We start from the raw sequence: 88,797 nt of genomic DNA, 5'->3' as shown, positions 1-88,797 counted from the left end.
AATTCACGCCTGATGTGAATTGAATATGGAGACGCAATATTCTTGGCGCCTGGTAAAAAACGTTTTTTTAGAAATCGACCACCGATACACACCGATAAACACAGATAACACAGATGGATCTTTCATGGGTGGTTGGGTGGTCATTGGTTTGTTGAGTATTTCCCATGATCTATTAGCGCCTTTGTTAATTCACATTAGACGTAATTCATAATTTATTATTCATAATTTATCATTCGTAACTTTTGAACATCTTCACAAGTTCCTCATATTCTTTTCCTACTCTGAAAGTAGAGACGATTATTACAAGTCTGGAAACAAAAAGAATTATTAGTTGTAATAGGGGGAGAGGATATGTCTTTAATTCGTTGGCAACCTTTAAGAGAAATTGATACTATACGTCAACAGATCAATCATCTGTTTGATGAATGGATGCATGGTCAAGGACATGAAAGTTTATTTACAAAATTAAATGCAACTTGGACTCCAGCAGTTGAACTGACAGAAACTGACACAGACATTATCCTCAAAGCTGAAGTTCCAGGTATGGAAGCTAAAGATTTAGATGTGGAAGTCAGCACAGATGTAGTTGCAATTGCTGGAGAATATCAACAAGAAAAACAAGAACAAGACAAAAGTTTTATCTGGTCTGAGTTTCGTTATGGACAGTTTCAACGGATAATACCTCTACCAGTTTCTATCAAAAACGAGCAAGTCAAAGCTGAATTTAAAAATGGTGTTTTGACGCTCACCCTTCCCAAAGTCGAAGCAGCTAAACGCAAAGTAGTAAAACTTGATCTCGGCGTACAAGAGGCGGCGCGAGAAGCAATGACAAAAGAGCGTCAGCACCAAGAACACTTACAAGATACTATGCATACTCGTGCTGCTGCTGAAGTTGGCGCTAATTAAAAAAATCTTGAGAGATTCATTAAAAGTTTTTTAAACAACTCCGGAGAAGATTTTATGACTAACACAACAAACAAAAGTGGAATTTGGCAACGAATTATAGAAACTCCTCAAAAAGTTGTTCGTTACATCTACGGTGGAGTTGTAAGAATTTTTACTCCTAGAGATGACAATTATCCAGAAACAGGTGTACAACCATTTGAGGGAGAAATTGATAAGGAAAGACATTAAGGACTTGTTGTTGGTTGTTAGTTGCTGGTTGTTTGGAATAATTAATACAGCCCTTTGCAAAGGGGAGGGAACTGAATTTCCGTTTTCTCCTCAAATATTGGTTAGTTACAGTTTCTTTCCCTTAATGTCTTTTACCTGCTCCTAAATACAGTTCCCCAACTTTAGGATCATTCAATAATTCTCGACCAGGGCCTGTGATAGCATCGCGTCCAGATTCGAGTACACAACCCCGGTGTGCCATTTCTAAGGCTTTGCGAGCGTTTTGTTCTACTAAAACTATAGCTGTACCTCCCCGGTTAATTTCTTGAATTTGTTCAAATACCTGAGTGACTAAAATCGGAGATAGGGCGGCGGAAGGCTCATCTAAAAGCAGTAGACTGGGTTCTAACATCAAGGCTTTGCCCATTGCTAACATCTGACGTTCGCCACCGGAGAGTGTACCAGCGCGTTGACGACGGCGATCGCGTAGCCTGGGAAACATAGCAAATATTTTGTCTTTGAGTGGTTGAAGAGAAACATCACGGACAAAAGCGCCCATTTCTAAATTTTCTTCTACTGTTAAGGAAGGAAAAACATTAGCGATTTGCGGTACGTAACACATCCCTCGCTGTACGATTTGGTTCGATTTTAATCCGGTGATGTTTTCTCCTTTAAAAGTGATTGTGCCTGTATGGGGTGTCAATAACCCAAAAATGGTTTTTGCTAAAGTTGATTTACCTGCACCGTTAGGGCCAATCACCGTCACTAATTCCCCAGGAGAAACGCAGAAATTTACACCTTGCAGAATATCAACATCTTTAATATATCCAGCGTGGACATTATTAACTTCTAATAAGTAGTTAGTAGTCATTAGTTAGTAGTTAGTGATTAATAATATTTAGTCAATAGTCAAGTCAAAAATAACTATTGGCTCTTGACTCTTGACTATTGACCATGGACTATAATGGGGTTTTTTGCAATTCGGGTCTTTCTTCTGGAATGATCGCACCTTCAACTGGGCAAACTTGGATACATATGCCGCAGTCAATACAGGTAGCGAAATCAATCCAGTACCAATCAGTGCCTTTGACATTTTTGCCTGGGCCATCATGGATACAAGCCACTGGACAGGCGTCTACGCAATCCGCAACACCTTCACAGACATCAGTAACAATTGTATGTGGCATAGTTCCCCTCTTTCGGATCAAAATTGCTGTACTAAGTACAGATGTTTCTAGACTAACAAGCCTAGACTAACAACAACCAAGCTTCAAACTTCAACACTCTCAATACATCTTAGGTGTGACTCCTGTCATTTGACGAAATTGTTGTGTAAAGTGGCTCTGACTGTTGAAGCCGCACTGGAATGCAATCTCTGAAATTAAATTTTTACGCTGTTTTAACAACTTTTTTGCCAGTTCAACTCCCTGCTACACTACATACCGCCAGAGAGTTATCACTATTTACTGCTTAAAGAGACTATAGTATATTTTCAAACTTAGGCAACAGCATATCCCGTGTGTTGCCTGACATTAGGCGGGTAAAATCCTAAGACAATTTTATCTTTGGGAATGCCTGCTGCTACTAGTTCATAGGTCACGCCATCTTCTGTGTCATCCCGTTGCACCCAAATTTTGCCATCAATAATGTCAATATGAACTAAGCAACCGTGAATTCGCTTGACACCATCCCAGCCAAGAGTTACTAGCAAATAGCTGTCATTTTCGGTATCAAAGACTGCTTTACATTTAATATCTGCGTAGGAATAAGGTATTTGTGTGTAGGGTACTAATACCTCCTTGATAATGTGTCGATAATTATCTAAGGTATCCATTGAATAATCCTCTCAGTCTCTGGATTAAAAACGAGTAAATTGAGATTCTCAGTTTCTATTAAAAGTGTACCAATTGGTTCTTCAAACAAAGCTGTAAATACACTGTCACGTACTGCCAAATATAATTTTCTTTCTGGTTCCAGGCGTTGGATAACAGCACGATACATAATGAATCCCCCAATAGCATCTTTGAGGTCTGCCATTTCTGAGGGACTGACAAAACTTTTAATTTCTACAGCTATTTTTTTAGTTCCTTGTTCTGCGGCTAAAAGTTGTTTGGCTCCTAAATCTACATACATATCTTTTTGACCCCACTTTAAATGTAGGGGATCATCTGTAATTATCCAACCTTCTTGAATTAAGGCATTCTTAACAGCATCATGATAAATATCTCTTACAGGCATATCAAGGTCAAAGGTCAAAAGTCAAAAAAATTCTTAGTTTTGAATTTTGAATTATTTTCTCCTCAAACTCCTCACACTCTTCTACTCTCTTCCTAATTTTGAATTATTTTCTCCCCACCTCCCCACCTCCCTCTAGGCTCGCAAACCAAAGTAAGTAAGAACTAATTCCGTCGTACCATTATTGACTATTTCGTGTGTTTCTGTTGCTTCTACAGCGACGCAGGTTCCTGGTAGTAGGGGATATTCTTGATTATTGATACGGATGATCCCTGAACCAGCCTCAACAAAAAATACTTCACACATATCATCGTGTGCGTGTGCTGAGGCTGTTTGTCCGGGGGAAAAACGTGCTTGGGAAAAGTTGGTTAAACCAGGTAATTCACCAAGCCGTAACATCACTTGTTTTTTGATTTCAGGATTATGAGAAACAGGCTCTTGTGGTATTTCCTTCAGGGATACAATTTTCATTCTGGTCTGAGGTCGTTAGATATTTCCACAATACCCCTAGTACCATCAATGCGTACTTTTTGACCATCCTGTAAAATCCAGGTAGCGTTGCGTACATCCATAATTGCTGGGATACCATACTCGCGCGCCAGGATAGCTCCGTGGGAAAGCCTACCACCAGCCTCGGAAATCAATCCTCCTGCTCTGACTAGTAGAGGAGCCCAACCAGAATCTGTATAAGGAACTACTAAAATTATTTCCTTGTCAATCTCTGGAATTGATTGTAAATTTCGCAACACCCTCACCCGTCCTACCGCTTGTCCGGGACTGGCGGCGATACCTTGTAATGTGTGATCCGGAGACAGAGGAGCAATTCGCAGAGGTAAAGCCGGGGGAGTATTGCCGTAAACTAACATTGGCACTGGATTAATTTGAGCATGTTCCACAAGTTGCGATCGCCTCAATTTGATGATCTCAGCTAACTGCTCCACCAAATCTGTGTCAATCCCCTCAATCAAACGCCGAATTTCGGCAAATTCCAGAAAAAAGATATCTCCAGTTTCACTCAACAAACTTGAATTTAACCAAATCTGTTCCAACGCCACAAACGACCACCGCAAATAAGCTAATAACTGAGAATAAACTTCTGTGACTCGCCCTTTCAAATCCACACGCCCTTGGACAAAACCTTTATTTCTTTTTCCTTGGCGTTCTTGGCGTCTTGGCGGTTCATCTCCCTGCATGAACTGCACCAATAACTGCTTTACTACTTGAGGTTCTTCCTTCCAGGTGGGAACAGCAATATCAGTCCCTACTTCACTCAAATAACCATAACGTTGTAGCAATTGGTCAAACTCAGCCAGAATTGCTTGTCCTGACTCAGACTGGGACATCTCCTCAAACACAGTATTTGGTTTGAAGCGTGGGAATTGCTGCTTGGCTTTGGCGGCTAATTCTTGCAGCGATCGCAATGCTGCTACTTCTGGTGTGAGACTGTTATCTAATTTGCTATCTTTGACTTTAAATATCGCTTGACGCATGGCTGCACTCAAGGGAGCCATAATACTGTAGAAGGTGGCATGGTGCAGTAAATCTAAAATATAGTCAATTCTCGCTAACAGTTGCGATGGATCTAGTTCCTCTGGTGATTCTGAAGACAAGCGCGATAAACCAGGGGCAAAATGCTTACGATAATCCCGCTTAAATTCCCTCTCTAACCACAACTCCCGCATTAACAACCGCAGCAATCCAGGCAAATTTTCCCATGTAGAGTTTAAAGGTGGTTTGCTTAACTTTTCTCCCCGCGTTAAAAACTCCAGACTTTCCGGGGGTAATCCCATACGCCGGAATATCTGTCCTAAAAGAGTGGCATTAAAATAAGCATGAGAATAATGCAATGTCGCTGTTTCATTAAAATTTAATCCCACAGCTTTTTCACCCAAGACAAGAGCAAAAATTGCACCCCACACACCACAAGTTAAAGGACGATTAATCGACCAAGTTAAGGGGCGAATTAACCCAGGAATAACTTCGGCGGCGATTTTACGTGTCCAGATTGGCAATAAAGTACTAATTGGGCGAGTTTGCAGTACCCACAGAGTTTGCCCGTCGTAACTCCATTCAATATCTTGGGGGACACCGTGATAACGGTCTTCTAGACGTCGAGCTAAGTATGCTACTTGTTTAATTAATGCTGCTGGTACTCGTCCTTGTCCTTCTAGCTGAATCAGTGCCAAATTTTCTGTATCAACAACAAAAGCGCGGTATTGTTCTGGTGTCACACGTCCAGAGACAACTTGCGCAGCGCTTCCTGGTAAAGCTTCAATCACGACTGCATCCTGTTCTTGTGTCATGGGATCGCGGCTAAACGCTACGCCAGAATACACTGATTGGACTTGTTGCTGAACCAGTACTGCGATCGCTGTATCTGTAACGTTGCGATCGCGTCGGTATTGAACTGCTAGGGGTTCGTTGTAGGAAGCTTGGACTTTAGCGATCGCATTTTCCAAACCTTCTTTGGTGGTAACATTTAAAACTGTTTCGTACTGTCCTGCGCCAGAAGCTTGTTCTGAGTCTTCACCAATCGCCGAAGAGCGCACCACCAAGGGACATAATTCTGATGGTTGCAAGAAGTTAATCAACTTTTGGGGATCTTCATAAGGCATTAGTACCCATCCCTTAGGCACAGGATAACCCCAGCGTTTCATCTGAGATAATTTTGCTGCCTTATTCCCCACAATCGCAGCATCTAATTCATCGTCTAGAGAAAGAATACTTTGATCGCCGCGTAAAAACTGCAACACTGCTTGGGAATCGGGTTTTGCATCTTGATCTGGAAGATTCAAGTCATCAGGTATTTGTTTGTAAATCCAGCCTAGTAAAGCAGCCAACCCAGCAGCAGCCATGATCATAAATAGATCTTCCATATGCAAAATTCCCACAATGATCGGAACCATAATCAGAACTAGGTATTTTGCTAATCGGCGATCGCGCAAAATCGTAAAGCTGACACCTGTCACTAAAAATATAAATCCTGCTGCGAGTGGATCGTGTACTGTAAATCCCCAGACAACATTTGTAGTACCTGCACCTCTACCCATCGAGTATCTGCCCATCACCAGAGCAATTAAAGCTACCAATTCCCAAGCCGAACCATCTGGGAAAAAAGCACGAGCAATCAAGACAGCAGCAATTCCCTTAGCAGCCTCTGATAAGACTGCCAAAATTCCTACAAATGTGCCACCATGGTAAAAAGCAGCCGATACTCCTATGTTGCCAGTACCGACTTCCGCCAATTGCCGCCCTGTCAGAGCTTGTGTAATCCAGGCAATTAAAGGTAATGCACCCAGTAGTGGGCAGACAACGACAATAACTAAGACACCCCAGAGTTCAAGCATTTTGGATTTTGGATTTTAGATTCCTCTTCAAATCTAAAATCTCAAATGTCAAAATTTTAGTATATGTCAGGACTTTTTCTTAATACTTCATGAAGGCAAGGGGCAGTCACGATGAAACTAGTTTCACAAGCTTTGCCATGAAAAACCTCACCCCGTCCTATCGGATACCCCTCTCCTTACCAAGGAGAGGGGTAGGGGGCGAGTGTTACCCAAGCAAGGGATATAACCGATAACTATTCAAGTTGTGAGTCGTACAAGTGTTAGTGTCTTGGTGGTTTGTGACTATTTTTTGAACCACCAAGTCTCCAAGACACCAAGGAAAAATAAGTTGATTTAGCTGAATAAATATATTTTAATTGGCCTAATTTTTGTGCCGCTACTGAAATTAGTTTACTGCATAGGCTGCTTGTAGTGCCCAAATAATCAGACCGGCGATCGCTCCTAAAAGTACTATGGTGGAAATAGTGACTACTTTTGGGGAGTCTGCCCCGTCAAATTTCATGATTCCTCGATTTAAATCGGACATGGCTTTGCAATTCTCCTCGTATTACAGGACTGGTTTTTCCGTCTCGATTGTAATCTTTCCGTTCGCAATTGATATGAGATTCTTAACTAATATTTTGTTTAAGCTTTGTAAATTTAACATCACCAATATTACTTATTTCAAAAGAAATACTAGCGACTTTTATACAAAAATACTTAATATATAGTATAAGTTATAACAATAAATGTAATTGTTGTTTGTTGCTAAAAGATGGTTGTTTCTACCAAGGAATAAACATCAGTACAGTACTATTTCGTTTCTCAGGCATTTACAGGTGAAAGAAACACTAGTAATTATTTTAACTTTGCTATTGGGTTTGTTTGTGGCTATGGAAATAGGGATGCGATCGCTTTTTGGTTTTGGTAATCCCTTAACTTATATTGCGGACGAGCAAATTGGCTATTTACTAGCTCCTAATCAGCGCACCCGTCGTTATGGTCATCGCATTGAAATTAATCAATACTCCATGCGAAGTGAAGCAATCGAACAGACGCCTCCCTCTTCTACGCTGCGGGTGTTGTTGTTAGGAGATTCAATCGCTAACGGTGGTTGGTGGACAGATCAGGATAATACTATTTCTAGTCTGATTCAAGGTTCTTTAAGAGCAACAAATATTAGTAATTACCAAAAAATTGAAGTATTAAATGCTTCAGCTAATTCCTGGGGACCGAGAAATGAATTAGCATATTTAGAGAAATTTGGTAGTTTTAACGCTCAGGTGGTAGTGTTAATAATTAATACCGATGATTTATTTGCTACTGCTCCCACATCTTTACCAGTGGGACGCGATCGCAACTATCCAGATCGCAAACCCCCTTTAGCATTGGTGGAGGTGTTGCGAAATTATATTTTTAAGCCCCAGCCGATACCAGAACTAGAAGCAATACACAAAGAAGGTGGCGATCGCGTTGGTAGAAATTTGGAAGCTATTGGGAAAATTCAAGCGTTAACGCGTCAAAACAATAGCCAGTTTTTACTCGTCATGACTCCCTTATTACGCGAAATCGGTTCACCCGGTTCCCGCGATTATGAGGTTAAAGCACGTCAACGTCTTAGTGAATTTACCAAAACCCAGCAAATAGCATATATAGATTTTCTACCGAAATTCAATACTACCAAAAACCCAAAAACTCTATATCACGACCACATCCATCTCAATCTACAAGGAAATCAAATCGTGAGTGAGGTAATTAAGCAAAAGCTAATTGATATTTTGAAATTTTAAGAATCATGAATTATAAATTATGAATTATGAAGTAGGAGGGGAAAGTTATCAGTTATTAAATCTAATGGCTAATTGTTCACTGTTAACTGTCAACTGTTAACTGATTTGTAAAGGGGTATGCATATTTCCATTAAGCAAGTGTGTCATGAGCGAAAAACTCTAGCAAAATAATAGAACAAGATATAGCAATCATAATTTCAGTTGCTATCAAATCAATACTTGTGTGGTTTGGATGGAGTGAAACTCAAAACTCAACTTGCTCACTTGTAAATATTGCGAGGCGGATAATATGGACTTTAATATACTCCTAAGCCGATATGAAACAGGAGAACGGGATTTTGTCGGTGTGAATCTCCATAAAGTAAACCTTCGTGAAGTAGATTTGAGTGGGGCAAATTTTTGTGGAGCAGATTTGAGTGGAGCAGATCTCAGCCAAGCTAATTTAAGCGGGTGTAATTTTAGTCGAGCAAATCTGACGGATGCAGATTTAACCAGAGCAGATTTGAACGGTGCAAATTTGAGCGAGATTAACTTGATTGGAGCAGACTTAATTAATGCTAACCTTGAGGGAACTAATTTAAGTCGTGCAGATTTGCGAGGTGCAAATTTAATTAGAGCTAACTTAACGAAGGCAAATTTGAGTGAAGCAGAATTGAGTGGTGCGGATTTAAGTGGAGCCAATCTTAATCAAGCAAATCTGATTGAAACAAATTTGAATGAAGCAGAACTCAATGGTGTCAATATAACTGGAGCAACCGTAACTGAAAAAGAAATGAGTGGGGTAATTATGCACACTGGTTTATCCCATAAATGGATAACTTGGGCTGGTGGTTGCTGAGCAATTTAACAAGGTAAAGCAGGGCTTAATTTTTTCTAAGTCCTGCTAAGAAGAATTATGCGATCGCTCCAATGAAAAATGCTTCCAGATACTAATTCGGCAAGCAACTACACAATATACTACTAACTTTCATAGCGATCGCTCTCCAATTTTGGTTCAAAGCTGTGTCATCTTTAGTGTTTATCTCACAGTTTAAACTAAATATCAAGAATAACCATCGCCTTCCAACCATCATTTATTTTTTCTACTTGAAACTGATGTAAAGTTACAGCTTTCACATCTACCAACTGTTGATGGCGTTGAGGGTCAAGTTTTTCTCCTTGGAGTACAGCAGTGAGGTGATATTTACCATCTTTCTCCTCAAAATTAATTTGCTGTGTTCGTAACAGAAGTTGTTCACTGTCTTTGTAATAAATCAGCTCTTGCAGAAAATTAAATAGCAAGAGATCTAATTCATCATTATCCAAGCTGATATTTCGTGTTTCTTTTGGTTGTATCGAATCCAAATTGTCAATCATAGTATTGATTGTGGCATTACCTGCTGCTTTGAAAAGCTTTTGCAAATCTTCTCCCCAAGCACAAAAGGCAGTATCAGCAGTAGCAACATCTTCCAAAAATTCGTAACACATAAAATTCTCAATCTCAATTTTCTCTGTGTTTTGGTGTGGTTGATTCAATATTATTTGTATACACAAAATTTTGTTCACATAATTTTAATCTGTTAATAATTTCTGATTTCATCATCCTTATATTTTTACCAATAAAAACTAATTCTGTTGCTTCTTGGGAAAATAAATCTAATTCCCAACGTCCAGCTACAAAATTAAACAAATAAACGCCTTCTAAAAACCTAACAAATCCTTTGGCGCGGTAAACTTCTGGTTCCAAACTATCAGCAAATTCTTCAAAACACTGGCGATTAAAAATAGCGGATGAACTGTAACTAAATGATTCAAATTCTGGCTGATGAACGTGCTGTGGTGGTGGTTGTACTTTTTCTCGACTAATACCAAATAGCAACTCTGGATCTACTTCACCCCGTACAGTATGTACAATCGCAGCAGTTTCGTTAATTGAATTTAACTTTTCCGCAATGGTTTGCAATTCCATTTCAGAAACTAAATCAACCTTGTTTAAAACAATAGTGTCCGCTGCTTCAATTTGGATTCGAGTTGTGTGACCAACAGAGGGATATTTAATCATGGCATCGGCATCAATAACCGTAATCACTCCATCTAGCCTTACTCTGTGCAAACTTTCTTGAATGTCAAAAACTAAAGCATCCGGTTCTGCGACTCCGGTTGTTTCCACCACAATATAATCGGGGTCAACGTTATCTATGATTTCATTCACAGCGGCTTCAAATTCACCTAGTAGCGAACAGCAAACACAACCACCACCTAAATCCGCCATCTGGACGTTTTTACCTTGAATGATTTTAGTATCGATCGCTATTTCACCAAATTCGTTCATCAAAATGGCAATTTTTTTTGGGAAAGTGTCAAGGATGTGACGCAGGAGTGTGGTTTTACCGCTTCCCAAAGGCCCGGTAATTACTGTTAATGGTGTACGTACTGCCATAAGAATCTAAAATCTAAAATCTAAACTTGCGTTTAAGTTGTACTAACTCATAGAATTCTTGCAAAAAAACTGTTTTATGGTAGAAACGACCACAGATGAACACAGATGTACACCGATAATTTATCTGTGTTCATCTGTGTTTATCTGTGTTCGATTTCCAAAAGATAATATTTGTCATAGTTTAAATTCACATTAGGTTTAATTAGCATTACCCCTTGATATTCCCAATCGGCGTCAACCTGACTACCCGCTTGCTGATTCCAGCTAACTCAGCCGCTTCAATGACATCATCAATATCTTTGTAGGCTCCACCCGCTTCTTCTGCTAATCCTGAATAAGAGGTACTACGGACATAAATACCTCGACTTTCCATCTCTTTTTTGAGTTTTTCGCCACGGTAGATTTTTCGTGCTTTCGCTCGACTCATTGTCCGTCCGCTACCGTGAGCTGTGCTGAAGAAAGTTTGCTCACCACTGGGTACACCCACTAATAAATAAGAGCCAGTTTCCATACTGCCACCAATAATCACTGGTTGACCAATATTTTTGTACCGCTCAGGTACATCTTTCATTCCAGGGGCAAAAGCACGAGTTGCACCTTTACGGTGGACAAGGAGCGATCGCTCTTGGCCATCAATCATATGACGCTCTAGTTTAGCGGTATTGTGGGCGACATCATAAATCATATGCATACCTAAATTTTCGGGCGATCGCCCCAAAATTTCCGAGAAAACTTCCCGAATTCGGTGCAAAATCACTTGACGATTAGCAAACGACATATTAATGCCGCATTTCATCGCTGCAAAATAAGCTTGACCTTCAGGAGAGTTAAAAGGCGCACAAGCTAATTCTCGATCCAAAATTTTGATCCCGTACTTACTTTCCATCACCTTCAGGAAAGTTTGCAGATAATCAGTTGCTACCTGATGACCAAATCCCCGACTTCCACAGTGAAACATCACCACCACTTGATTAGGAATAGTAATTCCCAAACTCCGGGCTAATTCCTGGTCATAAATATTCTCTGGTCGAGCAACTTGAATTTCCAAATAGTGGTTCCCAGACCCCAAAGTACCGATTTGGTTAAAACCCCTATCAATCGCTTTTTCACTGATTTTGCTAGCATCAGCACCCTGAATACACCCATTTTCTTCTACCAATTCCAAGTCTTCTTCCCAACCGTAACCATTACGGATGCACCATTGCGCGCCTTCTTCCACTACTTTCCGAAACTCATTGCGGGAAAGTTTGACAAACCCAGTGCTTCCGACCCCAGCAGGAACCCTTTCGTACAGCCTATCTACTAACTTTTGAATATACGGTTTAACTTGGTCATAAGTTAAATTTGTTACCATCAAGCGCATCCCACAATTGATATCAAAACCAATACCACCAGGAGAAATCACACCCCCTGCTTCTACATCCATCGCCGCCACACCACCAATCGGGAAACCATAACCAAAATGTCCGTCAGGCATACACAAAGCGTACTTAGTTATGCCTGGAAGTGTAGCCACATTAGTAACTTGGTCATAAACAGCGTCATCCAATTCCTGAATTAACTTTTCCGTTCCATAAATCCGCGCCGGAACACGCATTCCCTGTTTGTAAGAAACTGGAATTTCCCAGATAGTGTCAGAAATTCTTTTTAAATTATCTATCATCGCCATATCCAGCACCCCCGCGCTTTGTTCGGTGTTTGCTGTCAGTAAAAAGACTTGCCACAAAATCCCATCAGTTCGTGGCGGGAGTCTCAAAATATGCTAATCATCTTTTATATGTATAGATTTGAGGATAAAGTTTCTGCTTAGTTGAAACCTCTGTCTAGAGAAATGTGTGACATACTGCCATTAGCCAGAATACAAGCGGATGTCTAATCAACAAATTTCAGCCACTTATGTAGCAAGTGCTAATCTAGTTCTAGTTGACAGCAAATCTCCTATTTTTCAAGTATCAAAACTAACTATCAAACTTTTGTAGAACTACAGCCTTATCAGTGTGCATCATCGGTGTGCATCTGTGTTTATCTGTGTTCGTTTTTCCCTAAGATTTTTATGCACTACAACCAATACGAACAACAATACAAACAAGAAGTAATAAATTTCTTTAACAGCAGAACTAGTTACGACAACGATTACACCATTCGTCCCACTCTGCCTTTACTAGAGTTAGTTCACCTACAAAAGGGACAAAAATTATTAGATATAGCAACTGGCACAGGTATCATTGCCATTGCTGCTGCCCAAATTGTTGGCGCAGAGTATCGTCAACAAATAGAAGCAATGGCAACAGAACAAGAGATTTGGTATGAAAATATGACGATTTTCGCAACTGGTCGTAAATGATTAATTGGGTTGACACGATAAATATTGCGCTAAAAAAAATACATATTTTAACATCACAATTGATTTCAAAAAAACAGATAATAAATTGATTTTTAAAATTAGAATTTCCAAGTTTATAGATAAATATTTCATAGTCAAATATTAGAGATAGAGAACTACTGTTGATCGATGTAGGTTATACCTTTAGACATATGAATCTCTGATAGCAGATACATATATTAGGTATTAAGGTTATCGCTCTCCTGATTTTGTAAGCGAAGCTAAAAGGATTTCTGAGAAGTCAAAATTTAATCACAATCGCTGCTAAGAAATTGTAGCTCAGCACTTTTCAGATATCCTTGCAATCACAGCAATTACCATTAATTAATTCCCAGGAGAAACTCATGATTATTTCTGATCTGAATCACATCGAATCTGCTGACTCTAGTCAAATTATTGGTGGTCACTGGAAAGGCTACTACGGAAGAGGCAAATACTACGGGGGCAAAGAATACTACGGATTCAAAGGACACAAATATTACGGCTATTGCAAGCACTAAATACTGATAAATTGCACTAGTTTGTAGTATTCGGATGCGAAGCCTCTGAACCTTCGTTACCAGGTCTAACCTGGTAACGACAATAGCTTACCTGATTTTGTAAGTGAGGTTAACAATCATGTCAAATCATTTTATTGCATCTGAGCCATTTGTCGATTTACAAAACTCCAATTTACTCACCGATTTGGATCATAGAATTACGGAAGAAATTACAGGAGGACAAGCACCTTTAGCTTTCTACAGATGTGCAAAAGACCGATTTGTAACTGACTATAAAGGCTATAACTGGTATCGAGGGACTAGAGCATGTGATGTAATTGGTCGTAACGAAGCGCCCGAAGAGGTGAAAAAAGCTGCTCAACGTTAATCACCCATTAAGAAAAAATAGATTTCGTTCAGCCAGAATCTGTTAAACTGCGATTAATCGCCGATAACTCTGACAACTTGCACTAGTTTGTAATATCAGGATACGAAGCCTTCAAACCCTCGTTATCAGGTTGAACTTGGTAACGAGAATGATTTAGTATAATTATATAATTAATTTTTATTTTTATAAGCAAAATTATTGGATAATTGAATTAGTGTCAGCCCTATTAAAATCTTGCTAGAGGATTCAAGATGAGTATTTTACGTCAAATGGCGTTGAGTGCTTTTTTTGCTCTTTTCTTAGCAGCTATTCTTGGTGTTGTTAAGAATCAACCTTCTTTAACGGCTTCGGCGGGTATAGCTGCTGGTGTGTGTGGACGTGCTCTTTCTGCAATTAAATAATTTAAAAAACCGGGTTTTTCAAAAAAACCCGGTTCATTTCCAGTCAGTTAACTTTCACACCAAATGTAACTGACTGACGACAAAACTGATTGCATGATGGGTAAGAGGAAGACTATCAACTACCATACCCAGACACAATAGCATCATGTAAGAAATGGAATAGAGAAATAATCCTCTTGCTAAATTTCGATCGCCTGGATCACGCAACAATTGCCAAGCTTTGTAAATGAATACTCCGCCTAAATATAGCGCGATCGCACCATAAACAAATCCTGTTTGCTGCAAAGGGTAAACTAGTATGAATGTGGCTGCGACTGTGAGCAAGGTATACCACCAAATCTGTTGCACAGTTGCTGAATTGCCTGCGACTACTGGTAGCATAGGTACGCCTACTTTTGCGTAATCGTCCCGAATCATCAAGGCTAAAGCCCAGAAGTGGGGCGGTGTCCACAAAAAGACAATTGTAAATAATAACCATGCTGTCCAGCTGAGATTGCCAGTAACAGCAGCCCAACCTACCAGTGTGGGAATTGCTCCTGCTGCTCCACCAATAACGATATTGAGGGTGCTGTGACGCTTTAGCCAATGAGTATAAATTAACACATAAAAAACTATGCCAGCCATTGCTAGCAAGGCAGCTAGCAAGTTGGCAAATACTGACAATAGGCTAAAGGAAATAACAGCAAGAGCGATCGCAAAAATCAGAGCATCACGCGACTGTATTCTACCAGAAGGGATGGGACGATGACGGGTACGCTCCATCTCATAATCTATATCCCGGTCATAAATACAGTTAATTGTCTGGGCGCTAGCAGCAGCTAAAGTGCCACCAGAGAGAGTGACTAACAATAGCATCGGGTCTACTTGTCCCTTTGCCGCGATCCACATACTGCCAGCTGTTGTAATTAAGAGTAACGGGATAATCCTGGGTTTGGTTAGCTGGTAGTAACTTTGCAGAACCTGTAAAAATGATTCATGCTGCTTCGAGACATTAGTCTCAATCATCTTGGCACTATTTCCTTAATCTTGAATAATTTGTATGCTGCCGCCATGAGTATCAGTCATCAGTGATCAGTGATCAAAAAGTGATAACTTTTGACTGAATTTAATTCGGAATTGGATTGGCAGTTTCAGTGTTAGATTCAGCATTAATACTGGGATTTGCTACCCAATCACGTAAACAAAGAACAGTGAACACCACCAAAATACCTAGCAATGTCGCTCCTATAGCTTGGTGAGATACTGTTAGTGGCTCAACTTGCAGATGTAACCTGAAAGTGGCAAATCCTACAATTAATTGTAAAATCAATAACCCACCAGCCATATTGGCTAGTTTGCGTAGGGCTGGGTGGAGTGCTGGTGTACGCCAAGTCATAAAAACAACTGTCAATATTGCCAGCGTCGGTGGAATCAAGCCGAAAATGTGGCTGTACATGACATCACAAAGTTGATAACCCGCAAAGCATTGGTGTAATGCCCAGCGAGAACCTACTAAAGCACCGAGGAGACTCTGCACATAAACCAAAATAGTGGCGGTTAAACCTACCCAAGGCAACTTACCAACAGTTCCGGTTGCTTGGTAGGGAGTGAGTGCAGTACCGATCGCCAGTAAAGTAGAGAAAAATACTAAAGCTGTTCCCAAGTGAGCGGTAACAATATCAAACCGCAACAGTTGCGTAACAGTAAGTCCACCTAACACGCCTTGGAAGATAATTAAAAACAGTGCAAATGTGGATGCCCAGGGTAGCCACTTGGGTAGACAGCGACGATTCCACCAAGATACACCCACAAGTGCGATCGCGCTGACTCCAATTAATGCTGCATCCAATCTATGAAACCATTCCAGAAAAACCTGGAAATTCATTTGCTTGGTTGGTACTAGTTCACCATAGCATAAAGGCCAGTCTGGACAAGCCAATCCTGCATTCATGACGCGGGTAGCGCTGCCTATCGCCATTAACATCAAGGTGGCTACACACATTCTCCACACCCAGCGCCGAATTCTATCCTTGGGATTTTGCTGTTCTACTGCCGCTAAATTTTGTTGTTCTAGGACAAATTCGCTCATGTAAAGATACCTTCTGTCCGCTTGATGTGAGCTATGAAATTTCCAAGATAGATCAGTACTGACCCATATCCACCCTAGCGTAATAAATTCTAGGTTAGATATTCAGATATCATCTATACTTTGAATCACCTTTACTAAAATCAGCCTAAGCTTTAGAGATTTTTCAGGTTTTTGGGTATTTATCGCTGACAATTTTGATAAAATCTAATTTTTTCTTAAATATTTATGTACTCCTTTTGGCAGTCAAGGAACTATAGCTGGTTCTTGCCTTACAGCGATAACAAGGTCTGATATCAATTTTGGATTTTAGATTTTGGATTTCACCAAAAGTTTGTAGACGCGCTCATAGGCTTCTGGCGCTCAAAGCTTTTCAAGACCGATTAAAAGCATTGATTACTAGGCATTCCAAAATTTGGAAACAAGAGTCCTTACGCCAATTTAGTCTTGCTCAAGAAGTAAATTCACACAAATGTTTGCCCACGCATAATTTTCATAAATCTGCTATGTATAGGATTCCTATTTGATTTTTGAAAAAAATCAGTACACCTCTAACTTCCTTGTTGTCTGTTGTAAGAGTGTCTGTTGCCTCCTTACACCAGTATGTTCAGTAATTGATAGAGTTAGCCATTTTTGGCTAAAAATTTTGACCACAGGCGGTCATAAACACAGAACATGCAATATTTTTCTGTGGTCGCTAAAGTAGAAGTCGCAGACTAACTGAAGATTGGATAGTCAATCAAAAAAAATCATAAAATTTTACGCTGTTACTCTCCATGTCTTTTAGGGTGAACTACCGTAGTAAGTGGTGAGCAGTTCTGTCCAAGTAGTAAAGTCATTAACCCTATTAACCGTGAAAATTCCAAGTTCAATCTGGACATTACTTATCGGCATTGTGCTGACACTGGTCAGCCTCTGGTATGGCCAAAATCATGGCTTGTTGCCTACCCAGGCTTCCGATGAAGCTGTTTTAGTGGATGGTCTGTTCAATGCAATGATGACCGTATCCACAGGTATATTTTTAATTGTTGAAGGCGTTTTAATCTACACCGCCTTTAAATATCGCCGACGTGCAGGTGATGATGCAGATGGTCAGCCAGTGCATGGTAATGTGCCACTAGAAATTCTCTGGACAGCGATCCCCGCGATTATTGTCATCGGTATCTCTGTCTACAGTTTCGATGTCTACAATGAAATGGGTGGCTTTGATCCCCATGCCATTCATGATGCACCCAGAACACCCCAAGCTATGAAAATGCCAGGGGCAGCGATCGCAGCAACTTTGACCGATACACCTCCTAGTGATCAACCCAACCTCAATCAGCAAAAATCTGATGAGGCCATGCAAGATCCAGCCACAGCAGCAGTTCACAATGCTGATCAAATTCCTCAAAAGCAGGACGCCCCGGGTGTCGGCAGTGTTGCTCCTACCATTGGTGCTAGTCGGGAAAATCAAGGCACACCACCCGAACTGGTGATTAATGTCACAGGTTTACAGTATGCCTTTATTTTCACCTACCCAGACACAGGTATTACCTCTGGTGAATTGCACGTTCCCATCGGACGGGAAGTGAAACTAAATATGTCCGCAAATGATGTCATCCATGCTTTCTGGGTTCCAGAATTCCGCCTTAAGCAAGATGTCATCCCCGGTCGGCAAACAGAGGTTCGGTTTACACCCAAAACAGAGGGTACTTATGCTGTAGTTTGTGCGGAACTGTGTGGGCCTTACCACGGTGCGATGAGAACACAGGTAGTAGTAGAAAAACCAGAAGCCTTTGAGAAGTGGGTACAAGAACAGCAGGTTGCCAGTGCTGAAACTCTCAATCAGGCGGTTGCTGTGAACCCTGCGGAACTATCCCCAGCACAATATCTTGCCCCATACACGCAAGAAATGGGAATTCAGCCAGAAATGTTACATCAATTGCACAAAGTTAAAAGTTAGTGGTTAGTGGTTAGTAGTTAGTGGTGAACAACCAACAACCAACGACCCTTCGGGTTCGCCAGTCCCCCTACCCTGACGGGAAGCCGCTGCGCGTCTACGTGACGGAGACCGCCTTTTTGGGGGGCTGGACTCACCAACAACCAACAAACAACAATTCTTATGACACAAGCACAAATACAAGAAACAGCTAATATCCCTGCTCAGGCTGAGGAACCAGGGATCAGAAAATGGTGGGAATACTTTACCTTTAACACTGACCACAAAGTCATTGGTATTCAATACCTAGTCACCACCTTCATCTTCTATTGTATTGGTGGGGTGATGGCTGATTTGGTACGTACCGAACTCCGAACCCCAGAAGTAGATTTTGTGACTCCCGAAGTCTACAACAGCTTGTTTACGCTGCACGCCACAATTATGATTTTCCTGTGGATTGTGCCTGCGGGTGCGGGTTTTGCTAACTATGTCATGCCCTTGATGATTGGGGCAAAAGATATGGCATTCCCTCGCCTCAATGCCCTAGCTTTTTGGATCATTCCCCCAGCCGGTTTGATGCTAATTGCCAGTTTAGCTGTAGGCGATGCCCCGGATGCAGGTTGGACTTCTTATCCTCCCTTGAGTTTGGTGACAGGCCAGGTCGGTGAGGGAATCTGGATTATGAGTATCCTGCTGTTGGGTACATCCTCTATTTTGGGGGCGATTAATTTCCTCGTTACCCTCCTGAAAATGCGTACCCCTGGCATGGGATTCCATCAAATGCCCCTATTCTGCTGGGCAATGTTAGCGACTTCAGCGTTGGTGTTGTTGTCGACACCTGTGCTAGCAGCAGGGCTAATTCTGCTGGCCTTCGACTTATTTGTAGGCACAACATTTTTTAATCCGACAGGTGGTGGTGATCCAGTTGTTTACCAACACATGTTCTGGTTCTACTCCCACCCTGCGGTTTACATCATGATTTTGCCCTTCTTTGGGGTGATTTCAGAAGTGATCCCCGTTCACTCTCGTAAACCCATTTTTGGTTATAAAGCGATCGCCTATTCTTCTTTGGCAATTAGCTTTCTGGGTTTAATTGTGTGGGCGCACCACATGTTCACCAGTGGTATCCCCGGTTGGTTACGGATGTTTTTCATGATCACGACGATGATCATTGCCGTGCCTACTGGTATCAAAATTTTTAGTTGGTTAGCAACTATGTGGGGTGGCAAAATCCGCCTCAACACCGCCATGCTATTTGCAATAGGCTTTGTGGGTACTTTCGTAATTGGCGGTATCAGTGGCGTCATGTTAGCATCTGTGCCTTTTGATATCCACGTCCACGACACCTATTTCGTAGTTGCCCACCTGCATTACGTCCTGTTCGGTGGTAGTGTTTTGGGTATCTATGCCGCTTTCTACCACTGGTTCCCAAAAATGACGGGACGAATGGTCAACGAATTTTGGGGTAAAATTCATTTTGCCTTGACAATTGTTGGTCTGAATATGACCTTCTTGCCCATGCACAAGCTGGGAATGATGGGGATGAACCGTCGTATTGCCCAGTATGATCCCAAGTTTGCTTTGCTCAACGAAATTTGTACCTACGGTTCTTACATACTGGCAGTTTCCACATTGCCTTTTATTGTCAATGTGATTTGGAGTTGGATGTATGGGCCCAAGGCTGGGAACAATCCTTGGAACGCCCTAACTCTGGAGTGGATGACCACTTCACCACCAGCATTTGAAAATTTTGACAAACCACCTGTACTAGCTACTGGCCCTTACGATTACGGCTTGGAAAGGGCTGAAGAAGGTGTACCTTTATCTAGTTCCGATCCAACTTTATCTGCTGGCCCTAATTCCGTCTTACGTGCCGAGCCTGACGAACCTTATCCATCTATCGCTGCTGAAAAAGGCGAACGTTAAATAATGTGAATTATGAATGATGAATGCTGAATTCATTGTTCATAATTCACAATTCACAATTCATAATTTCAAAAAGATTCATGAGTCAAACTATTGACCCAGCAAAAACAGCCCTAAATTATCACCACACAGCAGAAGCTGCTCACCACGAAGAACATCATGACTATCGTCTGTTTGGACTAATTGTGTTTCTGATTGCCGAAGGGATGATTTTTATGGGTTTGTTCGGAGCCTACCTAGCTTTCCGTTCGACATTGCCGGTTTGGCCGCCGGAAGGTACTCCAGAATTAGAGTTATTACTTCCTGGAGTCAACACCATTAACCTAATTGCCAGTAGTTTTGTGATTCACAATGCCGATACCGCCATCAAAAAGAATGATGTGCGGGGTATGCAAATGTGGTTTGCCATCACTGCTGTGATGGGGATCATTTTCTTGGCGGGACAGATGTATGAATACTTCCACCTGGAATTTGGTCTGACTACTAATTTATTTGCCAGTGCATTTTACGTTTTAACTGGTTTCCACGGACTGCACGTGACGATTGGTGTTTTAGCAATCTTAGCGGTGCTGTGGCGATCGCGCAAAAAGGGCCACTACAGTAGTGAAAAGCACTTTGGCATTGAAGCTGCTGAAATTTATTGGCACTTTGTAGACGTGATTTGGATCATCCTATTCGGATTATTGTATATACTGTGAGTATTACTTTTTACTCCACTCTCTGATGACACAACCCCCAATAGGGGTTTTTTTTATTTGATGAAAATTAAAAATTTCATTAAACAAAAATCAGGAGTTACGCAAAAAATGCTACTCCTGAGTTTTGCCTTCTAACTTTATCGTCAAAATAACAATATTTTCAGTAGCATCTTTACCTAGCTTGTCACGAAATTAGAACGCCAAGAATTTGTTACCACTTCAGTACTCTTTGTACGTCCATCTGGGGATGTGTAATCCTTTCTCGTTGTAGTGGTACCAGAATTTTGATTACTATCATCTCCACCTTCTTCACCGAGAGCTAAAGTAGTGAATACATCTTGAACTCTCAGAGAAACAAGTTCAGGGGGGAGAAAATAGTTATATCCACCTGTAACTTTTTCGCTTTGATCATAGCTCAGTTCTTCAAAGCACAAACCAAGTTTTTCTAACTCAGAGATGTCTAAATCAAAAGGATGACGCATAACATACTCCTAGAAATTTTCAAGACAAAAGTCAAAATTTGACCTTTGACTTTACGTAAGCTGTTGAATTTCCCCTGGTTTCAAGAAAGCTAGGGAATCCAAAAATTAACCAAACCGAATAGGGGTAAAAATTTAGAATTTAATTTCTACCCCTAACTAAAATTTAATGGTAGTGTCTGTGTATTTCCAGATCAATTGCGTAATTTAATTTACCTAAACGTGAAGGGAAAATTTCATTTTTCAGCAAAGCCCCACTTCATATTCTACATCCGCTCCAATACCTGAATTCCTAACAAAGACAGTCCTAACTTCAACGTTCTAGCTGTTAAATAACACAGTGCTAAACGTGATGTTCTGATTGGTTCCTCTGATTTGAGAACAGGACAGTTTTCGTAGAACTTGTTAAATTTATCGCTGAGTTGATACAAGTATTCACATAACCGATTCGGCAATAAATCTTGCTCAACATCACTAATAATTTCATCCAGTTGTAACAAATGCTTTGCTAAAGTTAATTCTGTGTCTTTTTGTAACAGAATTTTGGCATCTGTACCTAACTTTTCAAAATCAACATTCCCTTCTCGGCTTATTCCTTGGGTACGGACATAAGCATAAAGCATGTAGGGTGCGGTATTACCTTTGAGGGAGAGCATTTTGTCATAGCTAAAAACGTAGTTGCTGGTGCGGTTTTGACTCAAATCTGCATACTTCACCGCACTGATCCCAACTACTTTGGCAACGTTAGCTTTGAACTGTTCTGTTTCTTGTCGTCCCTCTTGTATTAATCTATTTTCTAGATCTGCACGGGCTCGAGCGATCGCTTCATCTAGTAAATCCCGTAACCGTACCGTATCTCCAGAACGGGTTTTGAATTTCTTCCCATCTTCACCCAGCACCAAACCGAAGGGAACGTGAACAAGTTCCACATCATCGGGAACCCACCCCGCCTTGTAGGCTACTTGAAACACTTGGGCAAAATGGTTTGCTTGTCCAGCATCTGTAACATAAATTATGCGTTTGGCATGATCTTCTTGAATCCGGTAGCGAATAGCAGCTAAATCTGTGGTTGCGTAGTTGTAACCACCATCAGATTTTTGCACAATCAAAGGCAGTGGTTCACCTTCTTTATTAGTAAATCCTTCCAAGAAAACGCATTTTGCCCCTTGATCTTCTACCAGCAAACCAGTCTGTTCTAAATCTTCTACAACTTTTGGTAGGAAGGGATTGTAAAAAGACTCGCCCCGTTCTTGTACCTTAATATCTAACAAGTCGTAAATGACTTGAAACTCTGTCCTTGACTGTTCACACAATAATTTCCAAGCATGAATTGTATCTGCTGCGCCTGCTTGTAATCTGACGACTTCTTGGCGTGCTTGTTCTTGGAAAGCTTCGTCTTCATCAAACCGCTTTTTAGCTTGCTTATAAAAGGTAACTAAATCACCAATATCTAATGCATTAGCAGTTGTAAGGGCTTCTGGGTAAACTTCCCGCAGATATGTAATTAACATTCCAAACTGCGTTCCCCAATCACCAACATGATTTAACCGCAGCACGTCATGACCCCGAAATTCTAAAATTCGGGCAATACTATCTCCAATAATTGTAGAACGCAGGTGTCCAACGTGCATTTCTTTGGCAATATTGGGACTAGAAAAATCCACAATTTCCCGCTTTGGCGTTTTCGCTTTAGCAACTCCCAATCTGGAATCTGCTTGCATTGCCACCAGTTGTGCTTCTAAGTATTCTGTCGTCAGTTTGAGATTGATAAAACCAGGCCCAGCAACTTCCGGTGGTTTGCAAATATCAGATACATCCAATTGATCAACTATAGCTTGAGCGATCGCCCTTGGCTGTTGTCCTAAACGTTTTGCTAAAGATAAAGCTACATTCGCCTGATAATCACCAAATTTAGGATTGCTGGCTGCAACCAACACCGGATCTACTCCGGCGAACTCCGCACCGAAAGCTGTCACCAAAGCTTGCTGTAATTTTTCTTTTAATAGTTCTTGTGTAGCGTTCATATATATTGTTGGGAAGCAGGCAGTAACTAATTAAGATATCTTTCACGACCTGATTATTCTAGCTTTAAAATGCGATCGCATAATCTAAGTACTACTTTGCGTAAAGTTGTAGCTTTTTTAAACGCAGAGGGACGCAAAGTTAGCGCAGAGGAACGCAGAGTTTTTCTTATATTTTACTCTTTGGTGAGCAAATCGCGGTATCTTCTTGGCGTCATGGCGGTTGATTCTTCATCTCTACTTTTAAACCTTATCCTGAAACAGTAGAAATTTTGGCAAATAATAAATTAAGTTGAATTATTGAGAGTAACCAAATTTCTTTTGGCAAATATGACTCATCCCTTTTTAGAACGTTTGCACAGTCCCCAACGCCCGGTTATTGTCTTCGACGGTGCGATGGGAACTAACTTGCAAAGGCAAAATCTCGTCGCTGAAGATTTCGGTGGTGCTGAATATGAAGGTTGCAACGAATACCTAGTTCATACCAAACCTGAGGCTGTGGCTAAGGTTCACCGCGATTTTCTGGCTGCAGGTGCAGATGTGATCGAAACTGATACTTTTGGCGGTACATCTATAGTATTGGCAGAATACGATCTCGCTGACAAAGCATATTACCTCAACAAAACTGCCGCCGAATTGGCAAAGCGCGTCGCCGCAGAATTCTCTACTTCAGAAAAACCCCGGTTTGTGGCTGGTTCAATGGGGCCGACAACCAAATTGCCAACTCTGGGACACATTGATTTTGACACAATGAAAGATGCTTTCGCCCAACAAGCAGAGGCGTTGTGGGATGGGGGTGTCGATTTATTTATTGTCGAGACTTGTCAGGATGTGTTGCAAATCAAAGCGGCGTTGAATGGTATTGAAGAAGTCTTTGCCAAAAAAGGCGATCGCCGTCCTCTCATGGTTTCTGTGACAATGGAAACAATGGGGACGATGTTAGTTGGTACGGAAATTAATGCTGTACTAACTATTTTGGAGCCTTATCCAATAGACATTCTGGGCCTGAACTGTGCTACTGGCCCAGACCTGATGAAGCCACACATTAAGTATCTTTCGGAACATTCACCTTTCGTAGTTTCTTGTATTCCCAACGCCGGTTTACCAGAAAACGTTGGTGGAAAAGCACACTATCGCTTGACACCAATGGAATTGCGCATGTCATTGATGCATTTTGTTGAAGACTTGGGTGTCCAAGTAATTGGGGGTTGCTGTGGGACACGTCCAGAACACATTCAACAATTAGCAGAAATTGCCAAAGAACTCAAGCCGAAAGTTAGAGAACCAAAGCTAGAACCAGCCGCAGCCTCTATTTACAGTATTCAGCCTTACGAACAAGACAATTCTTTCTTAATTATTGGTGAACGCATCAACGCCAGTGGTTCTAAAAAATGCCGCGAATTGCTGAATGCGGAAGATTGGGATGGACTGGTATCGATGGCGAGGGCGCAAGTCAAAGAAGGCGCACACATTCTGGATATCAACGTCGATTATGTCGGACGTGATGGTGTGCGCGATATGCACGAATTGGTTTCGCGCATTGTCAACAATGTGACACTTCCCTTGATGCTCGACTCCACGGAATGGGAAAAGATGGAAGCAGGTTTAAAAGTAGCAGGTGGTAAGTGTTTGTTGAACTCCACCAACTACGAAGATGGTGAACCGCGTTTCTTGAAAGTGTTGGAGTTAGCGAAAAAGTACGGTGCTGGTGTAGTTATTGGTACTATCGATGAAGAGGGGATGGCACGGACTGCTGACAAGAAATTCCAAATTGCTCAGCGCGCCTATCGTCAAGCCTTAGAATACGGTATCCCTGCCCAGGAGATATTTTTTGATACTTTAGCTTTACCAATTTCTACGGGCATTGAAGAAGACCGAGAAAATGCCAAAGCTACTATCGAAGCCATCCGTCGCATCCGCCAGGAATTGCCTGGTTGTCATGTAGTTTTGGGTGTGTCTAATATTTCCTTTGGTCTGAGTCCAGCAGCTAGGATAGTACTGAACTCGATGTTCTTACACGAAGCTATGGCAGCGGGTATGGATGCGGCGATTGTTAGTGCTAACAAAATTTTACCACTTGCAAAAATTGAGGAGAAGTATCAACAAGTCTGTCGCCAGCTAATTTACGATGAGCGCAAATTTGAGGGTGATGTCTGCGTTTATGATCCTTTGGCGGAATTAACCAAGATGTTTGAAGGGGTGACAACAAAACGCGACAAAGGTGTTGATGAAAGTCTCCCGATTGAAGAACGTCTTAAGCGTCACATCATTGATGGTGAACGCATTGGTTTGGATATAGCACTCGCCGAAGCGTTAAAGAAATATCCGGCTTTGGATATTATTAACATTTTCTTGCTAGATGGGATGAAAGTGGTAGGTGAGTTGTTCGGTTCTGGACAAATGCAGCTACCTTTTGTGTTGCAGTCAGCCGAAACCATGAAGGCGGCGGTGGCGTATCTTGAACCGTTCATGGAAAAATCAGCAGCTGGCGATAATGCTAAGGGTACATTTATTATTGCCACAGTTAAGGGTGATGTTCACGATATTGGTAAAAACCTGGTAGATATTATTCTCTCCAACAACGGTTACAGGGTTATTAACCTGGGAATTAAGCAGTCGGTGGAAAGCATTATCGAAGCATACGAGAAGCACAAGGCTGATTGTATTGCAATGAGTGGGTTGCTGGTGAAGTCCACTGCCTTCATGAAGGAAAATTTGGAGGTATTTAATGAGAAGGGAATTACTGTTCCTGTGATTTTGGGGGGTGCGGCGCTGACTCCTAAGTTTGTTTATGAAGATTGCCAGAATACTTATAAAGGTAAGGTGGTATATGGCAAGGATGCATTTTCAGATTTGCACTTTATGGACAAGTTAATGCCAGCGAAAGCGGCTGGTAAGTGGGATGATTTGCAAGGATTCTTGGATGAGTTTGCCGAAGCACCCCAAAATGGACATAAGGAACCTGTGGTAAGAGAAGAAGTTGAAGTAAAAGCAGCTGTTGAAGCAACAGAAGTGGATACCAGGCGTTCAGAAGCGGTGGCGGTAGATATCCCACGTCCCACGCCGCCTTTCTGGGGAACTCGGTTGTTGCAGCCGAGTGATATAAGTTGGGCAGAGGTTTTCTGGTATTTGGATTTGCAAGCTTTGATTGCGGGACAGTGGCAGTTTCGCAAGCCGAAGGAGCAATCTAAGGAGGAATATCAGGCTTTTTTGGATGAGAAGGTGTATCCGATTTTGGAGAAGTGGAAGCAGCGGATTGTTGCAGAGAATTTGTTGCAGCCGCAGGTGATATATGGGTATTTTCCTTGTCAGGCTCAGGGGAATACGCTGTATGTTTATAACCGCGAAGACGCGAAGGACGCGAAGGAAATAGCAAGGTTTGAGTTTCCTCGACAGAAGTCGTTGAGGAGGCTGTGTATTGCTGATTTCTTTGCGCCGAAGGATTCGGGGGTGATTGATGTGTTCCCGATGCAGGCGGTGACGGTGGGTGAAGTGGCGACTGTGTACGCGCAGAAGTTGTTTGCGGATAATCAGTATACTGATTATTTGTATTTCCACGGTTTAGCGGTGCAGATGGCGGAGGCTTTGGCTGAGTGGACTCATGCACGGATTCGCCGGGAGTTGGGTTTTGCTGCTGAGGAACCGGATAATATTCGGGATGTGTTGGCACAGAGGTATCGAGGATCAAGGTACAGTTTTGGCTATCCAGCGTGTCCGAATATCCAGGATCAGTACAAGCAGTTGGAGTTGTTGGGGGCTAAGCGGATTAATTTGTATATGGATGAGAGTGAGCAGTTGTATCCGGAGCAGTCGACGACGGCGATTATTTGTTACCATCCGGTAGCTAAGTATTTTAGTGCGTAGTACCTCACCCCCAGCCCCTCTCCTTAGTAAGGAGAGGGGTGCCCGATAGGGCGGGGTGAGGTAATTTTACGGATGCTACAGTAAAATTTATGTGACTAGGCTGGTATGTAATATCAGCTTAGTTATTTAAAATGACCAAACTATATAACAAATCCTCTGAAAAGGAAAAACGGCGACAGATACGCCGAAATATAGCAAAAGCTGAAAAAATTCTTTGGGAGAAAGTAAAAGATAGACAAATTGAAGATTGTAAGTTTCGTAGGCAATATAGTGTGGCTGAGTTCGTTATAGATTTTTACAGTCCTGAATTGAAGTTAGCTATAGAAATTGACGGTGATAGTCATTTTAAAAATGGTGCTGCTGAATATGACAAGGAAAGACAAGTGTTTATTGAATCAACAGGAATTAGATTTATCAGATTTACCAATGATGATGTGTATAATAATTTATCTGGTGTTTTAGAATATATTGCTCAAAATATACGTGATTTAAGGAGATAGCTTTTCACATCTTCACCTCACCCCAACCCTCTCCTTACTAAGGAGAGGGCGCCGTAAGGCGGGTGAGGTTTTTGATTATAGGTAATTAAGCAGACTTGATGTTAGATGTAGCTGTAATCCGCCTTACTAAAGTTTGTCGAGCAAAGTTAGCACATACTCGTTGCCAAGGAATTGCAACTTGCTCTTCAATAAAATTGAAAAATATTCACATTTCTTTGCACTTTAGCAAATACAGCAGACTGCAAGCTAGTTTCAACAATTGAAGACTCTGTTCAAAAATTTTTGGAAAGTTTCCGGAATAGACTGCCATGGTTTAGTAGATAGTTATAGAGCGGTAAAGCAATTTCGCTCAGCTATATCTCAAGAGTTATACCTAATCCTCTAACTTGAACCAACTATCTTAAAATTCCCTCAGCCATAGCTTCTTTCCAACATATGGAGAGAAGCTATGTTATTTAATATATTGACAAAAATGATACAACTTGGAGATACTGTTTGTTAGAAACGGTAATATAGTATTTATTATGACTTTTAATACAATAAAATTACCTAAAATAACTTGGGTCAAGTATCTTAATTATTAAAGTTGCCAGTGTGAACATTAAAGAATATTTTGAATTTTTTCATTAAAAGCATATGTATAAGAGATTATTTATTGCCTTGATTTTGAGTGCGATCGCATTTTTATCAGTTCTAGTCATCCCTAGCTTAGCTACACCAACTGAAGCGATCGCGCAAAAGCCAGCAATTGACTGCTCGAAAGCCACTGCGACACCAGAACTGAGATATTGTTCCCAAAAATCGTACGCAGCCGCAGACAAAAAGCTCAATCAAGTTTATCAAAAAGTTCTTGCAATCACTAAAACAGAGCCAAAGCAACGACTTATTAAAGGACAACAAGCATGGATTGTATTTCGTGACAACACCTGTGATTTTGAAGTTTATGAATCTCGGGATGGGACAGGTTATGAAATCTTTCGCAATCAATGTTTGGAACGACTGACTAAACAACGCACAAAAGATTTAGAAAATTATTTGCAACTTAGAACTCAAGAAGGCTTTTGTACAGGTTGAATATCTGACAAAGATTACATGTCGCCTTTATGTAATTCGGCAAAACGGACGCTGGAAAATAAATCGCCGTATGCTTAAACTTATTACTTTCCTGAACCTTACCTCCCCACAGAACTAGAATAAGGAAGGGGAATAAGCAGAACAAGAAAGCTATTTTTCGGGAATGCGGCATGGGAAAATCATCAGTATCTTCATTACCCATTAGCAATCCCGACGCGTAGCATAAGTGTTTAAGCGGACATTACTAATTGAAGTAAAGACTATTGATAACATCAAAATCTGTGGTCAATTATTGCGAAAAATTACTGCAAGTCACATTTGATAAAACAGAGGTTTTTGCTGAGAAAAGTGATGCTACTTTAAAAAGTAGGCACAGATAAGTTAAAAACTTCAACCACAGCTTCTAGATTAGAGCTTGTGCCTCCGCCTCTAGTCTAATCGCAACAATTCAAAAGTCCTCGCATCCTTTGAATGTGTTTTCGCCTTGAGTTCGTTTAGTTGTTTTGGAGGTTTTTGAACGCACAGCCAAGAATGCCTGCCTAGCTGGAATTGATAGAGGATGCCCTAGACTGAAGAATGTTTAGTTGCGAGTTCCGTCCACTTTAGTTGAGTTATTTTATCTGAATTTCGACTCGTATAAATTTATCAAGACGTTTATAAACTACCGCTAGTTAGTGACGTTGCTCGGTCATAGCTAACGGTAGTTTAGTTTTGGCTAATTTTCTAGAGTAATAACTGTTACTTCTGGTGGGCAAAATAAACGTCCTGGAGGGTAAGTTCCTAAGCCACGGTTGACGTATAACTGATTTTTTCCCACTCTATGAAATCCTTGCGCCCATTCCCAATGTCGCATGACTTTCGCTGGATTACCTCGTAAAAATGGTATCCATCGCCTTATTTTTCTGGGTATTTTGCAAATAAGTTTTTTATAGTAAATTACTACTGGCCCAATACCTGGTAATATGATCTGACCACCGTGACTATGACCAGATAGTTGTAAATCTACTCGCCATTTTTGTAGAATTTCGGCAGTGTCTGGATTATGAGACAAAACAATGCAAGGTTTTGTGGAATCTAATTGGTTCATCACGGATGTAGGATCAAATTCCCGTGACCAAAACTCAGCAAGTCCTACTAAAGGTAGTTCTTCCCCCAAAGGATAAGCAATTTCATTCCAAAGGACTTTGATTCCAATACCCGTTAATACTTTTGTTACTTCTGTTTTTGAATCATGGGTATGATAGCGTAGATCATGATTGCCGAGTACAGCGTAAATCCCAAGGCGACTTTGTAAGTTTTTAAGTCGCAATGCTAGCTGGTGAATAGGAGTTGGTTCGTCTGTGATATAGTCACCAGTTAGTACAACTAAATCTGGTTCTGCTTCATTACTAATGGCGATCGCTTTTTCTAACATCTGTTCTGATAGTCGTAGACCATCATAATGTAAATCTGACATTTGCACCAGCTTCGTACCCTTTAATGATGCTGGTAAATCTGCTATATTGACCGTTAATTGTTCTACACTCAAAGGGCCAGATAATAACCAGTGCATCTTGCTGAAACTACTCCTAAGATGAGCGACTTCAGCTTAACAAATATTCATATTTTTGGTCTGACCCAGCTGATTAACTTCTTAAAAAATTTATATAAATCAATTTCTCTATAGTTTTTTGCTAAGGAAATACTAAATAAGGAATTAAGTAGCCCAATATAAATATTTCTCGTTGGTTTAAGCCATTGCGGATTTCTTCGGTATACTATCTTCCTAAATCACTGTGTAAAATTGCCACTTTTTTTATAACCAGAATCATCTATTATTACCTCTTATCCTCTACTAATTCTGGTCTAAATACACTTGTTTATGATCTTCAAAAGACGTTCCTTAATCTTTGAATCAGATCAACTCGCCATCACCTGTGAGGGTGTATAACGCCATAACTGATGCAAACGATTTGCTGGCATAGTCAGGTATAAAATATCACCTGCACTGAGATTGATTTCCAGTAAATCCCAGCCGTGAATTTCCTGGTTATTTGTCTCCACATACAACGGCACAAAATCCGCGTCCATGGCTGCATCTTTCACCCGTTGTCCACAAAAAGGATGGGAAGGTGTAATTAATGTTGCAAAAGCTACCCAAAGGCTATCGGCGGTGATCCCATTGCCAAGGATGCGTCCACCTAAAGCGGCGGCGGCGAAGGCTGGCGCAGCAAGTTCGGCGGGACTTAAAACAGCCTCAAAATCAAACACCTGTTGTGCCATGCGGGCAAAATCTGGATCGGCGTAATGGACAATCACTGGTACTTTAGGTGTGATGGCTTTGGCTTTGAGAGCAATTTCCATGTTTGTGGCATCATCGTTAGTGACAGCAATCAGTGCAGATGCATTCTCTAAATTACTGACTTTGAGAATTTCGGCAAAGCTACCATCACCGTGAATGACGGGAATACCCAATCCCCGGGCTGTGTTGACAAATCGGTTATTGGTATCACGTTCAATGACGATGACTTCATGGCCACTGCTGTGGAGTTGCTGAACAATTTTAATCCCAATTCCTCCTAAGCCACAGACAATATAATGATGGCGATGGGGAATCCGCGCTGCATCTAAAAATTGTTTGAAGCGACTACCTAAAACAAAATCGTTAAGTAGGGCATAGAAAAGACCTATGACCGCAGCTCCTACCAGCATCATCAATACGGTAAATAATCTCACACTCGTGGGAGCTTTTTCAACAACTTGATCATTACCACCTGCCCCCGTAATCATACCCACAGCAAAGTAAAGAGCATCAATAATAGAAACACTTCTTTCAGTGGAAGTGTAGATAAGTGTAGCGATCGCAATAATCACCAGCAACACTATAGACATGACTACCACTGCTTGAGCATGTTGCTGAAATTGGCGTAGACTGGTAAACACTTTCAGCAGTTTGGCAATCATTGATCTGCGAATACAACGCATCCGGGGTTGAGTTCCCACAATTAAGCGATCGCCTACTTTTAATTTATGCCCTGTGACTACAGCAGAGACTAAATCCACCTCACCTTCTGCTGGCATGTAGTAAATCAGCATCCGTGTCTGATCGTTCCACAACTCACTGAGTTTGCGATCGCGCCACGGATGATGTTCATCTATATACTCTTCGTGAATCGGCCAAGTTTGTTGAAACAGCTTGATTTGTCCAATTGCTTGGCTACCCAATGCAGCAAAAGTAAATACAGGCGCTGCCAATCCCGCAACACTCATAGTCAAATGTTCTGGAACCGCGTGATCCAGCCTTTCTCCCAAACTGGTGTTAAAAAAGCGGTTGATAATCCGAATTCGCGGATTAAGTACCCGCGCTTGCATCATAATTCGCAAATTGAGTGCATCGTCACCTCCAGCGATAACTAAGGTGTGCGCCTGCTGAATGCCAGCTGCTTTCAGGGTGCTAGCTGCGTGCAGATCGCCGACAATGACATCTCCTGCTCGTTCGCCTGGAACTGGTTTATGATGAATGCCAACGACTAACGCCCCTTGTTGTCTCAGCAAACGAAAAACTTTATATCCAGTGCGTCCTAAACCACAGACAATGATTCGAGGTTTCATGAATTAGCAGCATGATGTGCAGAAAAGCTGCATTAGTAAAATGAAATATTATTTAAATTTTTGCCTGATTCTCAAGAATGGAACTGTAGCTGACAACACGATCACACAAAAACGCTAATTCCCAAGCACCAACAAATAACCTATCTGTGTTCATCTGTGTACATCGGTGTTCGATAAAAAAACGATATTTCTCACAACTCCAATCCCCATGACACATAATTAATTCTTACCATTACCGAGACACAATAATCTGCCACATACTTACTCCCAACGCGATCGCTGCTAAGTGTTGCCATAACATTACACGCAATGGTTGCCGAGCAATTTTTTGTGTAAGTACTATCGATAACAGTACTGAAAAAATCAGAGTTGTTCCCTGTAAAAAGGCTATTACAGCCGGATGTGCAACCACGAATGGCAACTGTCCACCATCCAAACCAAAAGTTGCAAAAAAGACTGGTAAAATTCGTCCTCCTTCACCCAAGCCTAAGCGCAGATAATGAGCTAAGTTACCTCCTAATACCAACGGTAAATAGCCATAGGCAAGTTCTGTAAATGAGCGCACCTTAATTCGGTTGGGGATTTTAACCGCAGAGGACGCAGAGGAGATATAGTTATTCAACCAGCAATAGATTTTAATCAACCCGTAGCCTAGGAAGGTGACGGCTGTTGGAATCAGCAAAGCTAGTAGGGAAAAGCCTAAGTGCGGGAAAAACTGATTTAAATCTATTTGCAATCCTAGCCAGGATTGCAACTCACTCAGGTGATGCAAATATACTCCACCCAAAAGTAAACACAACAAGGCGACTTCATATTGCCGAGGTACATGAGTTGTCCACAATTCAATCCCAGGGGGACGCAAATTAAACTCAACTGAACGATGGGGACAGGCTTTGAGACAAGTCATGCATAGTACACAATCTCTGTTTTCTTCTAGTTGGGCGGGGTGAGAGTATAAAGGACAACCGTTGGTTTCCATTCCTTCGCCTTTTTGTGGCCCGCCTTTGTAACATTGGTAGGTGGTGCAAGTAGCAGAACAAATACCCTGTTGGGCGCGGAGTTCTGTCATTGAGAGTTTGGCGAATAAACCATTCATCCCGCCGATGGGACAAAGATAGCGACACCAAAACCGCCTCTCAAAAATGGCAGAAAAAATCATCGCGCCAGCAGTAATTAGCAGAAGTAAACAGCCGGAGAGATAAGCAGTATTTTCCAACTGCCAAAGTTCTTCCCACAAGAAAATTAGGGTAAATAAGCCAAACAAAAACCAGCCGCCCCATTTTTCGGCTTCTTCTCGTGGCCAGCGCTTGAGTTGCTTAGGAAACAAGTGTGTTGAAATTTTCTGCGTAATTTCACCGTAAATCATGAACGGACAAACAGCACACCAAATCCGCCCCAGAAAGGGAAATAAGAAGAGAAAAACAGGCCACCACCAAGCCCAGAATAGATTTAAAGCAAAATTGCGATCGCGTGTTTGTGGCCCGATAAACAATACTGCAACGATGAACGCAAAAGCAGCAACGGTAAAGCCATAATTAATCCGATCTGGCCACCACGGACTGCGAAGAAACTTCCGCAAACGGGGATAAGCGTTCAAAAGATTTAGCCGAAATCGCTTTTTCTTAGTTTCTGCTGACCAGAAAATCTCTTCTGTTAGCTCCCTTGCTTCTCCTGCTTGCACAATTGCTCGTTCTACCAAGCTTTGTAACTCTTTTAAATTGCCAGGGAAGTCATAGGACTGCAAGCGACGTAGAGCTTCTGGTGTAACATGTGGTTTGGGAATACCTCTAGCACGAGTGTAGAGACTGATATAGTATTCAAGCTGGGCATTAATATCAGCTTTGCGTATCCGTAGGGGCGGGACTTTGATAATTCGGCCAACGCAACGTTCGATTTGCGGCTGAGCTTTTTCCGCAACTATCATAATGCGAGCGCGACTGGTGCGGGGTTCAGCGTCTGGTTCGCCGGAGCGAGTTACGGGAATATACGTATTATCTTGTAATAATTGTTTAATTTTTGGGAGTAATTCTGGAGGAGTTTCTTGGATATTGTTGAGGATGAGAGTACCTTCTCCCAACCACTCTAAAAGTCCGCTTTTGCCACCAGCACGCCCAAATAACTCTGCGCCACTAGTTTGTAGGATGCCACAGTTAACTTTGATAATTGGTTCGCGGCGATACTTGGAACCAAAATGAATTAAGGCTGCAACATTATCTTTTTCTAGCCCTGGTTCGCCGAAAATCAATACAGATGTGCGATCGCTTGCAGCTTCGCGAATTTGTTCTCGTAGACGCACGGCATAGCGACTCGTCCCTACAATACCACGCCGGGCTTTGGTAACTAAATATGGGCGTAATGCTAAAGAGCGTTCCTGTTCGTAGTTGAAAGCAGAGGTTAACTGTGCTACTTCTTGAGCCAGCATCCGGGAGACAACCTGAGCAATCTCCGGATATTTAGCAATTATTTCTTTAAATACTATCGCAGGTACAACCAAAAAATGACATTCTGTCACAGTATTGATTGTGCGTTGGGCTAACTCATCTAAAAGTATTTCTTGTAAATGAATGATCGATCCAGGCAGAAAACCAACAGTTAAACTCGGGTTATTTTTGTTACTGCTCTCACTTTCGAGCTTACCTTCCAAGAGAATATAAAGCGCCTCTGGAGCAGTCGCTTCAGTAGCTATTTTATGGTTCGCTGGGAAAACTTTTTCTTCGAGGACTTGCGCGATCGCACTCAAGGATTCAGGCCATAGAATTCCCAAAGCTGTGCGTTCTCGTAGCCAGATCACTATTTCTGGTGATGTCATGGTGGCTGTTCCCCTCTCAGCACTGCTGTATTACAAGCATTATCGATCTAAAAGAGGATCGGGGATTGGGGATCGGGGAATAAAATTGCCTCCTTGTCTCCCCTGTCTCCCTTGTCCTCCTTGTCCCTTTGCCTAAGAGGGGGTAAGCTAAGAAATACTAGCGAGTCCTAGATGTAATTGATTCTAAAGAGTTTCTCAGGATAGTATTGAACCAATTTCTGAAATTGCGTTCTCCAACTATTTTTTCGTAGACAGCTTCATAACCATCGACCATTTGAGCGACGCTAAATTTATTTTCTACGTGTTCTCGGCATTTTTGACGATTTAGTTCCAAAGCTTTGGGTATCATCGCCGCCATTTCTTCATAGCTTTGGCAGACATAACCAGTCTCGCCATGCGCTATTACCTCTGGTACAGAACCCATATTCATGGCAATTACTGGTGTACCAGTCGCCATAGACTCAGCCATCACCAAACCAAAAGGTTCACACCAAGTAATTGGGAACAGAGTAATCGCCGCATTTCCTAATAATTCAGCTTTTTGATCGTGATTGACTTCACCCAAAAATTCGATTTGCTTACCATCAATCTGGGGAGCAATTTCTTGTTCAAAGAATTTCTGATCGACAACATCCACCTTACCAGCCATCTTTAAGTGCCAACCTGTTTGTTTGGCGATCGCAATGGCGTGTTGCGGTCCCTTTTCTGGTGATAACCGTCCTAAAAATGCCAGATAGGGGGGATCTTGGGGTTGAGCAAAAAACGGAAACTTTTCAATGCTGATACCATTATAAACTGTGGCAACGTAGTTGATATTTAACAGTCGTTGTGCATCACTAATGCTGATGTATGGTTGCGTATGGTGTTGCCTAAATACTTTATTGTTGTCGCGGGTAAAGATACCATGCAGAGTATGCACCGTTGGTGTTGACACCATACTAGCCAAAGGCAGCGCCCAAGCCCCAACGTGGGAGTGAATAATATCAAACTCCGCAGCATGTTGATAAACTTTGCTAACATGCATGAGTTCGTACATTACGGGTTCTTTAATGCTTTTATCCAGGCGCAATGCACGTGGACTACCCGCTTCTAAACGAGCTAGAGTTTGGGAATCACCGGAAGCGAATAAAGTGACTTCGTGACCTCTGCGTACCAATTCATCGGTCAAACGACTCACGACTAATTCGGTTCCACCGTAGGTAATAGGCGGAACTTGTTCCCATAATGGAGCTATTTGTGCGATTTTCATAATATTTATAGTTCAGTTGTCAGAAGCCTTGTCACTGAGACTTCATCTTGAGATATCCAACGTAGATAAGTTCCCCTGATATCTGCAATTGACTTCACGTCGTTGGCTGCGAATTATGCAACTTTGGCGAACTGAACTGAAAACTCATCTCCAGTGAGTGTGTAGATGGATTTACATTTTTTACGGTAAAAGTAAAATCCCATGGCTGACATCTATCTAAAGATAGGTATTTATATCTATAGATAGGCATATTCATATGTTGAAATTGAGCTATCTGTAGAAATTGCCAATAAATCAACTTTTGACTTGATGTTGAAGTGCCGCAACAAAAAGACTTTCGTCAGAATCAAAAAGTTCCTCGCTTGAAGTGATAAAATTTCGCAAAAATCTTGATACAAATCCTCCTGCTTGTTTGGTAGCCACATGTCTCAGATCTTGGTGTCTTAGTGTCTTTGTGGTGAAAAATTTCACTTTTGAACCACCAAGGCTCTAAGACACAAAGGTAAAAAAACCAAAATTCAGAAAATTTTTTGAGGATTGTTACGCAGCGACAAACTATCTCGCATAGTAAACTCTGGCATTTCTAAAGATTCCAAAGAAAATCGCTATAATTTTTGAAGGGTTTAGAAAGAACAACCTAGCAATATATTTACGGATATGAAAAAAGTCGTAGTAGGACTTTCTGGCGGTGTTGATAGTTCTACCGCAGCCGCCATTTTGCACAATCAGGGCTATGAAGTGATTGGTTTGACCCTTTGGCTGATGAAAGGAAAGGGTCAATGTTGCTCTGAGGGTATGATTGATGCGGCTTCTATCTGTGAACAGCTGGGTGTTCCCCATCACGTTGTTGATATGCGGGACGTTTTTCAGACAAACATTGTCGATTACCTTGTAGCTGGTTACAGTAGTGGTATTACGCCTCTGCCTTGTTCCCAGTGCAATAAAACAGTGAAATTCGGCCCGATGTTGCAGTATGCCCGCGAAACTTTGGGATGCGATCGCATTGCTACAGGTCATTATGCCCGGATTCACTATAACGAAGCAACTGGACGTTACGAACTCCTACGGGCGATTGATCGCAACAAAGATCAGAGTTATTTTCTTTATGATTTGTCTCAGGATTTACTGGCAGGTACGGTATTTCCTCTAGGTGAAATGCAAAAGAGCGATACTCGTCGGATTGCGAGTGAATACAATCTCAAAACAGCTGACAAACCGGAAAGCCAAGACTTATGTTTAGTGGAAGCCAATGGTTCTATGCGGGCATTCTTGGATAAGTATCTTGCTCCCAAGCAAGGTGATATTGTTGACATGCATGGCAAGGTGCTAGGTCAGCACGATGGTGTCCATCATTACACGATTGGGCAGCGCAAAGGTTTGGGAATCGCTGCTGCTGAACCATTGTATGTGATCGCTTTAGATGCAGTTAACAACAAAGTGATTGTAGGCGATCGCACTAAGGCTACTCAACCAGAATGTACTGTAAATCGGGTGAATTGGGTTGCGATCGCCGAACCTGCAAGTCCGATTCGTGCAGAAGTGCAAATCCGCTATCGTTCTCACCCCGTACCAGTTACGGTCATTCCCTTGGAAAACTCCCGTGTACGGCTCGTTTTCGATGAACCTCAGTTCAGCATTACGCCTGGACAAGCGGCGGTTTGGTACGAAGGAGAAAAAGTTTTGGGTGGGGGAATCATTGAGCAGTTTAGTGACTCTTGAGTTGGGTGTCTATTTTTAGTAGATTAAATCTCTTGCAAAAATCAGGATAATTCTTTATTACGAACACAGATGCACACAGATGAACACAGATTTTTTGATCGGTGTTTATCTGTGTTTATCGGTGTTTATCTGTGTTCGTTTTTTTTGCAAGAAGTTTGCTGAATGCAAGACATGAATATACGGGATTTTCAACCTACCCCTTATAAACTGCTACCGACTCTTGCGCCTCGCGGTACAATCCCTTGGCAATACGAAACATTTCTTGACCTGTGTGCAAATAACTTTCGTCGTAGTTCAAGGGAAAATATTCCAATTCATCTAGTCCATCACTAATTTGATTGAGGCAGTAATAAAGATGAGCCGCCACTCTTGCTAAACTAGGGGGGTTGGGTAGGGAACTAAAAGAGGTTTGTGCCTGTTTCAGGTCTTCTCGGCAATTTTTTAAGTATTTCTGAAAATCTTCTAAAAGATCATCATCAAAGGGATCTGCTGCTAGTTTTTCAATTTGTGTTTTCAAAGAATAAAGAATCACATATGCTAAGCGACTAACTGGTTGATAAACTTGACGTAGCCATTCTTCAATCTGTTCATCAATGTCTCGTCCTGTTTGTCTTTTTGTTTGGTATTGCTGCCCAGCAGCAGTGCTGCGCTGCTGTCTGCTGCTGGATTTTTGCTTTAGTTTGTGATAAATTCGTCGGTCATAACTTTTGCGATTCTCAGCATCACCCAAGACTTCATACGCTGCATTAATACGGATAATTTGCTCACTATCCGCCGTTTCTTGATTACTATCAGGATGATATTGTTTGACCAAACGGCGGTAGGCTTGCTTAATCTCTGCTTGGCTAGCGTCTGGATTTACTTTAAGAGTTTCGTAGTAGTTGTTACTTACCATTGTAGAGAACATCCTGAAAGCCCCGTCACTAGACAGCGCGGGGATGAAAGGTAGGTGAAAACTTGAGTTTACCTGCCTTCAAAATTTTAACAGTTTGGACAAGTTCTCATTTAACTGTTGCCTACTCTGGCTTCTATTAAGTCTTGAAACAAAGGTGTACTGAGATACCTTTCCCCGAAACTGGGCTGAACCATCACAATTAAGCGTCCCTGATTTTCCGGACGCTGGGCAACACGAATTGCTGCACACAAAGCAGCCCCACTGGAAATGCCAGAAAGTAATCCTTCCTCTCTTGCCAAACGCCGACCATAGGCGATCGCTTCATCATCGCTAACAGTGATGATTTCGTCAATTAATTGGACTTTCAGTACCTGAGGAATAAACCCTGCCCCAATTCCCTGAATTTTGTGTGGGCCGGGTTTTCCTCCCGATAAAACTGGACTGTTGGCTGGTTCGACTGCGATCGCCTTCATGCTTGGTTTGCGTGCTTTGATTACTTCCGCAACACCCGTAATTGTGCCACCAGTCCCAACCCCTGCTACAAGTATATCTACTTTACCTTCAGTATCTTCCCAGATTTCTTCTGCTGTTGTTTCCCGGTGAATTTGCGGGTTAGCAGGATTACGAAATTGCTGCAACATATAAGCATTGGGTAGTTTGTCAACAATCTCTTGTGCTTGCCGAATCGCGCCACTCATACCTTCAATCCCTGGGGTGAGTTCGAGTTCTGCACCGTAAGCCCGCAACATCGCCCGTCGTTCAGCACTCATTGTCTCTGGCATTGTTAAAATCAACCGATAACCTTTAGCTGCTGCTACCATTGCTAAGGCTATCCCTGTATTGCCAGAAGTGGGTTCTACTAATACTGTTTTGCCAGGAGTAATCAATCCCTCCTCTTCGGCAGCATTAATCATGCTGATCCCTATACGATCTTTGACTGATGCTGCTGGATTCATACTTTCCAACTTCACGACAATCTCGGCTACACAGCCTTCTGCTTGGGGAATACGGTTGAGCTGTACTAAGGGTGTACGCCCAATCAGTTCTGTAATGTTACGAGCTATTCGCATTATTTTGTCCTTGGTCAATTCTACTGTGTTGGTGGTTAGTGGTTGATAGTTGATCGGAACAACCAACAAACAACAATCAACAATCAACAATCAACAATCAACAAATCATTAAATGTAGTACATAATATCTAACTGCCGTCGGGAATCTCGTTTTTCACAAAGGTCGGCAAGTGTGTATTTTTGCAAAACTGAGTTTGCTGCTTGACGTGCTTCTTGCCAAATTTCTTCTACAACAGCACCATCTACAGTTTTAGGCTGATCTTCTTCAGACGTATGCACCCTATCTAAGCCTTCCACACATCCCAAAACTTCAAAAAGCGTGATTTTCCAAGGTTCTCGTGCCAACAAATAACCACCTTTTGATCCTCGTTGGCTCTTGATTAGACCCCCACGCCGCAAGATTGCTAACAGTTGTTCTAGATAGCGGTCAGGTATATTCTGTTGTGCTGCAATTTGACGAATTTGCAGCGGTTCTCCACTTTGGTAGTGGACTGCCAATTCTAACATGGCTAAAATTGCGTATTCTGATTTACACGATAGTTCCACGGTCGAGAATGGGAAAGAAATGATCCTTTTACTTTTTTAGTATACTCCGGTTCTCCACTGGGGTTTGTTATTTTTACGATTAAAAACACAAAAAACCCCGCCCTGAGGCGGGGAAAATATTTTTGTTGTTGTTGGTTGTTTCTTCAGCATTGGAAAAAACTACCAATCAACAACCAACTACCAACAACTCACTAAATTAGAAGGTAAAGGTTGTTCTGAGTGTACCGATGATGGCATCGTCGTTATCGCTACTTTGACCAGGAGCGGTTAACCAGATGATGCCAGGAGTGATGGAAATATTATCGCTGACTTGGTATTTGTAGAAGCCTTCAATGTGGTACGGTACATCACCATCTCTAACGCCTGCAACTCTGTTGAGAGAATAGGGTTCAGCACCAGCGAAAATACCCAGTACGTTGCCTTTCTTACCAAGGTCTGGGAAGGCTACTCCTAAAGCGTAGCTCCAAGCTTCAAAGTCATCACCGGTGCCGCCACCAGTGACATCATGGTAAGAAATGAAGCCACTTACCGAGAATCTATCGCTGGGTCTAAAGGCTGCTGATAAGCCGTAGGAATTACTGGAAGATCCGTCTGTAGTACTCAAGGTATTGGCTTGAGCAGTACCGACTACAGAGTTATTTACAGAACCCGCATCGAATAGAGAACTACCTGCACCATGATAGCCGTGAACGTAAGTTGCGGCTATTGCTAAGCGATCGCTTAAATTAAAGTTCAGTTGTCCAAGAGCAGCATAGTTACCGTTGAATATACCTGAACCTACACCAGGATTATTCGGTTCAGATCCTAAGTAACCGACTGTGACTGAAGTTGGTAGAAGGAAACTGCGTCTTTCGCCAAAACCGAAGTTAACTGCTGCACCAGCACCACCACCAATACGGAAGATGGGGTTTTCGGAAGCAAAGGTAGACAACGCACCATTACCACCGTCGTAATCTTCAAAGTAAGGGTTAACGGTAGCAGCAACGTCGCTCCAAATACCACCAGTAGCAGCAACATAAACTCTGGCATTATCACCCAACGGGAAGTAGTATGACAACCAGTCTATAAAGACGTCGTTGCTGTTATTGGGGTCACCAGTGAGGTTAAAGGTTTGTAGACCTTCAGCACTACCGTCAGCACCAATGTCTAATCTCTGGGCATTCCCAGTTGCAAGACGGGTGTGTAAAACATCTCTACCTGTGAAGCTGGTTTGCAAATCTAGACGAACCCTGTTTTGGAAAACAGTGTTGTTGTCAGCATTATCATCATTACCAAAAGTATCAGTGAGAGCAAAGATCGCTTCACCAACTAGTTTGGTTGTAGTTGAGAACTGGTTAGCTTCCAACTCCGCTGTCCGTGCTTCTAATGCATCTACACGACCACGTAAGGTTGCTAGTTCTGCGGAAAATTCTTCTTGTAACCGCTGCAAGGTCGCCAAATCTTCTTTGGTAACTAACTCAGCTGTCGCTGTGGCAATTAATTCATTGACCCGATCCAAACAAGCATTTAAACCTGCGGCAAATTCATAACGGGTCAAAGGACGATTACCACGATAAGTACCGTTAGGATAACCTGCTATACAGCCATAGCGCTCAACTAAGGACTGAAGTGCCTGGAATGCCCAATCAGTTGGTTGTACGTCGGAGAACTGAGAAACCGATGTCACTTGCGCTTGGGAATTAGTGGTTTTCCCTTCGCTACCATATTGGTTAACTTGATCTAGGACGTTAACTTCTGTTTGCTGCTGTACTTGAGCTAGCTGTTGTGCCTGTGTTTGTTGTTGTACCTGAGCCAGGATATCTGACTGTTGTGGTGCTTCTGTTGGTACAACAGAAGCTGTAAATCCTGTTTGTGTGGAATTACTTTGTTGTTGGTTAGTTGATAAATCTGCTTTGATGACTTCAGGGGTGGCGCTATTAGGAGCTGCGATCGCAGTTGCTGAAACCAACAGTGTGGCTCCTAGAACTGCTGGACTGACCACCAATGATTTCCACAAGATATTAGACATCGTTCCTGTTCTCCTCACACCTCGTTCTATACATTATGGTTTGCTGCAACTATTGCCGAATCGCGACTTCTTGTTGAAACCTGTGGATGAGGCATATTGCCCTATTTAAAGACAATTTTTGTTTTTGCCAAGCTAAGCAGTAAATTAAATTCTACAAAGTTAAGTTTTATGTGATTAACTTACGCAAAAACATATCCTTATAGCTTGTCATTATAAAACATCTGAGTCAGATGGCAACACGTGAGAGTTCGCATATACAACTGTCACATTTCCCTTGGTTAATCTTGAAATTTCAAGCATAGTTTAGTGATCTAAATCATGAGGGTGATGCCTCTTAAGAAACCATATTCACAATTTACTTGTTAAAACTTAGACAAGTATGTTGTAATTTCTGATTTCACCTACTAAGAGATATTACTTAACTTATCTGAGAAATTTTCTTGGCTAACTCAAAGTCTTTCCGTGTTAAGCCACCTGCATCATGGGTTGTCAGTGTAATTCTAACTTTGTTATAAGAAATCTCTATATCTGGATGATGTCCTGCTGACTCGGCGGGTTCAACAAGTTTATTTACAAACTCCATTGCCTGTAAAAAATCTTTAAAATTACGCTGACAGCACAATTTTGAACCCTCTACAGTCCAGCCTGAGAGGTTATTTGCTAAATCCTGAATTTCTGCTTCTGTAAGTAACTGCGCCATATCATCAACTCCTAATTTGATGAGTTAGTAATATTTTGTGTCTGAGGAGGTTGATCATGGAAATCACTACTCTAAATTTTACACTTTTATCTAACCAGAAAGACTCAAAGATGTCCGCTTGAATACTTAAATACTATCCGTCCGTATCGCTAATGGGTAATTAGTAATTGGGCTATTACCTAATAACTATAATCGCAGCGAGAATATAAAGTGATGATCCGGACTCCTATTTTATTTATAATGAACTAGCAAGATGAAAAATAGTAGATTTTACCTAAAGGAATTTTTGACTTTTTTGTGACCTGTGCTCAAAGTACGATATTTTGGCTTTTCCGTTAAAATATAGAGCTTTATTTACCCTATGCTAAGACGCAGTTAATTGCGTAGGGTTCCCATGATTTGATACACAATTATGGTTTTTTAAACTAAGCAAGAGCTATGCCAATTATAGTGATGTTTGACCCTTGAAGAAGGCAGAAGGGCAGATAAACACTAGGCACACATATAACTAGACATAGTGACGCATTTATGACGCATTTATAAAGATACGGAAGGGGAGAGTATTTTATCTTGATTCATTGTATCCCCGTGTGCGACCTGTTCCCCTTCCCTAACGTGTCCCCTTATAAAATATATATATAAAAAACTATCCGCTCTTACTTTAGATCAGGTGATCTAGGTAAGAGCGGTCTAGTTGGGTCTTCAGGTTGCAACCTAACTGCCGGATGGAACTCCAAATCAGCTTAGCTGCTTGAGGTAACTTAGTCTCTCAATAAGACTAAAGCTGACTTTTAGAGAACAGCCCCGGCACACAGCCGGTTTACTGCAACCTGATGACCCATGCATTTACTACTATCTGTCATGGGCATCACCTCCTTGTTGCCTAAGCGGTCGTAGTCTCAAAAAGGCAGAGTTGATTAACTCTGGGTTGTTTACAACAATAAATACAATATAGCACAAGGTTTAATGATTGCTGCAACTAAATCTAGGTTGAATTTCCACTCTGAATTACTTGGTGATGCCAGGGGTGAGCGTAGCGAAACTTGCTCAATTTGGGGAGTATCAACAAATCAGATTACTATATAGCGATCGCATCTAACATTTTGCATCACTACTTATCTTTTTTGTCACCCAAAAGGAAATTACGAGCTAGAAAAAAGCTAGAAATCGATTTAGCATCTATAGGTTCACCTTGTAGAATTGCTTTCTCCAACTCTTGTGGAGTCAGTAGAACTGTTTCTATATCCTCGTCTTCTTCTTGTGCTGGTGGTGTTTCAAGCTTTTCTAAATCTTGAGCCAAAAAAGCATAAATAACTTCATCAGAATATCCAGGGGCAATAAAAAATTCTCCCAATGTTTGCCACTTATGAGCGCGATAACCAGTTTCTTCTTCTATTTCCCGCTTCACTGTATCCAAGGGATCTTCGTTCGCTTCCACAGTTCCTGCTGGAAACTCTAACAATCTTCCCCCAACTGCAAAACGATACTGACGTACGAGAACCAGTTTACCCTCTGGCGTTATAGGTACAGCTAAAGCACCTCCAGGGTGACGAATGCACTCCCATTCTCCTTCTGATTTGTTAGGCAAACGCAAGCGGTTGACTTCAAAATCAAACTTACGTCCTCTGTAGAACAGACGTTGTTTTAGTAATTGGGGTAATTCTCTACCTAATGGCATAGTTAAGTTTTTTAGTTTAATTAAGTTGATAGGCTTAAGGGTGTAAGGGTTTCACGGCAAATAATTTCAACTAAATTACAACATCCATATACGCTGATGCCCCTACACGCCTAATTGTATTGCTGTAAAATCATATATTCGTTAACAAATGCACTTCAGAACAGTCTACATTCTTCGCTAGTTCTTCAATTGAGCGTCCGGTGACTGGCTCTACCCAATTTGGAGCTATTTCTGCTAACGGTACTAAGACAAAAGCACGTTCCCGCATTCTCGGATGGGGAATTTGCAAGTTTGATGTATGCAAAATTAAGTCATCATATAACAACAAATCTAAATCTAATGTTCGAGGGGCCCAACGCTCTTTGCGGATACGTCCAAACTTTTTTTCTATTTCTAGCAAGCTTGCCAATAATAAATCTGGTGTCATATTGACTTGCATGATCACACAACCATTCAAATAATCTGGTTGTGGTGGGCCTATAGCTTTAGTTTTGTACCAATTGGATCTCGCTTCTAAGATAATACCTGGTATTTGAGCCAAATTTTTGATAGCCTTCTCTAAAATTGTATAAGAATCTCCAATGTTACTACCTAAAGCTACTGCAACAGGCTTCCACTCATCTTTACTGGCATCGTTTGTTGTCTGTGGCTGTAGTTTGCTCTTGGCAAAAATTTTCAACTATTTTCCAACTCCAAATATTACTGAACAGCAGGTATAAATCTCGCAAATATCTTTAATCTTAGTCTTAAGAAATCTTATTTGTTATATAGTGAATTAAGTGAATAATTTATTAGGATACTGTACAAACACAAACGTTGTGTACCAATCTGAAAATTTCGTGGTGGTTAGGTTGGAACTACTGAAAGTGAGGAGCTGACGTGGGGAAGTTTACCTCCTGGTTTAAAGAAAAAACTACAAAATCGAGTGATTCTCAAACAGCAAAATCGGGGTCGGCAGTAGGTGATACCCAAGCACAAGAGGAATCCACAAGTGAACAAAACCATGATGACAACCGACCACCAACAAAACTGGACCAAGCCAAGCAGATATTAACTCAGGTAGTTGCCAAGTTCCCTGGTAGTCACAAACCGCTATACCGTCGTTATTGGTTTTGGGCTGGCTTGGGCGTCAGCGGCGGTGTCGCTGCTGTTTGTTATGGAGTTTGGTCAATAGACCAGACATTACCAAATAAAACTGAACTTACTGCTGTTGTCAGAGAGCAAACATTAACCATCAAAGCTGCCGATGGGACGATTTTGCAACAGCAAGGAGAAGCAACCAGAGAACAGTTGAAACTAGAGGAAATACCAGATAAATTCAAAAAAGCCTTTATTGCCTCAGAAGATAGAAGATTTTACAAACACGATGGTGTTGATGCCCAAGGAATTGTGAGAGCAGTTTTAAATAATTTGCGATCGCAAAACGTCGTCGAAGGTGGTAGCACCATCACCCAACAGCTAGCACGAATTCTCTTTCTCAAACAAGAGCGGACAATTTGGCGTAAGCTCAAAGAAGCTCGTCTAGCACAGAAAATCGAAGACCAATTGTCTAAAGAGCAGATTTTAGAACGTTATCTCAATCTTGTGTATTTAGGTTCTGGAGCCTACGGAATTGCAGATGCAGCATGGGTGTATTTCAGTAAACCAGTACATGAACTCACTTTGGGGGAAATGGCAACGATAGCTGCTTTACCTCCAGCCCCAAACCGTTTTTCACCCCAAGTAAATTTAGCATCTGCCCAACAGCGGCGGAATCTGGTTTTGCAACGGATGTATGAAGACGGGTATATCACCAAAATTGAGAAAGATATAGCAGTTAGCGAAAAATTAGTCGTGAGGCCAAGTCAACCCAAACGCTGGCAAGTTGAAGCTCCCTACTTTATTAGTTATATCCAGAAAGAATTGCCTAAATATGTTTCCCCAGAGGTTTTGAATGCAGGCGGTTTAACGGTAGAAACCTCCCTAAACTTATCTTGGCAGAAGATGGCAGAAGAAGCGGTAGATAAAACTTTACGTAATCAAGGTCGCTGGGAAAACTTTAAGGAAGGAGCTTTGGTGGCGATCGACCCCCGTACTGGTGAAATCAAAGCAATGGTTGGGGGAAAAGATTTTAGCAAAAACCAATTTAATCGTGTTACTCAGGCACAACGGCAGCCAGGATCGACTTTTAAAGGATTTGTGTATGCAACAGCGATCGCTACTGGTAAAAATCCCTATGATGGTTATGAAGATGCACCCCTAATTGTAGATGATTACGAGCCGAAAAACTTCAGTGAGAATTTCTACGGCTGGATGAATATGAGAGATGCTCTCACCAAGTCAATAAATATTATTGCGGTGAAAGTATTGATGGATATAGGATTTGAGCCAACAATTAAGCTTGCTCATGATATGGGAATTAAATCGGAACTCAAGCCGATGTATTCTCTAGCTCTTGGCTCAAACGAAGTAAATTTACTAGAACTAACAAGTGCTTATGGTTCATTTGCTACTCAGGGATTACACGTAGAACCCCACGGCATCACCCGTATTCTCAACCGCCAAGGGCAGGTAATTTGGAGAGATAATTTTCAGCCAAAGCGCGCTTTAGATGCAGAAAGTGCCGCAATTATGACCTGGATGTTACGTAATGTGGTCAGTGCAGGTACAGGCGCTGCTGCTCAATTAAATGATAGACCTGTTGCAGGTAAAACTGGTACTACCGATGAAGCTCGAGATTTGTGGTTTATTGGCTTCATACCCCAGTTAGTAACAGGCGTATGGTTAGGTAACGACGACAACAAACCAACTGCGGGTAGTAGCAGTACAGCTGCTTATACCTGGCGGGAATTCATGGAAAAAGCAACAGAAGGAATACCAGTCGAAAAATTTCCTGAACGACCGAAATTAGAAGGTCGCAAAGGTACCATTAAAGCACAACGCGTCAAACCTAAAAAAATTGTTAATCCTCCTGCTCCTTCTAACAAAGAGAATTCTGATGGGCAAACTCAGCAGGTAGATTCCAATAATAACCAAGGGCGATCGTCCCGCAGAAGAAGATACAGAAGAACTAATTATCAACAACAAGAACAGCAGCAAGAACAAACCCCAAGACGACGCAGACGCCGCTATCAACAACAGCAAGCGGTTGACGACTCCAGTTCCCAAAGAAGCTATCAGCGTCGGTATCGTAGTTACGAATCAGCTTCTGATAGTGATTCTTCGCCATCTCAATCACGGCGACGCAGACAATATTCAAATTCCTCTACCCTTGTAATCCCTCGAATTAGGTATACGCCATCTACTAACACTTCTTCTAGTTCCACACCGACATCTTCTTGGCGAGAAAGACTCAAGCCAAGTTCCTCACAGTGAAATGGGGTGATGGGGGTGTGAGGAGTGTGAGGGGTGTGTAGACGCGTAGCGGCTTCCCGTAAGGGTGGAGTGTGAGGGGTGTGAGGAGTGTGAGGAGTGTGAGGAGTGTGTAGACGCGCTCATAGGCTTCCCGTAAGGGTGGAGTGTGAGGAGTGTGAGGAGTGTGTAGACGCGCTCATAGGCTTCCCGCAGGGTGGAGTGTGAGGAGTGTGAGGAGTGTGTAGACGCGCTCATAGGCTTCCCGCAGGGTGGAGTGTGAGGAGTGTGAGGAGTGTGTAGACGCGCTCATAGGCTTCCCGCAGGGTGGGGTGTGAGGAGTAAGTATTAAACAACTACTAACCAGCAACCAAGAATCAACAACCAACAATCAACAACCAACAACTAACTAATAACCACTCACTACTGATTACCAATTTCCTCCCCTCCCCTCTGACTTGTGGGGGATGTGGGTGGTATGCTCTTTTTATAAGTTTTTAAGTAGTGTTACTTATTTTAGGAGATTATACTCATGAATTTATTAATGCAAGCAGCAGCACAAGCAGCTAATGAACCTCATTTCCCTTTGGCTTTTACTGCGGTCTATGTAATTGGCTTTATTGCTGCTGTCACAATTGGTTCAATTGCTTGGTATAATTCCAAGCGCCCCGTAGGCTGGGAAGATAAAGAACGCCCTGACTTTGTTCCCAAAGTTGACAAAGACGAAACACCTGGTTTAGGTAAACCGAAATAGTCATTTGGTCAATGGTCAATAGTCAATGGTCAATAGTGAAAAAATCTTGACTATAGACACTTGACAATAGACTTTTGAAAATGATTAATTTTGAATTTCAACCCAACGACGGTAAAGCTTTTGAATTTGTTTGAGAAGGGCATTTAATCCGGCTTGGGTTGATTGCTCTTGGGTGGGTAATTGTTGTAATTTCATCAGCAGTTTTGCTTCTTCTATTGCCACTTCATCATCACTGTAAATTAAACCACTGATGGCTTGAATCAGATTTTGGCAATCTTCCATACTCGGATGTTCACCTAAATATTCCTTTACCCAGTCGTAGCATTCGATTGGCTTCACGGGAACTAATTCGTACAATAAGGGCTTAATATCTGGATCGCTGGCTACCCCCTTCTCTTGAGCTATTTGATGCAGATATTGCCTTTCTTCAGCTTGGATTCTGCCATCTATCCAAGCTGCTCCAATCAGAATTTTAACTAAGTTTTTGACGTTACTGGAGTTCACTGACATCACAGCCTCCTATAGTTGACTCTGCCCTCCTTGAAATCTTACAACTGCTAACAGTATTCACCCTGAATCATCGGTTTTTCTTAAACGAACTATAAAAAAGCCATCCATGTCATATTGATGAGGTACAATTTTCAGCCAGCCTTGTGATGTGGAATACCTATGAAAAGATACATTTCCAGAAGGAGTCTCTATTTTCCAATCAGGGTTTTCTGTGAGAAATGATTCTATGATGGTTTCATTTTCCGCTGGATGCAATGTACAGGTAGCATAAACTAGTACCCCTCCTTCCTTGACAAAAGTGCTTGTATGTGATATTAATTCTTTTTGCAGGACGGAAAGTTCTTTGACTGAGTCTGGTGTTTGTCGCCAGCGCGCATCAGCATGACGATGTAGAGTCCCCAAACCAGAACAAGGAGCATCAAGTAAAACACGGTCAGCAGAGTTACGAAATTGAGATAAATTGCGGCTGTCACCAATGCAAATTTCTATAGACTTGAGATGAAGCCGTTGCATATTTTCTTGAAGTTTCCGCATCCGGGAAGCAGTGCGATCGCACGCCCAAATTTTCCCCGTATCCTGCATTAACTCGGCAATATGAGTGGTTTTACCACCGGGTGCAGCACAACTATCAATCACTACTTCTTTTATTTGGGGATCAAGGAAATGACCGACCAGTTGGGCGCTACTATCTTGGATACTCCACCAACCTTGATTAAAGCCAGGCAGATTTTGAATTTGACCAGGGTGACTCAACAACCGTAAAGCTTGTGGGAGGTGGGAAAGACGTTGACAAGAAATACCAGCCGCCTGCAATGCTGCTTCTACTGTTTCTAAATCAGCGCGAAGGGGATTCACCCGCAAATCAATTGCTGGGGTTTGGTTCATCCAGATACACAGTTTCTCTGTTTCCATCACCCCAAATTGGTCTATCCAAACTTGAATTATCCAGTCAGGAAAACTGTGTAGAATACCCAACCGTTCGACTGGGTTTTCTGATAGCTGCAAGAAAGATGTAAGGAAGGAAAGACTTGGTGACGCAGAGAATATTTCATCTGTATTCCCAGTCACCCCACCTCCGGTTCTCCCCACCTCCTCTTCCATGACGCGAAGAAACTGCCGCAATAAACCATTCACAAAACCAGCCAGTCCTGCAAAACCATTTTCCTTAGCTAATTGCACAGTGGTATTCACAGCCGCACTAGGAGGAATTCGTTCTTGATACAGCAACTGATATAAGCCTAAATGTAGGATTGTGCGGAGGTCTTTGGGTTGCTGATGGGATTTCTTTTTGGCAAGTTGATCGACAATAGCATCGAGAGTGCGCTGTCTTCTGGTGCAGCCGTAGACTAATTCTGTGACTAAACGGCGATCACTAACCATCTTTGCACCAACTTCACTATCTGCTATGTCTGCTTTTGCTAACACTCGGTCTAGTGCCACATCAGCATAAGCTCCCTTGTGGACTTCTCGCAAGGCAATAAAAGCTAGTTGCCGGGGTGAAATATTTTGATTTCTAGATTTTTGATGTTGCAATGTAATTCTGAGTTCTCTTATACCAATTCTAAGATTTTTAAATGATTAAATAAATTTTAAATTAATTTTCACCGATACTCTAACACCCCTATACCCATATACTCATCACTTTTGACTACAACTGCGGCTGTTAATTTATCACGAATTCAAAACATCAAGTTTTTATTTTAGGTATTTTTATTCTATTATTGTATTTTTATGAATTTGTCATCAAGACAAAGAATTTGTTTTGGGTGCTTAGTCTTATTGCTTTTATCTACCCTCTTAGTTGAATTTACTGATTGAGTAGTAAATAAAAAAACTTAAATTGTCAATGAATCTAAATCTCCCACACAAGTATGAAGATAAAATTTAAGAAATTTTCTGTTCTTCATCGAAAAAAATTTAATATTAACGATAGCAACAAGCTATCCTAAAGCTATATAAATGTTTGGAGTATTTTTACTCGATGAAAACCGAATAGAGCGTAGGACACTCTCGACTAAATGACAACAGGGAGCATCAAGGGTCGATTTGGGAAAAGTGTACTATGTAGCAACTTTTCAATTTTTTACTTCTTTTCTTTTTTGTTAACTAAATCCATTTAGAGTTATCAGGATTAAAAGGTCAGTAAGCATCAATGTCTTATTATTTTTTTGATACAGAAAATCACCGTTACAAATCTTTTGAACTGCCAGGGGCAAGACCACACTATAACCCTGATCGCCCCGGACAGGTTGAACATATTTTTCTGGATCTCGATTTAGATATTCCCAACCAGAGCGTTCAAGGTAAGTGCAATATTACTTTATTGCCCATCCGTAACGGAATTGACCGTTTAATCTTGGATGCTGTTAACTTGAACATTGAATCTGTCTTTGTGGATGAGGTACAGCAGAAGTTTGATTACGACGGTGAAAAGCTGTCGATTAAACTACATTCACCTACCCTTCTTCATCAACGACTGGTGATCGCGATCGCCTACTCTGTGCAAAAGCCCCAACGGGGGATCTACTTCATCCAACCAAATAAACATTATCCCCACAAACCCACCCAAGTTTGGACACAGGGTGAAGATGAAGACTCACGCTTCTGGTTTCCTTGCTTTGACTACCCAGGACAGTTGTCTACTTCCGAGATTCGTGTCCGTGTTCCCAAACCACTGATTGCCATTTCCAATGGTGAACTCATTGCTACAGAAGTAGACGGTGATTACAAAATATATCACTGGTCGCAGCAGCAAATTCATCCTACCTATTTGATGACATTGGCAGTAGGTGACTTTGCGGAAATTCGCGATGAGTGGAACGGAATACCTGTTACATACTACGTAGAAAAGGGACGGGAAGCAGACGCCAAACGCAGTATGGGCAAAACTCCCCGAATGATGGAGTTTCTCAGTGAAAAATATGGCTACGTTTATGCCTATTCCAAGTATGCCCAAGTCTGCGTTGATGATTTTATCTTTGGTGGCATGGAAAACACTTCCACCACACTGTTAACAGATAGATGTTTGCTGGATGCCAGAGCAGCATTAGATAACCGCAACACAGAAAGTTTAGTAGTCCACGAACTAGCACACCAATGGTTTGGTGATTTAGTTGTCATCAAGCACTGGTCACATGCTTGGGTAAAAGAAGGCATGGCCTCTTATTCTGAGGTAATGTGGACAGAGCATGAGTATGGTGCAGATGAAGCAGCTTACTACCGCTTAGGAGAAGCCCGCAGCTATCTAGCAGAAGATAGTGGGCGCTATCGCCGCCCGATGGTGACACACGTCTACCGAGAAGCGATCGAACTTTATGATCGCCACATCTATGAAAAAGGGTCTTGTGTATATCACATGATCCGTACGGAGTTGGGCGACGAAATGTTTTGGCAAGCTATGCAGACATTTGTCCAGGATAATGCCCATAAAACCGTAGAAACAATAGATTTACTCCGGGCGATCGAAAAGGCAACTGGACGTAATTTATTATTTCTATTTGACCAGTATGTTTACCGTGGTGGGCATCCCGATTTCAAAGTGACATACTCTTGGGATGGGGATGCTAACCTGGCTAAAGTGACGGTGACTCAAACCCAAGCATCATCTGATAAGAATGGTAGTAGCAGTGATTTATTTGACCTGCGAATTCCCATTGGTTTTGGTTATGCCAAAAATGGTGCTACTGCGGAATTAAAAATTTTCAAGGTACGGGTTCACGAACGTGAACAAGCTTTCTATTTTCCACTAGAAGAGAAACCGCTGTTTGTCAGCTTTGATGTGGGGAATAATTTCTTGAAAACTGTTGCTTTGGAGTACCCAGTACCAGAGTTAAAAGCACAGTTAGAATTTGATCCCAATCCAATTTCGCGCATTTATGCAGCGGAAGCCTTGGCGAAAAAAGGAGGATTAGAAGTCCTCAAAGCACTAGAAACAGCACTGCAAAAAGATCCTTTTTGGGGTGTACGTGCAGAAGTAGCTGCCCAAATCGCAGAAATCAAATTAGACCAAACCTTTGATGCTTTAGTGCTAGGGTTAAAAGATGATAATCCTAATGTACGTCGAGCTGTAGTAGAGGCACTGGCAAAAATCAAAACCTACGCCAGTTATAAGGCTGTCAAAGAAGTAGTTGAAAATGGAGATGCTAGCTACTATGTAGAAGCAGCAGCAGCCCGCGCAGTTGGTACAATTGCAGCCGCCAGTTTGGAGGAAAAACCCAAAGAAGAAAAAGTTTTGAAACTGCTAAAAACAGTTTTAGAAGCAAAAGCTGGTTGGAATGAAGTCGTACGCAGTGGGGCGATCGCTGGTTTAGCAAAACTCAAAACTTCCGAAGCAGCCTTAAATCTGATTTTGGAATACACTAAAATAGGCGTTCCTCAGCCTTTGCGTTTGACAGCAATTCGGGCATTAGGTACAGTCTGTGTTGGTCAAACTCCTGCCAATGTAGAGCGAATCTTAGACCATTTGGCAGAACTTGCTAAAGAAAGATTCTTCTTAACTCAAGTGGCGGTAGTGACAGCCTTGGGAAATATGGAAACTCCCAAAGCCATCAGTATCTTGCAATCCCTTGGGGATCAAACAGCAGATGGGCGCGTACGCCGCTATGCGGAAGAAGAAATTGCCAAAGTGCAAAAGAATATTGGTACAGACAACGCAGTCAAACAACTGCGCGAGGAACTTGATCAACTCAAACAACAAAATCAAGAACTGAGAAGTCGTTTGGAAAACTTAGAAGCGAAGGCGAAGTAGTTGTTTGTTGGTGGTTGATGGTTGGTAGTTCCAAACAACAACCAACGACCAACCATCAACCCTATTACAACAATTCCATAAATCGGGGATCACTTTGTAAAGTTTTCAAGATTTGCTTGATTTCTTGAGTACGGTCTTTTTTGACAACAAGAGTCACGTTGCGATCGCGCACAATTACTAAATCTTCTAGACCAATAGTGACAACTACCTCATCAGCATTGTTAGTATAAACAATAGCACCCTTAGTATCTAACCCCACATGAGTTCCTAATTCTACATTTGGGGAATCTTCTTTTTTTAATAAACGTTCGATCGCATTCCAATCACCTAAGTCATCCCAGCCAAAATCTACTGGTAAGACATGTGTCAAATTCGTTTTTTCCATGAGCGCATAGTCTATACTCTTCTTAGGTAACTGGGGATAGATATGAGGACCGTGCTGTATCAACGGTTCAATAATTTCTGGGGCGTGGATATGCAGTTCCTTAAGAACAACACCCGCCCGGAAAATAAACATCCCGCTATTCCAGCTAAAACGTCCCGTCGCGAGAAAATTTTCTGCCGTTTGACGGTCAGGCTTTTCAGTAAAACGGTTGACATGATAAGCTGGCAAGTCATTAAAGCAACCAATCTTTTCGCCTTGTTCTATGTAACCGTAGCCAGTTGAGGGAAAGGTGGGCTTGATCCCCAGTGTAACAATTGCTGCTGTGTTTGCTGCCAGTTCAATTGCTGCATTTATTGTGTGTGCAAAAACATTTTGGTCAGCAATCCAGTGGTCAGCAGGGAAAAAGCCGATAATAGCGTCATCCCCGTGACGCTTGTTGATTTCCAAGCTTGTCCAAGCAACTGCGGCGGCTGTGTCCCTTCCTTGAGACTCGACTAGCAAGTTATTTGGTGGTAGTTCGGGCAGTTGTTCCTTAACTCCTTGGGCTATCTGACTAGAAGTAATCACCAACAAGCGATCCCAACCGCCTGCTAGTGGTAGCAGCCGATCAGCCGTTGCTTGTAGAAGACTTCTAGAGCTACCATCTAGGTTTAAAAATTGTTTGGGTCGATTTTGACGACTTAGGGGCCAAAAGCGTTCACCTTTACCACCAGCAAGAATTACAGGGAACAATGCTCTAGTCATGTTGTCATAGAAACTTACTTAAGAACACTACTAAGTGTACTGTGGTCTTCATCACTGGCAAGATTGGTTGCTTAGATTAACATTAGGTTTAGGGAGTGGATGAGTGGGGAGATAGTTTGTGGTTAAGCAAGTAGCACAGATCAAAAATCAGGGTAAATCTCAACAAGCACAAAAATCTACTGATGAGGCAAACCCACAACAACAAGCGAATGTATCATCTCAGTTTGTAGAATCTGTAGGTTCCATACCCAGCCAACTTTATCAAAGGTTGGGTTTGGCAATGCCTCGGTGGCTATTTTGGCTGTTGACAATAGTTGTAGGGATCACGCTTTCAGGGTTATTAGTATCGACTTTAGCGCTTTGGACTCCGCTTTGGAGCGACATAGATCGAACAGATGAAGAATTAGGCATGGGCGGGCCAGACGCAGAAAAAACGCCATTACCAGGGGAGATTTGGAGCAATATTTCTCAATATAAGCTCACACGCCCAATGAATATTCTAATTATGGGTATCGAACCAGTCCGTGGTAAGGTTGATGGTTCTCCAGAAAGTTATGCTGGTAGCAGCGATACCATGTTGTTGGTAAGGCTAAACCCAGAAAACAACACCATACGGGTGCTTTCGATTCCCAGGGATACCATGATTGCGATCCCAGAATCAAAGGGATTAACTAAAGTATCCCAAGCCAACGCCCAAGGGGGGCCAGTTTTGGCGGCGCGGGTTGTGAGTCGGACTCTGAGTAATGCACCTATTGATCGCTACATCCGTATTTCTACTAGTGGGTTACGGCAGTTAGTAGATCAGTTGGGTGGCGTAGAAGTGTTCGTCCCCAAACCAATGGAATACAAAGACTCCGCTGGCAAGTTTTCAATTAATTTAGTTAGTGGTTGGCAAACTCTCAACGGTGAACAAGCTGAACAGTTTGTGCGTTACCGTGAAGCGAACACTGGAGATCTCCAAAGAGTACAGCGACAGCAAGCATTGCTGATGGGGTTACGCGAACGCTTGTTTAGTCCCACGGTTTTACCCAGGTTGCCACAGTTAGTCCACATTATGGGCAAGTACTTTGACACAAACCTGAAAGTCGAAGAGATGATGGCACTGGTCAACTTCTCTTTGAATATGGAGCGGGATAATTTCCAAATGACCATGCTACCAGGTATTTTTAGTCGTTTAAGTGCAGACCCGGATAGTTATTGGTTGAATCTAACTGGAAAAGTTGACCTGCTAAATAACTATACTGGAGTAAGTATAGGTGGTTTGAAACCAGATACGCGATCGCTACCTAGTCTAAAAATTGCTATTCAAAATGCCTCCAATCAACCCCAGCTAACTGGCAAGGTGATCAACTCTCTTAAAAGCAAAGGCTTCAAAAACGTTTACACTACCTCAGATTGGCCTGACGGGCGTAGCGAAACTAAGATTATTGCCCAAAAAGGCAACCGCCAAGCCGCAGAACAACTGCAAAAAATCTTGGGTTTGGGAACTATTGAAGTCTCAGCAACGGGTGACATAGAATCTGATCTCACTATTAGAATTGGAAAAGATTGGAAGTAGTCATTTGTTAGTTGTTAGTAGTTGATGGTTGTTTGGAATCACCACCAACTACCAACAAACAACACTGCTGTTATGTCAAAAATTTTGCTGCGCTTATTAGGCATAATTTTGATTTTGGCTCTTGCATTTTTATGGGTAATGCTAAATGCCAAACCTGCTATTCTGGGGAAGAATAACTGATATTATATCTGTTTGAACACTGAGTACAGGTTTCCATAAAATCGTAGCTTTTTTTAACGCAGAGGGACGCAAAGTCAACGCAAGGGTTCGCAGAGTTTTTCAGGATTTTATTCGCTACGGATTTACGCCTGACGTGAATTAGAACTATGGCAAAATCATGTTTTTAAGGTTGAAAAAAGATGAACACAGATGGATTATCGGTGTTTATCGGTGTGCATCGGTGTTCTTTAAACAAAATTAAACTCTGGACAATTGCCAAAAAACCTTATGTTGCTTCTTCAAATTCACAGTTTTACGTAAGTACTAAAATATTCTCAGATTAAACAGTAGAATAGCCCGCACTTTACTTGTGGCTAATAGTACAAGTCTACTTAAATTAGACTGAGTTAAATCATTCTTTTAATTTACTTGAAGTGGAGCATTAAGTAAATTTGACTCCCTTTGATCAAAAATACCCTGACAAAGTACCGAATTTTCGGTTAAATGTTTTCAAGTATGGGCCATTTTTGGTTATTGGGTACTGTTTGTGACAGAAGAACAAAAAGTTTCTCGTTCCCTTGCTGGAATCGCTGGCATTGTTGCTGTTGCTACAATCATCAGTAAAGTTGTTGGTTTATTGCGACAGGTGGCAATTGGTGCAGCTTTTGGTACTGGTGCTGTTGCTGATGCCTATAGCTTCGCTTACATTATTCCTGGGTTTCTGCTTATTTTGCTTGGTGGAATTAATGGGCCTTTTTACAGTGCGATCGTCAGTGTTTTAGCCAAGCGCAAGAAAGAAGAAGCCGCACCTTTGGTAGAAACGATGACTACCCTTGTTGGTTGTGTGCTGTTGATTGTGACGATTTTTTTGATCATCTTTGCCGGAAATATTATTGAGTTGACAACACCAGGCTTAGATCAACGCGCAGATGGACAGTTGGTAAAAGCGATCGCAACTCTACAACTCCAGATCATGTCACCAATGGCTATTTTAGCTGGGCTGATTGGTATTGGGTTTGGCACACTCAATGTTGCAAACCAGTACTGGCTACCCTCGATTAGTCCTCTGTTGTCAAGCATTACAGTTGTAATTGCGATGGCTTTTCTGGGGTTACAACTAGGTAATAAAATCTATTCCCCAGAATATCTTATGTATGGTGGCGCAGTATTAGCGATTGGAACCCTAGCAGGTGCATTACTGCAATGGCTGGTGCAACTGGTAGCACAAGCACGTATTGGTATGGGTTCATTCCACCTACGATTTGATTTTAATCAGCCGGGAGTCAGAGAAGTCATGAAAATCATGCTCCCAGCTACCTTTTCTTCTGGGATGCTCTACATTAACTGGCAGATAAATTCTATTTTTGCTTCTTTTATTCCTGCTGCTGCCTCTGGCTTGAATTATGCCAATTTACTAGTACAAACTCCCTTGGGAGTCATTTCTAATGTCATTTTGGTTCCACTGCTACCAATATTTTCTCGACTTACCGATCCCAATGATTGGCCTGAGTTAAAATTACGTATTCGCCAAGGACTCATCCTTTCCGCTTTTACAATGTTGCCCTTGGGTGCTTTGATGATAGCTCTATCCGACCCCATTGTACGCTTAGTCTATGAGCGCGGAGCTTTCAATCAAGCTGCCTCGGATATGGTATCTTCCCTGTTGGTTGCTTACGGTATAGGAATGTTTGTTTACTTGGGACGTGATGTCCTAGTACGAGTATTTTATGCCTTGGGCGATGGAGATACACCTTTTCGCATCAGCCTGTTTAACATCTTTGTGAATATTTTCTTAGATTGGATTTTGATCAAATCTTTTGGTGCGCCTGGTTTGGTTTTAGCAACCGTAGGGGTGAATTTGAGTTCCACATTGATGCTTTTATGGTTGCTCGATCGCAGGTTGAAAGGTTTACCTTGGGGAGAATGGAGTGTAGCAATTTTAGGTTTGACTGGTGCTAGCGTGGTCGGAGGTTTTGCTAGTTACGGTAGTCTTGTAATTTGTCAACGTTTTCTTGGTGTCAATGGTTTACTAATTCAACTGTTGCAATTAGCTGTATGTGGCTTAGTTGGTTTGGGTGTTTTTGGTGCGATCGTTGCAGCCATGAAGTTACAAGAGGTAAATCTTTTTGTTTTTCGTCTACGTCAACGGTTTTTGAAGAGATAGTATCATGTGCGCTTGAATACTTATACTATCCGTTGGGGTCGGTAATTGGTAATAAAAATACTGACTCGTCATTTTCCCACGCTCAATGCCCAACTAACTTATTTTGTTCCTTCTGCCCCTTACCTTTGTATAAACAAAAAGCCTCGGTACAAAACACCGAGGCGACCATGAGGAATCCAAATGTCGATGGGAGATATTGATATTTAAAAAAGTTAATTTATGTAAATAAATATAAACTTAATTGTTACAAAAGGTCAATTAGACTTGACAAAGAATATCCAATAGCTTGCATAAGCTTTTCTTATGATTTATCGATTCGTGGGCTAGCATCTTTCCCGCCCAGTTGTATGAGCTTCTACAATCCAAAAACAGTATCAGAGGTAACTATGGCACGTAAACGGTTAATTATCGAAATGGGGATGGGGATAGATCAGCATGGACAAGATCCAACAGTAGCAGCAGCCAGGGCTGTGAGAAATGCGATCGCCAACAATGCTTTACCTGGTGTTTGGGAGGTAGCGGGCTTGAATCACCCCAATGAGATGATTGTAGAAGTGCAAGTTGCAGTACCCTACCCAGAACAAGTCCGCCAACAAGAGGTACTAGCTGTACTACCTTTTGGTCGTAAATCCTTGACAGCTGAACAGGGGGGAATGGTTGTGCAAGGTAGAGCTATCCCCGAACTCAATGATAAAAATGACGAAATGTTGATAGCTGTGGCTGCGGTTACAGTCCTAGTTGAAAATTAGTAACTAAAGCACTCAAAACAAAATTGATGAATACAGACAATACAGCAGCACAACTACAAAATTGGGATAATTTTTGGCATTTCTGTTACTTGCCCTCCCAAAATAGTAAATACACAAACGTTTTTTGCAGTACTTGAGTGGCAAGTTAACCCGAATTTATTGATACGTGCTAGTCGTAATTATGACAGCTATAATTTTACTAATTTTACACTACAAACATTTATTGCCGAGAGATAAAAGGCATTAGTAATATTTAGTAAATTTTTGAAAGAAAAATATACAAAAACATGATAACAAAAGAAGAAATCACAAATTTAATTGCTAAATACTTTAGCAATATTGCTGCCATGAATGCTGAAGATTGGATTGAAAATTTTGCAGAAGACGCTGTCAGTTATGACCCAGTTGGAGAACCACCAACAAAAATTCATGAAAATTTTCGTGCATTTATCAGCCAGTTAAAAACAGTCTTTAATAAATTAGAAGCGACAGCTGAGCATATTTTTATTGCAGGTAATGAAGTAGCTGTTAAGTGGACTATGCAGGGAATTAGTAAAACTGACAAATCAGTGACATTTGAAGGAATAACAGTGTTTGAAATTAACAATTTTGGCAAGATTCAAACAACACGTGCTTATTGGAATCGGGCGCTAATGCTTGCACAGCTGCGTTCTTAGAGGTGAGCGACGCTCACATTTGTTGCTATGCGCTAAACTAGAGGCATCGGTGTAGGAGTCTCGTTAAAGTAAATCCAACAAATAGTTAATATTCACCACTCCAGTCACGATGTCTCCCGAAAACAACGAATCAATTGAAATTCAGGAAATCAACAAATTCAAGCCAGTACACTTTGCGGACTTAATTAGAGCTGCACAATTAATTTTTGATCCTGCTAGAGGTGTGTCTGGAATATATAGAAAAGTTGATTGGCAAGAATTTGGTATCCCTGATGATGTTACAGAAAATCTCCAAGCTCTTGGTCAGGAATATCAATATGCATCTCCTCATATCTCCCCTGAAATTATTTGGAGTAAATTAACTCCAGCAACTCGGATTTGGTTTTTTGAAAATAGAAATGAATTGTGGCAATTTGAGGAATATTTTCCTGCTCTTGATGAAGATTAAAAAGTAAGCAAGTCGTCACAAATAAAGCTCACTCGTTAGATTCCTCATTTGTCCTTAGATTCAACAATTATCTTTTGAGGTGAATGATCACTAATGCTAGAACGTGGATCAGGTAGAATCAATTCGGCTAAGAGTAAAAAATTAGATAATTCCAGCTCCTCATTATGCCTTACAGTCAGAAAAATTTGATTTGGAAACAATTACACCAAACGCCTAGACACCAAGCATAAAATCTGATAGCTTAGCTAATCTCGGCCGGTAAACCATTGAGATTTACCATTACCGGGCATATACATTAGCTGAAAATTGAGGGCGAACGATGGGACTCGAACCCACGAATGGAGGAACCACAATCCTCTGCCTTAACCACTTGGCTACGCTCGCCATTGCGTTTCTTATTATAGCACTTCCTTGGGAAATTGATCCAATTTTCTTCCAAGGAACGGACTCAACTAATCTGGAGTCTAGAAACTACAGCAAATCACTGTTTAGCAAATGAAAGCCTTAACTATTATGGCATATGTGGGAGTTTTTGGTCTAGCTGCTTTGGGAGTAGCTATGGCTAAGACGAATCCCAGTCAGGTTGAATATGAAGAGTACGCAGCACAAAGGTTGACAGAATATCTGAACAGCAATGTCTGCAAAAAAACTCCAAAATTTTTAGAAAACGTTATACAGTTTAATTGCAGGCAAGTAGTAGATTCTGCTCAGCCGCAACTACGGGAGATTATAGCTGATAGTACCGTACGTCAAGATTTTATCGTTTTTAGTATTTACCGTACGGATTTAAATGTAAATTCGTTGATACCTGCACTCAGACTTGATTCTGTTTTACCTTCTACACCTGGTTATCAATTTGAGACACTAGGAGCTTTTAACCAGTTTTACACTTATAAAGCTGAACAGCAATAGATATCTTTCCTTATCTGTTGTGGCTTTTTCACAAAAGTAGGTGTGAGCGATCGCATTTTACTATCTGCTGTAACTGGAGGATAAGACTCTAATTTTAGTTAAATCTTTCTGATAAGCAAATAAAGCTTTGGTTAGAAATAATAAAACAGCAAGTCTTTCTTTAGGTGAAGGTAAAGATTTGCTGTTATGTTTAGCATTTTTAAATAGAGTAGCGTCAATTTACATCTTGCAACATCTGTAACAGCTAGGAAGCTGAGCCTCCAAATCCTTATTACCAGGTTTAACCTGATCAAAATAACTAAAGCCTCTGGCTCTTGTTGACTTTGGTGCAAGTTATCAGATCAAAAAAACATCATTTTTCTGATGAACACTAGTAGTTAGTTGTGAATCTTTAGCAACTAGCTATTATCTAATGTTTAGAGAAAAGTATTGTCAAAAAATGCCATAAATATTAAGTTTTTGCACAATACTTTATCCCTAATAGTTTGTGATCAAAGTAGATATCTTAAGAGAGGAAAATAACTGATGTTCTTCCACAAAAAAGAAACAATTCATGTCGTTGATGTTAAAGAAGCTAATCCACGTTTTGCTCAATTACTTTTAGAGCAGTTTGGTGGTGCAACAGGTGAATTAACAGCGGCTTTGCAATACTGGACTCAGTCATTCCACTGTGAGCATCCTGGAATTAGGGATATGCTGCAAGATATTGCCATTGAAGAGTTTGGTCATTTAGAAATGGTGGGTAAACTCATTGAAGCGCATACCAAAAACGTCGACCAAACTGAAGCTTATAAAAGCACTTTGTTCGCTGTACGGGGTATGGGACCACACTTACTAGATAGCCAAGGTGTTGCTTGGAATGCTAATTACGTCAATGAAGGTGGTGATGTCGTACGCGATTTAAGAGCAGATATTGCTGCTGAAGCTGGCGCACGTCAAACTTACGAAGAATTGATTAAATTAGCACCAGATGAAGGTACTAAAAATACTCTTGTTCATCTTCTGACAAGAGAAATATCTCACACCCAAATGTTTATGAAAGCATTAGATTCTTTGGGGAAATTAACAGATCCATTTTTTGGTAATATTGAACCTGATAGTACTGTTGATATTTACTATAACTTGTCCACAAATGGCAAAGATGAACGTGGACCTTGGAATTCAGAGCCAACTTTCCGTTACATTGCTGATCCTTTAGCAGAAAAGCAATCTTAATTTGTTAGTTACTTGTTGGTTAGAAAAACAATTTTTCTACCAACAATCAACTGTTAGTAATCTGTGTCAATTATTTCTGAGAGGTTGCGAGAGGACAGACCCCCGACTTTTTTAAAAAATCGGGGGTCTCACAGTCGATAAAAATAATTTTTAAAATTTGCTAAGATATTTGACTATATATTTTAAATTTTTCCTTGCTAATGGTGTCTGCATGTTTACTAGTATCCCACGGTAGCCGAGATCCACGTCCAGAAGTTGCCATGCAGGAGTTGGCAAAGCTTGTAATTGCTCAAGCGCGAAATCTTGAAGTTGAAATTAGAGTTGGTACAGCGTGTTTAGAACTTAAGCCAGAACCTCTACATGAGCAAATAATCAAGTTCGTTAACAATTGTGCTGCTTGGGAGAATGTCCATCTCAAAGTTGTCCCACTGTTTTTGCTACCAGGGGTACATGTCATGGATGATATTCCTAATGAAGTAAGGCTGGCAAGAGCGGCTCTCGGTGAAGATATTTTGATAGAGTTACAACCACATTTAGGTAGTCACTGTGGTTTGGAGAATTTTTTAGCCAAGCAATTCGCTGCGACGATGGCGACGGCGAGGATTCTTGTAGCGCATGGTAGTCGCCGTCAGGGTTCACAATTACGAGTGGAAGCTATAGCGAAAAATTTAGATGCAGTGACTGCTTACTGGTCTGTAGCTCCCAGTTTAGAAGTGCAAGTCAAAGAGTTGATTAATATTGGACATAGGCAAATTGCAATTCTGCCATACTTTTTATTTGCAGGTGGAATAACTGATGCGATCGCTCAGGTAATAGAAAAGTTACAATTACAGTTTCCTGGGGTGGATTTGCAGCTGGCAGAACCTTTAGGAGCAAGTGCAGAGTTAGCTGATTTAGTTTGGGATTTGATTAAAGAATGAACCGCGAAGACACTAAGGACGCGAAGGAAGAGGGGAAGAATTGTTTGGGAAAGGTTTATTTGGTGGGTGCTGGGCCAGGAGATCCGGGGTTGATGACACTCAAGGGTAAAGGGTTGTTGGAGTGTGCAGACGTTGTGATTTATGATGCTTTGGTGAGTCCAGCAATTCTAGAAATGATTAATCCCCAAGCGGAAAAAATTAATGCTGGTAAGCGGCGGGGACGTCATTCACTAGTGCAGGAAGAAACAACCCAGTTAATGATTGAAAAAGCACAGGAACACGCGGTTGTCGTTCGGTTGAAGGGGGGTGATCCGTTTGTTTTTGGTCGCGGTGGCGAAGAGATGGAAGAATTATTACAAGCGGGAGTAGATGTGGAAGTTGTGCCGGGTATTACATCGGGGATAGCGGCTCCAGCCTATGCAGGTATTCCTTTGACGCACCGATTATATAGTTCTTCAGTGACATTTGTTACAGGTCATGAGGCGGCTGGTAAGTATCGACCGACTGTGAATTGGAGTGCGATCGCTCACGGTTCGGAGACGATTGTGATATACATGGGGATTCACAATTTGCCTTATATTGTCCAGGAGTTAGTGAAGGCGGGGTTGAGTCTGGAAACTCCTATTGCTTTGGTACGTTGGGGTACAAGACCAGACCAACAAGAGTTGATTGGTGAGTTAGGGACAATTATAGAGCAGGTTGAGCAAACTGGATTTGAAGCACCTGCAATTGTGGTGATTGGGGCGGTGGTGCATATGCACAAAATTTTATCTGGTTGTCGTTTGTGATGAGCAACTTTATAAGTTGCGAGGGGTCAGATCCCCGACTTTTTTAAAGAGTCGAGGATCTAATAAATTCTATATGTAGATCAAGTAGCCTTTGATAATTGATTAGTAGTAATCCAGTTCAGCAAATCGCTAGTACTTAGCACAGGTACTATTTGCTCATTATCCAAAATTGTATAGTTATTAATGCCAGTAGGTAGAGTTGTGTTAGCTTCAACTTGATAAAGAGAAACTTCTATTTCACCCCAAAAATGATCTATTTGTACTGCAACTTGTTGATTGTTATCTCTAATGATTAATACGTTCGCAGTATCGATTTGTGGCAGAGTGTCTGAAGATGATATTGCGGGATGTAAGTTATAAGATTGTAAGTATTGCTCAAGCTTAATTAAGCGAATTGTTGAACCTTGCCAGTGCAAAAATTCACTATCAAGTTGCTCCAACAAACATGTTTCTACAATTATATTTGTTGGTAATGCCACGAGCATACCATTACATTCTACTAGCATGACTCGCTTGCTCGAGAGATGAAATGGTGCTTTGACAAAAGATTCGCTGAGATTTTGGGCTGTTTTTTCTAAAAGGCAATTAACTTGATTGGTATCAGCTATATTGCTTTCAATATCTTTTGTGATCGCTTGAATTTTAGCAATGGTTTCGATGATTGTCTGTGACAGATAATTTAATTCTTGGCTGTTGTCTGTAAGATGATGATCGGCAACAATATGATATGGATTTTCATTTTGTGCATGTATTTTGGTCAATGTACATACATTACTAAATAATTTATCATAAGCAAGATGTAGTTCATAATTTTCTAATTCCAGCTTTTTGACGCGAAGACTAAGATTGTGGATGAGCTGGTGTAATCTATCTATGTGCATTTTTAGGTTTTGTTGCTGGATAGTAAGTTCCTGAAATAAAAAATTGATTGTCTCAATTTTATTGACAGGAGTTCGCGCTGTTATTTTTTGATTTTCTCTCTGGTAGTCTATACATTTTACTTCTTGCTCTGGAAATTTCTGAATAAAATTACCTTTTTTATCCCAATTCACAGCAATTTCCGTTGGCAAATTTGCAAGTTGCTTTGTCAGTATCAATGTTTGCGATCGCTGCCATGTCAATAATGCTAATTTAGCAATTTCTGTCACATCCACATTAGATACAGCTGCTTCTAAATTTTGCATGACTGACTGACAAAGCTGGGTAAAAGCTTTTAAATGAAGTAACTCACCCAAATCACCTAATTGAGTAGCTATCATGATAACTTCTGCTTTTAAAGTAGACTTATCTGTTTTAGCTAATAAATATTTTAGGTGTTGTAAGTATTCTTCTACTTCAGTTTGGAAAATTAATAGGATAATGTCTTCCAGTTCTTGAGTTGGTGAGTACTGTGTTGGGTTATTTGTCCAAATTTGCTGAGACAAACGCTTTTTCAGCCCGTCAAACACTGGAAAACAAAAACTTGCTAACCATTGCTCATCTATAACATATCCAACAGAAAGTAATTTTACTATCTGGCGTAACCATTCAACGCTAGATAGAAGTAAACTGTGTAATTCGGTGTCAATTTCTAAAAAGTTTGTCTGTTTTTTGAAATCTTGTAGCGCATCTGCTAAACGGTGAGCAAAATCACTCAGTAAAGGAAAACCTATAATATCTGCACCAGCTTTGATGGAATGAATAACTTTGAGAGCTATATCAATATTTTGCAAATAGCTGTGATGGTTAGATTTGAGTTCCAAGAATATAGATTCTAGGGTATTCAAATTACCATTAGCTTCTTCCAGAAAGTTTATCTGGTTCTCTAGTTCCCTATCTTTTAACATAGTTGGAATTATTTTTGATACCAAATGAAAGGGAATAAGTAGCCCAACATAAATTTTGTCGTTGGGTTAAGGTAGAAAGCACAAGGCAGAAGTAAGAGATTTTTGAGTGTTAATATAAGTTCAGGTACTTCTGTTTGCTTAATCAGAAATCATTCAATTATAAATTAGTAATCAATAATGAAACTGTCAAATATTGTTCAATTCTAATTATTTCTAAAATTTATTTTTCTTAATGAAGAGTTTATCTAGTTTATTTAAGTAGGAAAATAAAATTAAATACCAAAAAAATATTCAGATTCAGAAGGCAGAGAGTCCTTCCTACCACGGTGATCCTTGTTCGCTCATCGGTAGCGAACCCGCGCCTCCTCTACCTCCGTACTCTGCTTTCTGAATTAAACTTTGAAACTACGAACACTTGCTTGTAACTGCTGGTAAGTCTCTAATGTTCTTTGAAGAGATGCGGATACTTTGCGATAGGAACCGCCAGTCATTTCAGACACTTTCGCAATTTCTTTCATTAAATTAATTACTTCTTTAGAAGTTTGCACTTGAGATACTGAAGCGAGAGAGATTGATTGTACTAATTCGTCAATTTGGCAACAAACATTGAGCATTTGATTTAAGCTGTGTTTGCTATCTTCAACCAGACGAGTTACTTCTATTACTTGGGCGTTTCCTAATTCTATTGTCTTGACTACTTCGCTAACTTCCAGGTTAATATTGGCGGCGATTCCTTCGATTTCACCTGTAACTGTGGCACTTTCGGTAGCCAGTGCAGCTACTTCTTCAGAAAAAGAAATTAAACTGTCACTGTCTCCACCCACACGCGCTGTTTCGATACCAGCGTTGATCGCTAATAAGTTGGTTTGTAGGGAGATTTGTTTAATTAAGGAAGCTAGACGAGTAATATGTTGCGAGTAATCCCCTAGACGCTTAATTTTTATAGCTGTTTCTCCCATCGACTCCCGCAGGCTAAAGATATTTTCGACAGTGAGATCCATCGCAGCGTCACCAATTTCAGCAGTAGGGGAGGCTGTGCGCGCAACTGCTGTAGCTAATCTGGCATTTTTGGCTACGCCTTTGATGGAAAGCCGAATTTGATCAACAACATCCAGGGAACGATCTATTTCCTGTGTTTGCTTGAATGTGTCAATAGCTAGTTGGCTGATGATTCCGGAATTTTCCGCGATCGCTGTATTCAATTGGGTAGCAGCTGCTTTAACTTGTACGACAATCTCCCGCAACCTTTCAACAATGAAGTTGCAAAAATCTGCGATCGCTCCAATTTCACCTTTGTTAACTTCGATGTGTACTGTTAAATCGCCTCTTTTGACTCCCACTACATCATCTAAGAGTCTGTTTAACTGTTGTTGCAGTTGTTCTGCTTGTTGACGTTGCTGTTCGGAAGCTCTTTCACTTTGTTCTAAAAGATTAGCTCTTTCTAAAGCCAGTCCCACCAATCTCGCAAATTGCTCAAATAACTCAATTTCTGCTTGTTGCCAGACACGAGTTCTGGTACATTGATGAGCAATCAACAAGCCTAGTAGATTACCCCCCAACAAAATTGGTGCTTGTAAGTGGGCTTTGACTGCAAATGATTCTAGCTGCTTGACATAAACTTCTGAAAAACCTGCTTGGTAGATATTGTTAGCAGCCAGTACACCACCTTGGCGATACTTTTCTACATAATCTTGCACAACAGCTTCATGAAATCTTGTTTCTACACCAGGTAAACCCTCAACTACCGACTCAGCTAAAATACTACCTTGTGATTTCTGATCAAATTTACAGATGACTACACGCTCCACCTTTAAGGCTTTACGGATATCTTGAACTGCCAAGTTGTAGATTTCTTGGGAATTAAGAGTTCCAGATAAGTGAATCGCAAAATCCTTGAGTACCTGGCTGACTTCCAGTAAATGGACTCGTTCTAAAGCCAATCCAACTTGAACTGCTAACTGGCGCAAGAAATTAATTTCAAAAGGTTGCCAAACATGGGGCGCCCAGCAGTAATGGGCAATCAAAAAACCAAAAATTTGATTATCTTTGAGAATGGGTGTTGCTAATATCGCCTTGACTTGCAGCCTTTCCATCAATCTCAGATGTTCGGGAACCAAGTCTGTCTCAAAAACGTTATTGGCGATGAGAATGCCATTAGTCGTGTAGGTTTCCACTAATTGCCTAGCAATGGAAGTGTCTTCAATTGTGTCACCCAAAGTTACTGGTAATCCAGGCGCGACAGACTCGGCGATGACTTGTCCCCTACCGTGAGCATTAAAGTGATAGACGACAACTCGATGTGCCCCTAATGCTTGTCTGGCTTCTGTAACCGTAGTATTAAATAAATCCTCACAGTTGAGTGACTGACGAATCGCTGTTAAAATGTTTGTAAACATCTTGAGGCGTTCAGCCTCGATTTTTTGTTTGTTGAGCAAGTCTTGCAGTTGGTCAGCCATACGGTTAATACTGGCTCCCAAAGTAGCAAATTCATCTTCTCCCTTGACAGTAATACGTGTGTCAAAATTACCTCTCGCCAGTTTCTTCACTACCATCGTGGCAGTTTGAATGGGTAGGGTGAGACGATTGGCTAAAATAGCAGCGATCGCACCCACTAATAAGGCTGTCACAATCGTTCCAATCGCCAATGTCAACAATAATTGTCTTTGTGTACCCAAGGCGATCGCTTTGTCTGTACTCAAGACTAATTGCCAATTTAAATCCGGTAAACCTGCTGTTTTTTGCCAAGGAACAAAGGTTGTTAAATCTTCAGCTTTACCTTTTCGATCTCGCAGTATACGTGTGACTACTTGCTTTGATGTTTGTAATTCCTGCCATTTGGGAATAACTTTTTGAGCATCTCTACCCAAATGATTCTGATCTTTTGCCAAAAAAATCTTGCCCGCAGAATCTATTAACTGGTACTCATCCTTAATTCCAGAAAGCTTATTGAGCGTTTGCGCCAATGATTGTATAGGTATAACCGCTTGGATAATATAAATTGTTTTATTAGTCACACTATCTTTAACTGGTGCAGCCAAATGAATTTTCGATTGTTTTACACTTGTACCTACCAATGGCTGACCAATATATGGTTCATTTGTTCTCAGAACTGCTTGAAAAGACTCCTGATTTTTTTGGTTAGGAATTGCTTCACCTTGAGTTTGTAAAACTACATTACCATTGAGATCCACAACAGCAATACTTTCATAGACTTGATAAATATCTTGCCAGTTATTGAGCCGTGCTGTTTTATCTTCAGCATCTAAACTCTCTCGCAGTACGGAGTCAGTGAGAAATTTTTGGCTAGCGAATAACTGAATTTCCTTATATCGTTTCAGCATAAATCGCTCAACATTGTCTGCTAAATTGCGAGCGCTGCCTTGTTTAATATTACTAATCTCTTTGGTGAGAGATTGATTTACTAGGTAATATGTCATAGCTCCCACTCCCAACGTTGGTAATGTGGAAATAGCAACAGCAAAAGCGATCGCTTTGGTACGGAAACTAACTTGTTTCGCCCATGCTATAACACTATTAATCGGAGAATAGAGAGAATAATTTCTACGCTGAAGTACAGTTTCGGTTTCGGAAGTAACTCTAAATGTGCGCCGATGATAACCACTGTTTTTCGGTTCTGAATTAATTCTATTAACCATTAAGTTATCTCTATACTCAGAGGGTGAAGCGATTTTGGATTTTAGATTTTGGATGACTTCTACAGATAAACTTGAGGGCTGAAAAATCAATTGTGAAAGTTACTAATCGTAGCGAATTCTATGTACAAAAACTCAGCGCTCCTCCGCGCTGACTTTGCGTTACTCCGCGTTTAAAAACATTACCATTTCACGCAAAGCCGTATCAGTCAAGTATGACAAAAAGCAATAATATAGGCATAATTTATTTTTTATGCCTCCTATCTCCTTGTAATCATTATTGGATGTTACAGAAAATAGAAGATGACACAATAGCATGTGCATCTACAATTCATACTTAAATTTTTTACAGCTACTTAATGTGTTGAAATACTTCTTTAAGTAAGTCTGCCTGTGTAAAAGGTTTACTCAAATAGCCTGATGCCCTCACAAGTTTGGCTCTAGCTTTATCGATAAAACCTGTTCTACCCGTAATCATGATTATAGGTGTATCTTTAAAATGAGAATGTTTCCGTACCAATGAACACAATTCATAACCATCTAAGTTTGGCATTTCAATATCTAGTAAAATCAAATCTGGTTTGAGGCGAATAATTTGCATTAAACCCTTGAGTGGATCGTTGATGCCCACAACAGAAAACATTTGATCATCCAAAAATTTACTGATGGCATTTACGACAGCAGGACTGTCATCAATACAAAAAACTGTGTAGAGTTTTTTATCAACATTTGGTTGAGAAATTTGTGGACGATTACTGTTATTAGTATTAACAGGATGAGGTAAGACATTATTCAACCTTGGTTTAGGCAAAGGTTGCTGGCTTGGGGGGACAACATGGAGATGCTGTTGCTGTCCAGAATTGGGTGTACTTTCCCCCTTGGATGTCCTTTGGGGAGTTTGTTGTGGGCAGTTAGCTGCAAATTCCGAAGCTGATTGATGATTGAGATGGCGTCTTTCCAAGGAAGCTGGCTGCGGTGGCGCTGCATCAGCACTGGATCTTTCTGATTTACCACTGGGGATGGATGCATAGCCAGGCGATCGCCTTTGGCAACGTTCCACTAGCAAACGCACATCTAAATGGCAGAACTTGGGCATTTCATCCAAAAAGCTTTCAGGAGCAAATTCGTAACTCCCCTCTTTTAACAATAAAAACGACTCTAAAACTTCTAGTGCCAATTGTTCCACCAATATTCCGGCTTGAGCTGGGGTGATATATTTCTGATTAACTAACCAGCAAATAGCTAGATAGTCAGGATTGGGTATTGCTTGATTCTCAATCCCAGTTTCAAAAATTGCCCGCAATTGCTCTTTGATGCCATTGTGGAGAGTAGGTATTTTTTGGCTTAAACGCTGCAAGTGCTTGTAAAGCAACTCAAACATTTTTTCTGTACAGCACGCATAAATTAATTTACCCTCCTCCACATAGATTGACCAAGAACCAGAAGCGGTAAAAACTTGTAAACAACCAGCAGTAGATTTACTAGTTATTTTCTTCAGTAGAAATAACGGCTGTAACGATTGATAAAACCTGTATCTATTAATAGGGAGTATCTTCATGGCTACGGCTCTCAAATAAACTCAAAATTGACAAATGCAAATGGCTCTACTTGTTGCCATGAAACAGCGCCTGCATATTGCACTTACTTAACATTAGCTTATGGCGTGGGTGCATATACCCACATAAAAAGATAAAAAATGCCTAAAGTAGATAATTCGTCTCAAAAAACAATAGCAAAAATTGCTAACACAGCCATATTAAGGTGATTTAGTGCTTTGTACAGACTCTGTTGTTGGTTTTTGAAGCAAAATGGAATCCCAGGTAGCATACAAGCAGGCTGTTAAAGATTTAATCCATAAATTTGATAAGTAATGTGACTTAGTAATTGACTAGCCCAAAATCGATCATTTTTGAGTAGAGTGTAGGGCGTTTTGTCAATACTGAGATTTCATCGTCACTAATTTTGCGATCGCATTCACCAAAAATGGCTGAAGGCTATAGATGACACGGATAATGTAAAAAATTATGCCTTTCACCCTGTCCTTTAAACGCCATGTTGTACTTAATGAGGAAACCTTTAAGGGTAAACTTGCTTACCTTTCACCCACATTTTGCATGAATTTTGATGGTGGAGTAAAAGATGAAGTAGTGATTGGCTCCCAAGAAGGCAATTTCTTCATATGTTTGAAAACACCTTCTAAAGTATTGTCTTAATGAAAAGAAAGTTTGCCCTGATGAACTGGATGAGTAGCTACCGTAGTGAATTACAACTATTAAATTTGATGATTGTGGTGTAACTCAAGTAATTTACTCCATATTTAAAAATAAAATTATCTTCCTTACTTTTAGATTACTCTAATTTCAACAAAAAAAATAAAAGAAGCATGAAAAATCCTATGAAGAAGTAAAGATATTGTGAAATAGAAGTTATTGTCATGAGTAACAAAAGATTTATCTATAAAGTTTCTCGTTGCAAGTATCGATACTTAAGTGTACAAAAATGTACAACTTAATTTAATGTTTGAGTTTGTTGTATTTATTGCATTCATAATTTTATTAGTTTTTTACCAATTAATTCTTTCTCATTTTGTTTTTGCTGATACATTTATATATTTTGGAACTTTTTTCTGCTCAGCAATTATAACCAAATAAATACTCTTGATAGTTCATGTTGAGAAACAGAGAAATACTAAGGTAATTGTAATGATGTATGCATTATAAGCCTATTGATAGGATTTTATTTAGCCAAAATGGCATTATCTTGACTGTGTTAATTTTAATTTTTTGCACAGCTATTGGTGGTTACAAAGCTAAAACTGAAGTTAGTGCGTTCACAAGCATCAGTAGTAACTAAAGAAAAAATCACAAACTCAAGCTTCCTATTCAAGTCATCAAATCAACCGAGTAAAGCTGGATAGTTGATTTAGGTATCTTTGATACAAATAGAAGGTTTGTTTTCAATCAATAAAGATAAAACTAAGAACTATTACTTAGATTTAAAAATTAAAGTTTATCCGGATAGCATCATAAAAATAGTGTGTTTTAATAGCATTTTTTGACTGTCATATAGTAATAGTGCAGCGCAGTCAAAATAACGACGTAGCAAATCAAAAGCTAAATCAGCTCAAATATGGGTATGAAATATTCGCCTTTTGAGAAGCAGTTTATTATACAAAATCTAGCCAAGAAATATGTAAGATGTGAAACTCAGCCATTCGACATTATCCGCATCTAAAATAACTGCATATATTTTCTCTTGTCCAACAACAATAAACTTGAAATTAGATTATGACAATGGGTGCAATACCAGCATTGCTGTCACCCCCCACTATGAAAATTGAGCAAAGTGTAAAGCGTAAGGGAGACAAGAAGAATGATAAAGTTACTAAATAAAGGCAGACAAAACTTTCTGCTATTCTCCAGAAAAGCTAAACTACAAAAACTGGAGATGAGACCAATACAACTGTGACCGAAATTAGTTTACAAGTAGAAGAACAGGGAGAACGCCTTGATCGCTACCTGACTGAAAGATTAACAGACCTATCTCGTTCCCGCATTCAACAGTTAATTGAACAGGGTCAGGTTCAACTCAACGGCAAAGTTTGCACATCGAAAAAGACTAGTGTGAAACGGGGCGATCGCATTTCCTTAGAAATTCTCCCAGCAGAACCTCTCGAACTGACACCACAAGACATTCCCCTAGACATCCTCTACGAAGACGACCAACTATTAATTCTCAATAAACCTGCGGGCTTAGTTGTCCATCCTGCACCCGGTCATCCCGATGGCACATTGGTTAACGCCATTTTAGCTCATTGTCCCAATTTACCCGGCATAGGAGGTGTGCAGCGTCCAGGAATTGTGCATCGATTAGATAAAGATACAACAGGGGCGATCGCAATTGCTAAAACTGAATTTGCCCATCAGCATCTCCAAGCACAACTCAAAGCTAAAACCGCACAACGAGAATATCTAGGTGTTGTCTACGGTGTCCCAAAAACTGAAAACGGTACAGTTGACTTACCCATCGGTCGTCATCCAGTAGATCGAAAAAAAATGGCTGTTGTCTCACCAGAAAAAGGTGGAAGACATGCAACTACCCATTGGCGAATACTTGAACGTCTGGGCAACTATACATTAATGCACTTTCAATTGGAAACTGGACGTACCCATCAAATTCGTGTCCACAGCGCCCACATAGGTCATCCTATCGTCGGCGATCCTGTTTATAGTTCTGGCCGTTCGGTGGGTGTGAATTTACCGGGACAAGCACTCCACGCTTGGCGACTCAGGTTACAGCATCCGGTCTCTGAAGAATGGATCGAAGTCACTGCACCTATTCCTCAAACCTTCAAGACTCTCTTAGAAGTTTTGAAAAGACGGGTGACCACTGCCGATAAAAATTACAAATGAGAAATCTTTACGAATCTTCTTTACTCATCTTTACATAACTTTACATATTTATCATTCATCAAAGCTTCAGTAAACTTGCGAGATGTTTACTTTTAACCACTATTTTTGAGAAAATTCCAGATTTAGATTTTAAGTATTTTGGCTGAAATTAAAAATCAATAAAATCTTTACATACAATACAGATTTTTTAATTGCATCTTCTTCAAGAAAGATAGAAAAACTTTATTTTTTTCAGACCAAAATAACATTCAATGTAACTTTTACTACTATTAATCCTATGGAACAAAAACATGAAGTTAGATTAACAAACATTTCATAATGTAAAAAAAGGATTTAAGTCATAAGTATATAAGCCTGCCGATTCATAGGTTTCACTAAATAATCTAGATTTTTACACTTATTAAATAAAGTTCATAAAAAAAGACTGCAAGCCAAATATAAAATACGAACTAGGTCAGAAAGCAATTTAAAAATATCAAGACAATAAAGATTTCTCGTGCTAAATATTTGCGCGTATAAATCATATTAATTTGATTTTTATGTGCAATATTTGCTAGAAATTTTCATGCCTATTTGTCTGGAATATCTGATTGCTTCTACCAAAACAAGCTGATTTAATGGCTTTAATTTGCTGCTGTGAACACTAGGAGAAAAAAATGCTTGATGCTTTTTCCAGAGTAGTTGAACAAGCTGATAAAAAAGGTGCTTATTTAAGCGGTGACGAAATCAACGCTCTGCAAGGAATGGTTGCTGATAGCAACAAGCGCTTAGACGTTGTTAATAGACTCACCAGCAATGCTTCCTCCATTGTTGCTAATGCTTATCGTGCTTTGGTAGCAGAACGCCCCCAAGTCTTCAATCCTGGTGGTGCTTGCTTTCATCATCGTAATCAGGCTGCATGTATCCGCGATTTAGGATTTATTCTGCGCTACGTTACCTACTCTGTACTAGCAGGTGATTCCAGTGTGATGGATGATCGCTGCTTGAATGGTTTACGTGAAACCTATCAAGCTCTTGGTACTCCAGGTGATGCTGTAGCTTCTGGAATTCAAAAAATGAAAGAAGCTGCCCTCAAAATTGCTAACGATCCTAATGGCATTACCAGAGGTGATTGCAGTCAGTTAATGTCTGAAGTTGCCAGCTATTTTGACCGCGCTGCTTCGGCGGTTGCTTAAAAATTTTTTTGGTTGTAGATTGCACTTTTTGTAAGTATCCTTTGTCATAATGCCTGGGTCATTTGTAATTGCAAAGGATATGAATACAAAAGTTGCATGTACAACTTGTTTTCATAGTTTTTTGGCAAGACTTTTTGAGTTCTTTTAGTTAGCAATTTTTGGAGATTAATTAAATCATGAAAACCCCATTAACTGAAGCGATCGCCGCTGCTGATGTTCGCGGTTCTTATCTGAGCAACACTGAACTCCAAGCAGTATTTGGTCGTTTTAACCGCGCTCGTGCTGGCTTAGAAGCAGCTAAAGCATTTGCTAACAACGGCCAAAAATGGGCAGAAGCAGCAGCCAATCACGTTTATCAAAAATTCCCCTACACCACCCAAATGCAAGGGCCTCAGTACGCTTCTACCCCAGAAGGTAAATCTAAGTGCGTACGTGATATTGACCATTACTTACGTACTATCAGCTATTGCTGCGTAGTTGGTGGCACTGGCCCCTTGGATGAATACGTAGTTGCAGGCTTAAAAGAATTCAACAGCGCTCTTGGCTTGTCTCCCAGCTGGTACGTAGCGGCTCTAGAATTTGTCCGTGACAATCATGGTTTGACAGGTGATGTTGCTGGTGAAGCCAACACCTATATCAACTATGCAATTAATGCATTGAGCTAAATCCACACAGCAAGTGTCCTTTGTCCTTCTTTGATGGCTAATGGCTAATCGAGACTGGTTAGTAGTTAGTAGTTAGTAGTTAGTGGTTAGTAGTTAATGGTTAGTGGTTGGTCAGAAAAAATCAACAACTATTTATTAACAGCTAACTACTAAAAATCAACAACTAACAGCTAGCACTAGTGCAATTAGCAATTAGCCATTCGTTGTATTTGAGAAAAGAAACAATAAAAAATTCGCAAATATGGAGCGATTGTCAAGATGACTACTTCAGTCGCAGAACGTCTAGCAATTAGAGATGAGATCGGCAAAAAAATAGAGCTGCGCCAAAATTGGACTGAAGATGAATTGCAGCTAGTATTTCGAGCTGCCTATGAGCAAATTTTTGGTCGTCAAGGTGTGTATGCTAGCCAGAGATTTACCAGCGCTGAAGCAATGCTACGTAACGGCAAAATCAGCGTTAAACAATTTGTGGAAATTTTGGCAAAATCTGAGTTTTACAGAGAATGTTTCTTTTACAAAAACTCCCAAGTGCGGTTCATTGAATTGAACTATAAGCATTTGTTGGGACGTGCACCCTACGATCAATCAGAAATTGCATACCACACAGACCTTTATGCTTCTAGTGGTTACGACGCCGAAATAGAATCGTACATTTACAGCTCTGAATACGACAATGCCTTTGGTAATTATGTTGTTCCTTATTACCGCGGATTTCAGTCAATTCCTGGCATGAAAACGGTAGGATTTAACCGTATATTCGAGCTTTATCGTGGCAGAGGTAACAGCGACAACGCTCAATTTGGTGGTAAAAGTTCGCGCTTACGCTCGAAAATCGCGATGAACATGTCCAACATGATTTCGCCACCATCATCCCCAGGGCTTGGCTTTACATCAATTGCACCTACTTTGATTAGTTCTCCTGTATTGGGAGATAATCGCATGTTCATCATCGAAGCGATCGCTGGTGGATTGAACACGAAAGTTGCTGTGCGTCGTAGCAGACAAGTTTACACCGTACCCTATGACCGGCTGTCAGCTACCTACCAAGAAATTCACAAACGTGGCGGTAAGATAGTCAAGATTACCCCAGCCTCTTAGAAGATGGGGGAATAGGGTGATGGGGAGATGGGGGGATAAATAAATATATTCTTCCTACCTCCCCACTGCCCCTAATCCCCAACGCTAGGTGACGCCACCTGCTACAACTCTTGGAACCCCCAAGGGCGCAGTGGCTCCTTTATGCCGGGGAAAGAGTCCACCGCACTGGCTCCTCCAAGGGAGGAGTGAGGAGCAGTGAGTTTCCCCACCTCCCCACATCTGTCACTTTTAACTTTTGACTTGCTTATGACTGCTGCATATTCTGCCGAACCCATTCTTTCAAAAGAAGCAGCGATCGCAGCACTAAAGAGCGAAGATAACCAAATTCGTTATTACGCTGCTTGGTGGTTAGGAAAACATCAAGTACAAGCAGGTTGTACAGTGTTGTGTGAAGCCCTGTTTGATGAGCGCTATCGCATTCCATCAGGAGGCTATCCCCTACGTCGTCAAGCTGCACGTGCTTTAGGGCAATTAAAGAATCCACAAGCAGTACCAGCGTTAATTGCTGCACTTGCATGTGATGATGATCTGCACCTGCGGGAAGCAGTTATTCAAGCTTTAGCAGCGATTGGCGACCAGCGGGCTGTTGAGCCATTGCTGAAACTGCTACAATCTCATCAACAGCAACCGCTAGAAGCCTTGATCGAAGCGCTAGCGACTTTACAAGTGTGGTCTGCTCGTCCTCAAATAGAACCCTTTCTCAATCACACTTCCGAGCGAGTACAATGCGCTGCGGCACGCTATTTGTTTCTTTTAACCCAAGAACCCCAGTACATTGAGCGTATTATTAATAATTTGAATCATGACAATATGTATTTGCGCTGGGCGGCCATATTTGATTTAGGAGCCGTTGGTCATCGTCAAGCAATAACTGCGATCTTAGCTGCTCGGGTTCCTAACAGTTTAAAATTACTAAATTTGAAACGCATTTTGGAAGCCCTATTAGATAACGAACGAGCTGACAAGCAAACAACTGATTTCATTTTTCGGGCAATTGATGATTTGTTAATTCAACTTTGAGGTAGGGAATCGGTAATAGGTAATAGGTAATTGATGGTTTTTCCCTATTACCTATTACCTATTACACCTTTTTTATGTCTGCAATCTTTAACAATCATGAATACACAGAATGTAAATACCGAGCAACTAATTTCGCAATTAAATAATGCTTCGCTACCAACTGATGCGATATCTGCAATTGCTGCTCTCTCAGCTAGGGAAATTACGGAAAATAAGGGGATTTCAGCTTTAATTCAAGCTTTTAGCCATCATCACCCTTCTGTGGGTAAAGCGGCAGTTGAAGCTTTAGTAAAGCTAGCACCTGCAAGCGTAGAATCACTGATTTTTGCTTTCCCTAATTCTCCTGATCAGGGCGTGCAGGCTCATATTATTCAGGCTTTAGCGCTGATTGGTGACGAGCGAGCAGTTGATTTGTTAGCAGAAGTTGTTGGCACAGAAGTAGCTAACCACTGCCAAGGAAATGTCCGTCGGATTGCCGCACGCGGATTAGGAAAGATAGGGAGGACTGCTAAGCAACCGGAAGTCATCCGCTATGCTGTCGAAAAACTCACTTGGGCTTTACTGACTCCAGAAGATTGGGGACTACGTTATGCTGCTGCGGTTTCTCTACAGGAAATTGGCACACCAGCAGCTCATACTGCCTTACAGATGTCACTAAATCAAGAAACAGACAAAGTAGTGCGATCGCGCATTACAATGGCTGCGACAAAAAATCTGCCAGATTAACTACAGACTGGAAATATATAAATTAGCAGGATGAGAGGAATTAATTTTTTTGCTACCCCAACTCTCCTCCTGCTTGTTCTGCTTTCAAAACTCAATTACTTCCAACTCCTTATCTTCAATCTGTGGCGACAAATTTCTGCAACTAATAGCAATATTTAGAATTTTTTTGTTAAAAATTCTTAACATATAAGGATGTATCTATCAAAGTCATGTAGAACTTGAATAGGTTGTTTCGTATAGATAATGAGCAAAAATTAAGAAAATCTAAGCAAAGAAAAGTTGCGTCTTATCTTGCTGTTTTGTAAAGTAGCGTTAAGAAAAAAAGCACTATTTCTCAGTTAAAGTCCTTGCATGTAAAGGTTTTGAGGCTTTTCTTATTGGTATATCTCATTTATTCATAATTTGTAACAAATAATGCCCCTGTAGCGTTGTATAAACATAAGCTGGAGGGGTTAATTAACAGGCAAAAGTTAAAGGTGGCAATCAATTCGTAAAGTTTGCCAGTTTCTCATAAAATCACCCCAGTTTCTCATTTTTCTGATTCTGTTTGCAGAGCAGAAAAGTGAAGAGTAAAAGAGAAACGCCCTTGTTTAACGTCTGTTACAGACCAATCCAAATTGATAAAACAATTCCAGTTTTAATCAAGACAGCACTCAACTAAGGAATTAGGAGAATCTTCCATGTTAGACGCATTTGCCAAGGTGGTTTCTCAAGCTGACTCCAGAGGCGAATTTCTGAACAACGAACAACTCGATGCTCTGACCAACCTAGTTAAGGACGGCAACAAGCGCCTGGATGTAGTCAACCGCATCACCAGCAATGCTTCCACCATCGTTACCAACGCTGCTCGTGCTTTGTTTGAAGAGCAACCTCAATTGATTTCTCCTGGTGGAAACGCTTACACCAACCGTCGCATGGCTGCTTGCCTCCGCGATATGGAAATTATCTTGCGTTACGTTACCTACGCTATCCTTGCAGGTGACGCTAGCGTTCTTGACGATCGTTGCTTAAATGGCTTGCGCGAAACCTACCAAGCTCTGGGAACTCCCGGTTCTTCTGTAGCAGTTGGTGTTCAGAAAATGAAAGAAGCTGCGATCAACATTGCTAACGACCCCAATGGTATCACCAAGGGTGATTGCAGTCAGTTAATGTCTGAAGTAGCTAGCTACTTTGATCGCGCTGCTGCTGCTGTTGCGTAATAAACATAAAAAAAGCCCAGAACCAAAAAGCTAGGTATCCAGGCAAAAAATTACGAAACGTTAAGGAGATTTAACATCATGAAAACACCCATTACCGAAGCAATCGCAGCTGCTGATACCCAAGGACGTTTTCTCAGCAACACCGAACTTCAGGCTGTTCGTGGTCGTTTAGAGCGTGCTACCGCTAGCATGGAAGCTGCTCGTGCTTTGACCTCCAACGCTCAGCGCTTGATTGATGGTGCAGCTCAAGCTGTATACCAAAAATTCCCCTACACTACCCAAATGAGTGGCCCTCAGTACGCTGCTGATTCTCGTGGTAAATCAAAGTGCGCTCGTGACATAGGCCACTACCTGCGGATGGTAACCTACTGCCTAGTTGCTGGTGGTACTGGTCCAATGGATGAATACCTAATTGCTGGTTTGGATGAAATCAACAGCGCTTTTGAATTGTCTCCCAGCTGGTATGTAGAAGCTCTGAAGTACATCAAAGCTAACCACGGTTTGAGTGGTCAAGCTGCTAACGAAGCCAACACCTACATTGATTACGCGATCAACGCTCTTAGCTAGATAGCGATCCGGCCCGGAGAGGGATGCAGCTGTGTGGAATCACCAAGCAGTTGGATCTAGCTCCGGGCATAGTTTTATCTGGGGATTGATAAAAAAATATTTATTTCAGACACGCAAAAGTTAAGCGTGTGAATAAATAGGGGGAAAATAATGCCGATTACAGCAGCAGCATCCAGGCTAGGAACAGAAGCCTTTAGCAGCACAAGCGCAGCTAAAGTTGAGTTACGCCCCAATGCAAGCAGAGATGATGTAGAAGCAGTAATTCGAGCCGTATATCGGCAAGTATTGGGTAATGACTACATCATGGCATCAGAACGCTTGAAGAGTGCAGAATCACTCCTGCGGGATGGGAACCTGACAGTGCGGGAGTTCGTGCGTAGCGTTGCTAAGTCAGAACTCTACAAGAAGAAATTTTTCTACAACAGCTTCCAAACCCGGTTTATCGAACTCAACTACAAGCATTTATTGGGTCGCGCTCCCTACGATGAGTCTGAGGTGATTTTCCACTTAGACTTGTACCAAAACCAAGGGTACGATACTGAAATCGACTCCTACATAGATTCAATTGAATATCTAAATAACTTCGGCGACAACATTGTCCCCTACTATCGCGGTTTTGAGATTCAAACTGGACAAAAAACAGCTGGCTTTACCCGGATGTTCCGTTTGTATCGGGGTTATGCCAACAGCGATCGCGCCCAAGTAGAAGGCACTAAAACTCGTCTTGCCCGTGAACTAGCAACCAATAGCACTTCCTCAGTTGTTGGGCCATCTGGTAGCAATGCTAACTGGAGTTACCGTGCAAGCGCGGATGTGACTCCCAGAAAAAACATGGGAAATGCTGTAGGAGAGAGCGATCGCGTTTATCGCATCGAAGTTACCGGACAGCGCAATCCTGGTTTCCCCAGCGTGCGTCGTAGTAGCTACGCCGTGGTTGTACCTTACGAGCGTCTTTCGGACAAGATTCAGCAAATTGTCCGCCAAGGCGGCAAAATCGTTAGTGTCACCCCAGCATAAGATTGGTGGTAATTCATCGATTTGATACCAAGTACTTCTCTCTCAACGCCATTTCCCTAAAGGGAGAGGCTGCGCGAACACCCGTATAAAAGTTAGTAGTGAGGAGCTATGGGTTAAGAATTATGAGTCATGAGTTATGAGTTATGGGTTGAAGAAAATATAAACTTCAAAACTCCTAATTCTTAACTCCTAATTCTTAACTCCTAGCTCCTAACTCCTTAACAATTGCCCAGAAGCTAGTTTTACAGGAGAGGTTAACAAAAATGTTCGGTCAAACCACAGTTGGTGCTAATGGCATTTCTAGTGCAAACAGCCGGATGTTTCGTTATGAAGTCGTAGGCTTGCGGCAAAACGAAGAAAACGACAAAAATAACTACAACATCCGCAACAGTGGCAGTGTATTCATGACTGTGCCATACAACCGCATGAATGAAGAAATGCAGCGGATCACTCGTATGGGCGGCAGAATCGTTAAAATCGAGCCTTTAACGACAGCGGAATAAAACTAACGCTTTGGCAATGATTGAACCAAGTGCAGAAGCATATTCTGCCGAAAACGCTCCGCCCTTAACAAAAGAGCAAGCGATCGCTAACCTGCAATCTCCAGATTTAAGTCTCCGCTATTATGCCGCTTGGTGGTTAGGTAAAAACCGCGTCCGGGATAAAGCTGTTGTAGATGCTCTGATTGTGGCATTAGAGGACGAAGCCGACAGAACAGAAATGGGTGGCTATCCTTTACGCCGTAATGCTGCAAGAGCATTAGGAAAATTGGGCGACATGCGAGCCGTACCAAGTTTAATTAAGTCCTTGGAATGCTCTGATTTTTATGTGCGCGAAGCCGCTGCCCAATCCTTAGCAACACTAAAAGACATAGCTGCTGCCCCAGCACTGATGCAATTGCTCAATGGTGGAGTAGCAGCAGCCGTGCCAGTACCAGGACGGCCACACTTGACCCAGCCCTACGAAGCAGTATTAGAAGCCTTGGGAGCTATTGGTGCAACTGAGGCTATTTCCCTAATAGAACCTTTCCTTGACCATCCAGTACCACGAGTGCAGTGTGCAGCAGCAAGAGCAATGTACCAGCTGACACAAGACGCCAAATATGGACAGCGTTTAGTGCAAGTTTTGGACAGCAACGACTTGAAATTGCGCCGCGTTGCCTTAGGAGATTTGGGTGCCATAGGTTATTTACCAGCAGCAGATGCGATCGCGAACGCCAAAGTCGAAAATAGCTTCAAACTGATAGCCCTCAAAGGTTTACTGGAACATCAACTTCAACAGGAGTTAGATGTTTCCTCTCTTTCTGAGGATGCTATTCGGGTAATGAACTTGATGGATTCACTTTTGTAGTAATTGGTTAGTGGTTATTGGTCAAAGAACTACTACTAACTACTAACTACTAACTCTTGACCAATGACTAACACCCAACAATTAATTCGTGCCGTAGTAGAGGCAGACTCGCCAGCACGAATGATAGCGGCAGTACAAAAATTAGCAGCAGCGCAAGACGAAGCGGCAATTCCCACATTAATTGCCGTGTTTGGTTATAACAATCCAGCCGCAGCAATAGCAGCAGTAACTGGATTAACTCAGTTAGGAGAAGTAGCAGTACCACAGTTGCTAGAACAAATTGACGACTACAACTATGGCGCACGGGCTTATTCAATTCGTGCTTTAGCAGCGATCGCAGATCCCCGTGCCCTAGATGTATTATTAGCATCAGCTGCTAGCGATTTTGCTCCTAGCGTTCGTCGCGCCGCCGCCAAAGGTTTGGGAAATTTGCGTTTTCACAAACTGGAAAACCCACAACGCCAACAAGCGCAAGCAAAAGCATTGGAAACCCTAATGCTTATTTCTCAAGACCCTGATTGGTCAATTCGTTATGCCGCCGTTGTTGGTCTGCAAAGTCTAGCAAAAATACCCGAATTGCAACAGCAAATTTTAGCAAAATTTGCAGAAATCTTAGCTAATGATACCGAAGACTCACTTCGAGCCCGCGTGCAGTTAGCTCAAAAACAAGTATTGGGTTAGTTGTTAGTTCGTGGTTGATTGTTAATTGTTAATAACAAACAACAAACAACAAACAACTATTAACCAGTCTCTGCGAAACCCTAAAACAAGGTAACAATTTCAAGATGCCTATACCATTACTTGAATTTACTCCAACTACCCAAAATCAGCGTGTCGATGGCTACGAAGTAGCTGGCGAAGACACACCTACTATCTATCGGTTAGCAAACGCTACCTCCGATGCTGATATTGATGCCATCATCTGGGCAGCTTATCGGCAAATATTTAGCGAACACCTAATTTTAGAAAAATATCGTCAACCCTTCCTAGAATCGCAGTTAAGAAATCGGGCTATTAACGTCCGAGATTTTATTCGGGGATTGGGTAAATCCGATGTTTATCGTGATGAAGTAGCAGAAACCAATTCTAATTATCGTTTAGTAGACATCAGCTTCAAGCGGTTTTTGGGACGGGCTACCTACGGTAAAGATGAGCAAATTTCTTGGTCAATTGTCATTGCGACCAAAGGATTGCATGGTTTTATCGACGCCATTGTAGATTCTGAAGAGTATCGTCAAAACTTTGGTGACGACATCGTACCCTTCCAACGCCGACGCTTTAAAGACAGACCCTTTAACTTAGTCAACCCCCGCTACAGCGATTACTGGCGCGGTCGCTTAATTGAACAGTATCTCGGCGGGCGTTCCTTCTATCAAGTCGTTCGCTCCGGACAAGCTGTGCAACGAGGAGTTCGTCAAGCCATTCCAGCCAACTTCTTGTCAATGGCTGCCAGTGTCACACCAGGTGGAGCAGAATATCAACGCTCAAGCGATCGCGCGAGAAATATTGCCTCTAGTATCAAGATTCCTGACACCAGCCGCGAATCTACTACCCCGCCTCCAACCGTAAAACCCGCACAAGTTGCTTTACCTTATCGTTACATTCCTGGTAACAAAACAACCTAGAAAATGGGTAATAGGTAATGGGTAATGGGTAATAAGAAATCACCAATTACCAATCACCAATTACCAATCACCAATTACCAATCACCAATTAACAATGTCAATACCACTACTCCAATACAAACCCAGTTCTCAAAACCAGCGTGTTCCTGGTTACGAAGTACCAAACGAAGATACTCCCAGAATTTATCGTCTAGAAGATTCTCCCACCGAAAGCGAAATCAAAGAATTGATTTGGGCTGGGTATCGGCAAATATTTAGCGAACACGAAAATCTCCAGTTTCATCGCCAAAAAAATTTAGAATCCCAGTTGAAGAATCGGGCAATTACTGTGCGTGACTTCATCCGGGGTTTGGCAAAATCAGAAGCTTATCGTCGTCTAGTAGTAGAGACAAACTCTAACTACCGCATTGTAGAAATTACTCTCAAACGCATTTTAGGTCGTGCGCCCTACAACAAAGACGAAGAAATAGCTTGGTCAATTACAATTGCCACCAAAGGTTTTAGCGGTTTTGTTGATGCTTTAGTAGATTCTGAAGAGTATCAAATCAATTTTGGTGATAACACTGTTCCCTACCAACGCCGTCGTTTTAAAGACAGACCATTTAATTTGGTAACACCTCGTTACAGTGATTACTGGCGTGATAAACAAGAAACTGAGCGCTATAAATGGGGTGATATTAATAACTTCTTGGATATGGCGAAGTCTATTGATATCAAAACAGTTTCTTACACACCAGTTAGCACCGCCAACATTCAAATCCCCGACACAACACGGCAGGAAAAACCGCAAGGTATCCCTGTTTCTATCAGTCCTAGTGCAAGTTTTCCTGTGCGTTAAGCTAAAGTAGTTAGTAGTTAGTAGTTAGTGGTTAACAACCAACAACTAACAACAAACAACTAACAACAAAAAATTAAGAGTGGGTCTGCTAAATCCAGTCATTGTTTCACACAGTTTAGAAGGTTGCAAGGTTTGCTTTTGAGAATTTTCTAAAGTGTAAATCTCACAACCTTCTAATGTGGCAAGTTATGTAAAAGGTGAATGGAAATATGGCACTACCTATACATACATACAAACCCACCACTCAAAATCAACGAGTTTGTAGTTTTGGAACGGCAGATTTAAATGAAGATAGTCCTTATATCTACCGTCTCGAAGATACAAATTCCAGTGGTGAAATTGCAGAACTGATTTGGGCAGCCTATCGTCAAGTATTTAACGAACAGGAAATCTTACAATTTAATCGTCAGATTGCTTTAGAAACACAACTGAAAAATCGCTCCATCACGGTACGTGATTTTATTCGTGGTTTGGCAAAATCTGGACGATTTTATCAGCTAGTAGTTGCAGCTAATAATAATTATCGGCTGGTAGAAATTTGTTTAAAGCGATTGTTGGGTCGCGCTCCCTACAATCAAGAAGAAGAAATTGCTTGGTCTATTCAAATCGCTACTCGCGGTTGGTCAGGATTCGTAGATGCGTTAATTGATAGTGAAGAGTACGAACAAGCTTTTGGTGATAATACCGTACCTTATCAACGCAAACGAATGTCAACAGATAGACCATTCAGCTTTACCCCGCGTTACGGTGAAGATTATCGCGATCGCGCGGGTATTGTTCAGACCAGTTGGATACATCATACTGAATGGTATGGGTTTTTGGCTTCATCGCCATACCCCAAGCAAGTAGATTGGAGGACAATATCAGCCGTAATTATCGGCCTGTCTGGAATAATCGCTTTCTTGCTCATACTAAACTGGTTTGTAAACAGTTCTGCTTTTTAACAAAATGCAGAAACTTAACTAAAAAATGAAAGAGGATTGATTTATAAATCAAACCTCATTCAGTTTTCAAGAGCAAGCTCTGTTTAATCTGTTGATAATTAAAGGGGAAAATTGCAAATGGCACTGCCATTACTTGAATACAAACCCAGCAGCCAAAATCACCGAGTCAAAAGCTTTGGGAAGGCTGACCTCAACGAAGATACACCTTATATTTATCGCCTAGAAGATGTCAGTTCTTTTTCTGACATGCAAGACATCATTTGGGCAGCTTATCGCCAAGTTTTCAGCGAACACGAGATTCTCAAGTTCAACCGCCAAAAGCACATCGAATCTCAACTGAAAAACGGCTCATTGACTGTACGCGACTTCATTCGTGGTTTGGCCAAGTCTGAAGCCTTCTACCGCTTGGTTGTTTCAGTTAACAATAATTACCGTCTTGTAGACATTTGCCTCAAGCGCTTTTTAGGTCGTTCTGCTTACAACAAAGAAGAAGAAATTGCTTGGTCTATTGTCATCGCCACCAAAGGTTTTGATGGTTTCGTTGATGCCTTATTAGATAGTGATGAATATACCGAAGCATTTGGTGATAACACCGTACCCTACCAGCGTAAGCGTTTGGTAGATCGTCCCCACAACTTGGTAACACCTCGCTACGGCGAAGATTTCCAAGAAAGTGCTGGTACTGTTACCACAGATTGGCGCTTCACCTTAGAGAAATTCTACAGCCGCAAGTTCCAAGAACGGCGACTGGCAGAAGGTGATCCACGTAAGTACGCCGATATGGCAGCCTCAATTAATGCTAAGGGCAACTACGCGCAAAACATTCGTGCGGCTGAGCTTGATTACATGAGCTTAGTACCAAATCGTAGTAGACGCTAAAATTCCTACTGCGATCGCTTGGAGTAAATACATCAAATTTATACTGGGTCTTGTTTCCCTGCTAATTTAGTGCCTGAGCATTGCGTTAGATGGAAATAAGACCCAGTAATTTTATATTTGGGTTGAAATCGAACACAGATGCACACAGATGAACACTGATTGACACAGATAGATTTATCGTATGCGTTGATAGAGTGTTTCATCAATTCATCGCAAATTCTCTGTAAAAAAAAACTTCGTGTTCCTTTGCGTTTACTCTGCGTCACTCTGCGTTTCAAACAAAAGCCCCTCTAGTTGGAAGGGGGCTTTTGTTTGTATCTGACAAACTAGAGAAGATTAGGCGTTGATCGCAGGAGCAGTCAATGCAACAGGAGCAACATCGCCACTAGCTAAGTC

The 88,797-nt window shown here is 41.3% G+C and carries 76 protein-coding genes and 1 tRNA gene; 44 read left to right on the top strand and 33 right to left on the bottom strand.

Going from position 1 to position 88,797, the window contains the following annotated elements:
- The first annotated feature begins 25 nt into the window (after positions 1 to 25).
- The 3 genes from NIES592_RS21455 (at position 26) to NIES592_RS25440 (ending at position 1,134) form a co-directional block, all read left to right on the top strand.
- Positions 26 to 211: a hypothetical protein gene (locus tag NIES592_RS21455; RefSeq protein WP_062247098.1), complete on the top strand. Its 186-nt coding sequence runs from the start codon at positions 26 to 28 to the stop codon at positions 209 to 211.
- 140 nt (positions 212 to 351) lie between these two features.
- Complete coding sequence (locus NIES592_RS21450) at positions 352 to 906, top strand: Hsp20/alpha crystallin family protein (protein ID WP_062247099.1); 555 nt, start codon at positions 352 to 354, stop codon at positions 904 to 906.
- A 54-nt stretch (positions 907 to 960) separates the two neighbouring features.
- Positions 961 to 1,134, top strand: a complete 174-nt coding sequence (locus NIES592_RS25440) for a hypothetical protein (RefSeq protein ID WP_178379602.1) — start codon at positions 961 to 963, stop codon at positions 1,132 to 1,134.
- 121 nt (positions 1,135 to 1,255) lie between these two features.
- On the opposite strand, the gene NIES592_RS21445 is transcribed toward NIES592_RS25440, so the two are convergent.
- The 8 genes from NIES592_RS21445 to NIES592_RS25435 all read right to left on the bottom strand — a co-directional run bounded on the left by NIES592_RS21445 (position 1,256) and on the right by NIES592_RS25435 (position 7,221).
- The gene (locus NIES592_RS21445) at positions 1,256 to 1,984 is read right to left on the bottom strand and encodes an ABC transporter ATP-binding protein (RefSeq protein ID WP_062247100.1); all 729 of its coding nucleotides are present in this window, start codon (positions 1,982 to 1,984) and stop codon (positions 1,256 to 1,258) included.
- Positions 1,985 to 2,072: 88 nt separating this feature from the next.
- Positions 2,073 to 2,300, bottom strand: a complete 228-nt coding sequence (locus NIES592_RS21440) for an indolepyruvate ferredoxin oxidoreductase subunit alpha (protein WP_062247101.1) — start codon at positions 2,298 to 2,300, stop codon at positions 2,073 to 2,075.
- A gap of 99 nt (positions 2,301 to 2,399) precedes the next feature.
- Complete coding sequence (locus NIES592_RS26045) at positions 2,400 to 2,531, bottom strand: helix-turn-helix domain-containing protein (RefSeq protein WP_256678196.1); 132 nt, start codon at positions 2,529 to 2,531, stop codon at positions 2,400 to 2,402.
- Between the two features lie 80 nt (positions 2,532 to 2,611).
- Positions 2,612 to 2,947: a XisI protein gene (locus tag NIES592_RS21430; protein ID WP_073556831.1), complete on the bottom strand. Its 336-nt coding sequence runs from the start codon at positions 2,945 to 2,947 to the stop codon at positions 2,612 to 2,614.
- The gene (locus tag NIES592_RS21425; protein WP_073556830.1) at positions 2,935 to 3,351 is read right to left on the bottom strand and encodes an element excision factor XisH family protein; all 417 of its coding nucleotides are present in this window, start codon (positions 3,349 to 3,351) and stop codon (positions 2,935 to 2,937) included. The genes NIES592_RS21430 and NIES592_RS21425 overlap by 13 nt, the downstream gene beginning before the upstream one ends.
- Positions 3,352 to 3,483: 132 nt before the next feature.
- Positions 3,484 to 3,819: a cupin domain-containing protein gene (locus tag NIES592_RS21420; RefSeq protein ID WP_073556829.1), complete on the bottom strand. Its 336-nt coding sequence runs from the start codon at positions 3,817 to 3,819 to the stop codon at positions 3,484 to 3,486.
- A complete protein-coding gene (locus tag NIES592_RS21415; RefSeq protein WP_073556828.1) occupies positions 3,816 to 6,695 on the bottom strand; it encodes a glycerol-3-phosphate acyltransferase in 2,880 nt (959 codons plus the stop codon). Before NIES592_RS21415 ends, NIES592_RS21420 begins: the two co-directional genes overlap by 4 nt.
- 385 nt (positions 6,696 to 7,080) lie before the next feature.
- Positions 7,081 to 7,221 carry a hypothetical protein gene (locus NIES592_RS25435; RefSeq protein WP_009455082.1) on the bottom strand — a complete coding sequence of 47 codons (141 nt, stop codon included), beginning with the start codon at positions 7,219 to 7,221 and terminating at the stop codon, positions 7,081 to 7,083.
- 292 nt (positions 7,222 to 7,513) lie between these two features.
- Here NIES592_RS25435 and NIES592_RS21410 point away from each other — a divergent pair, with 292 nt between their 5' ends.
- Both NIES592_RS21410 and NIES592_RS21405 read left to right on the top strand, forming a co-directional pair.
- A complete protein-coding gene (locus tag NIES592_RS21410; RefSeq protein WP_073556827.1) occupies positions 7,514 to 8,464 on the top strand; it encodes an SGNH/GDSL hydrolase family protein in 951 nt (316 codons plus the stop codon).
- 289 nt (positions 8,465 to 8,753) lie between these two features.
- Positions 8,754 to 9,302, top strand: a complete 549-nt coding sequence (locus NIES592_RS21405) for a pentapeptide repeat-containing protein (RefSeq protein ID WP_062247104.1) — start codon at positions 8,754 to 8,756, stop codon at positions 9,300 to 9,302.
- A 197-nt stretch (positions 9,303 to 9,499) separates the two neighbouring features.
- On the opposite strand, the gene NIES592_RS21400 is transcribed toward NIES592_RS21405, so the two are convergent.
- The 3 genes from NIES592_RS21400 to NIES592_RS21390 form a co-directional block, all read right to left on the bottom strand.
- Complete coding sequence (locus tag NIES592_RS21400) at positions 9,500 to 9,931, bottom strand: archease (protein ID WP_062247108.1); 432 nt, start codon at positions 9,929 to 9,931, stop codon at positions 9,500 to 9,502.
- Positions 9,932 to 9,944: 13 nt separating this feature from the next.
- Positions 9,945 to 10,883, bottom strand: coding sequence for a CobW family GTP-binding protein (locus tag NIES592_RS21395; RefSeq protein WP_073556826.1), 939 nt, complete (start codon positions 10,881 to 10,883; stop codon positions 9,945 to 9,947).
- A gap of 208 nt (positions 10,884 to 11,091) precedes the next feature.
- The gene (locus NIES592_RS21390; protein ID WP_073556834.1) at positions 11,092 to 12,552 is read right to left on the bottom strand and encodes an RtcB family protein; all 1,461 of its coding nucleotides are present in this window, start codon (positions 12,550 to 12,552) and stop codon (positions 11,092 to 11,094) included.
- A 384-nt stretch (positions 12,553 to 12,936) separates the two neighbouring features.
- On the opposite strand from NIES592_RS21390, the gene NIES592_RS21385 reads away from it, so the two are divergent.
- The 4 genes from NIES592_RS21385 to NIES592_RS25425 all read left to right on the top strand — a co-directional run bounded on the left by NIES592_RS21385 (position 12,937) and on the right by NIES592_RS25425 (position 14,534).
- Complete coding sequence (locus NIES592_RS21385; RefSeq protein WP_084552370.1) at positions 12,937 to 13,227, top strand: hypothetical protein; 291 nt, start codon at positions 12,937 to 12,939, stop codon at positions 13,225 to 13,227.
- Positions 13,228 to 13,610: 383 nt separating this feature from the next.
- Positions 13,611 to 13,766 (top strand): hypothetical protein, encoded by a 156-nt coding sequence (locus NIES592_RS25430; RefSeq protein ID WP_178379601.1) that lies wholly within the window; start codon positions 13,611 to 13,613, stop codon positions 13,764 to 13,766.
- 118 nt (positions 13,767 to 13,884) lie between these two features.
- Entirely contained in the window at positions 13,885 to 14,133 is a 249-nt protein-coding gene (locus NIES592_RS21380; protein ID WP_009455062.1) for a hypothetical protein, read from the top strand.
- Between the two features lie 251 nt (positions 14,134 to 14,384).
- Positions 14,385 to 14,534, top strand: a complete 150-nt coding sequence (locus NIES592_RS25425; protein ID WP_009455060.1) for a hypothetical protein — start codon at positions 14,385 to 14,387, stop codon at positions 14,532 to 14,534.
- A 54-nt stretch (positions 14,535 to 14,588) separates the two neighbouring features.
- On the opposite strand, the gene NIES592_RS21375 is transcribed toward NIES592_RS25425, so the two are convergent.
- Positions 14,589 to 15,539, bottom strand: a complete 951-nt coding sequence (locus tag NIES592_RS21375) for a heme o synthase (protein WP_073556825.1) — start codon at positions 15,537 to 15,539, stop codon at positions 14,589 to 14,591.
- A gap of 100 nt (positions 15,540 to 15,639) precedes the next feature.
- Positions 15,640 to 16,602: a COX15/CtaA family protein gene (locus NIES592_RS21370; protein ID WP_073556824.1), complete on the bottom strand. Its 963-nt coding sequence runs from the start codon at positions 16,600 to 16,602 to the stop codon at positions 15,640 to 15,642.
- Between the two features lie 850 nt (positions 16,603 to 17,452).
- Here NIES592_RS21370 and NIES592_RS21365 point away from each other — a divergent pair.
- From NIES592_RS21365 to NIES592_RS21355, 3 genes are all read left to right on the top strand, one after another.
- Positions 17,453 to 18,544 (top strand): cytochrome c oxidase subunit II, encoded by a 1,092-nt coding sequence (locus NIES592_RS21365; protein WP_073556833.1) that lies wholly within the window; start codon positions 17,453 to 17,455, stop codon positions 18,542 to 18,544.
- A 159-nt stretch (positions 18,545 to 18,703) separates the two neighbouring features.
- Positions 18,704 to 20,446, top strand: a complete 1,743-nt coding sequence (ctaD, locus tag NIES592_RS21360; protein ID WP_073556823.1) for a cytochrome c oxidase subunit I — start codon at positions 18,704 to 18,706, stop codon at positions 20,444 to 20,446.
- An 80-nt stretch (positions 20,447 to 20,526) separates the two neighbouring features.
- Positions 20,527 to 21,144 (top strand): cytochrome c oxidase subunit 3, encoded by a 618-nt coding sequence (locus NIES592_RS21355; protein ID WP_009455050.1) that lies wholly within the window; start codon positions 20,527 to 20,529, stop codon positions 21,142 to 21,144.
- Positions 21,145 to 21,320: 176 nt separating this feature from the next.
- Here the strand turns inward: NIES592_RS21355 and NIES592_RS21350 are convergent, their stop codons facing one another.
- Together NIES592_RS21350 and argS are read right to left on the bottom strand one after the other, a co-directional pair.
- Complete coding sequence (locus tag NIES592_RS21350) at positions 21,321 to 21,626, bottom strand: hypothetical protein (RefSeq protein WP_009455048.1); 306 nt, start codon at positions 21,624 to 21,626, stop codon at positions 21,321 to 21,323.
- 263 nt (positions 21,627 to 21,889) lie between these two features.
- Positions 21,890 to 23,647, bottom strand: a complete 1,758-nt coding sequence (gene argS, locus NIES592_RS21345; RefSeq protein ID WP_073556822.1) for an arginine--tRNA ligase — start codon at positions 23,645 to 23,647, stop codon at positions 21,890 to 21,892.
- A 327-nt stretch (positions 23,648 to 23,974) separates the two neighbouring features.
- Between argS and metH the strand changes: the two genes are divergently transcribed.
- The 3 genes from metH to NIES592_RS21330 all read left to right on the top strand — a co-directional run bounded on the left by metH (position 23,975) and on the right by NIES592_RS21330 (position 29,082).
- Complete coding sequence (gene metH / locus NIES592_RS21340) at positions 23,975 to 27,508, top strand: methionine synthase (protein ID WP_073556821.1); 3,534 nt, start codon at positions 23,975 to 23,977, stop codon at positions 27,506 to 27,508.
- Between the two features lie 131 nt (positions 27,509 to 27,639).
- Positions 27,640 to 28,008: an endonuclease domain-containing protein gene (locus tag NIES592_RS21335; protein ID WP_073556820.1), complete on the top strand. Its 369-nt coding sequence runs from the start codon at positions 27,640 to 27,642 to the stop codon at positions 28,006 to 28,008.
- Between the two features lie 636 nt (positions 28,009 to 28,644).
- Positions 28,645 to 29,082, top strand: coding sequence for a lysozyme inhibitor LprI family protein (locus tag NIES592_RS21330; protein WP_073556819.1), 438 nt, complete (start codon positions 28,645 to 28,647; stop codon positions 29,080 to 29,082).
- Positions 29,083 to 29,797: 715 nt separating this feature from the next.
- Here the strand turns inward: NIES592_RS21330 and NIES592_RS21325 are convergent.
- The 4 genes from NIES592_RS21325 to NIES592_RS21310 all read right to left on the bottom strand — a co-directional run bounded on the left by NIES592_RS21325 (position 29,798) and on the right by NIES592_RS21310 (position 36,731).
- On the bottom strand, positions 29,798 to 30,634 hold the full coding sequence (locus tag NIES592_RS21325) for a metallophosphoesterase (protein ID WP_062247118.1): 837 nt from the start codon (positions 30,632 to 30,634) through the stop codon (positions 29,798 to 29,800).
- A gap of 347 nt (positions 30,635 to 30,981) precedes the next feature.
- Positions 30,982 to 32,673 carry a potassium channel family protein gene (locus NIES592_RS21320; RefSeq protein ID WP_062247119.1) on the bottom strand — a complete coding sequence of 564 codons (1,692 nt, stop codon included), beginning with the start codon at positions 32,671 to 32,673 and terminating at the stop codon, positions 30,982 to 30,984.
- A 232-nt stretch (positions 32,674 to 32,905) separates the two neighbouring features.
- Positions 32,906 to 35,482: a sigma 54-interacting transcriptional regulator gene (locus tag NIES592_RS21315; RefSeq protein ID WP_073556818.1), complete on the bottom strand. Its 2,577-nt coding sequence runs from the start codon at positions 35,480 to 35,482 to the stop codon at positions 32,906 to 32,908.
- 157 nt (positions 35,483 to 35,639) lie between these two features.
- Complete coding sequence (locus tag NIES592_RS21310) at positions 35,640 to 36,731, bottom strand: glycosyltransferase family 4 protein (RefSeq protein WP_073556817.1); 1,092 nt, start codon at positions 36,729 to 36,731, stop codon at positions 35,640 to 35,642.
- 657 nt (positions 36,732 to 37,388) lie between these two features.
- Here NIES592_RS21310 and mnmA point away from each other — a divergent pair.
- Positions 37,389 to 38,450 carry a tRNA 2-thiouridine(34) synthase MnmA gene (mnmA, locus tag NIES592_RS21305; protein ID WP_073556816.1) on the top strand — a complete coding sequence of 354 codons (1,062 nt, stop codon included), beginning with the start codon at positions 37,389 to 37,391 and terminating at the stop codon, positions 38,448 to 38,450.
- 193 nt (positions 38,451 to 38,643) lie between these two features.
- Here the strand turns inward: mnmA and NIES592_RS21300 are convergent, their stop codons facing one another.
- The 7 genes from NIES592_RS21300 to folK all read right to left on the bottom strand — a co-directional run bounded on the left by NIES592_RS21300 (position 38,644) and on the right by folK (position 46,026).
- Complete coding sequence (locus NIES592_RS21300) at positions 38,644 to 39,345, bottom strand: J domain-containing protein (protein ID WP_073556815.1); 702 nt, start codon at positions 39,343 to 39,345, stop codon at positions 38,644 to 38,646.
- A gap of 110 nt (positions 39,346 to 39,455) precedes the next feature.
- A complete protein-coding gene (cysK, locus tag NIES592_RS21295) occupies positions 39,456 to 40,415 on the bottom strand; it encodes a cysteine synthase A (RefSeq protein ID WP_062250587.1) in 960 nt (319 codons plus the stop codon).
- Between the two features lie 108 nt (positions 40,416 to 40,523).
- Positions 40,524 to 40,961 (bottom strand): RrF2 family transcriptional regulator, encoded by a 438-nt coding sequence (locus NIES592_RS21290; protein ID WP_009455021.1) that lies wholly within the window; start codon positions 40,959 to 40,961, stop codon positions 40,524 to 40,526.
- 196 nt (positions 40,962 to 41,157) lie between these two features.
- A complete protein-coding gene (locus NIES592_RS21285; RefSeq protein WP_073556814.1) occupies positions 41,158 to 42,969 on the bottom strand; it encodes an iron uptake porin in 1,812 nt (603 codons plus the stop codon).
- A gap of 418 nt (positions 42,970 to 43,387) precedes the next feature.
- Positions 43,388 to 43,669: a 4a-hydroxytetrahydrobiopterin dehydratase gene (locus tag NIES592_RS21280; protein ID WP_073556813.1), complete on the bottom strand. Its 282-nt coding sequence runs from the start codon at positions 43,667 to 43,669 to the stop codon at positions 43,388 to 43,390.
- Between the two features lie 1,111 nt (positions 43,670 to 44,780).
- The gene (locus tag NIES592_RS21275; RefSeq protein WP_009455015.1) at positions 44,781 to 45,347 is read right to left on the bottom strand and encodes an NUDIX hydrolase; all 567 of its coding nucleotides are present in this window, start codon (positions 45,345 to 45,347) and stop codon (positions 44,781 to 44,783) included.
- 130 nt (positions 45,348 to 45,477) lie between these two features.
- Entirely contained in the window at positions 45,478 to 46,026 is a 549-nt protein-coding gene (gene folK / locus NIES592_RS21270; RefSeq protein ID WP_073556812.1) for a 2-amino-4-hydroxy-6-hydroxymethyldihydropteridine diphosphokinase, read from the bottom strand.
- A gap of 200 nt (positions 46,027 to 46,226) precedes the next feature.
- Here folK and NIES592_RS21265 point away from each other — a divergent pair, with 200 nt between their 5' ends.
- Positions 46,227 to 48,701 carry a transglycosylase domain-containing protein gene (locus tag NIES592_RS21265; RefSeq protein ID WP_073556811.1) on the top strand — a complete coding sequence of 825 codons (2,475 nt, stop codon included), beginning with the start codon at positions 46,227 to 46,229 and terminating at the stop codon, positions 48,699 to 48,701.
- Positions 48,702 to 49,209: 508 nt separating this feature from the next.
- The gene (gene psb35, locus NIES592_RS21260; RefSeq protein ID WP_009455011.1) at positions 49,210 to 49,431 is read left to right on the top strand and encodes a photosystem II assembly protein Psb35; all 222 of its coding nucleotides are present in this window, start codon (positions 49,210 to 49,212) and stop codon (positions 49,429 to 49,431) included.
- 84 nt (positions 49,432 to 49,515) lie between these two features.
- Here psb35 and NIES592_RS21255 read toward each other — a convergent pair whose 3' ends face one another.
- Both NIES592_RS21255 and NIES592_RS21250 read right to left on the bottom strand, forming a co-directional pair.
- Entirely contained in the window at positions 49,516 to 49,941 is a 426-nt protein-coding gene (locus NIES592_RS21255; protein ID WP_009455010.1) for a tellurite resistance TerB family protein, read from the bottom strand.
- Positions 49,942 to 49,998: 57 nt separating this feature from the next.
- A complete protein-coding gene (locus NIES592_RS21250) occupies positions 49,999 to 51,474 on the bottom strand; it encodes a 16S rRNA (cytosine(967)-C(5))-methyltransferase (RefSeq protein ID WP_073556810.1) in 1,476 nt (491 codons plus the stop codon).
- A 619-nt stretch (positions 51,475 to 52,093) separates the two neighbouring features.
- On the opposite strand from NIES592_RS21250, the gene NIES592_RS21245 reads away from it, so the two are divergent.
- Positions 52,094 to 54,688, top strand: a complete 2,595-nt coding sequence (locus tag NIES592_RS21245) for a M1 family metallopeptidase (RefSeq protein WP_073556809.1) — start codon at positions 52,094 to 52,096, stop codon at positions 54,686 to 54,688.
- 64 nt (positions 54,689 to 54,752) lie between these two features.
- On the opposite strand, the gene NIES592_RS21240 is transcribed toward NIES592_RS21245, so the two are convergent.
- Positions 54,753 to 55,817 carry a mannose-1-phosphate guanylyltransferase gene (locus NIES592_RS21240; protein WP_073556808.1) on the bottom strand — a complete coding sequence of 355 codons (1,065 nt, stop codon included), beginning with the start codon at positions 55,815 to 55,817 and terminating at the stop codon, positions 54,753 to 54,755.
- 118 nt (positions 55,818 to 55,935) lie between these two features.
- On the opposite strand from NIES592_RS21240, the gene NIES592_RS21235 reads away from it, so the two are divergent.
- The 5 genes from NIES592_RS21235 (at position 55,936) to NIES592_RS21210 (ending at position 61,572) form a co-directional block, all read left to right on the top strand.
- Positions 55,936 to 57,375, top strand: coding sequence for an LCP family protein (locus NIES592_RS21235; protein WP_073556807.1), 1,440 nt, complete (start codon positions 55,936 to 55,938; stop codon positions 57,373 to 57,375).
- A 706-nt stretch (positions 57,376 to 58,081) separates the two neighbouring features.
- Positions 58,082 to 59,698 (top strand): murein biosynthesis integral membrane protein MurJ, encoded by a 1,617-nt coding sequence (gene murJ, locus NIES592_RS21230; RefSeq protein WP_073556806.1) that lies wholly within the window; start codon positions 58,082 to 58,084, stop codon positions 59,696 to 59,698.
- Positions 59,699 to 60,084: 386 nt separating this feature from the next.
- Positions 60,085 to 60,447 (top strand): Lin0512 family protein, encoded by a 363-nt coding sequence (locus NIES592_RS21225; RefSeq protein WP_178379600.1) that lies wholly within the window; start codon positions 60,085 to 60,087, stop codon positions 60,445 to 60,447.
- A 287-nt stretch (positions 60,448 to 60,734) separates the two neighbouring features.
- A complete protein-coding gene (locus tag NIES592_RS21215) occupies positions 60,735 to 61,124 on the top strand; it encodes a nuclear transport factor 2 family protein (RefSeq protein ID WP_073556804.1) in 390 nt (129 codons plus the stop codon).
- Between the two features lie 109 nt (positions 61,125 to 61,233).
- The gene (locus NIES592_RS21210) at positions 61,234 to 61,572 is read left to right on the top strand and encodes a hypothetical protein (protein ID WP_009454996.1); all 339 of its coding nucleotides are present in this window, start codon (positions 61,234 to 61,236) and stop codon (positions 61,570 to 61,572) included.
- Positions 61,573 to 61,883: 311 nt separating this feature from the next.
- On the opposite strand, the gene NIES592_RS21205 is transcribed toward NIES592_RS21210, so the two are convergent.
- Positions 61,884 to 61,956 (bottom strand) — tRNA-His (locus NIES592_RS21205).
- 111 nt (positions 61,957 to 62,067) lie between these two features.
- Here NIES592_RS21205 and NIES592_RS21200 point away from each other — a divergent pair.
- From NIES592_RS21200 to cobA, 4 genes are all read left to right on the top strand, one after another.
- Positions 62,068 to 62,484, top strand: a complete 417-nt coding sequence (locus tag NIES592_RS21200) for a DUF4359 domain-containing protein (protein WP_062247135.1) — start codon at positions 62,068 to 62,070, stop codon at positions 62,482 to 62,484.
- 525 nt (positions 62,485 to 63,009) lie between these two features.
- Positions 63,010 to 63,699: a manganese catalase family protein gene (locus NIES592_RS21195; RefSeq protein ID WP_073556803.1), complete on the top strand. Its 690-nt coding sequence runs from the start codon at positions 63,010 to 63,012 to the stop codon at positions 63,697 to 63,699.
- Positions 63,700 to 63,899: 200 nt separating this feature from the next.
- A complete protein-coding gene (locus tag NIES592_RS21190) occupies positions 63,900 to 64,619 on the top strand; it encodes a sirohydrochlorin chelatase (protein WP_073556802.1) in 720 nt (239 codons plus the stop codon).
- The gene (cobA, locus tag NIES592_RS21185; RefSeq protein ID WP_073556801.1) at positions 64,616 to 65,407 is read left to right on the top strand and encodes a uroporphyrinogen-III C-methyltransferase; all 792 of its coding nucleotides are present in this window, start codon (positions 64,616 to 64,618) and stop codon (positions 65,405 to 65,407) included. Before NIES592_RS21190 ends, cobA begins: the two co-directional genes overlap by 4 nt.
- An 80-nt stretch (positions 65,408 to 65,487) precedes the next feature.
- Here the strand turns inward: cobA and NIES592_RS21180 are convergent, their stop codons facing one another.
- The 3 genes from NIES592_RS21180 to NIES592_RS21170 form a co-directional block, all read right to left on the bottom strand.
- Positions 65,488 to 67,233, bottom strand: a complete 1,746-nt coding sequence (locus NIES592_RS21180) for a chemotaxis protein CheW (RefSeq protein WP_073556800.1) — start codon at positions 67,231 to 67,233, stop codon at positions 65,488 to 65,490.
- A gap of 392 nt (positions 67,234 to 67,625) precedes the next feature.
- Complete coding sequence (locus tag NIES592_RS21175) at positions 67,626 to 70,889, bottom strand: GAF domain-containing protein (protein ID WP_073556799.1); 3,264 nt, start codon at positions 70,887 to 70,889, stop codon at positions 67,626 to 67,628.
- Positions 70,890 to 71,238: 349 nt separating this feature from the next.
- A complete protein-coding gene (locus NIES592_RS21170; protein WP_073556798.1) occupies positions 71,239 to 72,444 on the bottom strand; it encodes a response regulator in 1,206 nt (401 codons plus the stop codon).
- Positions 72,445 to 74,350: 1,906 nt separating this feature from the next.
- Here NIES592_RS21170 and NIES592_RS21155 point away from each other — a divergent pair.
- The 16 genes from NIES592_RS21155 (at position 74,351) to NIES592_RS21080 (ending at position 88,401) form a co-directional block, all read left to right on the top strand.
- Positions 74,351 to 75,298 carry an RluA family pseudouridine synthase gene (locus NIES592_RS21155; RefSeq protein ID WP_073556795.1) on the top strand — a complete coding sequence of 316 codons (948 nt, stop codon included), beginning with the start codon at positions 74,351 to 74,353 and terminating at the stop codon, positions 75,296 to 75,298.
- 656 nt (positions 75,299 to 75,954) lie between these two features.
- Positions 75,955 to 76,473 carry a phycocyanin/phycoerythrocyanin subunit beta gene (locus NIES592_RS21150; RefSeq protein ID WP_009454979.1) on the top strand — a complete coding sequence of 173 codons (519 nt, stop codon included), beginning with the start codon at positions 75,955 to 75,957 and terminating at the stop codon, positions 76,471 to 76,473.
- A gap of 173 nt (positions 76,474 to 76,646) precedes the next feature.
- Positions 76,647 to 77,138, top strand: coding sequence for a phycocyanin alpha subunit (locus NIES592_RS21145; protein WP_197672419.1), 492 nt, complete (start codon positions 76,647 to 76,649; stop codon positions 77,136 to 77,138).
- A gap of 258 nt (positions 77,139 to 77,396) precedes the next feature.
- Positions 77,397 to 78,236 (top strand): phycobilisome linker polypeptide, encoded by an 840-nt coding sequence (locus tag NIES592_RS21140; protein ID WP_062247143.1) that lies wholly within the window; start codon positions 77,397 to 77,399, stop codon positions 78,234 to 78,236.
- 246 nt (positions 78,237 to 78,482) lie between these two features.
- Positions 78,483 to 79,256 (top strand): HEAT repeat domain-containing protein, encoded by a 774-nt coding sequence (locus NIES592_RS21135; RefSeq protein WP_062247144.1) that lies wholly within the window; start codon positions 78,483 to 78,485, stop codon positions 79,254 to 79,256.
- A gap of 96 nt (positions 79,257 to 79,352) precedes the next feature.
- Complete coding sequence (locus NIES592_RS21130; protein WP_073556832.1) at positions 79,353 to 79,982, top strand: HEAT repeat domain-containing protein; 630 nt, start codon at positions 79,353 to 79,355, stop codon at positions 79,980 to 79,982.
- 680 nt (positions 79,983 to 80,662) lie between these two features.
- On the top strand, positions 80,663 to 81,181 hold the full coding sequence (locus NIES592_RS21125) for a phycocyanin subunit beta (protein ID WP_062247145.1): 519 nt from the start codon (positions 80,663 to 80,665) through the stop codon (positions 81,179 to 81,181).
- A 75-nt stretch (positions 81,182 to 81,256) separates the two neighbouring features.
- The gene (gene cpcA, locus NIES592_RS21120) at positions 81,257 to 81,748 is read left to right on the top strand and encodes a phycocyanin subunit alpha (protein ID WP_172451495.1); all 492 of its coding nucleotides are present in this window, start codon (positions 81,257 to 81,259) and stop codon (positions 81,746 to 81,748) included.
- Positions 81,749 to 81,898: 150 nt separating this feature from the next.
- A complete protein-coding gene (locus NIES592_RS21115) occupies positions 81,899 to 82,765 on the top strand; it encodes a phycobilisome linker polypeptide (RefSeq protein ID WP_009454961.1) in 867 nt (288 codons plus the stop codon).
- Positions 82,766 to 83,028: 263 nt separating this feature from the next.
- Positions 83,029 to 83,268: a phycobilisome linker polypeptide gene (locus tag NIES592_RS21110; protein ID WP_009454960.1), complete on the top strand. Its 240-nt coding sequence runs from the start codon at positions 83,029 to 83,031 to the stop codon at positions 83,266 to 83,268.
- Positions 83,269 to 83,284: 16 nt separating this feature from the next.
- Entirely contained in the window at positions 83,285 to 84,115 is an 831-nt protein-coding gene (locus tag NIES592_RS21105) for a HEAT repeat domain-containing protein (protein ID WP_062247146.1), read from the top strand.
- Between the two features lie 63 nt (positions 84,116 to 84,178).
- Positions 84,179 to 84,796: a HEAT repeat domain-containing protein gene (locus NIES592_RS21100; RefSeq protein WP_062247147.1), complete on the top strand. Its 618-nt coding sequence runs from the start codon at positions 84,179 to 84,181 to the stop codon at positions 84,794 to 84,796.
- Positions 84,797 to 84,900: 104 nt separating this feature from the next.
- A complete protein-coding gene (locus NIES592_RS21095; RefSeq protein WP_009454957.1) occupies positions 84,901 to 85,740 on the top strand; it encodes a phycobilisome rod-core linker polypeptide in 840 nt (279 codons plus the stop codon).
- Positions 85,741 to 85,834: 94 nt separating this feature from the next.
- Complete coding sequence (locus NIES592_RS21090; protein ID WP_062247148.1) at positions 85,835 to 86,578, top strand: phycobilisome rod-core linker polypeptide; 744 nt, start codon at positions 85,835 to 85,837, stop codon at positions 86,576 to 86,578.
- A 209-nt stretch (positions 86,579 to 86,787) separates the two neighbouring features.
- Positions 86,788 to 87,522: a phycobilisome rod-core linker polypeptide gene (locus tag NIES592_RS21085; protein WP_062247149.1), complete on the top strand. Its 735-nt coding sequence runs from the start codon at positions 86,788 to 86,790 to the stop codon at positions 87,520 to 87,522.
- Between the two features lie 117 nt (positions 87,523 to 87,639).
- Entirely contained in the window at positions 87,640 to 88,401 is a 762-nt protein-coding gene (locus NIES592_RS21080; RefSeq protein WP_009454953.1) for a phycobilisome rod-core linker polypeptide, read from the top strand.
- The last annotated feature ends 396 nt before the right edge of the window (positions 88,402 to 88,797 follow it).

The organism is Fischerella major NIES-592 (assembly GCF_001904645.1).
GTDB lineage: Bacteria > Cyanobacteriota > Cyanobacteriia > Cyanobacteriales > Nostocaceae > Fischerella > Fischerella thermalis.
This window is presented reverse-complemented; position numbering and strand designations above follow the sequence as displayed.

Coding starts and splice junctions, on each gene's coding strand:
- NIES592_RS21455 (WP_062247098.1), top strand. CDS start 26: ATGGAGACGCAATATTCTTGGCGCCTGGTAAAAAACGTTTTTTTAGAA.
- NIES592_RS21450 (WP_062247099.1), top strand. CDS start 352: ATGTCTTTAATTCGTTGGCAACCTTTAAGAGAAATTGATACTATACGT.
- NIES592_RS25440 (WP_178379602.1), top strand. CDS start 961: ATGACTAACACAACAAACAAAAGTGGAATTTGGCAACGAATTATAGAA.
- NIES592_RS21445 (WP_062247100.1), bottom strand. CDS start 1,984: ATGACTACTAACTACTTATTAGAAGTTAATAATGTCCACGCTGGATAT.
- NIES592_RS21440 (WP_062247101.1), bottom strand. CDS start 2,300: ATGCCACATACAATTGTTACTGATGTCTGTGAAGGTGTTGCGGATTGC.
- NIES592_RS21430 (WP_073556831.1), bottom strand. CDS start 2,947: ATGGATACCTTAGATAATTATCGACACATTATCAAGGAGGTATTAGTA.
- NIES592_RS21425 (WP_073556830.1), bottom strand. CDS start 3,351: ATGCCTGTAAGAGATATTTATCATGATGCTGTTAAGAATGCCTTAATT.
- NIES592_RS21420 (WP_073556829.1), bottom strand. CDS start 3,819: ATGAAAATTGTATCCCTGAAGGAAATACCACAAGAGCCTGTTTCTCAT.
- NIES592_RS21415 (WP_073556828.1), bottom strand. CDS start 6,695: ATGCTTGAACTCTGGGGTGTCTTAGTTATTGTCGTTGTCTGCCCACTA.
- NIES592_RS25435 (WP_009455082.1), bottom strand. CDS start 7,221: ATGTCCGATTTAAATCGAGGAATCATGAAATTTGACGGGGCAGACTCC.
- NIES592_RS21405 (WP_062247104.1), top strand. CDS start 8,754: ATGGACTTTAATATACTCCTAAGCCGATATGAAACAGGAGAACGGGAT.
- NIES592_RS21400 (WP_062247108.1), bottom strand. CDS start 9,931: ATGTGTTACGAATTTTTGGAAGATGTTGCTACTGCTGATACTGCCTTT.
- NIES592_RS21395 (WP_073556826.1), bottom strand. CDS start 10,883: ATGGCAGTACGTACACCATTAACAGTAATTACCGGGCCTTTGGGAAGC.
- NIES592_RS21390 (WP_073556834.1), bottom strand. CDS start 12,552: ATGGCGATGATAGATAATTTAAAAAGAATTTCTGACACTATCTGGGAA.
- NIES592_RS21385 (WP_084552370.1), top strand. CDS start 12,937: ATGCACTACAACCAATACGAACAACAATACAAACAAGAAGTAATAAAT.
- NIES592_RS25430 (WP_178379601.1), top strand. CDS start 13,611: ATGATTATTTCTGATCTGAATCACATCGAATCTGCTGACTCTAGTCAA.
- NIES592_RS21380 (WP_009455062.1), top strand. CDS start 13,885: ATGTCAAATCATTTTATTGCATCTGAGCCATTTGTCGATTTACAAAAC.
- NIES592_RS25425 (WP_009455060.1), top strand. CDS start 14,385: ATGAGTATTTTACGTCAAATGGCGTTGAGTGCTTTTTTTGCTCTTTTC.
- NIES592_RS21375 (WP_073556825.1), bottom strand. CDS start 15,539: ATGATTGAGACTAATGTCTCGAAGCAGCATGAATCATTTTTACAGGTT.
- NIES592_RS21370 (WP_073556824.1), bottom strand. CDS start 16,602: ATGAGCGAATTTGTCCTAGAACAACAAAATTTAGCGGCAGTAGAACAG.
- ctaD (WP_073556823.1), top strand. CDS start 18,704: ATGACACAAGCACAAATACAAGAAACAGCTAATATCCCTGCTCAGGCT.
- NIES592_RS21355 (WP_009455050.1), top strand. CDS start 20,527: ATGAGTCAAACTATTGACCCAGCAAAAACAGCCCTAAATTATCACCAC.
- NIES592_RS21350 (WP_009455048.1), bottom strand. CDS start 21,626: ATGCGTCATCCTTTTGATTTAGACATCTCTGAGTTAGAAAAACTTGGT.
- argS (WP_073556822.1), bottom strand. CDS start 23,647: ATGAACGCTACACAAGAACTATTAAAAGAAAAATTACAGCAAGCTTTG.
- metH (WP_073556821.1), top strand. CDS start 23,975: ATGACTCATCCCTTTTTAGAACGTTTGCACAGTCCCCAACGCCCGGTT.
- NIES592_RS21335 (WP_073556820.1), top strand. CDS start 27,640: ATGACCAAACTATATAACAAATCCTCTGAAAAGGAAAAACGGCGACAG.
- NIES592_RS21330 (WP_073556819.1), top strand. CDS start 28,645: ATGTATAAGAGATTATTTATTGCCTTGATTTTGAGTGCGATCGCATTT.
- NIES592_RS21325 (WP_062247118.1), bottom strand. CDS start 30,634: ATGCACTGGTTATTATCTGGCCCTTTGAGTGTAGAACAATTAACGGTC.
- NIES592_RS21320 (WP_062247119.1), bottom strand. CDS start 32,673: ATGAAACCTCGAATCATTGTCTGTGGTTTAGGACGCACTGGATATAAA.
- NIES592_RS21315 (WP_073556818.1), bottom strand. CDS start 35,482: ATGACATCACCAGAAATAGTGATCTGGCTACGAGAACGCACAGCTTTG.
- NIES592_RS21310 (WP_073556817.1), bottom strand. CDS start 36,731: ATGAAAATCGCACAAATAGCTCCATTATGGGAACAAGTTCCGCCTATT.
- mnmA (WP_073556816.1), top strand. CDS start 37,389: ATGAAAAAAGTCGTAGTAGGACTTTCTGGCGGTGTTGATAGTTCTACC.
- NIES592_RS21300 (WP_073556815.1), bottom strand. CDS start 39,345: ATGGTAAGTAACAACTACTACGAAACTCTTAAAGTAAATCCAGACGCT.
- cysK (WP_062250587.1), bottom strand. CDS start 40,415: ATGCGAATAGCTCGTAACATTACAGAACTGATTGGGCGTACACCCTTA.
- NIES592_RS21285 (WP_073556814.1), bottom strand. CDS start 42,969: ATGTCTAATATCTTGTGGAAATCATTGGTGGTCAGTCCAGCAGTTCTA.
- NIES592_RS21280 (WP_073556813.1), bottom strand. CDS start 43,669: ATGGCGCAGTTACTTACAGAAGCAGAAATTCAGGATTTAGCAAATAAC.
- NIES592_RS21275 (WP_009455015.1), bottom strand. CDS start 45,347: ATGCCATTAGGTAGAGAATTACCCCAATTACTAAAACAACGTCTGTTC.
- psb35 (WP_009455011.1), top strand. CDS start 49,210: ATGAATTTATTAATGCAAGCAGCAGCACAAGCAGCTAATGAACCTCAT.
- NIES592_RS21255 (WP_009455010.1), bottom strand. CDS start 49,941: ATGTCAGTGAACTCCAGTAACGTCAAAAACTTAGTTAAAATTCTGATT.
- NIES592_RS21245 (WP_073556809.1), top strand. CDS start 52,094: ATGTCTTATTATTTTTTTGATACAGAAAATCACCGTTACAAATCTTTT.
- NIES592_RS21240 (WP_073556808.1), bottom strand. CDS start 55,817: ATGACTAGAGCATTGTTCCCTGTAATTCTTGCTGGTGGTAAAGGTGAA.
- NIES592_RS21225 (WP_178379600.1), top strand. CDS start 60,085: ATGGCACGTAAACGGTTAATTATCGAAATGGGGATGGGGATAGATCAG.
- NIES592_RS21215 (WP_073556804.1), top strand. CDS start 60,735: ATGATAACAAAAGAAGAAATCACAAATTTAATTGCTAAATACTTTAGC.
- NIES592_RS21210 (WP_009454996.1), top strand. CDS start 61,234: ATGTCTCCCGAAAACAACGAATCAATTGAAATTCAGGAAATCAACAAA.
- NIES592_RS21200 (WP_062247135.1), top strand. CDS start 62,068: ATGAAAGCCTTAACTATTATGGCATATGTGGGAGTTTTTGGTCTAGCT.
- NIES592_RS21195 (WP_073556803.1), top strand. CDS start 63,010: ATGTTCTTCCACAAAAAAGAAACAATTCATGTCGTTGATGTTAAAGAA.
- NIES592_RS21190 (WP_073556802.1), top strand. CDS start 63,900: ATGGTGTCTGCATGTTTACTAGTATCCCACGGTAGCCGAGATCCACGT.
- cobA (WP_073556801.1), top strand. CDS start 64,616: ATGAACCGCGAAGACACTAAGGACGCGAAGGAAGAGGGGAAGAATTGT.
- NIES592_RS21180 (WP_073556800.1), bottom strand. CDS start 67,233: ATGTTAAAAGATAGGGAACTAGAGAACCAGATAAACTTTCTGGAAGAA.
- NIES592_RS21175 (WP_073556799.1), bottom strand. CDS start 70,889: ATGGTTAATAGAATTAATTCAGAACCGAAAAACAGTGGTTATCATCGG.
- NIES592_RS21170 (WP_073556798.1), bottom strand. CDS start 72,444: ATGAAGATACTCCCTATTAATAGATACAGGTTTTATCAATCGTTACAG.
- NIES592_RS21150 (WP_009454979.1), top strand. CDS start 75,955: ATGCTTGATGCTTTTTCCAGAGTAGTTGAACAAGCTGATAAAAAAGGT.
- NIES592_RS21140 (WP_062247143.1), top strand. CDS start 77,397: ATGACTACTTCAGTCGCAGAACGTCTAGCAATTAGAGATGAGATCGGC.
- NIES592_RS21135 (WP_062247144.1), top strand. CDS start 78,483: ATGACTGCTGCATATTCTGCCGAACCCATTCTTTCAAAAGAAGCAGCG.
- NIES592_RS21130 (WP_073556832.1), top strand. CDS start 79,353: ATGAATACACAGAATGTAAATACCGAGCAACTAATTTCGCAATTAAAT.
- NIES592_RS21125 (WP_062247145.1), top strand. CDS start 80,663: ATGTTAGACGCATTTGCCAAGGTGGTTTCTCAAGCTGACTCCAGAGGC.
- NIES592_RS21115 (WP_009454961.1), top strand. CDS start 81,899: ATGCCGATTACAGCAGCAGCATCCAGGCTAGGAACAGAAGCCTTTAGC.
- NIES592_RS21110 (WP_009454960.1), top strand. CDS start 83,029: ATGTTCGGTCAAACCACAGTTGGTGCTAATGGCATTTCTAGTGCAAAC.
- NIES592_RS21105 (WP_062247146.1), top strand. CDS start 83,285: ATGATTGAACCAAGTGCAGAAGCATATTCTGCCGAAAACGCTCCGCCC.
- NIES592_RS21100 (WP_062247147.1), top strand. CDS start 84,179: ATGACTAACACCCAACAATTAATTCGTGCCGTAGTAGAGGCAGACTCG.
- NIES592_RS21095 (WP_009454957.1), top strand. CDS start 84,901: ATGCCTATACCATTACTTGAATTTACTCCAACTACCCAAAATCAGCGT.
- NIES592_RS21090 (WP_062247148.1), top strand. CDS start 85,835: ATGTCAATACCACTACTCCAATACAAACCCAGTTCTCAAAACCAGCGT.
- NIES592_RS21085 (WP_062247149.1), top strand. CDS start 86,788: ATGGCACTACCTATACATACATACAAACCCACCACTCAAAATCAACGA.
- NIES592_RS21080 (WP_009454953.1), top strand. CDS start 87,640: ATGGCACTGCCATTACTTGAATACAAACCCAGCAGCCAAAATCACCGA.